Annotated in this window: 101 protein-coding genes and 1 pseudogene (1 of these 102 cut by a window edge); 64 read left to right on the top strand and 38 right to left on the bottom strand. The window is 67.8% G+C overall.

Annotated elements, in window-relative coordinates; all coding sequences use genetic code 11:
• The 14 genes from AC1DGC_RS14340 to AC1DGC_RS14275 form a co-directional block, all read right to left on the bottom strand.
• Positions 1–332, bottom strand: a 332-nt coding sequence (locus AC1DGC_RS14340) for a flagellin N-terminal helical domain-containing protein (RefSeq protein ID WP_478048185.1), incomplete at its 3' end; no start/stop codon positions are given.
• A 71-nt stretch (positions 333–403) separates the two neighbouring features.
• Positions 404–1570, bottom strand: a complete 1167-nt coding sequence (locus AC1DGC_RS14335) for a flagellin (protein WP_478048184.1) — start codon at positions 1568–1570, stop codon at positions 404–406.
• A gap of 787 nt (positions 1571–2357) precedes the next feature.
• On the bottom strand, positions 2358–3560 hold the full coding sequence (flgL, locus tag AC1DGC_RS14330; protein ID WP_259202561.1) for a flagellar hook-associated protein FlgL: 1203 nt from the start codon (positions 3558–3560) through the stop codon (positions 2358–2360).
• Positions 3557–5437, bottom strand: a complete 1881-nt coding sequence (gene flgK / locus AC1DGC_RS14325; protein ID WP_478048183.1) for a flagellar hook-associated protein FlgK — start codon at positions 5435–5437, stop codon at positions 3557–3559. The genes flgL and flgK overlap by 4 nt, the downstream gene beginning before the upstream one ends.
• 8 nt (positions 5438–5445) lie before the next feature.
• A complete protein-coding gene (locus AC1DGC_RS14320; RefSeq protein WP_478048182.1) occupies positions 5446–6675 on the bottom strand; it encodes a glucosaminidase domain-containing protein in 1230 nt (409 codons plus the stop codon).
• Between the two features lies 1 nt (position 6676).
• Entirely contained in the window at positions 6677–7828 is a 1152-nt protein-coding gene (locus AC1DGC_RS14315; protein WP_449335821.1) for a flagellar basal body P-ring protein FlgI, read from the bottom strand.
• 7 nt (positions 7829–7835) lie between these two features.
• Entirely contained in the window at positions 7836–8528 is a 693-nt protein-coding gene (flgH, locus tag AC1DGC_RS14310) for a flagellar basal body L-ring protein FlgH (protein ID WP_259202564.1), read from the bottom strand.
• 23 nt (positions 8529–8551) lie between these two features.
• Positions 8552–9337 carry a flagellar basal-body rod protein FlgG gene (gene flgG, locus AC1DGC_RS14305; RefSeq protein WP_256776987.1) on the bottom strand — a complete coding sequence of 262 codons (786 nt, stop codon included), beginning with the start codon at positions 9335–9337 and terminating at the stop codon, positions 8552–8554.
• Between the two features lie 119 nt (positions 9338–9456).
• Positions 9457–10209 (bottom strand): flagellar basal body rod protein FlgF, encoded by a 753-nt coding sequence (locus AC1DGC_RS14300; RefSeq protein WP_394161860.1) that lies wholly within the window; start codon positions 10207–10209, stop codon positions 9457–9459.
• Positions 10210–10241: 32 nt separating this feature from the next.
• Positions 10242–11465 (bottom strand): flagellar hook protein FlgE, encoded by a 1224-nt coding sequence (gene flgE, locus AC1DGC_RS14295; RefSeq protein ID WP_259202565.1) that lies wholly within the window; start codon positions 11463–11465, stop codon positions 10242–10244.
• Positions 11466–11497: 32 nt separating this feature from the next.
• The gene (locus AC1DGC_RS14290; RefSeq protein ID WP_259202566.1) at positions 11498–12181 is read right to left on the bottom strand and encodes a flagellar hook capping FlgD N-terminal domain-containing protein; all 684 of its coding nucleotides are present in this window, start codon (positions 12179–12181) and stop codon (positions 11498–11500) included.
• Between the two features lie 26 nt (positions 12182–12207).
• Complete coding sequence (flgC, locus tag AC1DGC_RS14285; RefSeq protein ID WP_449335822.1) at positions 12208–12615, bottom strand: flagellar basal body rod protein FlgC; 408 nt, start codon at positions 12613–12615, stop codon at positions 12208–12210.
• A gap of 3 nt (positions 12616–12618) precedes the next feature.
• The gene (gene flgB / locus AC1DGC_RS14280) at positions 12619–13014 is read right to left on the bottom strand and encodes a flagellar basal body rod protein FlgB (RefSeq protein WP_259202569.1); all 396 of its coding nucleotides are present in this window, start codon (positions 13012–13014) and stop codon (positions 12619–12621) included.
• Between the two features lie 735 nt (positions 13015–13749).
• Positions 13750–14700: a chemotaxis protein gene (locus AC1DGC_RS14275; RefSeq protein ID WP_478048181.1), complete on the bottom strand. Its 951-nt coding sequence runs from the start codon at positions 14698–14700 to the stop codon at positions 13750–13752.
• 105 nt (positions 14701–14805) lie between these two features.
• Between AC1DGC_RS14275 and flgA the strand changes: the two genes are divergently transcribed.
• The 4 genes from flgA to AC1DGC_RS14255 all read left to right on the top strand — a co-directional run bounded on the left by flgA (position 14806) and on the right by AC1DGC_RS14255 (position 17520).
• Positions 14806–15456 (top strand): flagellar basal body P-ring formation chaperone FlgA, encoded by a 651-nt coding sequence (gene flgA, locus AC1DGC_RS14270; protein WP_259202571.1) that lies wholly within the window; start codon positions 14806–14808, stop codon positions 15454–15456.
• A gap of 109 nt (positions 15457–15565) precedes the next feature.
• Entirely contained in the window at positions 15566–15868 is a 303-nt protein-coding gene (flgM, locus tag AC1DGC_RS14265) for a flagellar biosynthesis anti-sigma factor FlgM (protein ID WP_394161864.1), read from the top strand.
• Entirely contained in the window at positions 15865–16203 is a 339-nt protein-coding gene (locus tag AC1DGC_RS14260) for a flagellar protein FlgN (protein ID WP_259202573.1), read from the top strand. Before flgM ends, AC1DGC_RS14260 begins: the two co-directional genes overlap by 4 nt.
• A gap of 177 nt (positions 16204–16380) precedes the next feature.
• Positions 16381–17520 carry an ATP-binding protein gene (locus tag AC1DGC_RS14255; RefSeq protein WP_394162347.1) on the top strand — a complete coding sequence of 380 codons (1140 nt, stop codon included), beginning with the start codon at positions 16381–16383 and terminating at the stop codon, positions 17518–17520.
• A gap of 777 nt (positions 17521–18297) precedes the next feature.
• On the opposite strand, the gene AC1DGC_RS14250 is transcribed toward AC1DGC_RS14255, so the two are convergent.
• The gene (locus AC1DGC_RS14250; RefSeq protein ID WP_259202575.1) at positions 18298–20055 is read right to left on the bottom strand and encodes an EAL domain-containing protein; all 1758 of its coding nucleotides are present in this window, start codon (positions 20053–20055) and stop codon (positions 18298–18300) included.
• Between the two features lie 2 nt (positions 20056–20057).
• The gene (locus AC1DGC_RS14245) at positions 20058–22202 is read right to left on the bottom strand and encodes a sensor histidine kinase (protein ID WP_478048179.1); all 2145 of its coding nucleotides are present in this window, start codon (positions 22200–22202) and stop codon (positions 20058–20060) included.
• Positions 22203–22319: 117 nt separating this feature from the next.
• Between AC1DGC_RS14245 and AC1DGC_RS14240 the strand changes: the two genes are divergently transcribed.
• The gene (locus AC1DGC_RS14240) at positions 22320–25112 is read left to right on the top strand and encodes a bifunctional diguanylate cyclase/phosphodiesterase (protein WP_449335844.1); all 2793 of its coding nucleotides are present in this window, start codon (positions 22320–22322) and stop codon (positions 25110–25112) included.
• Positions 25113–25863: 751 nt separating this feature from the next.
• On the opposite strand, the gene AC1DGC_RS14235 is transcribed toward AC1DGC_RS14240, so the two are convergent.
• From AC1DGC_RS14235 to AC1DGC_RS14210, 6 genes are all read right to left on the bottom strand, one after another.
• Positions 25864–26163, bottom strand: a complete 300-nt coding sequence (locus AC1DGC_RS14235; protein WP_478048178.1) for a hypothetical protein — start codon at positions 26161–26163, stop codon at positions 25864–25866.
• Between the two features lie 98 nt (positions 26164–26261).
• The gene (locus AC1DGC_RS14230) at positions 26262–27452 is read right to left on the bottom strand and encodes a methyl-accepting chemotaxis protein (protein WP_259202579.1); all 1191 of its coding nucleotides are present in this window, start codon (positions 27450–27452) and stop codon (positions 26262–26264) included.
• A gap of 228 nt (positions 27453–27680) precedes the next feature.
• Positions 27681–28295, bottom strand: coding sequence for a high frequency lysogenization protein HflD (gene hflD, locus AC1DGC_RS14225; protein ID WP_259202580.1), 615 nt, complete (start codon positions 28293–28295; stop codon positions 27681–27683).
• The gene (gene mnmA / locus AC1DGC_RS14220) at positions 28292–29431 is read right to left on the bottom strand and encodes a tRNA 2-thiouridine(34) synthase MnmA (RefSeq protein WP_259202582.1); all 1140 of its coding nucleotides are present in this window, start codon (positions 29429–29431) and stop codon (positions 28292–28294) included. Before mnmA ends, hflD begins: the two co-directional genes overlap by 4 nt.
• The gene (locus AC1DGC_RS14215) at positions 29428–29889 is read right to left on the bottom strand and encodes an NUDIX hydrolase (protein WP_394161871.1); all 462 of its coding nucleotides are present in this window, start codon (positions 29887–29889) and stop codon (positions 29428–29430) included. Before AC1DGC_RS14215 ends, mnmA begins: the two co-directional genes overlap by 4 nt.
• Before the next feature lies 1 nt (position 29890).
• Entirely contained in the window at positions 29891–30355 is a 465-nt protein-coding gene (locus AC1DGC_RS14210; RefSeq protein WP_259202584.1) for a hypothetical protein, read from the bottom strand.
• Positions 30356–30449: 94 nt separating this feature from the next.
• Here AC1DGC_RS14210 and clpS point away from each other — a divergent pair, with 94 nt between their 5' ends.
• Positions 30450–30782, top strand: coding sequence for an ATP-dependent Clp protease adapter ClpS (gene clpS, locus AC1DGC_RS14205; protein ID WP_259202585.1), 333 nt, complete (start codon positions 30450–30452; stop codon positions 30780–30782).
• Here clpS and AC1DGC_RS14200 read toward each other — a convergent pair.
• Complete coding sequence (locus AC1DGC_RS14200) at positions 30779–31600, bottom strand: aminoglycoside phosphotransferase family protein (protein WP_478048177.1); 822 nt, start codon at positions 31598–31600, stop codon at positions 30779–30781. The genes clpS and AC1DGC_RS14200 overlap by 4 nt on opposite strands.
• 138 nt (positions 31601–31738) lie before the next feature.
• Between AC1DGC_RS14200 and clpA the strand changes: the two genes are divergently transcribed.
• Positions 31739–34021: an ATP-dependent Clp protease ATP-binding subunit ClpA gene (gene clpA, locus AC1DGC_RS14195; RefSeq protein ID WP_259202587.1), complete on the top strand. Its 2283-nt coding sequence runs from the start codon at positions 31739–31741 to the stop codon at positions 34019–34021.
• A 131-nt stretch (positions 34022–34152) separates the two neighbouring features.
• On the opposite strand, the gene AC1DGC_RS14190 is transcribed toward clpA, so the two are convergent.
• The 4 genes from AC1DGC_RS14190 to AC1DGC_RS14175 form a co-directional block, all read right to left on the bottom strand.
• Positions 34153–34524 (bottom strand): hypothetical protein, encoded by a 372-nt coding sequence (locus AC1DGC_RS14190; RefSeq protein WP_478048176.1) that lies wholly within the window; start codon positions 34522–34524, stop codon positions 34153–34155.
• Between the two features lie 218 nt (positions 34525–34742).
• The gene (infA, locus tag AC1DGC_RS14185) at positions 34743–34961 is read right to left on the bottom strand and encodes a translation initiation factor IF-1 (RefSeq protein WP_005409596.1); all 219 of its coding nucleotides are present in this window, start codon (positions 34959–34961) and stop codon (positions 34743–34745) included.
• A 198-nt stretch (positions 34962–35159) separates the two neighbouring features.
• A complete protein-coding gene (aat, locus tag AC1DGC_RS14180) occupies positions 35160–35894 on the bottom strand; it encodes a leucyl/phenylalanyl-tRNA--protein transferase (RefSeq protein ID WP_478048175.1) in 735 nt (244 codons plus the stop codon).
• The gene (locus AC1DGC_RS14175; RefSeq protein WP_478048174.1) at positions 35891–37021 is read right to left on the bottom strand and encodes a GNAT family N-acetyltransferase; all 1131 of its coding nucleotides are present in this window, start codon (positions 37019–37021) and stop codon (positions 35891–35893) included. Before AC1DGC_RS14175 ends, aat begins: the two co-directional genes overlap by 4 nt.
• A gap of 796 nt (positions 37022–37817) precedes the next feature.
• Here AC1DGC_RS14175 and AC1DGC_RS14170 point away from each other — a divergent pair.
• On the top strand, positions 37818–38318 hold the full coding sequence (locus tag AC1DGC_RS14170; protein WP_478048173.1) for a hypothetical protein: 501 nt from the start codon (positions 37818–37820) through the stop codon (positions 38316–38318).
• 188 nt (positions 38319–38506) lie between these two features.
• Complete coding sequence (locus tag AC1DGC_RS14165; RefSeq protein WP_478048172.1) at positions 38507–39004, top strand: N-acetylmuramoyl-L-alanine amidase; 498 nt, start codon at positions 38507–38509, stop codon at positions 39002–39004.
• Positions 39005–39155: 151 nt separating this feature from the next.
• Here AC1DGC_RS14165 and trxB read toward each other — a convergent pair whose 3' ends face one another.
• Positions 39156–40127 carry a thioredoxin-disulfide reductase gene (gene trxB, locus AC1DGC_RS14160; RefSeq protein WP_259202593.1) on the bottom strand — a complete coding sequence of 324 codons (972 nt, stop codon included), beginning with the start codon at positions 40125–40127 and terminating at the stop codon, positions 39156–39158.
• Positions 40128–40382: 255 nt separating this feature from the next.
• On the opposite strand from trxB, the gene AC1DGC_RS14155 reads away from it, so the two are divergent.
• The 6 genes from AC1DGC_RS14155 to AC1DGC_RS14130 all read left to right on the top strand — a co-directional run bounded on the left by AC1DGC_RS14155 (position 40383) and on the right by AC1DGC_RS14130 (position 47877).
• Positions 40383–42749 carry a DNA translocase FtsK gene (locus AC1DGC_RS14155; protein WP_259202594.1) on the top strand — a complete coding sequence of 789 codons (2367 nt, stop codon included), beginning with the start codon at positions 40383–40385 and terminating at the stop codon, positions 42747–42749.
• A gap of 65 nt (positions 42750–42814) precedes the next feature.
• The gene (locus AC1DGC_RS14150) at positions 42815–44743 is read left to right on the top strand and encodes a DUF3857 domain-containing protein (protein WP_478048196.1); all 1929 of its coding nucleotides are present in this window, start codon (positions 42815–42817) and stop codon (positions 44741–44743) included.
• A 116-nt stretch (positions 44744–44859) separates the two neighbouring features.
• Positions 44860–45498 carry an outer membrane lipoprotein periplasmic chaperone LolA gene (gene lolA / locus AC1DGC_RS14145; protein WP_449335853.1) on the top strand — a complete coding sequence of 213 codons (639 nt, stop codon included), beginning with the start codon at positions 44860–44862 and terminating at the stop codon, positions 45496–45498.
• 295 nt (positions 45499–45793) lie between these two features.
• Positions 45794–47095 carry a replication-associated recombination protein A gene (locus AC1DGC_RS14140; protein ID WP_259202597.1) on the top strand — a complete coding sequence of 434 codons (1302 nt, stop codon included), beginning with the start codon at positions 45794–45796 and terminating at the stop codon, positions 47093–47095.
• Complete coding sequence (gene crcB, locus AC1DGC_RS14135) at positions 47095–47493, top strand: fluoride efflux transporter CrcB (protein ID WP_478048171.1); 399 nt, start codon at positions 47095–47097, stop codon at positions 47491–47493. Before AC1DGC_RS14140 ends, crcB begins: the two co-directional genes overlap by 1 nt.
• 111 nt (positions 47494–47604) lie before the next feature.
• A complete protein-coding gene (locus AC1DGC_RS14130) occupies positions 47605–47877 on the top strand; it encodes a hypothetical protein (RefSeq protein ID WP_478048170.1) in 273 nt (90 codons plus the stop codon).
• Here AC1DGC_RS14130 and AC1DGC_RS14125 read toward each other — a convergent pair.
• The 4 genes from AC1DGC_RS14125 to AC1DGC_RS14110 form a co-directional block, all read right to left on the bottom strand.
• Positions 47870–50113 (bottom strand): ATP-binding protein, encoded by a 2244-nt coding sequence (locus tag AC1DGC_RS14125; RefSeq protein ID WP_478048169.1) that lies wholly within the window; start codon positions 50111–50113, stop codon positions 47870–47872. The genes AC1DGC_RS14130 and AC1DGC_RS14125 overlap by 8 nt on opposite strands.
• A gap of 44 nt (positions 50114–50157) precedes the next feature.
• Complete coding sequence (locus tag AC1DGC_RS14120) at positions 50158–50784, bottom strand: response regulator (RefSeq protein ID WP_394161894.1); 627 nt, start codon at positions 50782–50784, stop codon at positions 50158–50160.
• A 160-nt stretch (positions 50785–50944) separates the two neighbouring features.
• On the bottom strand, positions 50945–51847 hold the full coding sequence (locus tag AC1DGC_RS14115; protein ID WP_259202602.1) for a LysR family transcriptional regulator: 903 nt from the start codon (positions 51845–51847) through the stop codon (positions 50945–50947).
• Positions 51848–51898: 51 nt separating this feature from the next.
• Entirely contained in the window at positions 51899–52885 is a 987-nt protein-coding gene (locus tag AC1DGC_RS14110) for a helix-turn-helix transcriptional regulator (protein ID WP_259202603.1), read from the bottom strand.
• 121 nt (positions 52886–53006) lie between these two features.
• Here AC1DGC_RS14110 and AC1DGC_RS14105 point away from each other — a divergent pair, with 121 nt between their 5' ends.
• The 3 genes from AC1DGC_RS14105 (at position 53007) to AC1DGC_RS14095 (ending at position 55707) form a co-directional block, all read left to right on the top strand.
• Positions 53007–53612: a glutathione S-transferase family protein gene (locus AC1DGC_RS14105; protein ID WP_394161898.1), complete on the top strand. Its 606-nt coding sequence runs from the start codon at positions 53007–53009 to the stop codon at positions 53610–53612.
• A 146-nt stretch (positions 53613–53758) separates the two neighbouring features.
• On the top strand, positions 53759–55204 hold the full coding sequence (locus tag AC1DGC_RS14100; RefSeq protein ID WP_394161899.1) for an amidohydrolase family protein: 1446 nt from the start codon (positions 53759–53761) through the stop codon (positions 55202–55204).
• A 131-nt stretch (positions 55205–55335) separates the two neighbouring features.
• A complete protein-coding gene (locus tag AC1DGC_RS14095; RefSeq protein ID WP_478048168.1) occupies positions 55336–55707 on the top strand; it encodes a DUF805 domain-containing protein in 372 nt (123 codons plus the stop codon).
• A 332-nt stretch (positions 55708–56039) separates the two neighbouring features.
• On the opposite strand, the gene AC1DGC_RS14090 is transcribed toward AC1DGC_RS14095, so the two are convergent.
• Positions 56040–56669, bottom strand: a complete 630-nt coding sequence (locus tag AC1DGC_RS14090) for an NAD(P)H-dependent oxidoreductase (protein WP_478048167.1) — start codon at positions 56667–56669, stop codon at positions 56040–56042.
• Positions 56670–56750: 81 nt separating this feature from the next.
• Between AC1DGC_RS14090 and AC1DGC_RS14085 the strand changes: the two genes are divergently transcribed.
• From AC1DGC_RS14085 to AC1DGC_RS14050, 8 genes are all read left to right on the top strand, one after another.
• Positions 56751–57356, top strand: a complete 606-nt coding sequence (locus AC1DGC_RS14085) for a TetR/AcrR family transcriptional regulator (protein WP_478048166.1) — start codon at positions 56751–56753, stop codon at positions 57354–57356.
• A gap of 346 nt (positions 57357–57702) precedes the next feature.
• Complete coding sequence (locus tag AC1DGC_RS14080; protein ID WP_259202609.1) at positions 57703–57894, top strand: hypothetical protein; 192 nt, start codon at positions 57703–57705, stop codon at positions 57892–57894.
• Between the two features lie 131 nt (positions 57895–58025).
• Positions 58026–58781 (top strand): hypothetical protein, encoded by a 756-nt coding sequence (locus AC1DGC_RS14075; RefSeq protein ID WP_478048165.1) that lies wholly within the window; start codon positions 58026–58028, stop codon positions 58779–58781.
• A 124-nt stretch (positions 58782–58905) separates the two neighbouring features.
• Entirely contained in the window at positions 58906–59913 is a 1008-nt protein-coding gene (locus AC1DGC_RS14070) for an alpha/beta hydrolase (RefSeq protein ID WP_394161910.1), read from the top strand.
• A 128-nt stretch (positions 59914–60041) separates the two neighbouring features.
• Positions 60042–61418 carry a YncE family protein gene (locus AC1DGC_RS14065; RefSeq protein ID WP_394161912.1) on the top strand — a complete coding sequence of 459 codons (1377 nt, stop codon included), beginning with the start codon at positions 60042–60044 and terminating at the stop codon, positions 61416–61418.
• 48 nt (positions 61419–61466) lie between these two features.
• Complete coding sequence (locus AC1DGC_RS14060) at positions 61467–62513, top strand: heme/hemin ABC transporter substrate-binding protein (protein WP_478048164.1); 1047 nt, start codon at positions 61467–61469, stop codon at positions 62511–62513.
• Positions 62510–63553, top strand: coding sequence for a FecCD family ABC transporter permease (locus tag AC1DGC_RS14055; RefSeq protein WP_478048163.1), 1044 nt, complete (start codon positions 62510–62512; stop codon positions 63551–63553). Before AC1DGC_RS14060 ends, AC1DGC_RS14055 begins: the two co-directional genes overlap by 4 nt.
• A complete protein-coding gene (locus AC1DGC_RS14050; RefSeq protein WP_259202615.1) occupies positions 63550–64320 on the top strand; it encodes a heme ABC transporter ATP-binding protein in 771 nt (256 codons plus the stop codon). Before AC1DGC_RS14055 ends, AC1DGC_RS14050 begins: the two co-directional genes overlap by 4 nt.
• Positions 64321–64651: 331 nt before the next feature.
• On the opposite strand, the gene AC1DGC_RS14045 is transcribed toward AC1DGC_RS14050, so the two are convergent.
• Positions 64652–66850, bottom strand: coding sequence for a TonB-dependent siderophore receptor (locus tag AC1DGC_RS14045; protein ID WP_478048162.1), 2199 nt, complete (start codon positions 66848–66850; stop codon positions 64652–64654).
• A 581-nt stretch (positions 66851–67431) separates the two neighbouring features.
• Here AC1DGC_RS14045 and fusA point away from each other — a divergent pair.
• From fusA to AC1DGC_RS13995, 10 genes and pseudogenes are all read left to right on the top strand, one after another.
• Positions 67432–69474 (top strand): elongation factor G, encoded by a 2043-nt coding sequence (gene fusA, locus AC1DGC_RS14040; RefSeq protein WP_478048161.1) that lies wholly within the window; start codon positions 67432–67434, stop codon positions 69472–69474.
• A 317-nt stretch (positions 69475–69791) separates the two neighbouring features.
• Positions 69792–72497, top strand: a pseudogene (locus AC1DGC_RS14035) (autotransporter family protein).
• 147 nt (positions 72498–72644) lie between these two features.
• Complete coding sequence (locus AC1DGC_RS14030; RefSeq protein WP_478048160.1) at positions 72645–73565, top strand: M14 family metallopeptidase; 921 nt, start codon at positions 72645–72647, stop codon at positions 73563–73565.
• A 501-nt stretch (positions 73566–74066) separates the two neighbouring features.
• A complete protein-coding gene (locus tag AC1DGC_RS14025) occupies positions 74067–74525 on the top strand; it encodes a pilin (RefSeq protein WP_478048159.1) in 459 nt (152 codons plus the stop codon).
• Between the two features lie 172 nt (positions 74526–74697).
• Positions 74698–75150, top strand: a complete 453-nt coding sequence (locus AC1DGC_RS14020; protein ID WP_478048158.1) for a pilin — start codon at positions 74698–74700, stop codon at positions 75148–75150.
• A gap of 129 nt (positions 75151–75279) precedes the next feature.
• The gene (locus tag AC1DGC_RS14015; protein ID WP_478048157.1) at positions 75280–75963 is read left to right on the top strand and encodes a hypothetical protein; all 684 of its coding nucleotides are present in this window, start codon (positions 75280–75282) and stop codon (positions 75961–75963) included.
• A gap of 3 nt (positions 75964–75966) precedes the next feature.
• Positions 75967–76512 carry a GTP-binding protein gene (locus AC1DGC_RS14010; protein WP_478048156.1) on the top strand — a complete coding sequence of 182 codons (546 nt, stop codon included), beginning with the start codon at positions 75967–75969 and terminating at the stop codon, positions 76510–76512.
• Positions 76505–76909, top strand: a complete 405-nt coding sequence (locus AC1DGC_RS14005; RefSeq protein WP_478048155.1) for a roadblock/LC7 domain-containing protein — start codon at positions 76505–76507, stop codon at positions 76907–76909. Before AC1DGC_RS14010 ends, AC1DGC_RS14005 begins: the two co-directional genes overlap by 8 nt.
• A gap of 49 nt (positions 76910–76958) precedes the next feature.
• Positions 76959–77321, top strand: a complete 363-nt coding sequence (locus tag AC1DGC_RS14000) for a hypothetical protein (protein WP_394161934.1) — start codon at positions 76959–76961, stop codon at positions 77319–77321.
• Between the two features lie 122 nt (positions 77322–77443).
• Positions 77444–77896, top strand: coding sequence for a pilin (locus tag AC1DGC_RS13995; protein ID WP_478048154.1), 453 nt, complete (start codon positions 77444–77446; stop codon positions 77894–77896).
• A 105-nt stretch (positions 77897–78001) separates the two neighbouring features.
• Here the strand turns inward: AC1DGC_RS13995 and AC1DGC_RS13990 are convergent, their stop codons facing one another.
• The gene (locus AC1DGC_RS13990) at positions 78002–78532 is read right to left on the bottom strand and encodes a hypothetical protein (protein ID WP_394161938.1); all 531 of its coding nucleotides are present in this window, start codon (positions 78530–78532) and stop codon (positions 78002–78004) included.
• Between the two features lie 382 nt (positions 78533–78914).
• On the opposite strand from AC1DGC_RS13990, the gene proP reads away from it, so the two are divergent.
• The 22 genes from proP (at position 78915) to AC1DGC_RS13880 (ending at position 99231) form a co-directional block, all read left to right on the top strand.
• The gene (gene proP, locus AC1DGC_RS13985; RefSeq protein ID WP_394161940.1) at positions 78915–80402 is read left to right on the top strand and encodes a glycine betaine/L-proline transporter ProP; all 1488 of its coding nucleotides are present in this window, start codon (positions 78915–78917) and stop codon (positions 80400–80402) included.
• 79 nt (positions 80403–80481) lie between these two features.
• Positions 80482–81084 (top strand): hypothetical protein, encoded by a 603-nt coding sequence (locus tag AC1DGC_RS13980; protein WP_478048153.1) that lies wholly within the window; start codon positions 80482–80484, stop codon positions 81082–81084.
• A gap of 266 nt (positions 81085–81350) precedes the next feature.
• Positions 81351–83978: a fimbria/pilus outer membrane usher protein gene (locus AC1DGC_RS13975; RefSeq protein WP_478048152.1), complete on the top strand. Its 2628-nt coding sequence runs from the start codon at positions 81351–81353 to the stop codon at positions 83976–83978.
• A gap of 2 nt (positions 83979–83980) precedes the next feature.
• Positions 83981–84529, top strand: coding sequence for a fimbrial protein (locus tag AC1DGC_RS13970; RefSeq protein WP_478048151.1), 549 nt, complete (start codon positions 83981–83983; stop codon positions 84527–84529).
• Between the two features lie 3 nt (positions 84530–84532).
• Entirely contained in the window at positions 84533–85069 is a 537-nt protein-coding gene (locus AC1DGC_RS13965) for a hypothetical protein (RefSeq protein WP_478048150.1), read from the top strand.
• Positions 85066–85617: a fimbrial protein gene (locus tag AC1DGC_RS13960; protein WP_478048149.1), complete on the top strand. Its 552-nt coding sequence runs from the start codon at positions 85066–85068 to the stop codon at positions 85615–85617. The genes AC1DGC_RS13965 and AC1DGC_RS13960 overlap by 4 nt, the downstream gene beginning before the upstream one ends.
• Before the next feature lie 8 nt (positions 85618–85625).
• Positions 85626–86156, top strand: a complete 531-nt coding sequence (locus AC1DGC_RS13955) for a fimbrial protein (RefSeq protein ID WP_478048148.1) — start codon at positions 85626–85628, stop codon at positions 86154–86156.
• Between the two features lie 8 nt (positions 86157–86164).
• Positions 86165–86695 (top strand): fimbrial protein, encoded by a 531-nt coding sequence (locus AC1DGC_RS13950; RefSeq protein ID WP_478048147.1) that lies wholly within the window; start codon positions 86165–86167, stop codon positions 86693–86695.
• A gap of 8 nt (positions 86696–86703) precedes the next feature.
• The gene (locus AC1DGC_RS13945) at positions 86704–87237 is read left to right on the top strand and encodes a fimbrial protein (RefSeq protein WP_478048146.1); all 534 of its coding nucleotides are present in this window, start codon (positions 86704–86706) and stop codon (positions 87235–87237) included.
• Between the two features lie 11 nt (positions 87238–87248).
• The gene (locus AC1DGC_RS13940) at positions 87249–87770 is read left to right on the top strand and encodes a fimbrial protein (protein WP_478048145.1); all 522 of its coding nucleotides are present in this window, start codon (positions 87249–87251) and stop codon (positions 87768–87770) included.
• Positions 87767–88303, top strand: a complete 537-nt coding sequence (locus AC1DGC_RS13935; protein ID WP_478048144.1) for a fimbrial protein — start codon at positions 87767–87769, stop codon at positions 88301–88303. Before AC1DGC_RS13940 ends, AC1DGC_RS13935 begins: the two co-directional genes overlap by 4 nt.
• A gap of 76 nt (positions 88304–88379) precedes the next feature.
• A complete protein-coding gene (locus tag AC1DGC_RS13930) occupies positions 88380–88898 on the top strand; it encodes a fimbrial protein (protein ID WP_478048143.1) in 519 nt (172 codons plus the stop codon).
• An 81-nt stretch (positions 88899–88979) separates the two neighbouring features.
• Positions 88980–89720: a fimbrial biogenesis chaperone gene (locus AC1DGC_RS13925; RefSeq protein ID WP_478048142.1), complete on the top strand. Its 741-nt coding sequence runs from the start codon at positions 88980–88982 to the stop codon at positions 89718–89720.
• A gap of 185 nt (positions 89721–89905) precedes the next feature.
• Positions 89906–90766, top strand: a complete 861-nt coding sequence (locus AC1DGC_RS13920; RefSeq protein WP_478048141.1) for a fimbrial protein — start codon at positions 89906–89908, stop codon at positions 90764–90766.
• A gap of 120 nt (positions 90767–90886) precedes the next feature.
• Complete coding sequence (locus tag AC1DGC_RS13915; RefSeq protein ID WP_394161967.1) at positions 90887–91132, top strand: hypothetical protein; 246 nt, start codon at positions 90887–90889, stop codon at positions 91130–91132.
• Positions 91133–91442: 310 nt separating this feature from the next.
• Complete coding sequence (locus AC1DGC_RS13910) at positions 91443–93722, top strand: GH92 family glycosyl hydrolase (protein ID WP_478048140.1); 2280 nt, start codon at positions 91443–91445, stop codon at positions 93720–93722.
• Between the two features lie 141 nt (positions 93723–93863).
• Positions 93864–94202 carry a type II toxin-antitoxin system Phd/YefM family antitoxin gene (locus AC1DGC_RS13905; RefSeq protein WP_259202644.1) on the top strand — a complete coding sequence of 113 codons (339 nt, stop codon included), beginning with the start codon at positions 93864–93866 and terminating at the stop codon, positions 94200–94202.
• A gap of 3 nt (positions 94203–94205) precedes the next feature.
• Positions 94206–94835, top strand: a complete 630-nt coding sequence (locus AC1DGC_RS13900; RefSeq protein ID WP_259202646.1) for an ATPase — start codon at positions 94206–94208, stop codon at positions 94833–94835.
• 118 nt (positions 94836–94953) lie between these two features.
• Complete coding sequence (locus tag AC1DGC_RS13895) at positions 94954–95376, top strand: baeRF12 domain-containing protein (RefSeq protein ID WP_478048139.1); 423 nt, start codon at positions 94954–94956, stop codon at positions 95374–95376.
• The gene (locus AC1DGC_RS13890) at positions 95373–95696 is read left to right on the top strand and encodes a thioredoxin family protein (RefSeq protein WP_478048138.1); all 324 of its coding nucleotides are present in this window, start codon (positions 95373–95375) and stop codon (positions 95694–95696) included. The genes AC1DGC_RS13895 and AC1DGC_RS13890 overlap by 4 nt, the downstream gene beginning before the upstream one ends.
• A 34-nt stretch (positions 95697–95730) precedes the next feature.
• Positions 95731–96528: an AraC family transcriptional regulator gene (locus AC1DGC_RS13885; RefSeq protein ID WP_478048137.1), complete on the top strand. Its 798-nt coding sequence runs from the start codon at positions 95731–95733 to the stop codon at positions 96526–96528.
• Between the two features lie 216 nt (positions 96529–96744).
• Positions 96745–99231: an autotransporter family protein gene (locus AC1DGC_RS13880; protein WP_478048136.1), complete on the top strand. Its 2487-nt coding sequence runs from the start codon at positions 96745–96747 to the stop codon at positions 99229–99231.
• A 93-nt stretch (positions 99232–99324) separates the two neighbouring features.
• Here AC1DGC_RS13880 and AC1DGC_RS13875 read toward each other — a convergent pair whose 3' ends face one another.
• Positions 99325–100566 carry an MFS transporter gene (locus tag AC1DGC_RS13875; protein WP_478048135.1) on the bottom strand — a complete coding sequence of 414 codons (1242 nt, stop codon included), beginning with the start codon at positions 100564–100566 and terminating at the stop codon, positions 99325–99327.
• A 216-nt stretch (positions 100567–100782) separates the two neighbouring features.
• Between AC1DGC_RS13875 and AC1DGC_RS13870 the strand changes: the two genes are divergently transcribed.
• Both AC1DGC_RS13870 and AC1DGC_RS13865 read left to right on the top strand, forming a co-directional pair.
• On the top strand, positions 100783–102651 hold the full coding sequence (locus tag AC1DGC_RS13870; protein ID WP_478048134.1) for an XVIPCD domain-containing protein: 1869 nt from the start codon (positions 100783–100785) through the stop codon (positions 102649–102651).
• Positions 102652–102700: 49 nt separating this feature from the next.
• Positions 102701–103837, top strand: coding sequence for a hypothetical protein (locus AC1DGC_RS13865; RefSeq protein WP_478048133.1), 1137 nt, complete (start codon positions 102701–102703; stop codon positions 103835–103837).
• Positions 103838–103867: 30 nt separating this feature from the next.
• Here AC1DGC_RS13865 and AC1DGC_RS13860 read toward each other — a convergent pair whose 3' ends face one another.
• Positions 103868–105454, bottom strand: coding sequence for an SDR family NAD(P)-dependent oxidoreductase (locus tag AC1DGC_RS13860; protein ID WP_478048132.1), 1587 nt, complete (start codon positions 105452–105454; stop codon positions 103868–103870).
• Between the two features lie 381 nt (positions 105455–105835).
• On the opposite strand from AC1DGC_RS13860, the gene AC1DGC_RS13855 reads away from it, so the two are divergent.
• A complete protein-coding gene (locus AC1DGC_RS13855; RefSeq protein ID WP_478048131.1) occupies positions 105836–106414 on the top strand; it encodes a M48 family metalloprotease in 579 nt (192 codons plus the stop codon).
• Between the two features lie 33 nt (positions 106415–106447).
• Positions 106448–106816 carry a hypothetical protein gene (locus tag AC1DGC_RS13850; RefSeq protein ID WP_478048130.1) on the top strand — a complete coding sequence of 123 codons (369 nt, stop codon included), beginning with the start codon at positions 106448–106450 and terminating at the stop codon, positions 106814–106816.
• A 9-nt stretch (positions 106817–106825) separates the two neighbouring features.
• Here the strand turns inward: AC1DGC_RS13850 and AC1DGC_RS13845 are convergent, their stop codons facing one another.
• The gene (locus tag AC1DGC_RS13845) at positions 106826–107983 is read right to left on the bottom strand and encodes a LacI family DNA-binding transcriptional regulator (protein ID WP_478048129.1); all 1158 of its coding nucleotides are present in this window, start codon (positions 107981–107983) and stop codon (positions 106826–106828) included.
• 297 nt (positions 107984–108280) lie between these two features.
• Between AC1DGC_RS13845 and AC1DGC_RS13840 the strand changes: the two genes are divergently transcribed.
• The gene (locus tag AC1DGC_RS13840) at positions 108281–111412 is read left to right on the top strand and encodes a TonB-dependent receptor (protein ID WP_478048128.1); all 3132 of its coding nucleotides are present in this window, start codon (positions 108281–108283) and stop codon (positions 111410–111412) included.
• Between the two features lie 65 nt (positions 111413–111477).
• Positions 111478–111690 carry the beginning of a SapC family protein gene (locus AC1DGC_RS13835; protein ID WP_478048127.1) on the top strand. Its footprint extends 546 nt past the window's final position, so 213 of the gene's 759 nt are visible here — the first part of the coding sequence; the start codon lies at positions 111478–111480; its stop codon lies off the right edge, out of view.

Genomic DNA, 111690 nt, shown 5'->3' with positions numbered 1-111690 from the left:
GCCTTGCGGTCGCTGGCGGAGTTGGTGGCGTTGGACGCCTGCACCGACAGTTCGCGGACGCGCTGCAGGTTGTTGCCGATTTCGGTCAGCGAACCTTCGGCGACCTGGGCCAGCGAGATGCCGTCGTTGGCGTTGCGGATGGCCACGTCAGTACCGCGGATCTGGGTGCCGAAGCGCTCGGAGATGGCCAGACCGGCCGCATCGTCCTTGGCGCTGTTGATGCGCGAGCCGGAGGACAGGCGCTGGATGGTGGTGGCCAGGGAGCTGCCGCTGGTGCTCAGGTTGCGCTGAGCATTCAACGACATCGTGTTGGTGTTGATGACTTGTGCCATGAGGAGAGGTCCTTGAGCAGTGCACGTACGATGGGTTAGACGCTCCTGACGTGCTTCAGGAGCGGCTCATGTCAGCGCTGCAACAGGCTGAGCACGTTCTGTGGAACCTGGTTGGCCTGGGCCAGCATCGCGGTGCCGGCCTGTTGCAGGATCTGGGTACGGGTGAGTTCCGCGGTTTCCTTGGCGAAATCGGTATCGCGGATGCGGCTGCGCGATGCCGACAGGTTTTCCGAGGAGGTCTGCAGATTGGCCACCACGGAGGTGAAGCGGTTCTGGATGGCGCCGAGGTCGGCGCGGACGCTGTTGACCGATTCCAGTGCCTTGTCGACGATTTCCAGCGCCTTCTGCGCACCGACGTAGGACGAGACGTCCAGGTCCTGCACGAAGCTGGAGGTGGCCGTGGCGGCAACCGAGCTGGGGGCGGCGACGGTGGAGTCGGCCAGGCCCAGCTGGGTGGCGCCGGTGATGACGAGGTCGCGGTCGGCCTGGACCGAGGTCAGCTTGAGGCGCTGGGTATCGGGGGTGCCGGCGGTGGTGACGACTTCGGCGTAGACACCGGCTTCGCCGATCCGGGTGTTGATCTGGGCGGCCGCGGAGGCGGCGAATTCGGCGGTGGTCTTGCCGCTGATCGTGCCGAGGGTGATGCCGTTGATGGTGACGCCGGTCAGGTCGGTGATGGTGGCGATGTCGGCGGTGCTGTCGACCGGGGGGGCAAACTTGGCGTTGCCCAGCGAGCTGGCCTTGGCGTCGACGACACTGTTGATGGCGATGGCCTGGCCGGCATTGGCGCCTACCTGGAACAGCTGGCTGGTGAAGCTGCCGTCCAGCAGCTTGGTGCCGTTGAAGTCGGACTGCTTGGCGACGCGGTCGATTTCGCTGACCAGCTGGGTGACTTCAGCCTGCAGGGCCTTGCGGTCGCTGGCGGAGTTGGTAGCGTTGGAGGCCTGCACGGCGAGTTCGCGGACGCGCTGCAGGTTGTTGCCGATTTCGCTCAGGGAGCCTTCGGCGACCTGGGCCAGCGAGATGCCATCGTTGGCATTGCGGATGGCCACGTCGGTGCCGCGGATCTGGGTGCCGAAGCGCTCGCTGATGGCCAGGCCGGCGGCGTCGTCCTTCGCGCTGTTGATGCGCAGGCCGGACGAGAGGCGCTGGATGGTGGTAGCGAGCGAGCTGCCGCTGGTGCTCAGGTTGCGCTGAGCGTTGAGCGACATCGTATTGGTGTTGATTACCTGTGCCATGGGTCGTCTCCCTTATTGGAATCCCGGTGGTGAATGGAACGAAGCGCCGCCGATTTTTTTGTTTGGCTGTGTGCTTCGCTGTTGCCAAATGAATAACGGCGCTTTGTCAACAACCTTTAGGCGGAAATTTCGCTGAGGCTGTCTGGTGGGCCATCCGGGGCCATGGCGGGCTTGCCGGACATAAGGGTTAACGGCAGGGAAAGCGGGAATTCAAGGGGTTTTTTGATGTTCATGGCCAGGTCTGGGGCCGGAGCCCGGAGCCCGGAGCCCGGAGCCACAGCAACAGCAACGGCAGAAGCATCAGGTCTGCCGCAGCTGGGGGAGGGCTGGCACGGGTGGGTTGGCGGGACACGCCGTAAATACGTCCTTGTAGGCTCGCATGCGCCATCCATGGCGCATGACGGTCCCGCCAACCCACCCGTGCCACCCCTTGGACAGGGGGCGGGTGCGCAAGGAAAGAGCCGTGTGAGTTGCTGGCTGGCGAACATGCTGTTCGTCGCTCTCTCGCTCTCTCGCTCTCTCACTCTTCGGCTCTGCACGGGCCACCAGCCAACTGTCGAGGGCGGGGGTGTGTGGGTTCGCGGGACCGTCACACGCCATGGATGGCGTGTGCGAGCCCCCATGGATGGGTTTACGGCGTGTCCCGCGAACCCACACACCCCCGCCCAAACCAGCGACAGACGGAAATCGCTGCCGTTGCTTTTCGTGCTCGTAGAGAAAAACGAAAAAAGCCGCGATGCTCAACGCATCGCGGCTCCTTGGCCTTCCAGGGTGTCGTGTCGCGGTATCAGCGCAACACGTTGAACAACGACATCTGCTGCATCTGCGAGAACAGCGTCTGCGCGGCCTGGAGCGCAGTGCTCTCCAGCTGGTACTGACTGATCGCATCGGCGTAGTCCAGATCGCGCATCTGCGACAGCGTGCTCTTGAGCGTCACCGTATTGGACTCGCGCATGTCCGCCGCATTGTCCAGCGCCTTCAACTGTGCACCACCGGCCGCACGCGAGTCGATCATCCGCTCCGAGGCCCGCGCAACGTCACGCAGACCGCTTTGCAGCAGATTCTGCTGTGCCGCCGACTTGGCCGCGCTGCCGGTGTCCATTTTCAGCGACCCGATCAGACTGTCCAGCGTGCTGAAGATATCCCGGCTCGTCGCCGGACTGACCTCGAAGGTATCGCCGGCCGCCGGCTTGCCGTCGATGTGCAGACGCACCCCGTTGAGCACCAGATCGTCGCCCGCCTTCATCGTCCCGGTGGACACCACCGTACCGCCGGCATCCAGCAGCTCGTACTGGTCTTCGGCGGTGAAACGCACACTGAAGCCCTGGCCGTTCCAGCTGTCGCTGCCGTCGCGGGTCACGTTGGTCAGCACGCCCGTGCCGGTGTTCGCCGTGCTGGCCGCCCCATCCACGTGCCCATCGCCCGTACCGATCCGCAGGAAAATCTCGCTGCCGGGCAGGGCATCGAGCACGTAGGTGTCCGGCCCGACCTCGACCTGGCGCTGGTTCTGGTCGCCGTTGTAGACCACCTTGCCATCGATCTGGCTGAACGGCGGGCTGTCATCGGCCGTCCCGCCGAACAGATAGCGCCCGGTGCCGTCGGTGCTGTTGGCCAGCGCCAGCAGGTTGCCGCGGATCGCCTCGATTTCGGTCACCATCGACTGCTTGTCCGATGCTGCCAGCGCCGGGTTGTTGGCGTAGATCGTCAATTCCGTGATGCGCCCCATCATGTCGCCGACCTGGGCCAGCGCGTTTTCCTGCAGGCCCAGCCGGTTCTGCACGTTGCCCGCGTTGAGCTGCATGCGGTCCAGCGAGGCCAGGGTGCGGTCCAGGCCCACGGCGGCGCCGGAGGCGACCGGGTCGTCCTTGGCGGTCACCAGCCGGCGGCCGGTGGCGATCTGCTGTTCCAGGTGGCTCATCTTGGCCTGCTTGGCCATCATCAACGACACCGACTGCTGGAACATCATCCCGGTGGAAATGCGGCTGTTCATCGGCTCACGGCTCCGAGGATGGTCTGGAACATGTTGTCGGCGGTGGAGATCAGCTGCGAGGCGGCCTGGTAGGCCTGCTGCAGGCGCAGCATGTCGGCCGCTTCCTCATCCAGGTTGACCCCGGAGATCGAATCGCGCGCGGACTGCGCCTGGTCGGTGATCACCTGCTGGGCCTGCAGCGAGTAGTCGGCCGAGCGTGCCGCCGCGCCGACCTGGGTGGTCAGCCCACCGAGCGCGCCGCTGAGGGTGACGGTGCCGTCGTTGAACGTCTTGGCCTGTTCCACCTTGGCCAGCAGCAGGGCGTTGCTGTTGTCCGAGGATCCGGCCGGGGTCGGACCGATGCTGAAGGTGTCGCCGGTCTTGGGCGCACCATCGAGCACGAAACTCCAGCCGTTGGCGCTGATGGTCTGGCCGGCGGTGTACGTGAACGGACCGGTGCCGTCGAGGGTGTACTCGGTGGCGCTGGTGAACACGATCGCCGCCGGAGTGCGCAGCGCCGCGTTGGTGTGGTCGGTCACCTTGACCCCGGTGAGCTTGCCGGTGCCGGTGTTGGTCAGGGCGGCGGCGCCCTTGATCGGGGCGGCCGCGGCGATGCGCGAGGTGTCGGTGATCGCCACCGACAGGGTGCCGGCCACGCCTGCGGTGGGCTGCAGCAGCATGCGGTCGTTCACCGCCGGAGTGCCGGTCATCACCAGTTCCACCCCGTTGATCACCAGCGGGTCGGTGGCGCTGCCGGTACCGGTCATCGCGATCGCCGCGCCGGTGTCGGCGCGGGTCGCCTGCCACTGGGTGCCGTCGAACTTGAGCAGCACGTTCTGCCCGTCCAGTTTGGACAGGTCGCCGAAGCTGGCGGTCATGCTGGCGGTGCCGGTGTTGTTGGCGTTGCCGGTGATGCGCGGGCTGCCGATGTTGAAGAAGTCCCCACCCAGGTTGCCGTACAGGTCCGCGCCCTGGCGGTGCACATCGTTGAAGCTGCTGGCCATGCCGACGGCCAGCTTGCCCAGTTCGGCCTGGGTCGGCGTCAGCACCGTATCGCGGAACTCCAGCAGGCCGCCGATCTGGCCGCCAAGCGTCTTGGGTTCCAGGGTGATCTTCTGCCCGGCGCTCTCCAGCGCGAGCTGCAGGCGCTCGGGCATGTACGGATCGGCCACGGTGGTGACCTTGGAGGCAGTGGTGCCCACCACCAGCGCCTGGCCACCGGCGGTGTAGACATTCATCACGCCGCCGTCCTGCATCACCGCGTTGCCACCGGTGTAGCCGACCAGGTTGGCGATCAGCGCATCGCGGCGATCCAGCAGGTCCGGCGCGGCGTTGGCCGCGTTGCCGCCGATGCTGCCGTTGAGCTGGGCGATCTCCTTGGCCAGCCGGTTGATCTCCGACGCGCCGGCGATGAGGCCGTTGTTGACCTCGCCGTTGAGCGTATTGAGCTGGCCGTTGAGCTGCTGGAAGCGGCCGGCCAGGGTCTTGCCGCCGTCCAGCATGTTCTGCCGGTCGGCCGTGCCCGAGGCATTGGAGGACAGGCCGCTGACGGTGTCGAAGAAGCTCGACCAGACCCCGGATACGTTGGTGGCGGTATCGGAGAACATCGCATCCACACGGTCGGCCATGCTCGACAACTGCTTCAACCGCGCCAGTTCGCCACTGCCATCGAGCAACCGCGAGATCGCCAGCTGGTCGGCCACCCGGCGGATGTCGGTGATGCGGGTGCCGTTGCCGACGTCGCCATAGCCGACGTTCTGCGGATTGGCAGTGGCGAAGTCGACCTTCTGCCGGCTGTAGCCGGGCGTATTGATGTTGGCGACGTTATGGCTGGTGGTCGCCAGCGCCCGCTGGAAGGCGAGCAGGGCGCTGGTGCCGGTGGAAAGTACGCTGGACATGGATTACCTCAACGACGGATGACACCCAGCCCGGTCGGGCTGGCGGTGCTGGCAAAGGTCTGGCCCAGGCGCTGGCTGGCATCGCCCACGGCGGCGATGGCGCGCTCGATGGTCGGGCCGCCGGCGATCGCGGCGATCTTCGCCGCGTAGCTGGGATCGGTGGCGTAGCCGGCCTTCTGCAGGCCCTGCGCGAAGCCGCGGACGTCGCCGCCGGCCTGCAGCGCGTTCTGGTAGCGCGGGCTGTTCTTGAGCAGCTTCACGTAGTCGGCGAAGCTGTCGCCGACCGAGGTGTAGGCGCGGAAGCTGGCCGTTTCATTGCGACGCACGCCGTCCACGTATTCATGGGTGCCGCTGCTGGCGCGCTCGCCGCTCCAGCCGGTGGCCTTGATCCCGAACAGGTTGTGCGAGCTGCCGCCACCGTTGCGCTGCACCAGCTTGCGGCCCCAGCCGGTCTCCAGTGCGGCCTGGGCGACCAGCGCCTTGGCATCCACGCCGAGCTCGCGCGCGGCCTGCTGCGCATGGCCCCAGATGCTGGCCACGAAGCCTTCCGGCGTGTGCGGGCCGAGCTGGGCGGCGGCGGTACTGGCGGCCAGCGTATCCACCGCGCTGGGCCCGCGCGGGGCGGCGCTGTCGTTGACGCCGCTCCAGCGGTCGTTGGCCAGCGCGGCCCAGTTCTCCTGGGTGGGATCGGTGACGCCCGGGGGGGCCGAATACGGATCGCTGCGCCCGAGCGCCTCGTGCATCTGGCTGCTTTCGCGGCCGGCGATCAGGTCCAGCGCGCGCTCCATCGGCTGCAACACCGCCGACGGGTCGGCGCCGCGCAGCTGCTGCAGCATCTCCACCTCGCTCGGCGCGCCGGCCGGCGTGGCCGAGGCTGGCAGCGCCATCGGCGCAGCGGCCGGCGCATTGAGCCGGTAGGCGCGCAACGCCGCGGCCGGGTTCAACGCGGTGTCGGTCGGCTTGGCCGCATCGGCCTCGGCGCCGCCGAGCTGGCGGGTGATCATCGCCGACAGGCCCAGGCCGCGGCCACGGGTCATGGCCTCGGCGATCTTGTGGTCGTACATCTCGCGGAACATGGTGTTTTCGGCGGGGAACAGCGCGTCGCCGAAGCTGGCATCGCGCATGCTCTTGACCAGCATCTGCGCGAACTGGCCTTCCAGCTGGCGCGCCACCTTGTCCACCTTGGCCGGGCTGTTGGCCTGGGCCGGATTGAGTTCCAGTGCCGGAGTAATGCGCATGTCAGATCACCTCGAGTTCGGCGCTGAGCGCACCGGCCTGCTTGAGGGCTTCCAGGATGGCGATCAGGTCGCCGGGGGCAGCGCCCACCGCATTGACCGCGTGCACGATCTCGTCCAGCGTGGTGCCGCCGGTGAACTTGAACATGCGGCTGCCATCGTTGGTGGCGGTGATGGTGGACTGCGGGGTGGCCACGGTCTGGCCATTGCCGAACGCGTTGGGCTGGCTGACGTTGGTATTCTCGTTGATGGTCACCGTGAGCGAGCCATGCGAGATGGCCGCCGCGCCCACGCGCACCTGCGAGCCGATCACCACCGTGCCGGTGCGGGCGTTGACCACCACCTTGGCCGGCGCGCTGCCGGGGGTGAGTTCCAGGTTCTCGATGCGGGCCAGCAGGCCGATGCGTGCGCCCGGGTCGCTCGGCGACTGCACCGACACCGTGACGCCGTCGATCGCACGCGCGGCGCCATCGCCGAAGGCATTGTTGAGCGCGGCGACCATGCGCGAGACCGTGGTGAAGTCGTTCTTGTGCAGGTTCAGGGTGATGTCGCCGCCGCCGTTGAACACGTCCGGCAGCGCACGTTCGACCGTGGCGCCATTGGGAATGCGGCCCACGCTGGGCACGTTCACCGAGACGCGCGAGCCATCCTTGCCCTGCGCACCGAAACCGCCGACCACCAGGTTGCCCTGGGCGATGGCGTAGACCTGGCCGTCGGCGCCGCGCAGCGGGGCCATCAGCAGCGAGCCACCGCGCAGCGAGACCGCGTTGCCGATCGAGGACACGGTAATGTCGATGGGCTGGCCCGGCTTGGCGAACGGCGGCAGCTCGGCGTGGATCGCCACGGCGGCCACGTTCTTGAGCTGCGGATTGACGTTGGCCGGCACGTTCACGCCCAGCTCGCCCAGCAGGTTCTTCAGGCTCTGCACGGTGAAGGGCGCCTGGCTGGTGCGGTCGCCGCTGCCATCCAGGCCGACCACCAGCCCGTAGCCGACCAGCGCGTTGGTGCGCACGCCGCCCACCTGGGCCAGGTCCTTGATGCGCTCGGCCGATGCCGGTGCCACCACGGCGAAGGTCGCCAGCAGGACCGCCAGCGCACGCACCACGTAGGGCGACGCCATGCGTCGCTGCCCGAACAGGGAAAAGGAAAGGGTCATGTCAGGCTCAGAACGGCGTCAACGCCGAGTTGAAGAAACGGCTCAGCCAGCCCATCGCATTGGATTGGGCCACCGGGCCGCGGCCGCCGTAGACGATGCGGGCATCGGCAACGCGGCTGGAGGGAATGGTGTTGTCCTGGGAGATGTCCGCCGCACGCACGATGCCCTGCACCTGCACCAGTTCATCGCCCTGGTTGAGCCGCAGGTTCTTGGCGCCCTGGACCACCAGATTGCCGTTGGGCAGGCGCTGGATCACCGTGACCGTTACGTTGCCCACCAGGCGGTTGCTCTGCGCGCTGGTGCCCTTGCCGGTGAAGTCGCGCGAACCGGCCGCGCTCGCGGCCAGGATGTCCTTGCCGCCCAGGGTGACCGGCGCGCCAAACAGGGTCGGGGTGCCGATGCTCAGCTCCGATTCCTTGGCGGTGGTGGTATTGGCGGTGGTCTGCGCGGTGGTGTTTTCGGTCAGGGTGATGGTCAGCAGGTCGCCCACATCGCGTGCGCGCCGGTCCGAGTACAGCTGCAGGCCCGGGCCGGCGGCGTAGATCGCGCCGGCGGTGGCCGGCGCGGTGGGCGCCACGATCGGGGTGATCGGCGCCATCGCCGGGTAGGGCCGCACATCGCCGGCGATGACACAGCCGCCGAGCAGGGCGACCAGGGCGCTGGCGAGCGACAGACGGAGGGTAAGGGGCAGGGGCGACATGGCAGGGTTCCCGGTTCGACCGATCAGACGTTCTGGTTGAGGTAGCCGAGCATCGCGTCGGTGGTGGAGATCGCCTTGGCGTTCATTTCGTAGGCGCGCTGGGTTTCGATCATCGACACCAGCTCCTCGACCACGTTGACGTTGCTGCCTTCCAGCGCGCCCTGGACCACGCTGCCCAGGCCATTGAGGCCGGGGTTGCCGTTCTGGGCGGGACCGGAGGCGGTGGTTTCCAGGAACAGGTTTTCCCCGCGGGCCTGCAGGCCCGCCGGGTTGACGAAATCGGTGAGGGTCAGCGCGCCGATTTCCACCGAGGCGGCGTCGTCGGCCATCTTCACGCTGATGGTGCCGTCGGTACCGATGGTCAGCGACTGCGCGCCTTCGGGAATCTGGATGCCCGGCTGCACCGGGTAGCCGCTGTTGGTCACCAGCTCGCCGTCCTGGTTGCGCTGGAAGGAGCCATCGCGGGTATACGCCGAGGAACCATCGGGCATCTGTACTTCGAAGAAGCCGCGGCCATTGACCATCACGTCCAGCGCGCGACCGGTCTGCTGCTGGCTGCCCTGTTCGAAGTTCTTCGACGTGGCGACCACGCGCACGCCGGTACCCAACTGCAGGCCGGTGGGCAACTGGGTCTGCGCCGAGGAGGAGCCGCCCGGCTGCCGCACCTGCTGGTACAGCAGGTCTTCGAAGCTGGCACGGTCCTGCTTGAAACCGGTGGTGTTGGTGTTGGCGAGGTTGTTGGAAACCACCGACATGCGCGTCTGCTGCGCATCCAGTCCGGTCTTGGCGATCCACAATGCCTGGTTCATGGCGATGTTCCTTTGAATGATGCGGGTGGCCGCCCGGGGCGGCCGTTACAGGGGGCGATGCATGGGCCGTGCCAGAACCGCGCCAGAATTACGGCGGTGCCTGCTCAGCCCGGTCCGGGTCAGCCGCCCAGGCGCAGCAGGCTGTTGGCGCTGCGGGCGTTGTCGTCGCCGTGCTTTATCACCTTCACCTGCATTTCGTACTGCCGCTGCAGCTGGATCATCTGCACCAGCGCGCCGGCGGCATCCACGTTGCTGCCTTCCAGCTGGCCGCTTTCCAGCGACTTGCCCTGGGCCTGCACGAACGGCTGCTGCGGGTCGGCGTTGCGCATCAAGCCGTCCAGGCCGCGCTCCAGGCGTTCATCGGCCGCCGCGACCACGCGGATCCGGCCGATGTTGGCCATGGTCTGCGGGCCTTCGCCCAGCGGAATGATCGAGATCGTGCCGTCGTTGCCGATGTCCATCGCCTGGTGCGGCGGAATCGCGATCGGCGCGCCGTTCTCGTCCAGCACCGGATGGCCGCCGGCGGTCACCAGCTGGCCATTGGGCGTGATCGAGAGCGCCGCACCCCGGGTATAGGCCTCGCCGCCGCCGGCCGGTGCCTGCACCGCCAGCCAGTTGCCCGACTGCAGCGACAGGTCCAGCGGGTTGCCGGTGATCTGCTGCGCGCCCATGCGGCGGTTGAAGCCGGCATCGACGTGCAGGGCGTCCACGCGCGAGGCGTAGCCGGTGCCCTTGATCGGGAAGGCCTCGGTATTGGCGAGGGCTTCCTTGAAGCCAGGGGTATCGGTGTTGGCCAGGTTGTGCGAGAGCGTGCCCTGTGCCTGCAGCGAGGCACGTGCACCGGTCATCGCTACGTAGAGCGCCTTGTCCATCGTCTTGGTCCCGTGATGCGGTCAGTGGCTCATCAACGGATGTTGATGATGGTCTGGGTGATCTGGTCCATGGTGGAGACCATCTGCGAGTTGGCCTGGAAGTTGCGCTGGGCGGTGATCATGTTGACCAGCTGCTCGGTCAGGTCGACCGTGGAGGCTTCCAGCGACCCGGCCTGGACCTTGCCCAGGTTGGAGCTGTCCGGTGCGCCGGTACGCGGGGTGCCCGAGCTGAAGGTTTCCACCCACAGGTTGTTGCCCTTGGCTTCCAGGCCCTGCGCGTTGTTGAAGGTGGTCAGCGCCACCTGGCCCAGCGGCTTGTCGTCGCCATTGGAGTAGCGCGCGTAGACCACGCCTTCTTCGGACACGGTGACTTCGTTGAGCTTGCCGGCGGCGTAGCCGTCCTGCTGGGTGTTGCGCAGGGCGAACTTCTCGCCGTACTGGGTGGACCCGCTGATGTCCAGGGTCAGCGCCAGCTGGCCGGCGCCGGTGCTGGGGGTGAACGGGGCCAGGGTGATCTGGCCGTTGGTCGGGGCGGTCAACGCGCCGGCGTTGTTGAAGGTCAGCGTGCTGACGCCGCCGGCGGCCTGGCCGTCGACATAGTTGTAGACCTGCCATTCGTTCGGGTTGGCGGTCTTGACGAAGTACGAGGTCTGGGTGTGGCTGACGCCCAGCGAGTCGTACACGGTGATGCCGCCGGTGGACTGGCTGTAGCTGTTGGAATCGGTCGGGTCGAACACGTTCACCGTCGGCACCTTGGCGTCGGCCGGCAGGGTGAAGCTCACGTTGACCTTGCTGGTCTGCTTGGGCGGGCTGTCGGTGGTGAGCAGCTGCAGGTCGACCAGGCGGCCGGCGTCGAAGCTGGTGCCATCGGCGTTCGGCGCGAACACCTGCAGGCGCGCGCCCTGCGGGTTGGTCACGTAGCCGGCCTGGTCGGTCTGGAAGTTGCCGGCGCGCGAATAGACGCGGGCACCGTTCATGGTCATGGTGAAGAAGCCCTCACCGGAAATGGCCATGTCCAGGCTGCGCCCGGTCTGTTCGTTGTTGCCCTGCGAGAACTGCTGGGCCACGTTGGTCAGGCGCACGCCCGAGCCGACCGCGTTCTTGGACAGGCCGTAGCTGGTGGCCGAGAACAGGTCGGCGAACTCGGCGCGCGATTCCTTGAAGCCGGTCGTGTTGACGTTGGCGATGTTGTTCGCGGTGACGTTCAGATCGGCATTGGCGGCGTTGATGCCGGACAGCGAGATGTTGAAGCCCATGGGATTGCTCCTGGTGTGCGGGGTAGGGCGGCTCAGCTGATGCGGAGCACGTAGTCGATGGGGGCCGTACCGAGGCCCTTGAGGTTGAGGTACAGCCCGTCCGAGCCGACCGTGACGCTTTCCACGGGCGCTTCAACGTAGGTGTTGACCTTGCTCTGGGCACCGGCGCTGTCGGTGAAGGTGGCGGCGATGGTGTAGCTGCCCGGCGCCATGCGGTTGCCGTTGGCATCCTTGCCATCCCAGTCGAAGGTCACTTCGCCGGCGGCCTTGGCTTCCACGCTGATGGTGTTGACCTTGACGCCGTTGGCGTCGGTGATCTCCACGTTGACGTAGCCGGCCCCGGAGGCAGCGACCATGCCGCTGGTCGTGCCTTCGGCCTCCAGCTGCCACTTGGTCGAGGGCACCAGCACGTCGTGACCGACCAGCGCGGCACCGCGCAGGATCTGGTCGCTGGACATCTGGTCCTGGAAGCCCTGCACCGTGGTGTTGAGGTCGGTGATGCCCTGCACCTGGGACAGCTGCGCCATCTGCGCCACCATCTGGGTGTTGTCCATGGGCTTGAGCGGGTCCTGGTGCTGCAGCTGCTCGGTCATCAGGCGCAGGAAATCGGCCTGGTCCAGGGTGCTCTTCTTCTTGCTGGTGTCGCTGTTGGGCGCATTGAGGCCCAGCGCGGTGTACACATCGCTGTTCTGGCCAACGCCGGAAGTGGTGCTCATGACGGTAAGTCCTGTGGGGGCGAGGGTCAGCGACCCATGGTCAGGGTGGCCAGCGCCAGTTCCTTGGCGGTGGTCAGCATTTCCACGCCCGCCTGGTAATTGCGCGAGGTGGAGATGAGGTTGACCATCTGCGCGACCGGGTCGACGTCGGGCTGATAGATGTAGCCGTCGCCGTCGGCCAGCGGATGACCGGGCTCGTAGCGCTTGATCGGCGCTGCGTCGCTCTGGCTGATTTCCTTGACCTGGACGGTGGTGATGTTGGGATCGGTGCGGCTGGTGACCGACTGGAAGACCGGCTCCAGCGGCTTGTAGACGGCCTGCGCCGAACCGGCGACGGTGTCGGCGTTGGAGAGGTTGGAGGCGATGGTGCTCATGCGCACCGACTGGGCCTGGAGGGCGGAGCCGGCGATATCGAAAATGGGCAGGTTGCTCATGGCTTATTGGCCCGTGATGGCGGTGAGCATGGAGCGCACCTTGGATTCGACGAAGCTGAGCGAGGCGCGGTATTCCAGCGCGGCGCGGCCGTAGGCGGCCCGTTCGGCGTCGGGGTCGACGGTGTTGCCGTCGATGCTGGGCTGCACGCCTTCCTTGGTGATCTGGAAGGGGTTGAGGCCGCCGCCGATGGCGTAGTGCTGCTCGTTGGTGGTTTTCATCAGGCCATTGCTGTCCAGGCCCTGGGCATTGCGCAGGGCGGCATCGAAGTCGAGGTCCTGGGCCTTGTAGCCGGGGGTGTCGGCATTGCTCAGGTTGCTGGCGATGAGCTTCATCCGCTGCTCGCGCAACGGCATGGCCTGGGCATGGACCCCCAGATAGTCGGAAATCAGATTGGGCATGGCACGCTCCCACGGGACGATGGTGGGAGTGGTGCAAGGGCTGTGCCAGTCTGCGATTTGCCGCCACGCCTGCCGCCACCGACCCTCACCAGGACACGCTTGCGCCATCGGACAGGAAGGCCACAGCCTGCGGAGGGGGGTAGAGCCGACCGTTGGTCGGCTGAAGCGCCATGAACCCCAACGATTCAAGCCCACCCGCCGGCAGGTCGCCCTGAGCCCCTGCCGGGACACGCCGTGAACCCCGCTCCGCGCCCCGGCCCAGCGGCTGGCGGCTGCGCGTTGGAAGCGCCGGGCCATCCCCGGCTGAACCACCGCCGCGCCCACAAAAAAGCCCAGCGGAGCGCTGGGCTTGATGAACCGACGGTGCCGAGCCATGCTCGGCTGCGCCTGGACACCGGTAGAGCCGAGCCATGCTCGGCTGCTCTTGGACACCGGTAGAGCCGAGCCATGCCCGGCTGCTCCTGGACACGGGTAGAGCCGAGCCATGCCCGGCTGCTCTTGGACACCGGTAGAGCCGAGCCATGCTCGGCTGCGCCTGGACACCGGTAGAGCCGAGCCATGCTCGGCTGCGCCTGGACACCGGTAGAGCCGAGCCATGCTCGGCTGCGCCTGGACACCGGTAGAGCCGAGCCATGCTCGGCTGCTCCTACTCAACGCTCACAAGATAACCAGGGCGCCGCCCCACCCACCCCGTCCCACAAGCGGTATGCAACCCGCCGCTACTCACCCGGACAATCAGGCAGCCAACGCCACCTTCCGCAACCGGTCCAGCACGAAATCGGCCAACTCGTGCGGCGAATACTTGGCCACGAACGCGTTGGCGCCCACCCGCTCGACCATCGCGTTGTTGAACACGCCCGACAACGAGGTGTGCAGCAGCACGTACAGCCCCGCCAGGCCCGGGTGGCGACGGATTTCCGTCGTCAGCGTGTAGCCGTCCATCGCCGGCATCTCGATGTCCGAAATCACCATCGCGTAGCGCTCGGCCGGGTTCTCGCCCGAGGCATGGATCTGCAGCAGGTGGTCCAGCGCCTGCTTGCCGTCCGACAGCAGGGTCGCCCCCACCCCCAACTGGTCCAGCACGCTGCGGATCTGCTGGCGGGCCACCCGCGAGTCGTCCACCACCAGCACCTGCAGCTGCGGCCCATCGGTGGGCAGCGCCTGCGCCAGGGACGGGTCCAGCACCGCCTCGCCACGCACCTGCGCGATATCGGCCAGCACGCTTTCCACGTCGATCACCTGGATCAACTCGCCCTGGAACCGCGTCACCGCAGTCAGATAGCTCGATTCGGCGCCCAGTTCCGGCGGCGGGTGGATATCCTCCACCGCGATGTTGACGATCCGTTCCACCCCGCTCACCAGGAAGCCCTGGATCGACCGGTTGAACTCGGTCACCACCAGGTAGCCCGGCGACTTGTCGGCGTTCGGTTCGCGTTCGGGGTGGCCGATCGCCAGCCCAAGGTCCAGCACCGGCACCGAGCGGCCACGCACATCGGCCACGCCGGCGAACTGGCTGGGCAGCCCAGGCACCTGGAACAGGTCCGGGCGGCGCAGGACTTCCTGCACCTTGAACACATTCACGCCAAAAAGCTGGCGTCCGCCGAGCCGGAACAGCAGCAGGGCCAGACGATTGTGGCCGGCCAGGCGCGTACGCTGGTCGATGCGGTTGAGCAGGTCATGTGACATGGGAGTGGTATCGGCGCCAGCCCCGCCGACTTGAGCGCGCCGCCGCGCCGATTCCGGCACGGCCCTTGCAGGACGCTGCACATGTGCCTTGCCCGTGGAGTCGCCATGCGTTGGATCATCCTTGCCGTGTTCGCCCTGGCCACGCTGCCCGCGTCCGCCGCCGGCGGCTGGCAGCCGGTGGACAGCATCCGCGCCGCCGCGCTGTCTACCCTGCCGGCCGGGACCGAGGGCGACACCACCCTGGATTCCGCGCTGCGCCTGCCGGCCTGCGGCCAGGGCTTGCGTGCCCAGCCCACCGGCACCAGTACCGTGGAAGTCAGCTGCCCGGATGCCGGCGGCTGGCGCCTGTTCGTTCCGGTCAAGGTGCGCCGCAACCAGACCGTACTCATCCTCAACCGGGGCATCAGCGCTGGAGAAACGCTGGCCGCCGCCGATATCACCACTGCCCAGCGTGACGTGGCCCGTATCGCCGGCGCCGCGCTGGCCGATCCGGCCGCCGCGGTCGGGCGGGTGGCCCGGCGTACACTCAGTGCCGGCAGCCTGCTCTCGGCCAACGACCTGGTCGCCCAGCGCCTGGTGCGCCGTGGCGACAACGTGGCGCTGGTGTCGCGGTTGGGGGGCGTGGAGGTGCGGGTCGCGGGCAAGGCGATGGCCGACGCCGGCGAGAACGAGCGGGTGTCGGTGGAGAATCTGTCCTCGCGGAAGATCGTCCAGGGCACCGTGGCCGCCAACGGCGACGTTTTTGTGACGCGTTGAGCACAATGCTGAACCCGCGGCGGAATGTGCCAAAAAAACCGCAGAATCCCCTAAAGATGGCGGTCTCCATGCCGTTATCCCTTGTGAACCGTACTTCCAGGACAACTCCATGAGCCAGAAAATCGACGGCAACCTGCAGGCCACCGCCCATCTGCGCAGTGTCGCGCTTGGCAGCAAGCCGGCCGCCAGCGCCGATTCCCCGACGCGTCCGGTGGAAGCCGCCGACAGCCTGCGCCTGACCGGTGAAGCCACCAGTCTGCAGGCCCTGCAGCGCGAACTGAGCAGCGCCCCGGCGATCGACGCCGGCCGCGTGCAGGCCGTGCGTGAGTCGCTGCAGAACGGCACCTACAAGATCAATCCCGATGCGATCGCCTCGCGCATGCTCGAGCTGGACCAGCAGCTGCAGGGATGAAACTGGCGATGAGCGAGCCATTGCAGCGCCTCAGCGATGCCTTGGACGTCGAACGCCAGGCATTGGTCGAGCATGACGTGCAGGCCCTGATCCGGGCCACCGGCGCCAAGCTCGAGGCGCTGCGCGCGCTCGAGACCGTGCCGCCGGTCGGGCAGGGCGAGCGCCTGCAGGAACTGGCCGAGCGCAACCGCGCCAATGGCGTGCTGCTGTCGCGCCGCCGCCGCGAGGTCAACTGGGCCCTGCGCCAGCTCGGCCGCAGCGAAGACGCCTCGTCCTACGACGCCAAGGGCCAGTCCAGCACGCTGCACACCCGCCGGCCGCTCGCCGTCGCCTGATCCGGCCCGCGCGGGCCGCGAACGCGTGCGCGGGCTTCCGTCGCGCAGGCCAACGCGTATATTGGGCGCCTGTTTCGACTGCCCGATGTGACCGTGACCGCTTCTTCCAACCTCGTCACCGCACCGCTGCCCCCGCAGCCGGTCCTGCTCGCCCTGTTCGAGCGTGTCAACGAAGGCATGCTGCTGTTCCGCGAGGATGGCAGCGTGGCCCTGGCCAATGCGGCCGTGAGCGAGATGCTCGGCCAGGCCGAGAACGCCGCCGGGCTGGGGGCGGCGCAATGGCTGCACCAGCTGCTGCCACCGGACGCGCTGGAGCACGCCCGCCTGCATGGCCACTGGAACGGCAGCCTGCCGGTCGGCGAGCGCATGGTCATCGCCCACCTGTACCAGCACGAAGAAGCCGGCCAGCGCCATTACCTGGCCCTGTTCCGCCGCATCGAAGGCCAGGAAGACTACGAACGCGAGCTGCAGCAGCGCCATGCCGAGCTGCGCCAGGCCTACCTGCGCCTCAACGGCACCCAGGAGAAGCTGCTGCAGTCCGAGAAAATGGCCTCCATCGGCCAACTTGCCGCCGGCGTGGCGCACGAGATCAACAACCCCATCGGCTACGTGCACTCCAACCTGGGCAGCCTGCAGGAATACCTGCGCAGCCTGTTCACCGTGATCGAGGCCTACGAACGCGCCCTGCGCGCCCCCGATCCGAAGGCGCTGATCCCGGAGATCGACGACATCCGCAACCGCTTCGACATCGATTTCATCAGCCGCGACCTGCCGCAGCTGATGGCCGAGTCGCGCGAAGGCATCGAGCGGGTCACCCGGATCGTGCGCGACCTCAAGGACTTCTCCTATTCCGGCCGCGATGAGTCCTGGAAGCTGGTCGACCTGCATTCCGGGCTCGAATCGACCATCAACATCATCTGGAACGAGCTCAAGTACAAGGTCACCCTGCAGCGCGAGTTCGGCCAGCTGCCGCTGGTGGAATGCCTGCCGTCCGAGCTCAACCAGGTCTATATGAACCTGCTGCTCAACGCCGGCCACGCCATCGCCGAGCGCGGCACGATCACCGTGCGCACCGGCGTGGATGGCGACCACGTGTGGGTGGAGTTCGAAGACACCGGCGGCGGCATCTCGCCGGACCTGCGCCAGCGCATCTTCGACCCGTTTTTCACCACCAAGCCGGTCGGCAGCGGCACCGGTCTCGGTCTGTCGATTTCCTACAGCATCGTCAACAAGCACCACGGCCGCATCGACCTGGACAGCACCCCCGGCGTAGGCTCCAGGTTCCGCCTGGTACTCCCGATCAAGCAGCCGCGCTGACCACCCCACGCGGCAGAGCCGACCGCTGGTCGGCTGCGGTGCCACGCCGGCTGCCACGGCACGACAATTTTTGTAGAGCCGACCGTTGGTCGGCTGCCGTGCCACGTCGGTTGAGAGCAGCCGACCAACGGTCGGCTCTACGGTCCTCGCGGCGAACCTCGCGGGCATGGCATGGCGCCACGCATCCGCACGCCGCATTGTCTTCGCGCCGACCGTTGGCCGGCTGCCGTGCAACGTCGGCTGCCACGGCACGACAATTTCGTAGAGCCGACCGTTGGTCGGCTGCCGTGACACGTCGGCCGCCATGGCGCCTCGGTTGAGAGCAGCCGACCAACGGTCGGCTCTACGGGCCTCGCGGCGATCCTCGCCTGCATGGCATGGCGCCACGCATCCGCACGCCCATTGTCGTCGCGCCGACCGCCGACCGCCGACCGCCGACCGCTGGCCGGCTGCCACGGCACGACAATCTTCGTAGAGCCGACCGTTGGTCGGCTGCCGTGACTCGTCGGCCGCCATGGCGCCTCGGTTGAGAGCAGCCGACCAACGGTCGGCTCTACGGTCCTCGCGGCGAACCTCGCGGGCATGGCATGGCGCCACGCATCCGCACGCCGCATTGTCTTCGCGCCGACCGTTGGCCGTCTGCCGTGGCACGTCGGCTGCCACGGCACGACAATTTCGTAGAGCCGACCGTTGGTCGGCTGCCGTGACACGTCGGCCGCCATGGCGCCTCGGTTGAGAGCAGCCGACCAACGGTCGGCTCCACGGCGATCGCGTGGGTCAGTCGTCGTCCGCGGCCGGCAGCGCCACCGGCGGTGCCGTATTCGCCCGCCGCTGTTCCTCGTGCGTGCGGAATGCCTGGTGGATGTGCTTGCGCAGCTCGTCGTCGTTCCACGGCTTGGTCAGGAACCGGTAGATCGCGCCGCGGTTGATCGCATCGGTCACCGTGTTCAGATCGGTGTAGCCGGACAGCACCAGCCGGATCGTGTCCGGGTAGAGCATCTTCACCCGGCCCAGGAACTCGGTGCCGCTCATGTCGCTCATGCGCTGGTCGGACAGGATCACCTGCACGTCGTTGATCGCCAGCAGGTCGAACGCATCGCGCACGTTGCCCGCCGCGAGGATCCGGTAGCCATCGCGGCGGAACAGCCGCACCAGCGAGCGCAGCACGTTTTCCTCATCGTCCAGCAGCAGCAGGGTGCGGTCAGGGCGCGTCTCGGCGAAGGCTTCCGGGCGCAGGTAACGCCGGCGCAGGGTCATCCCGGCCGCATCGGCCGACATCGGCTCGCCAAACAGATAGCCCTGGAACACATCGCAGTCGTTGCGCCGCAGGAAGCCCAGTTGCGCCTGCGATTCCACGCCATTGGCAATCACCGTCATGCCCAGCTGGTGGCCCATGGCGATGATCGCGCGCGCGATCGCCGCCTCGCGGTTGCCGGCCGGCGCGCTCTTGATGAAGCTGCGGTCGATCTTCAGCTTGTCCACCGGGTAGCGCACCAGCGCGCTCAGGCTGGAGTCGCCGGTGCCGAAGTTGTCCAGGCTCAGGCTGATGCCTTCGTTGCGCAGGTTGACCAGCGTTTCATGCACGAAGTTGACGTTGTTGGTCAGCGCGCTTTCGTTGATCTCCAACGTCAGCATCTGCGCCGGCACGCCGGCGGCCTGCATCAGCGACATCACCTCGGCGAAGAAGTTCGGGCGCAGCAGCTGCAGGGTGGAGACGTTGACGGCGATGGTGAAGTCGTCGAACCCCTGGTCGCGCCACAGCCGCGCCTGCTTCAACGCGCCTTCCAGCACCCAGGTGCCGATCTGCACGATGATGCCCAGGCGCTCGGCGGTGCGCATGAAACGCTCCGGCACCAGCATGCCCAGCGTCGGCGACTGCCAGCGCAGCAGCGCTTCCATGCCCACCACGTGGCCGTCGCGCGCGCTCACCAGCGGCTGGTAGCGCAGCTTCAATTCGCCGTTGGGAATGGCATCCACGATCTGCCGGGCGATGATGCTCTCGCTGTGCGCGCTGGACGGGGTGTCCACCGCGTGGATGCGCACCGCGTTGCCGCCTTCGCGGGCGGCCTGGTGCAGCGCGTCTTCGGCATGGTCGAGCAGCCGCGAGGTGTCGCTGGCGTGTTCCGGGCACAGGCTCACGCCCAGCTTGCCGGTCATGAACAGCGTATAGGGCAGCACCGACAGCGGCAGTTCCAGCTGCTGGCGGATCTCCTCGGCGAGGTCTTCGGGCAGCGGCATGTCGGCGCTGCGCGGCACCGCCAGCAGGAACTCATCGCTGCCATGCCGCCACAGCTTGCCGCGCCCGCGCAGGTGGTGCTGCAGGCGCTGGGCGACCAGCACCAGGGCCTGGTCGCCCACTTCGGCACTCATGTTCTCGTTGACCGAGGCGAAATGGTCGATGTCCACGTGCATCAGCATCAGCGGGGTGCCACCGGAGGCGGCGTCGCTGACCATGGCCTGCAGCTCGGGATTGCCGGCCCCCAGGCGCGGCGGCGCATCCTCGATGCTGACCAGGGGCAGGGAAGGGTTCCACATGTTCAGTGTTCCAATGTATCGGGAGTGGCCGGATCGCTGCTGCGATACGGCAGGTACAGGTCGATCAGGGTGCCGGCACCGTGTGCCGACTCGATGCGCAGGGTGCCGCCGACGCTCTGCGCGCGCTCGCGCATCACGATCAGGCCCAGCCCGCGCGGGCCTTCCGGGTCGAAGCCCTCGCCATCATCGCGGACCTGCAGGTGCAGTCCGGCATCGCCCATGTCATGCAGTTGCAGGCTCACCTGGCTGGCGCGCGCATGCCGCAGCACGTTGGTCAGGCTTTCCTGGGCGATGCGGAAACAGGCCTGCTCGATGTCGCCCTGCGGGCGTTGCGGCAGCGCCTGGATATCCGGCAGCAGCTCGATCGCCGCCGAGCGGAACAGTACGCTGGCCTGCCAGCGCAGCGCGGCCTCCAGCCCCAGCGCGTCCAGTTGCGGCGGGCGCAGCAGCGTGGAGATGTCGCGTAGCTTGCCCACCGTGGCGTCGGCCAACTGGATGATCTGTTCGAGGTCGTCGCCGCGCCGGGCGGGGTCGTCCTCGTCCTGCGCGGCATAGGCGGACAGCTTCATGGCGGTGATCGCCTGGCCGATGTCGTCGTGCAGGTCGCGCGAGATCGCGCGGCGTTCGTCCTCCTGCAGCGAGAACAGTCGCCCGGCCATGGCCTGCAGTTCGCGGTTGCTGGTCTCCAGCGCCTCGCGGATGCGCTCGGGCTCGCTCAGGTCGCGCACGATCAGCAGCTTGCAGTTGCGCCCGCCATAGCGCACGTCGCCTACCGCCAGCCCCGCCTGGAAGTGCTCGCCGTCCAGCCGGCGCATGCCGATGACCTCGCCGGCCCCGGTGCTGGGCAGGGGGATCGGCGCGAACAACTGCGCACGCACCCGGGCCAGGTCCTCGGCCGCCACCAGCGCGGCCAGCGGCTCGCCCAGCAGGGTGTGCTGGCCGTAGCCGAACTGCGCGGCCGCGCAGGCATTGGCATACAGCACGTGCTCGTCGGACAGGATCACCACGCCGTCCGGCAGCACCCGCACCAGCTCGCGGAACTGTTCCTCGCGCTCGCGCAGCAGGCGCCGCGACTGCTCGCGCTCGGTCACGTCCTGCAGCGTGCCCAGCACCCGCGGCCGGCCGGCATCGTCATGGCCGCTCTCGGCGCGCAGGTGCACCATCAGCGCACGCCCGTCCATCGCCAGCAGCGGCAGCAGCACGTCGATCTGCACCTGATCGGCGGCCATGTCCTGCAGCAGCTGTTCGGTCAGCGCGGCGGTGGCCGGGTCGGCCGGCACCAGCAGTTCCTCGAAGCGGTGCCAGCGCCGGGCTTCGGGCGGGCGCCGGCCCAGCAGGTGGTAGACCTGGTTGGAGTAGCGGCCCAGCCCGGTGCCCGGATCCACTTCCCAGGCGCCGATCCGGGCCATTTCATGGGCTTCCTCCACCCGTGCCAGCGCCAGGTCGCGGCGGCGCAGCGCCTGGTCCTCGCTGGTGCGGTCGATGGCGATCAGCAGGCGGGCCCGGTGGCCGTCGTAGTCGATGAAGTTGCTGCGCATCTCCATGTGCCGGCGGCTGCCGTCCTTGAGCTGCAGGTCGGCGCTGATCACGCACAGCTCGTCCGGCGCGGCGCGGATCTGCGCCAGCTTGGCCGCCAGCTTCGGCTCGTCGCCGGTGGGCCACAACGCGCTGATCGGCATCGTGGTGAATTCATCGTGGGACCAGCCAAACAGCTGCATCGCCGCCGGGTTGGCGTCCAGGATGGCCAGCGTGTCCAGGTCGTAGACCAGGATCGGCCCCGGGTTGTTCTGGAACATCTGCCGGTGGCGGGTCTCCGAACACTCCAGCCTGGAGTGGGTCTGCAGCACGTGCTGGGCCAGCGGTCGCAGCAGCAGGTAGATCAGCGCCGCGCTGGCGACCACGAAGAACGCGCCCTTGACGGTCTGCCAGTGCGCGGCCGTGGCCATGTCCCGGGTCAGCACCTGCACGGCGGCATCGCTGCACAGGATCCAGACCAGGGCCAGCCCCAGATAGCCCAGCACCACGCGCCAGCGGTCGCGGCGCAGGGCCTGGGCGAGCGGCCGTTCGGGCGGGGCGGGGGTGGGCTGGCCGGACGGGGCGACAGGCATGGACGGGGCAGGGACCGGATCGAGGCGGGCGACCTGCATCTTAGAGCGTGGCGTCCGGTTTGGGGGCTGCGCGCGGTACGCGGCTCAACTATCCGCGGAATCCGCCGCTAACGATTGCGTTCCCGGCTGTCGGGTGCGTTATCGGAGTCTTACCGCGTGGACCAAGGGATTATCGCGAGTCTGCTGCAGCATCCACTGGCGTCGGCCTTGGTCATCCTGGACCGGGCGGGGCGCCCGCTGGCGGCCAACCCGGCCGCACGCGAGCATGGGTTGCCGGCAACCGTGGCGGCCTATGGCGAGCTGCTCGAAGACCTGCGCCTGCTGGCCGCCGATGGGGGCCTGGTGCCCTGCCAGCTGCCAGGCGGCCCGCGCGGGCGCTTCGACGGCTGGATGCGCGCGGTGCACGACCCGGACGGCCACCTGCTGGCCTTCACCCTCAGCGTGCCCGAGCCGGTGGCCAACTATGCCGGCAGCCGCTGGGAGCTGGCCCTGGACCATGCCGGCCACGGGTTGTGGGATTGGGACGTGCCCAGCGACGCGGTGACCCGGTCCCGGCGCTGGGACGGCCAGCCGGCCCCGACCGAGGAAACCACCCGCGGCGACGCGGCCGCCGCGCTGCTCGCCCCGATCCATCCCGATGACCAGCCGGCCGTACGCGCCGCGCTGGACGCGCACCTGGGCGGGCAGGGCGAGGTGTACACCGCCGAGTACCGCGTGCGCCATCCCGAGGGCGATTGGCGCTGGGTGCTGGACCGCGGCCGGGTGGTCGCCCGCACCGCCGATGGCCAGCCCCTGCGCATGGTCGGCACCCATACCGACATCCAGGCGCAGAAGCAGATGGAAGCGCTGCTGCTGGAGCAGCAGGTGCACCTGCGCGAAGCCCAGCGCATCGCCAGCATGGGCAGCTGGTCGTGGAACCCGGATGATCGCCAGTTCTGGTGGTCGCCGGAGTTCCGCGCATTGCTCGGCGTGGGCGACGACCCGCTGACCGGGCGCCGCCGCTGGCTGCGCCGCCTTGAACCGCGCTCGCGCAGCCTGCTGCGCCACGCGTGGCGGCGCATGCTGCACGATGGCAAGCCGGCCACCCTGGAACTGGAACTGCCGCGCGAACGCGAAGGCGCGCTGCACCTGCGCCTGTGGATGCAGCCGCTGCTGGGTGCCGACGGGCGCATCCAGCGCCTGCTTGGCCAGGTCCAGAACATCACCGAACAGCACCAGACCGATGCGCTGATCCGCTGGCGCACCGAGCTGCTCAACCGGGTCTCGGCCCTGGGCCGCATCGGTGGCTGCGAGATCGAGGTCAGCACCCGCCACATGCAGTGGACCGAGGAGTGCTACCGCATCCACGGTCTGCGCAAGGAGCCGATCAGCCTGGACCAGGCGCTGGCGCTGTACACCCAGGACTCCCGCGATGCGTTCGAGGCCGCGCTGGCCAGGATCGCCGACGGCGGCCTGCCCGAGCAGCTGGACCTGTGCTTCTACCGCCAGTCCGGCCTGCGCATCTGGGTCCAGGTGCTGATCGAGCTGGACCGTCGCGACGGCCTGCCGACGCGCTTCGTGGTGCTGTTCCGTGACATCACCCGCGAACGCGAAGCCAACGAGCGCATCGAGCTGCTGGCCCACTACGACCTGCTCACCGGGCTGCCCAACCGCATGCTGCTGCGCGAGCAGACCGCCGATGCGATCGAGGAGGCCCGCGATCGCGGCGCGCCGCTGGCGATGCTGTTCATCGACCTCGATGGCTTCAAGACCATCAACGACACCTTCGGCCACGCCACCGGCGATGCGCTGCTCAAGGCCGCGGCCGCGCGCCTGCACCAGAACCTGCGCAACGCCGACCTGTTCGGCCGTTTCAGCGGCGATGAGTTCATCGTGGTGCTTCGCGACCTGGCCGAGCCGGAAGATGCCGGCCACGTGGCGCGCAAGCTGATCGCCTCGCTGGCCGAGCCGCTGCAGCGCGGCGAGACCACGCTCAAGGTCGGCGCCAGCGTCGGCATCGCCATGCTCGACGAGGGCCGTGGCGACTTCGACTCGCTGCTGCGTGCCGCCGACGCCGCCATGTACGCGGCCAAGGAAGCGGGCCGCAACACCTACCAGTACTACAGCCAGGATGCGTTGATGCGGATCCAGCGCAAGCTGGAGATCGAGCACGCCCTGCTGGGCGCGATCGAGCGGGAGGAATTCACCCTGGCCTACCAGCCGCTACTGCACGCCGCACATGACCAGCCACCGGCCATCGAAGCGCTGCTGCGCTGGCATCGGCCTGGCATCGGCTACTGCAGCCCGGCCGAGTTCATCCCGATCGCCGAGAAATGCGGCGAAATCGTCCGCATCGGCGACTGGGTACTGACCGAGGCCTGCCGCCAGGCGGCCGCGTGGGACGCGGCGGGCCTGCAGTTCGACCGTGTCGCGGTCAATGTCTCGGCCGTGCAGCTGCGCGATCGTGGATTTGCCGAGCGGGTGATCGATATCTGCCACGCGCACGGCTGGCCGCCGCAGCGGCTGGAGCTGGAACTCACCGAATCGGCCCTGATCCGCGACACCGACGTCCTGCGCCATTGCTTCGACGTCCTCGAACGCCACGGCGTGCCGCTGGCGGTGGACGACTTCGGCACCGGGTTCTCCAACCTGCATTACCTCAACCGCTTCCCGGTCGGCCGCCTCAAGATCGACCGCAGTTTCGTCCAAGGCATGCTGCACGACACCGGCACCGCCGAAGTCACCCAGGCGATCGTCCACCTCGGCCACGCGCTGGGCATGAAGGTCGTCGCCGAAGGCGTGGAGACCGAACAGGAAGAGGCCATGCTGCGGCGCCAGGGATGCGACGAAATCCAGGGCTACCTGTATTCCCGCCCCCTGACCCCGCGCGACCTGGCCCAGTGGCTCAAAGCCGGCGGCGCCCAGATGGCCCCCCGCGACGCCCTGGTCGCCCTGACCCACGCCGTCTGACCACGCCCACCGGGTAGAGCCGAGCCACGCTCGGCTGCCCTTGATCCGCCCCAATCGGGTAGAGCCGAGCCACGCTCGGCTGCTCTTGATCCGACCCAATCGGTAGAGCCGAGCCATGCTCGGCTGCTCTTGATCCGCCCCAATCGGTAGAGCCGAGCCATGCTCGGCTGCTCTTGATCCGCCCTAATCGGTAGAGCCGAGCCATGCTCGGCTGCTCTTGATCCGGTCTCCCCATGCCAAGCGGCGCCTGGTTTCAGGCCGGATGCCGGCACGCGTATTCCCAAACGTTTCGTATTGGGCAGGGGGCGCACGCGAGTGCTGTGTGGGGTGCGGTGCGGTGCGGTGCCGAGCATGGCTCGGCACTACCGGGCGTGCGATSTCTGTGGGGTGYGGTGCCGAGCATGGCTCGGCACTACCRGGGAYGCGATGGCATCGGTAGAGCCGAGCCATGCTCGGCTGCTCTTGATCCGGTCTCCCCACGCCAAGCAGCGCCTGGTTCCAGGCCAGATGCCGGCACGCGTATTCCCAAACGCTTCGTATCGAGCAGCGGGCGCACACGCATGCTGCACGGGGTGCGGTGCCGAGCATGGCTCGGCACTACCGGGYGTGCGATSTCTGTGGGATGTGTTGCCGAGCATGGCTCGGCACTACCGGGCGTGCGATCTCTGTGGGATGTGTTGCCGAGCATGGCTCGGCACTACCGGGGTGCGATGGTATCGGTAGAGCCGAGCCATGCTCGGCTGCTCTCCGCTCAGCGTTCGCGCGCGGCCTTGGCGGCGGCCTCGCCGCTCAACCCGAGATCCCAGGCCAGCCCGGCCAGCGCCGGGTCGACCGGGGCGGGCAGGGCGCACTCGGCTGAGCCGTTGCGGTCGGCCAGCCGTGCCAGCTCGGCCTGCGCCAACTGCTCCAGTCGCCCGATCAGGGCGAGGCCCCGCAACGGTTCGGCCATCGGGGCTGGAGGGGCCTCGGCACGCGCGGCCGGCAGACCGTCCACGTCGGGGAGGGCGCCAGGCGACGGGGAGGCAGGGCTGGGGGAGGCAGTCAACGACATCGGGCGATCATCTGCAGCCAGGACGAGTGTTGGAAGCACAACGGCCCCGGGGAAACCGGGGCCGTTGCTCGTGCCGCAACCGGCACGCGTCATGTCGATCAGAACAGCTCGACCGCGCCAGCGGCCATGCTCTGCTGGGCCACCGCCTTGTGCGGCGGACGCTCCCACTCGCTGCGCATTTCGCGCAGGCGGCTGCCGGTGCGCTGCAGGGCGTTGACCACTTCCTCGTCGAAGACGCCGCCATTGCGGTGCAGCAGTTCCTGCAGCGCCACCGCTTCACGGTTGATCGCGGTCAGGCGGTCCAGGTGGGTATGCACCCCGCCCAGGGCCTGGGTGGCGATGTCCTCGAACTGCAGGGCGCGCACCGCTTCGGCCACGCTGCTGTCGATGGCACGACCGCACTCGGAGATCTCGCGCATGCCGTCGCCCAGCGAAGCATTGATCTGGGCCACGTTGTCCAGCATCTGCGCCGCTTCATGACGCGCTTCGCGGGAGCGGTCCATGTCGCGCGAGGCCATGTTGGAGACGGTCTCGCGAACCTTGGCGATGGCGTCCTTGGAGCTGTGCGCCAGCTTGCGGATCTGCTCGTTGAAGGTGGTCGAGCGCTCGGACAGGTTGCGCACCTCGTCGGCGACCACCGCAAAGCCGCGACCGGCTTCACCGGCACGCGCCGCTTCGATGGCCGCGTTCAGGGCCAGCAGGTTGGTCTGGTCGGCGATGGATTTGACGTCTTCCAGCAGCGCGAAGATGCCATCCAGGTGCTGGGCCATCTGGTCGATGTGCTGCACGGTATTGCTGCTCTGGCCGCTGACCTGTTCCAGCGCCTCCACCAGCTGCTCCATGCGATGGCTGGCATGCTGGGCGAAGCGGGCCACGTCGACGCCGGCGCCGCCGTCTTCACCGGCACGATCGACGATGCGGGCCAGGGCCTGGCTCTGCTGGCGCGACTTGCGGTTCATGGCGTCGAAACTGCCACCCAGGCCGCTGACCGCATGGCGGATCAGGTCACGGGCGCGTTCGACTTCGCCGCGCGAGCCGTCCACTTCGTTGGCGACGAAGGAGCGCAGCTCGGTCAGCAATTGGTCCTGCTCACGCAGGATGCGGGCGTGCTCGGGGGAGCGCTGGGTCTGTGCCCGTGCGGTCCACCAGGCAAACCCGAGCCAGCTGAGCGTCATGGTGGTCAGGATCGCCCAACGCAGGGCGGCTGGCCATTCGAAGCCGATGGCGAAGGGGAGGAGCAGGGTCAGGACCAGGGGGGCGGCCAGACGGATGAAGATGCGTGAGTACATGGACGTTCTCGGGAAGTGCACGGTTGATGTATCGGCCGTACCCCCGTTTGCTTTAGTGCTGCACTGCACATTCCCTCGAAAAACCTCCCCGCGGTAGCGCCACCGCGTGGGGGGCTGCGGGATCCCCGACCGCCCGACCCAGCCACCCATGGGGTGGCTCTACACGCGTCGATCAACGCTGGAGCCACCCCATGGGTGGCTCCACGCCGCCCGCCCCGTCGCCGTGCATCAGCGCAGCTGCCGGTCCACCGCCTCGATCATCGCCTTGCGCGAGAACAGGAAATCCCAGTACTGACCGCCGGTCTGGCGCCACAACACCGCCGAGCGCACCGCCGCCAGCAGCAGGGCGCGGATCTCGGCCACGACCCCGGCCTGGCCCAGGTAATGCGGGTTGCCCTGGACCATCACCCGCGGCTTGAGGTTGCTGATGGTGTCCGCGTACAGCCCACCCAGCGCGGCCAGCACGTCCGGATGGGCGCTGTCGCCCAGCTCGGTGGCCTGGCGCTGGGCGCGCGCGATGCCCTGGCTGACCTTGTCCACCACCGCGTGCTCGCGCACGAAGCGGCGTTCCAGCTGCAGCACCGCCAGCGCCAGACGCGGCAGCGCCTCGTCCTGGCCCTGGCTGCGGAAATAGTTGTGCAGCAGGCGCAGCCCCGAGGCCACGTTGGCCGGGCTGCCGTAGATGGCCTGGGGGCTGTCGGCGTCGATGCGGAACACGCTGTCGATCGCCGTGCGCACCACCGCTGCTTCGGAATGGCCGGTCTCGGCGATGCGGCGCACCTGCTGCAGGGCCTGGGCAATGCCGGCCAAGGCAAGAACGCGGTCGTCGACGGAAAAACTCATGCAGCAGATACCTCGAAGGGAGAAGGAACGGTCCGCAGCCGCTGTTCCAGCGGCGCATCGGTGGCGGCGATCACCGCGCCACCCAGGCAGACCTCATCGTCATACAACACCAGCGATTGACCGGGGGTGACGGCGCGTTGCGGGCGGTCGAAACGGACCAGCAGCGTGCCATCGTCGTTGACCTGTACCTGGCAGGGCTCGTCCGGCTGGCGGTAGCGGGTCTGGGCGGTGCAGGTGAAGCGCCGCGCCGGGGGCGCCCCGGCGATCCAGTGCGCCGCCTCCGAGTGCAGCCGGGTGGACAGCAGCCAGGGGCTGTCGCGGTCCTGGTCCACGTAGAGGATGTTGCTGGTCACTTCCTTGCCGACCACGTACCAGGGCGCGGCCGGCCGGCCGCGCACGCCGCCGATGTTCAGGCCTTCGCGCTGGCCCAGGGTGAAATAGAACACGCCGGGGTGCTCGGCGATCAGGTTGCCCTCCGGGTCGCGGATCTCGCCGGTCCGGGCCGGCAGGTAGCGCCCCAGGAACTCGCGGAAGTCGCGTTCGCCGATGAAGCAGATCCCGGTGGAATCCTTCTTGGCGTGGGTGGGCAGCCGCGCATCGCGGGCGATCCGGCGCAGGTCGTTCTTCTGCAGGTCGCCGATCGGGAACAGCGTGGCGGCCAGCTGGGCCTGGCCCAGCTGGTGCAGAAAATAGCTCTGGTCCTTGCTGCGGTCGGCACCGCGCAGCAGCGCCCAACGCCCAGCCACCTGCGCCACGCGGGCGTAGTGACCGGTAGCGATGCGCTCGGCGCCCAGCTCGCGGGCCGCGTCCAGGAAATGCTTGAACTTGACCTCCCGGTTGCACAGCACGTCCGGGTTGGGCGTGCGCCCGGCGGCGTATTCGGCCAGGAAATGCTCGAACACGCCCTGCCAGTACTCGCTGGAGAAGTCGCGGAAATGGAACGGGATCCCGAGCAGGCCACACACGGCCACCGCGTCGCGGCGGTCGTCCTCGGCGCGGCAGTCGCCGCTGCCGTCGTCGGCCCAGTTCTGCATGAACAGCCCGGCCACCGGCTCGCCCTGCTGGACCAGCCGCCATGCGGCCACCGAGGAGTCCACCCCGCCGGACACGCCGACCATGATCCGTGGCGTGCTCATGCGATGTCCTTCACCAGTGCCAGCGGGTGGCGCTGGCCGCCAAGGAAGTCCTCGACCACCTGGCGCACCAGCGGGCTGCGCAGGCGCGCCGGATCGGCCCGCAGTTCGGCCGGGGTCAACCACAGCGCGCGGATGATCCCCGTGTCCAGCGCCCGCGCCGGATCGTGGGCGACCGGGGTGGCGGCGAATGCAAAGCGCAGGAAGGCGGTGCCGTCCGGCGCGGTCCACTGGTAGACGCCGATGAAGGCGGTCAGACGGACCTCCCAACCGGATTCCTCCAGGGTTTCACGCAGGGCGGCCGCGGCCAGGCTTTCACCCGGCTCCAGGTGGCCGGCCGGCTGGTTCAGCACCCGCTGGCCGTCAATAAGCTCTTCCACCAGCAGCAGGCGCCCGTCATCGACCACGACCGTGGCGACGGTGACATGCGGCGTCCAGCGCGGGTCCTGCACGGCATTCACGTCAGTATTCGTCCGCGTGGGTCAGCTCGGCTTCCATCGCATCGGCGGTGCGCATGGCCGCATCGATGGCGTCGCTGAGCACGTCCTTGTTGGCGTTGGCATCCACCTTGACCACGAACATCGCCAGCTGATCCTGCTTGACCCACGCGCCCAGCTTGGCGTCCTGCGAGTCTTCCAGCAGGCGGTTGGCCACCGCGGCCGGGAACTGCTTGTCCGGGGAGGTGTAACCGGGCGACCAGATCTCGCGGATCCGGTGGCTGCCGTACTCTTCCACCGTCGAGCGCACGAAGACCAGCTGGCTGCGGTCGTCGCCGGCGTCGAAGACCAGCTTGTAGTCGCCGTCCTCATCGATCTCGTAGGGGTACTCGAGCTGCTTGAGTACCTTGCCGACGGCCTTGTCCGGTTCGGCTGCGTGCGCGCCGGACACGGCAGCGGTCAGCAACAGCGCGGTGACGATCCTTTTCATGAAAACCCTGTGAAAGTATGGGTGGGGGTGATTGTGAAGCATGCAGATTGTGAAGGTCGACAGAGGCAACGTCCAATCCCGCTATAATGGAGCGATGCCCCGCGAGCCCTCTCAAGAACCCCACCACGATCACGGCGTCATGCTGGAACCGGCCCGGCCGGAGGTGGCACCGCCGCCGTTCTACCAGGTGATGCTGCTGAATGACGACTACACCCCGATGGATTTCGTGGTGACTGTCCTGCAGAGCTTCTTTGCCATGGACCTGGACAAGGCTACCCAGGTGATGCTCCACGTGCATACCCGCGGTCGCGGCGTGTGCGGGGTGTTCACCCGGGAAGTCGCCGAATCCAAGGTCGCCCAGGTCAACGAATTCTCGCGCATGAACCAGCATCCGCTGCTGTGCACGATGGAAAAGACCGGCGCCTAGTCCGTGCGTGCGCCCAGGCGCTGCAGTGCCAGCCTCGCCACGGCCAGGTTGACCGCCGCCGGGTCCCCGTCGGCCAGGAACCCTACCGCCGACAACCCGGCGCTGGCCGCGATCCAGCGCAGCAGGCGCGTGCGTTCCAGCCCCGCCAACGCCCCCACCTGGACCAGCCGCCGCTCGAACACGGCGTCGCGGGTGGCCACGTGGATACCCGGGCCGCACCGGTCCGGGTTGCAGAACAGCACCGTGTAGTCGAAGGCCCGGTCCCCCAGCAGCCGCTTGGGGTCGATCGCCAGCCAGCCGCGGTCGCCGCCATCCAGCACGTTGTCGTGATGCAGGTCGCCATGCAGGGGGCGGATGTCGATCTGGGTGGCAAGTACCGACTGCGCCAGTGATCTGCACTGTTCCAGCAATGGAGGCAGGCGGATGGGTGGGGACAGCAGATCGGCGAACCAGGTGTGCAGGTCGACCAGCCCGGCCGGCGCCGGGCCGCGGGGGCGATGCAGGCGTGCGGCCACCGCGCACAGGATCGCGGTGGCCTCGGTATCGCCGCCGTCGATGGACATCCCGCGCAGGCGGTGGCCCGGCACCACGCGCTCCAGCAGTACCGCCGCCTGGTCATGCGCCAGCAGCCGCGCCGCGCCATCGCCGGCCCACCAGCCCAGCAGGCGGTGGCCGTTGCGCTCCTCCTTCGCCGTGCTGATCTTCAACATGGCCGCCGTGCCGTCGGGGAGGCGGACCGGCCATAGCCGGGCATGCGGCGTGGCGATGACGTCGCCATCACACGCAAGCTGCCATTTCGTGAGCGGTAGTTCGGGCATGATGAGGTCGCTGGAATGGCCTGGGGAATCCGGGGTAGCGGTGGACTGCTAACGCCGTCTGAACGCACCGATCCGCTAGGGTGATGGAAATTGAGCAGCTAGGCCGCATATTGTTTCCACCTGCCGCCGGAGTAGAACATGTTCAGTAAAGACCTCGAACACACCATCGGTCAGTGCTACAAGCGCGCCCGTGAGGCCCGGCATGAGTTCATGACGGTGGAACACCTGCTGCTGGCACTGCTCGACAACCCGTCCGCCCAAGCCGTGCTCAAGGCATGCGGGGCCGATGCGGAGCGCCTGCGCCAGGAGCTGGAACAGGCCATCGAGGCCTCGGTCTCGCGCCTGGCCGAAGATGACGGGCGCGATACCCAGCCCACGCTGGGCTTCCAGCGCGTGCTGCAGCGTGCCGTCTACCACGTGCAATCCTCGGGCAAGAAGGAGGTCACCGGCGCCAATGTGCTGGTCGCCATCTTCGGCGAGAAGGACTCCCACGCGGTCTACTACCTCAACCAGCAGGACGTGACCCGGCTGGATATCGTCAATTATCTCTCGCATGGCATCGCCAAGCTGGGCGAGGACGGCGAAGTGCCGCCGGCCGCCGACGGCGAGGGCCGCGCAGAGGGCGGCGAAGGCGAGGGCAAGGGCGACGCCCTGGCCGAATTCGCCAGCAACCTCAACGAGGCCGCGCGCAACGGCCGGATCGACCCGCTGGTCGGTCGCGCCGACGAGATCGAGCGCACCATCCAGGTCCTGTGCCGCCGCCGCAAGAACAATCCGCTGTACGTGGGCGAGGCCGGCGTGGGCAAGACCGCCATTGCCGAAGGCCTGGCCAAGCGCATCGTGGAAGGCTCGGTGCCGGACGTGCTGGCCGACGCGATCATCTACTCGCTGGACCTGGGCGCGCTGGTGGCCGGCACCAAGTACCGCGGCGACTTCGAGAAGCGCCTCAAGGGCGTGCTGACCGCGCTGAAGAAGATGCCCAACGCGGTGCTGTTCATCGATGAGATCCACACCATCATCGGTGCCGGCTCGGCCTCGGGCGGCACGATGGACGCCTCCAACCTGATCAAGCCGGCCCTGGCTTCTGGCGAGCTGCGTTGCATCGGCTCGACCACCTTCCAGGAATACCGCGGCATCTTCGAGAAGGACCGCGCGCTGGCGCGGCGCTTCCAGAAGATCGACATCGTCGAGCCCACCGTGGGCGAAACCTACGAGATCCTGCAGGGCCTCAAGCCCAAGTACGAGGCGCACCACGGCGTGACCTATGCCGATGACGCGCTGCAGGCCGCGGTGGACCTGTCGGTCAAGCACATCGGCGACCGTCTGCTGCCGGACAAGGCGATCGACGTGATCGACGAGGCCGGCGCCCGCCAGCGGCTGCTGCCGGAAGGCGAGCGCAAGGAACTGATCGACATCGAGGAGATCGAGACCATCGTCGCCAAGATGGCCCGGATCCCGGCCAAGCAGGTCAGCGCCACTGACAAGGATGTGCTGCAGCACCTCGAGCGCAACCTGAAGATGGTGATCTTCGGCCAGGACCCGGCCATCGAGACGCTGTCCTCGGCGATCAAGCTGGCCCGCTCGGGCCTGGCCAACCCGGAGAAGCCGATCGGCAACTTCCTGTTCGCCGGCCCCACCGGGGTTGGCAAGACCGAGGTGACCAAGCAGCTGGCGCTGCAGCTGGGCATCGAGCTGGTCCGCTTCGACATGAGCGAGTACATGGAGCCGCATTCGATCAGTCGCCTGATCGGCGCGCCCCCGGGCTATGTCGGCTTCGACCAGGGTGGCCTGCTCACCGAGAAGATCGTCAAGACCCCGCACTGCGTGCTGCTGCTGGACGAGGTGGAAAAAGCCCACCCGGACATCTTCAACATCCTGCTGCAGGTCATGGACCGCGGCGTGCTCACTGATACCAACGGGCGCGAAGCCAACTTCAAGAACGTGGTGCTGGTGATGACCACCAACGCCGGTGCGGCCCAGGCCTCGCGCCGTTCGATCGGCTTCACCCGCCAGGACCACGCCACCGATGCGATGGAGATCATCCGCAAGAGCTTCACGCCGGAGTTCCGCAACCGCCTCGATGCGGTGGTGCAGTTCCAGCCGCTGGGCTTCGAGCACATCCTGCGCGTGGTGGACAAGTTCCTGATCGAGCTGGAGATGCTGCTGCAGGAAAAGCACGTCAGCCTGTCGGCCACCCCGACCGCGCGCGACTGGCTGGCCCGCCACGGCTTCGATCCGCTGATGGGCGCCCGCCCGATGGCACGCGTGATCCAGGACAAGGTCAAGCGCCCGCTGGCCGACGAGCTGCTGTTCGGCAAGCTGGTCAACGGGGGCCGGGTCAGCATCGACGTCCGCAACGACGAGCTGTTCGTGGAAACCCAGGCCGAGCCGGAACGGCGCCTGCCTGCCACGGTGGAATAAGCCACCCCTGCGCCACGACCGTTGGTCGTGGCGCGGGCTGCTGGCCGGTCACGGCCGGGGTCGTGACGCTGCCGCTGCACGTGAGCCAGCCCCGCAAGGGGCTTTTTCATGCCCGCTTGATCGCTCGGCGATCAGCGCCGGGCACGGGCGCGCGTGGCGAATTCCTGGGCGGTGATCAGCTCCACGCGGCTGATGTCGCACGTCTGTGTTTTCGTGCGCAGGCTGCTGATGCCGCCACTGCAGATCTCGCCCGCGCGGTCGGGGGTCACGAACGCCAGTTTGGGTGACTGCGCGGCGCTGGTGCAGCTGCTGTTGAAGCGCACGATGTAGTGCTGGTCACCATTGCGCAGCAGCACGTCGCTGTTCGCGTTGGCGCGCACGATCTGCTGGTCGGCGCTCAGGGTGATGCAGTCGGCCGCGGGCGCGGCGGCCGGCTCGGCGGCGTGGGCAGCAACAGCGGTGCAGGCGACAACGAGCAGGCTCAGCAAGGACAGGGTCTTCATGGCGGGGGCCAGCGGTGGCGATCCGGAGTGGACCGGCAACCAGCGTGCGCGCTTGCCCGCCAGGGCGAATCTGCAGCAAGGCAGCCTGACCGATGTCAGGGTGCACAGGGTCAGGGTGCCGCTTGGCAGGGGCGGCCGCTTTTTCGCGCCCACGCAAAAAGGCCAGCTCCTGGCTGGCCTTCTGGCGGGGCTTCTGTGGGGAAGCCGCCCCGAACCGCTTACTTCATGCGGTACGTGATACGACCCTTGGTCAGGTCGTAGGGCGTCATTTCGACCTTGACGCGGTCGCCCGTCAGGATGCGGATGTAGTTCTTGCGCATGCGGCCGGAGATGTGGGCGATGATTTCATGCCCATTTTCCAGTCGGACGCGGAAAGTGGTGTTCGGCAGCGTCTCGCTGACGGTGCCTTCGAACTCGATGGAGTCGTCTTTCGACATGTAGTCCTGTGCAGTTCTGTAAACGGCCGAGCTGGCCTTAAGAGCGGGCATTTTACGCGCTCTTCCCCCTGGATGCAAAGTTTGTGTTAATCGGGCACGTTCAGCGGTCCCAGGCAGTGCCGGCCCGCGTTTGGCGCCGGGCGGTCCCCGGCGCGGCTGGGGCGCCGAGCGTCGACCGGCCTCCGCGATCGCCCGATGTCAGGCCAGCGCTGCCGCGCCGAACGTACCGAAGGCCTGCGTCCAGGACCCGGGCGCTCCACCCGCGCCCACCTGCTCGCGCACAACCTGTAGAAATCGCGCCCGTGGCCAGTGTTCGGCGCCCATGCTCAGCAGGTGATCGTTCTCCACCTGCGCGTCGATCAGTGGCCAGCCCCACTGCCGCAAGCGTTGCGCCAGGCCGGCCAGGGCCACCTTGGAGCCGCCGCTGGCCGCGCTGAACATGCTTTCCCCGAAGAACATCCGGCCGATCGCCACGCCGTAGATGCCGCCCACCAGGCGGTCGGCGCTGAACACCTCCACCGAATGGGCGTAGCCCAGCGCATGCAGGTCGATGTAGGCCGCCTGCATCTGGTCGGTGATCCAGGTGCCGTCCTGCCCGGGGCGCGGGGTGGAGGCACAGGCGGCGATCACTTCGGCAAAACAGGTATCGGCCCGCACCACCCAATCGCTGCCGCGCACGCTGCGGCGAAAGCGCGAGGAGAGGCGCACGCCGTCGGTACGGAACACCATGCGCGGATCGGGTGACCACCACAGCAGTGGCTGGCCCTCGGAAAACCACGGGAAGATCCCGCCCGCGTAGGCATTGAGCAGCCGCACCGGCGACAGGTCGCCGCCGATCGCCAGCAGCCCATCGGGGTCGCGCAGTGCGGTCTCGGCGGGCGGGAAGGGGGCGTCGGCGCGCGCGTCCAGCGCCCAGGGCAAGCGGCGGCTCATGCCGGGTCCGCGGACTTGAAGGGGCTGTGCTCGGCCAGCGCCTGCGCATAGCGCGCCACGTCAGCGCGCTCGCTGGCACACCAGTCCGCCAGCGCCTCGGCGAAGGCCGGCTCCGCCACCCAGTGCCGGCTGCGCACGGCTGTCGGCAGGAAGCCGCGCGCCAGCTTGTGCTCGCCCTGCGCGCCGGGTTCGAAGCGGGTCAGGCCCTCGCGCAGGCAGTACTCGATGCCCTGGTAGTAGCAGGTCTCGAAATGCAGGCCGGGCAGGGTGGCGCCACCCCAATAGCGCCCGTACAGCGTATCCGCACCGCGCAGGCACAACGCCCCGGCAACCGGCACGCCGTCGCTGTGGGCCAGGAAGATGACCAGCTGGCGTGGCATCGCGGCGGCCAGGTGGCGCAGGAACGGCAGGGTCAGCGCCGGGGCATTGCCGTACTCGGCGAAGGTCTGCAGGTAGAAGCCATGCATGGCCAGCAGATCGTCCTCGCTGGCGTCATCGCCGTGCACGATCCGATAGGTGACGCCGCTGCGTGCCAGCTTGGCCCGTTCCTGGCGGATGTTCTTGCGGTGCTTGTGGTCCATCGCGGCCAGGAAATCGCTGAAGTCGCGCCACTCGCCCGGGTTGTGCCACTGGAACTGGATGTCCTCGCGCAGCATCCAGTCCGCCCCGAAGGCCGCATCTTCCTCCGCGCGGTGGAAGTTGACGTGCGCCGATGACCAGCCGATGCGCTGCACTTCCGCGCGCAGGATCTCGGCCAGCGCGGCGCGATCGACATCGTCGCGGGCCAGCAGGCGCGGCCCGGTCACAGGCGAGTAGGGCACCGCACCCAGCCACTTGGGGAAGTAGTCCAGCCCGTGCCGCGCGTACGCATTGGCCCAGGCATGGTCGAACACGAATTCGCCGTGCGAGTTGTCCTTCAGGTAACCCGGTATCGCTGCGACCAGGGCGTCGCCGTCCCATAGGGTGAAGTGCCGCGGGCGCCAGCCCCATTCCGGGCGCAGACAGCCGTGTTGCTCCAGCCCGGCCAGGAAGGCGTGGCGGACGAAGGGATTGCTTCCGTCGTGCAGGGCGTCCCAGTCGGCGGCGGGGATGTCGGAGAGTCGATGGAGGAAGCGTGGATCGGGCATGGGGAGAGGATAGGGCAGGGCGATGGCGAATGGGGGCTGAGGGTGGATCAATGCCTTTGGCGGAACTGATTGAAAGTCTTTTCGGCACCTCGCGACAACTGGGCGGTAGCGCACCCATTGGGATAACAGCGGAAGGCACGGTAAGCATGCGCAAGCCGTATCGAGGGCGCGGGCTCCATTCACACGATTGGGGGAATCAATATGAGGACTTGTACCATCCTGAATCTGACCGTGGTGGCCGCGCTGGTGGCGTGCAGTTGCGTGCCCCCACTACGCATCAGCCCGCGAACGCGTTCCATCGAGTGTCAATGGGAGTGACGCAGCACTGGACCTTCTGCTCACCGGAGAAGCGCAGCGGCTTCTCGATGCAGGCCGCATCAAGCGCTCCCAGGCGGCCAACGTAACTGTCTCGGCTCAGGTGGATATTGAACGGAGAATGCTGGGGATCAACTTCGGGCCAGGCTTTCTCCCCATTGAAGAAGACGGCTCCACAGAGGAGATCGAGCAATTAATGGATAGGCAGCCGCGCCGGAGCTGGCAGCTGCCGTTATTACGGCGAAGGTCTGGGTGAACCTGGGCAGCGGAGAGGTGGCCGTGCTGTCGATATAGATGTGCTGGGCGCAGGGGTCGGTTTAGTGAGTAGGTCTTATCAATTTGGTTCGTTGCATCGATTGGATCAAGGTTCCGCGAGCTCAGCGAAGCGTGCGGAAACGCGCGTTTAGCGTTGACAGGGCGGGGCAATCTGATGACTAGGTGATGCGGCCATGCACGCCCCTTGATCCTACGGAGAACGTCAATGTCACGCCAAGTCACTTCCATTCTACTGCTGGTCGGATTGATTACAGGGGCGAACCTTCTTCTCGCCGCGTCGGTGCGCGGTGCAAGTGCAGAGTCGCTGCAGTTGGAGCGCGACGTCGAGCTCGATACCTTGTTGACGCAGCGCGCTCGATATGCCTTGGAACGGGTGGCGCTGGTAGACGGTCAGTCGCGCCCCCGGCATGTCAATGCCTCGCTGAACATCGCAACCGGGGTTATTACGGTGCGCTTGGACAGGTCATTTCTTCCTGAGGACTACGGCCCTTCATTCGAGGACCAGAGAAGCAACATAAACAACGGCTTGATCTATGAAGCCGAAAAGTTCGCTCCAGTCAGTGCCGTGGAGTACCTGTACGACGGCAAGGATATCTACCGCTACTTTCCCGAGGTCAAGGCTGCCGATGACGCTGCCCGCCTGGAAGGCGAGCGGCGGAACGGTCCGGGCTGGCAGTTGTTGCGGCAGGCCATGGTTATTTCATGAGCTATAGGACTAATACGTGGGTAACCTCCCGCGATGAGCACAACGGTGTAAGCGAGGGGCTGCTGACGCCTTTGTATGCAGGTGAATTGAAGGCTTTGGTGGAGGCTCGTAGTGGTATGGCAGTCACACGGGTACGCGTACAGGAGCCAGGTACGACTCATCCAGAGAGTGGATTCGAGTGGTGGACCATGGCCGCGCGCTATGCAATCGCGCAGCAATACCCCATGGAGACCGGGATATGGAATACATACGCAGGCAGTACGCTATGGGACAGAGAGGAGCGGGAGGACATCAATAGCAGGCCAAAGCTAGCCAACCACGTCGGGGCAGATGTGGTCATACATCTTCACAGCAATGGCGAAGACAGTGGCGTGGTGCGTGGTAGCCGGGTCATAGTCCAGCCGGGCCGGGCTGTTGACGCTGCACTGGGACGTAGTGTGCTGTGCTCAATGAAAGAACTGATAAAAAGTAGGGCCGGCTATGAGACTTTCGTGGTGGCGCCCGCCCCGCATGTTGATAACAAAGGGGAGAATCGAGAGGCGCACATGCCGTCAATAATCGTTGAAACGGCATTTCATACCAATCCTGCTGATGCAGCTGCGCTACTCGATCCAGAATTTCGCGCCGCCTCAGTGAGCATGAAGACATTCCGTCGTTCCAGGGCCATATTCCCGGGAGGGCGGTGAAGCTGCGGACAAAAATGAAGCTGGGTCACGCCGCTATGCGTCGCAGCTGCCAGGCTTCAGCTGCCATGGCGCCACATAGCCCGCACCCCTAACAAAAAGACCGGCGCACTGCGCCGGCCTTCCGTTGCTGCTGCGCCGGTGCTGCCCGGCCTCAGCCCAGCTCGCCCTTCGCATCCAGGTAGCGCTCGGCGTCCAGCGCGGCCATGCAGCCGAAGCCGGCCGAGGTGATGGCCTGGCGGTAGTGCTGGTCGGCCACGTCGCCGGCGGCGAACACGCCCTCGACCGAGGTCTGGGTGGCGTTGCCGCCCAGGCCCGAACGGATGTCCAGGTAGCCGTTGTTCATGGTCAACTGGCCCTCGAACAGACTGGTGTTGGGGTGGTGGCCGATGGCCACGAAGAAGCCGTGGGCCTCGATGTCGCGGGTGCTGCCGTCCAGGGTCGACTTGACCCGCACGCCGGTCACGCCGGCATCGTTGCCCAGCACTTCGTCCACCTGGTGGTGCCACACGGTCTCGATCTTGCCGGCGGCGACCTTGGCGAACAGCTTGTCCTGCATGATCTTCTCCGCCTTGAGGGTGTCGCGGCGGTGGACCAGGTAGACCTTGCGGGCGATGTTGGACAGGTACAGCGCTTCTTCGACGGCGGTGTTGCCGCCGCCGACCACGACCACGTCCTGGTCACGGTAGAAGAAGCCGTCGCAGGTGGCGCAGGCCGACACGCCGCGGCCCTTGAACGCCTCTTCCGATTCGATGCCCAGGTACTTGGCGGTGGCGCCGGTGGCGATGATCAGGGCGTCGCAGGTGTACTCGGCGCTGTCGCCGATCAGCTTGAACGGGCGCTGGGACAGGTCGGCGGTGTGGATGTGGTCGAAGATGACCTCGGTCTCGAAGCGCTCGGCATGGGCCTGCATGCGCGTCATCAGGTCCGGGCCCATCAGGCCATGCGCATCGCCCGGCCAGTTGTCCACTTCGGTGGTGGTCATCAGCTGGCCGCCCTGCTGCAGCCCGGTGATCACCACCGGCTTGAGGTTGGCGCGCGCGGCATAGACGGCGGCGGTCCAGCCGGCCGGGCCGGAGCCGAGGATGACGAGCTTCTGGTGGCGGGAGGGCAGGGAATGGCTCATGTAGACTCGCGTAAGAGGGGTGGGGCGGGGCGCCGGCGGTGATTGCGTGGCGTCCAAGACAGGTCATAGAGTGGCGGCAGGGGCGGGGCGATTCAAGGCGGCCGGTGGAACGGGGCGGTCCGCAAGGGCCATGACCGGGCCCCGCGCCATCGATTTGACGGCGGCAACTGAATTGTCCAGCTGTCGGCACTGAAAAGCGCGGCCCAGTCGTTTATTATCAAGCACTAACAGTGCATTCCCAAGGTGTGGTCTAAGGTGGCGAAGCAGCTCCCGGAACGATCCAAGTCTCCCGACAGCAAACCGTCGCGCAAGGCTGCGGCGGCGCCTGCGCCTGCCGACAATTCGGGCCGTCAGCGACTGTGGCGCGACCTCGGCCTGATCGCGATCGCCCCGGCGTTGCTGTATCTGGTGGCCAGTCTGTTCACCTATTCGGCGTCCGATCCGGGCTGGTCGCATACCGGCAGCGTGGTCGCGCCCATCCACAACATGGGCGGCCGTGTCGGCGCCTGGATCGCCGACGTGCTGTTGCAGCTGTTCGGCTACATCGCCTTCGTGCTGCCGATCGTGCTCGGCGCGCTGGCCTGGATCGCCATGTTCGGGCTCAAGCGCGAGAGCAAGGGCGGGCATGACCTCGACCCCGCGCTGCGCCTGGTCGGCCTGGTCGGCTTCCTCATCGCCGGCACCGGCTTCCTGCACGTGCGCCTGTTCACCGGTGACGTCGCCCATGCCGGCGGCATCCTCGGCCGGCTGGTCGGCAATTCCCTGAGTGCCGGCTTCGGCGCGTTGGGCGCCAACCTGTTCGTGCTGGTGCTGCTGCTGGCCTCGATCACCCTGGCCACCGGCATCTCCTGGTTCGTGGTGATGGAGAAGATCGGCCGCTGGGTGCTGGCGCTGCCGCCGCTGTTCAACAAGAAAAAGGAACAGGCCACCGAATGGCAGCAGACCCGCGCCCTGCGCGAGGAGCGTCAGGAAGTGCGCAAGGTCGATGCCGAGGTCCGCGCCAAGCGCGAGCCGGTCAAGATCGAGCCGCGCCCGGAGCCGGTGCTGGAGAAGAGCGACCGGGCCAAGCGCGAGACCCAGATTCCGATGTTCCGCGGGGTCAACGGTGACGGCTCGGACCTGCCGCCGCTGGCGCTGCTGGACGATCCCAAGCCGCAGCCCAAGGGCTACGACGAAGACACGCTGGAAACGCTGTCGCGGCAGATCGAGTTCAAGCTCAAGGACTTCCGTATCGAGGCCCAGGTGGTCGGTGCCTATCCGGGCCCGGTGATCACCCGCTTCGAGATCGAGCCGGCGCCGGGCATCAAGGTCAGCCAGATCAGCTCGCTGGACAAGGACATCGCCCGCGGCCTGTCGGTCAAGTCGGTGCGCGTGGTCGACGTGATCCCGGGCAAGTCGGTGGTGGGCCTGGAAATCCCCAACGTCACCCGCGAAATGATCTACCTGTCCGAACTGCTGCGCTCCAAGGAGTACGACAAGTCGGCCAGCCCGCTGACCCTGGCGCTGGGCAAGGACATCGCCGGCCGTCCGACCGTGGCCGACCTGGCGCGCATGCCGCACCTGCTGGTGGCCGGCACCACCGGTTCGGGCAAGTCGGTGGCGGTCAACGCCATGGTGCTCAGCCTGCTCTACAAGGCCTCGCCGAAAGACCTGCGGATGCTGATGATCGACCCGAAGATGCTCGAACTGAGCGTCTACCAGGGCATCCCGCACCTGTTGGCACCGGTGGTGACCGACATGAAGGAGGCCGCCAACGGCCTGCGCTGGTGCGTGGCCGAAATGGAGCGCCGCTACAAGCTGATGAGCGCGGTGGGCGTGCGCAACCTGGCCGGCTTCAACAAGAAGGTCAAGGATGCCGAGGACGCCGGCCAGCCGATGATGGACCCGCTGTTCAAGCCGAACCCGGAGCTGGGCGAAGCCCCGCGTCCGCTGGAGACGCTGCCGTTCATTGTGATCTTCATCGACGAATTCGCCGACATGATGATGATCGTCGGCAAGAAGGTCGAAGAACTCATCGCGCGCCTGGCGCAGAAGGCGCGTGCGGCCGGCATCCACCTGATCCTGGCCACGCAGCGCCCGTCGGTGGATGTGATCACCGGCCTGATCAAGGCCAACATCCCCACCCGCATCGGCTTCCAGGTCAGTTCCAAGATCGATTCGCGCACCATCCTGGACCAGTCCGGTGCGGAGACCCTGCTGGGTCACGGCGACATGCTGTACCTGCCGCCGGGTACCGCGCTGCCGGACCGCGTGCACGGTGCGTTCGTGTCCGACGAGGAAGTGCATCGCGTGGTCGAGCACCTCAAGGCCAGTGGTCCGGCCGATTACATCAGCGGCGTCCTCGACGAGGTGCAGATGATGGGCGACGGCGTGGTGGTGGGTGCCGGTGGCCTGCCCGAGGCGAGCAGCAGCAGCGGTGACGAGTCCGACCCGCTGTACGACGAGGCCCTGCGCATCGTCACCGAGACCCGCCGCGCCTCGATCTCCGGCGTGCAGCGCCGGCTGAAGATCGGCTACAACCGTGCCGCGCGCCTGATCGAGGCGATGGAAATGGCCGGGGTGGTCAGTCCGCCCGAACACAACGGCGACCGCAGCGTGCTGGCGCCGCCGCCGCCGAAGTAACGCCGCGCCGCCAGGCCATGGGCATCGCCCCGTACAAGGAACCTGCAATGAAGCCGATGGTCTGGATGCTGTGGGGCGTACTGGGGGTTGCCCCGGTCGTGGCGCATGCCGATGCGACGCCCGCGGCGGCGGCGCCGGCGACGCCCGGCCCATCGGCCGCCAGCGACGCGCAGGCCAGCAACAATTTCAGTTTCGTGCGCTACCGCGCGGACTATGCCGTGCGCGCCGATGCCGGCAACACCCAGACCGAAGAGTACGAAATCCTGCTCAAGACCAAGGCTGCGGTCGAGCAGTTCAGCCAGGTGCGGCTGAGCTATAGCGAGAAGATGGAAACGCTGGAGGTCCTGGCCGCCTACACGCTGACCGCCGACGGCCAGCGCCGCGACGTGCCGGCCGACCGCATCTACACCCAGGAAAGCTACTCCAGCGCGTCGGCGGCGATGTACGCCGACCGCAAGGTGAGGGTAGTGGTGTTTCCCAACCTGGCGCCGGGCACGCGCGTGGTCTACACCACCCGTCGCACGCAGAACACGCCGTATTTCCCGGGCTACTTCGGCCTGTGGGAAACCTTCAGCGTGTTCACCCAGTACGACGACGCGCGCGTGACCCTGACCGCACCGGCCAGTTTGCCGATGTTCGTGCAGCAACGCGGGGTGCAGGGCAGCGACCGGCCGACGATCCGTGACGGCCAGGCCAGTTGGGCCTGGCGCTACCAGCGCGGCACCCCGATGCAGTCGCAGAACTGGTCGGCCGCGCCCTGGGAATTCAGCCCGACGATCATGGCCAGCACCTACCGCGACTGGTCGCAGGTGGCGCGCGCGTACCAGCTCAAGGGTGGGCAGGCCGCGCAGGTGACACCCGGCATCCAGGCGCTGGCCGACCAGTTGACCGCCGGCATCGACGACCGCCGCGAGCAGGCGGCGGTGCTGTATCGCTGGGTGGCGCAGAACATCCGCTATGTGGCGGTGTACCTGGGCAATGGCGGGCTGGAGCCGAATCCGGCACAGAGCATCCTCGACAACCATTACGGCGACTGCAAGGACCACGTGGTGATCCTGGAGGCGCTGCTGGCCGCGCGCGGCATCCAGAGCAGCGCGGTGCTGATCGGCGCGGGTGGCGGGCCGAGCCTGCCGGCGATTCCGCTGCTGGGCCGCTTCAACCACGCCATCACCTACATCCCCGAGTTCGACCTGTTCCTGGACTCGACCAGCCCCTATGCGCGCTTCGGCCAGTTGCCCGACGCTGACCTCGGCGCGCCGGTGCTGCTGACCCGCACGGCCACGCTGTCGCGCACGCCCGACAACGACGCCACGCGCAATGGCAATGGCCTGCAGGTCGATTTCCGCTTCGATGCGCTCGGCAACCTGACCGGGCAGACCGTGCAGCAGCCCAGCGGGGTCACCGAGATCGGCATGCGGGGCTCGTTTGCCCGGCTCAACGCGCAGAACCGCGCGCGGGTGGAGGAGTCGATCATGGCGTCCTCCGGCTTCGACGGAACCGGCGCGCTCACCCTGCTTGGAGACCCGCAGGACCTGGCGCAGCCGTTCAACTATCGCTACGACTTCCACGCCAGCGATTACGTGGACTTTGGCGTGGTGGGCGGCATGCCGCTGCCGGACGCGCCCGGTGCCGAGTCGGTGCGTGGCATCTACGCGACCACCTCGGCGCCGCAGAACGACGCGCCGTTCTACTGCACCGACAGCCTGCGCGAGGAGACCTATCGCCTGCAGTTCCCGGCCGGGGTGCCGATCGTGGCGATTCCGCGCGGCCAGCAGTTCAGCAACGCCGCCGGTGAGTACACCCTGGACTGGAGCCGCCAGGGCCAGACCATCATCGCCCACCATCGCCTGCACCAACGCGCGGTGCGCGGCGCGCAGGCGTTGTGCCAACCGCAGGATTACCCGGCGTTCCGCGCGCTGTACCAGCAGGTGCGGCGTGGTTTCCGCGGCCAGGTGGTGTACGGCGACCTGAAGACCGTCCAGGCCAACCCCTGAGGGGTCGCCGCGGGCGTAGCGTGCCCGTGCCACCCCGTGCGGACTGCCCCTGATCGCCCATTCAGGTTTAAATGGGCACACTGCCGCCATCCTTCCCATTTTGTCTGGATACGCCCATGCACACCCCTTTCCGCCGCTATCTGGTTGCCGCCACCCTGGTCGTGGCCAGTGTCGGGTCGGCCTCGGCCTGGGCCGGCGCCCGCGATGAACTCAACCGCTTCACCCAGGGCCTGAAGGGGCTCGATGGGCAGTTCAGCCAGCAGGTGTTCGACAGCAAGGGCAAGGTCAAGGAGAACACCAGCGGCCGCGTCTCGCTGTCGGCGCCGCGCCTGTTCCGCTGGGAATACATCAAGCCGCACGAGCAGCTGATCGTCGCCGATGGCAAGAAGGTCTGGGTGTATGAGAAGGATCTGGAGCAGGCCACCGTGCGCCCGCAGGGCGCCGAGGAACAGAACAGCCCGCTGACCGCGCTGATCAATCCGGCATTGCTGGACAAGCAGTACGACGTGAGCGAAGAAGCGGCGGCCCGCGATGGCCTGCAGTGGTTGTCGCTGAGCCCCAAGCGCGAGACCGACACCGCCTTCCAGTACGCCGCGCTGGGCTTCAATGCGCAGGGCCTGGCGCGGATGGAAGTGGTGGACGCGGTGGGTCAGCGCACGGTGATCAACTTCACCGGCTGGAAGCGCAACCCGGGCTTTGCCGCCGGCACCTTCAGCTTCGCACCGCCCAAGGGCACCGACGTCATCGGCGAGTAAGCCGGGACGGGCGAGCGTAGCCCCGGGCCAGTGAGACGGGAGGGGGGGTAGAGCCAGGCCATGCCTGGCCGGGGCCTTCCTGATACCCCGTGCGCCGCACGCAGAGCAGCCACCCATGGGGTGGCTCTACCGGCATGCGAAATGCGTCCTCCGCACGGAGAGCAGCCACCCATGGGGTGGCTCTACCGGTGCCGATCCGACGTGGGTTCACGCGCGCTCGCGATAGAATACGCGGGTGGCCAGAAACCGAACGACATTCAACGGCCCCGATCTCCTGACCGTGGATCGGGACAACATGCGTCCGCTCGCCGAGCGGATGCGACCGCAGACCCTGGACGAGATGGTGGGGCAGAAACGCCTGCTCGCCCCGGGCAGCGCGCTGCGCCGCGCGGTCGAATCCGGGCATGTGCACTCGATGATCCTGTGGGGGCCGCCGGGCTGTGGCAAGACCACGCTGGCGCTGCTGCTGGCGCACTACGCCGATGCGGAATTCCGCGCGATCTCCGCGGTGCTGTCCGGTCTGCCGGAGGTGCGCCAGGTGCTGGCCGAGGCGGCCCAGCGCTTCGCCGACGGCCGCCGCACCGTGCTGTTCGTCGATGAGGTGCACCGGTTCAACAAGGCGCAGCAGGATGCGTTCCTGCCGCATATCGAACGCGGCACCATCGTGTTCGTGGGCGCCACCACCGAAAACCCCTCGTTCGAACTGAACTCGGCGCTGTTGTCGCGCTGCCGCGTGCATGTGCTCGAATCGGTGTCGCCGGCCGACATCGTGGAGGCGCTGGAGCGCGCGCTGCAGGACGGCGAACGCGGCCTGGGCAGCGAAGCCCTGCAGGTTGCCCCCGAATCGCTGCTGGAAATCGCCACCGCCGCCGACGGCGACGTGCGCCGCGCCCTGACCCTGCTGGAGATCGCCGCCGAACTGGCGGGCGGGGATGGGGGGCGGATCAGTCCGGAGATGCTGCTGCAGGTGCTGGCCGACCGCACCCGGCGCTTCGACAAGGGCGGCGAGCAGTTCTACGACCAGATTTCGGCGCTGCACAAGTCGGTGCGCAGCTCCAACCCGGATGCCGCGCTGTATTGGCTGACCCGCATGCTTGATGGCGGTTGCGATCCGTCCTACCTGGCGCGACGGCTCACCCGCATGGCGATCGAAGACATCGGGCTGGCCGATCCGCGCGCGCAGTCGATGGCGCTGGAAGCCTGGGACATCTACGAGCGTCTCGGCAGCCCGGAAGGCGAGCTCGCGTTCGCGCAGTTGGTGCTGTACCTGGCCAGTACCGCCAAATCGAATGCCGGCTACGCCGCGTTCAACAAAGCCAGGCAGGAAGTGCGCGAGACCGGCACGCAGGAGGTGCCGCTGCACCTGCGCAACGCGCCGACCAAGCTGATGAAGGAGCTGGGGTACGGCAAGACCTACCAGTACGACCACGATGCCGACGGCGGCATCGCGCTGGACCAGACCGGCTTCCCCGATGCGATGGGCGAGCGCGTGTATTACGAGCCGGTACCGCGTGGGCTGGAGATCAAGCTGAAGGAAAAGCTGGATCGGCTGCGCGCGGCGCGTGAGCAGGCGCGGGCCGAAAAGGGTGGGCAGTGATGGGCGGCTTCAGTGTGTGGTGGCAACAGCTGGGCCTGGTCATGGCCGGTGGCGCGCTGGGCGCGGCGCTGCGCTTCATGGTGGGCGATGCGATGCTGCGCCAGTTCGGCACCGGCTTTCCGTGGGGCACCTTGACGGTGAACCTGGTCGGCGCCTTCGCCGCCGGGTACGTGATGGTCTGGCTGCAGAGCCGCGGCAGCGTCGCACTGTATTGGCGCGCCTTCCTCATCGTGGGGATCATCGGCGGGCTCACCACGTTCTCTTCGATGATGCTGGAGACGCTGGTGTTCGCGCGTGCCGAGCGCGGCCTGATGATGCCGCTGTACCTGGGCATCAGCCTGGTGGGCGGGATGGCGCTGGTATGGGCCGGCGCACGGGTGGCCGAGGGCTGGCGCTGAGCCGGCGTCGGCGCCGCTACCGCAACGGGATGCAGAAAAAGCGCTGAAAACGCTGGATTAAAGTGATGTCTCACGATATCGTGCGCGCCCCCGTTCGCATCCTCGTCCGTCATGCGCGATGAACAAGACCCCGGCACCCTGGAGCTGACGCTGCCGCGCAAGCGCGGTCGTCCGCCCACGTTCGGCTACGCCATGACCGACGCGCAGCGTGCGGCCCGCTACCGTGCGCGCCGCGCCGGGCAAGCCGGGCATGCCGATGTGCGCACCTGCAGCGACATGGTGCTGCTGGACAAGATCCGCGCGGCGATCAGCAGCAAGGACCCGGAGTTGACCGGCTTCCTGGTGCACGTGCTGTGGGAGCGCTACCCGCTGCAGCTCAAGTAGTCCCTGCTTCGATCTGCGGCACGGCGTCCTGCAGGTAGGCCAGCAGGCGGTCGGCCTCGGCCCAGCTGGCCGCCGACGCCAGGCCCAGCTCCTGCAGGTCGGCAGCAGTGTCGGCCAGGTCCTCCTGGCCCAGCATGCGCAAGGCGCCGGCCATGCGATGGGCATGGTGGCGGATGAGCCCGGCCTGCCGATGGGCGCATGCCCGCTGCATCGCCGACAACTCGTCGGCGAGCGACTGCAGCAACGGGGGAAACAACGGATCGCTGCGGGCCATCGCAGGCGCGGCGATGGCGGCGTCGGGATGGTCCAGCCCCAAGGCGGCGAGCAGCTGCCGCTCATCCAATGGCTTGCACAACACCGCGTCCATGCCGCTGGCGTGGCAGCGCTGCACATGGGTAGGGGCGGTGGCCGCCGACAAGGCCACCAGCAGTGCGGGCGGCTGCGCTTGTGCGGCTTCCAGTCGGCGCAGCGCCTGTGCCAGCTCGTAGCCACTCACCTGCGGCAGGCTGCAGTCGATCAACACCAGCCGTGCCGGTGCGGCGGCCTGGCGCTGCAGGGCGCCGGCCGCATCGCGACAGGCGTGCACGGCAGCGCCGAGCGCTTCCAGCCGACGTGCCACGAAAGCGCGGTTCAGCGCATGGTCTTCCACCAGCAGTACCGCGTAGCCCGCCAGCGGGCGGGGCGCCGGCGGGGTGGTCGCAGGCTCGCTCACCACCGGCAGGGTGACCTCGAAGCGGCTGCCACGGCCCGGTGCGCTGCACAGGTGGATGCGGCCGTGCAGGGCCTGCACCAGGTCGTGGCAGATCGACAGGCCCAGGCCGGCGCCGCCGAGGACCTGGGACTGGGTGTCGTGGGCCTGCGCGAACGGCTTGAACACACCGGCCTGGCGCTCGAGGGGAATGCCGATGCCGGTATCGCTGACCGTCAGGCACAGCTGCTCGCCGTGCGCCTGCGGGTGCAGCGATACGGTCACATCGATGCGCCCGCTGGCGGTGAACTTGAGCGCGTTGCCCAGCAGGTTGTTGAGGATCTGGCGCAGGGCGGCGGCATCGGTACGCAGCCTGGGCAGCGGCGCGGGTGGCGCTTGCAGGCAGAGCACCAGGCCTTTGGCGTGGGCCGCCGGGTGCAGTGCGGCGATGCACTCCTGCGCCAGGTCCGCCACGTCGTGCCAGTCCAGGACCGGCTGGAAGTGGCCGGCGGCCATGCGCGAGTAATCCAGCGCATGCCCCAGCAGCTGGCGCAGGCCGACGCCGGCGGCGCGCGCGGCGTCCACCAGTTGGCGCTGGCCCTGGTCCAGGTGCGATTGCCCGAGCAGGTCCACCGAGGCGACCAGCGCCTGGGCGGCGTTGCGCACCTCGTGGCTCATCACCCCGATGAAGCGCGCCTGGCGCTGCTCGCTGCGTTGGGCCGCCCGGTGGGCGCGTGCCAGCCAGGCGCCAAGCACCAGCAGTGCCGCCAACGCCGCGCACGCGGCCGCCAATTCCCAGCGGAAGTGACGCATGAGTGCGGCGGGCGAGGGCGGGTCGAATGGACGGTGGGCGGCCACCTCCGTGAGCACCTGGGCGTGTTGCCGAGGGGTGATCGCCCGCATCGCCGTGTCGATGTCGTGCAGCAGGCCCTGGTCGGCCGCACGGGCGACCAGGAAGACATCGGCGGGCAGGTCGGCCGGCGCGCTCTGCAGCTGCAGGCTGTCGGCGAAGTCACGCCGGACCAGCGGTCGAATCAGCACGTCCAGGCCCAGTGCCGCGTCGGCGATGCCGGCCTCGACCGCGGCCAGCGCGCCCGGCAGGTCGGGGGCGGGCACTACCTGCAGGTGCGGGTAATGCCGGCGCAACCAGCTGGGATAGCGGCTGCCCCGGACCACGGCAATCCGGTGCGGGCGCGTGTCGGTGAGTGACAGCCTGGCGCGGTTGGCGTGCCGGCTGGCAAGCAGGGTCTCGCCGCGGTAGTACGCCACCGACGATGCCAGTGCGCACGGCGCCTCTTCCAGGGGGCCAAGCATGAGCATGAGGTCGGCGCGCCGGTCGCATACCGCGCGCAGCGCCGCCTGGTGCGAGGGCACTTCGTGCGCGTCGAAACGCACGCCGCTGTGGGTGCCGATCAGGGCGGCATAGCCGTGCGCCAGGCTGGCCTGGCGCGACGGCAGCGCGCTGGTGGCGAGTGCCCGGTGCTGGCCCGGGTCCAGGGCGACGTGCACGGTGCGGGCGGCGGCCACGGCGTCCGCAGGCGTGGACACGACCGTCGCCAGTGCTGCCGCCAATGCGCGGCCCCGGGCCCGGCTCATAGCGGCGCCAGTTGGTGGCGCAGCATGTACAGCTCGCCGTCGCTGCGCAGGCCAAGTTTGCGGAAGGCGGTGTGCTTCTGCGTGCTGACCGTCTTGATGCTGCGGTGCCGGTGGTGGGCGATCTCGGTGACGCTCATTCCGGCCAGGCACAACCGCAGGACTTCGCGCTCGCTGCGGGACAGCGCCAAGGCATCCATGTCGCTGGCAAAGCCGTCCGGCAGCCGGCACAGCCCGGCCGCGACATGCACGACGGCAACGGCCAGCGCATCCAGGCGCTCGGTCTTGCTGACCACGCCGCTGGCGCCCGCATCCATCAGGCGCGACAGCAGCACCTGGCTGCAGTGCGCGGTGAACAGCAGCAGGCGGACCCAGGGAAACTGCGTGCGCAGCAGCGGCAGCAGCTCCAGGCCGGGCAGGTCGTCGATGGACAGCGCGTAATCGACGACGGCCACATCCACGTGCGTGGATGACAGTGTGTCGAACAGTTCGCGGCTGTGGGCATGGCTGCCGACCACGTCGAAGCGCGGATCGCAGGACAGGTGGACGAAGCTGCCGTGCCGGACAACATCGTGGTCGTCGAGCAGCGCGATCTTCAGGGTGCAGGGGGTGGCCTGTCCGCTCATGGGATCTGTTTGCTGTTGGACAAAGGGGGCTGCGCGATAGGAAGTGTTGGGAGATTCTCCCCGGTTGGATGTGCAGCAATGTCGCTTACACCCGAATTTACGACGATTCCTAGCAGTGGTACGCGAGCCTCGTCACTATACGGGCCGTTGGCACGCGGCGTCAGCGGTGCTCGCGATCGAGCAGTCGGGCGAAACGGCCGGCCAGCTCGCGCACCAGGGGGTCGGCACCGGGGCGATGCAGCAGGGCGATCTCCATGCCGTCCATCGGCGGCAGGCCGTGCCGGCGATTCAGTGCGCGATGCTCGCGTGTCATGGCGCGGGCCGGCAGCAGGCTGATGCCCATGCCGTCGGCGACCGCGCCCTGGATGCCGCTCAGGCTGGAGCTGGTGAAGCTGATCCGCCAGCGCCGGCCCATGGCTTCGACCGCGGCGATCAGGTCGTCCCGATACAGGCCGCGCAGCGGGAAGGTCACCAGCGGGATCGGGTCCAGTGCGATGCACGGGGTGCGGGCGCTGTCCACCCAGCGCATCGGCTCGGGCCAGCAGGCGGTGGCTTCGCGGCTGTTGCGGCGTTGCTTGATCAGGACCAGGTCCAGTTCGCCGTGGTCGTAGCCGTTGGCCAGGTCGCGGCTCAGCCCGCTGGTGACCTCCAGCTTCACCTGCGGGTGGCGGCGGTTGAAGCGGCCCAGCAACTGGGTGGTGCGCGCGTTGACGAAATCCTCCGGCACGCCCAGCCGCACCGTCACCGCCACCGTGGCGCCGGCCAGTGCCTGCAGCATCTGTTCGTTCAACGCCAGCATCTGCCGGGCGTGGCCGAGCAGGGTCTGCCCGGCGTCGGTGGGGTGCACATCGCGATTGCCGCGCACCAGCAGCGGGTGCCCGGCCATGTCTTCCAGGCGACGGATCTTCTGGCTGATCGTGGACTGGGTGGAATGCAGGCGCGCGGCAGCCGTGGTGAAGCTGCCACAGTCGGCGACCGTCACGATCGCGCGCAGCAGGTCGAGGTCGAACAGGCTGCGATTGGGTTTTTCACTGGCGGCCACGCTGCCATCCACGTTCGGCATGGGGTTGAAGTCTTGCACGCGGCTAGGGGACCGGCAAACCGCCGCGCCCGGTCACGTCCCGGGCGCAGGCGCAGGTGTGGCGCGGGCCAGCCCACGTGCAACCCGCTCGCCGGCGTCACGCAGCTTCTGCTGCAGGGCGGGTGGGCCGAGGACCTCGAATTCCAGCTCCATCGCCATCAGCCAGTACACGAGTGAGCCGAGCGCGCCGGCGCCGCAGACCAGCAGGCAGCGTTCCGCGTCCACCGCCTCCAGTGCCCCGGCCGAGGCCGGGATCTGGCGCTGCATGCTGGCCAGCGGTGCATGCAGGATCACCCGGGCCTGTTCGCTGTACTGGCCGAGCGCCAGCGAGCGCGCGACCCACTCGCGCAGGTCGCCGTTGCCCGGCGGCGGGCGCGGGCTGAAGTGGGCGCCTACCACCGGCGCGGCCACGATGCGGTCGATGCGGAAGGTGCGCCAATCGCTGCGCGCGGTGCACCAGGCGACCAGGTACCAGCGCCGGTCGGCATGCACCACGCCCTGTGGCTCGAGCCGGCGATGGCTGGGTTGGTTGTGTCGGTCGGCATAGTGGACGTCCAGCTGCAGCTGGTCGCGGCATGCGCCGGCCAGGGTGGCCAGCAGGCCGGCGTCGACTACCGGCCCCGACTGGTCCAGCGGCAGGATGGTCGAGCGCAGTGCGTCCAGGCGCTTGCGCAGGCGCGGCGGCATCACCTGTTCCAGCTTGACCAGTGCGGTGATCGCGGTCTGCTCGATGCCGCTGACGGTGCCGGTCACGGCGGTGCGCAAGGCGATGGCCGCCGCCAGGGCTTCCTCGTCATCGAGCAGCAACGGCGGCAGTGCACGTCCGGCGCGGAACGCATAGCCGCCGGCGACGCCGCTGCTGGCCTGGATCGGGTAGCCCAGCTGGCGCAGGCGATCGATGTCGCGGCGCAGGGTGCGCGGGTGCACCTGCAGTCGCTCGGCCAGGTCATTGCCACCCCAGTGCGGCCGCGATTGCAGCAGGGACAGCAGGCCGAGCAGGCGGGTGGAGGCGGTCAGCATGGGCCCAGTGTGGCGGTTGATCGAGGACGGAACCTGTCCGCAATGGTGGCTAGCCTGAATCCAGGGTGCAAGCCTGGCAGGCCGGCACCGTTCCCGCACCATCATCCTCAAGGAGTTCCCGATGTCCCTCGTCTTCTATTGGCACCCGATGTCCAGTGCCACCCCGGTCGCCTGCGCGCTGGCCGAACTGTCCGTGCCGCATGAGCGGGTGCGGATCGATATCCGCACAGGCGAGCAGCGTACGCCGGCATACCTGGCGATCAATCCGAACGGCAAGGTGCCGTGCCTGGTGGTGGACGGCACGCCGTTGTTCGAGGGTGTGGCGATCCTGCAGTGGCTGGGCGGGCGCTACGGCGTGGCGCAGGGGCTGTGGCCGGCCGATGACAGCCCGGCGCGGCTGCAGGCGCTGGCCTGGACCAGTTGGGCCTATGTCACCTATGCGGCGCTGCTGAGCCGGCTGTCGCTGGCCACCGCCGATGAGGCGCTGCGCAACCACGCGCATGCGGCGGCTGCACTGGCCGGGGTGGATGGCTTGCTGGATCTGCTGGAAGCACACCTGGCCGAGCGACGCTGGATGCTGGGGGAGGCTTACTCGCTGGTCGACCTGGTGGTGGGCTCCGTCGTCGGCTATGGCGTGTACGTGGGTGCGGACGTGGATGCCCATCCGGCGGTGAAGGACTGGCTGGGCAGGCTGCAGGCGCGCCCGGCCATGCAGGGCGAGGTGTAGTCGCCGGCGACGCGACGTGCCCTGTCGACGCCGGACGGCGCGGCAGGGCATTTGCCTTGTGCATGCGGCGCATGCCGAAATTTAACTGGTGCATGCAGGCGGCACGGTCTTAAGGTGGCCCGTCTTCCTTCCCTCCCTGCCGCCCCATGAAAACCACGCTGTGTGCCTTGGTTCCCGCGCTGTTGCTGCTGGCCGCGCCCGCATTCTCCGCCGAACAGGCGGACCTGATCATCCGCCACGCCACCGTGGTCGACGTGGAGCACGCCCGTACGCTGCCCGACCAGAGTGTCGTGGTGCGCGGCGCCGACATCGTGGCAGTGGGGGATGACACCGTCATTGCGCGGCAGTGGTCAGCCACGACCAAGGTCGAGGCCAAGGGCCGCTACCTGATCCCCGGGCTGTGGGACATGCACGTGCACTTCGGCGGCGGTCCTGCGCTGATCGAGGAGAACAAGGCGCTGCTGCCGCTCTACATCGCCCACGGCATCACCACGATCCGCGATGCCTCCGGCGATCTGCCGGCGCAGGTGCTGGCCTGGCGCGGCGATATCCGTGACGGCCGCCTGGCAGGGCCGCAGTTGTTCACCTCCGGCGCCAAGATCGAAGGCATCAAGCCGGTCTGGAAGGGGACCCTTGAAGTGGGCAGCCAGGCCGACCTCGATGCGGCCTTGCTGCGGCTGAAGCAGGACCGGGTGGATTTCGTGAAGATTACCGACAGCACGCTGACCCCCGAGCTGTTCCTGGCCGCAGTGCGTGGCGCGCGCGCCAACGGCCTGCGCGCCTCCGGCCACATCCCGATGGCGCTGACCGTGCAGCAGGCAGTGGACGCGGGGATCAGCTCCATCGAACACCTGGACTACGCCTACAAGGCCGGGGTCAAGGACGAGGCGGCGATCGCCGCGGATTTCGCGGCCGGGCGCATCGATCGCGCCGAGGCCAATCGGCGCCTGGATGCCGGCTTCGATCGTGACACGGCGATGGCGGCCTACCGCGGCTTTGCCGCCAAGGGCGTGTTCGTGACCCCGACGCTCAACGGCGGCCGCATCCTGGATTTCCTCGACCAGGACGACCACGCCAACGATCCGTACCTGGCCTATATCGGCCCGAAGCTGCAGGCCACCTACGCCTGGCGCGTCGAACGTGCGGCGAAGGCGACGCCGGCACAGGTCCAGGCGCGCCACCAGGAATACCACCAGGTCGCCGCGGTGCTGCCGATGCTGCAACAGGCCGGCGTAACGATCATGGCCGGTACCGATGCCGGCTTCCTCAACTCGTTCAACTACCCCGGCATCGGCCTGCACGACGAGTTGTCGCTGTTCGTCAAGGAGGGGCTGACCCCGGCGCAGGCATTGTCCGCGGCCACGCGCGCGGGCCCGGCGTGGTTCGGCACGCTGGACCGCTACGGTGGCATCGCCAGCGGCAAGGCCGCCGACCTGGTGCTGCTGGACAACAACCCGCTGCAGGACATCAACGCGACGCGAGCGATCGACACGGTGGTACTGCGTGGGCAGGTGTACGACCGCAAGGCGCTGGACGCATTGCTCGAACAGACGCGGGCCAAGGTGGCGGCGTGGCGCACCGCGGAAGGGTGAGCGTGTCAATACCGGAAGTGCCAATCAAAAACGGCTGAACAACTGCTATCCTGCGCGCCGCCCTGCTACATGGGCCGCAGTCGCGGCCATGGAGAGGCAGGTCTTTACACTTTCAGGATGAAGTGAATCCCATGAATTCGATGTTGATCCCGCTTACCCGTTACGCCCAGTTCGACGGCCGTGCCAGCCGCAAGGAATTCTGGATGTTCTACCTGTTCGTCATGCTGGTCACCGTGGTCGGCTACATCGGCATGGGGATTGGTGCGGCCATGGGGAGCGACGTGCTGACGATGCTGTTCGGCGCGATCGTCATCCTCTTCATCCTGGCCACGCTGGTACCGTTTATCGCGGTGTCCGTGCGCCGCCTGCACGACACCGACAAGTCCGGCTGGTTCATGCTGCTGGGGATGATCCCGTTCGCGGGCATCGTGTTGCTGGTGTTCTACTTGCTGCCGGGCACCCCGGGCGACAACCGCTTCGGCCCCGCCGCACCGGCGGTCTGACCGATTGCACCACGCTGGACCAAAGCGCCCCGCATCGCGGGGCGTTTTTTTGGCACTTCTCCCACCCACCGCCTGGAAGAGTGCTCGGCTCTCAGCCTCTACCGCAAGCGAGCGCCATCGCAGCAGCCGGCAGGACTCTGGGCAGAAAAAAGGAGGGGGCCGGCTGCGGCCGGGGAAATTGTGCACCGAGGGCCTACCGGCTGCTACGAAGCCCACGCGCTCGCGGTGACCCCGAACGCAGACACCCGCCACCTCCACGTGTCGGCGGCATTTGCCGTCAACATGGGTAGCTCGCGCTCACTCCGCAACGGCACTTGCAACCAGGCGCTCCCTCAGATGGGAGCAGCACCTTCCTGGAGCAAGCAGGAACGCGCGTCTTGCCCGATGGACCGACCCAGTGCGTAGCCGGCCTGCAGATGCGGCGTCGCGTCGCCTGCGTCCACCGCCAGCAGCACGGTCGCGCTGACCACCGGGGCGCCGCAGTAGTCGAAGATGCCGGTCTCGATCTGGGTTTTCATCGCCACATCGTAGCCACGCTTGCTCCAGGTGCGTTCATCGGCGCCGCCCAAGCCGAGCAGGTGCACCCTGAGTCGCCCGAGCTTCTTGCGGACAGCGCCGTCGCCGGCATCGTCATACGCCCATCCGTTGGAGAACACCCGGTCGATCCAGCCCTTGAGCTGCGCCGGCATCGCCCACCAGTACACCGGAAAGACCAGCACCACCGCGTCGGCGCGATCCAGGCGCGCCTGCTCGGCGAGGACATCGGCGGGGAAGGGATGCCGGCGGTGGTGGCCGTCCAGGTCGGCGCGGGTGAACCGCGGGTCGAAGCCTTCCGCGCTGAGGTCGGCCAGTTCCACGCTGGCGGCCGGGTCGGCGGCGGCGATGCCGCGACTGACTTCCGCGGCGACGGCATGGGTGAGGGAGGTCGGGTCGGGGTGGGCAATGACGATCAGGGTATGCATGGGCTGTCCGGTGACGTTGGGGGCGGGTGGCGGTATACTTTTGGTAAGTTACGACCCGTAAGTTACGATTGGTATATAGCCATGTCAAGCTCGCCCAGTGCCGCTGTGCCCTCGCCACGCCGACGCCTCAGCCGCGCCGACCGGCTGCAGCAACTGCTTGCCCAGGCCTGGCAACTGGTCCGCGAGGAGGGCACCGAGGCCCTGAGCCTGGGTCGGCTGGCCGAGCAGGCCGGCGTCACCAAGCCGGTGGTGTATGACCATTTCGGGACCCGGGCCGGGTTGTTGGCGGCGCTGTACCGGGACTTCGACCAGCGCCAGGGCGTGGTGATGGACGCCGCGCTGGCCGCCAGTGGCCCGACGCTGCAGGACAAGGCCGGGGTGATCGCGCAGGCCTACGTGGCCTGCGTGCAGACCCAGGGGCGTGAGATCCCCGGGGTGATCGCAGCGTTGGCCGGCTCGCCGGAACTGGCGCGGATCAAGCGCGAGTACGAGGCGATCTTCATCGAGCAGTGCCGCACCCTGCTGGCCCCGTTCGCGCGCGCCGGCGTGCTTCCGACCGCGGGATTGTGGGGCATGCTCGGCGCCGCCGAAGGCCTTTCGTATGCGGCGGTGAACGGGGATATCACGCCGCAGCAGGCGCAACAGGAGTTGGCGGACACCATCATCGCGATGGTGGCGCGCGCCTGACGCACGGCGTGCGCGACGCAGCCGAGCATGGCTCGGCTCTACCCCGGTACGTGTCACGCTAGCGCAGCCGAGCATGGCTCGGCTCTGCCTGGTGCGTGTCACGCTAGAGCAGCCGAGCATGGCTCGGCTCTACCTGTGCATGCGCATGTCAGGCGGCGGCTCGCGCGCGGTAGCCACCGTGCGCATGTGACACCGGAGTGGACGTTCGCGGCCGCGTTCTGAATTGTTTACCGAGATGTCGATGGCGTCTACGCATGATGGCAGGCAGCGCACGCGACGGTAACCTCATCGCGTCTAGGGTGCATCCACCGGCATCATTTCGTTGCCGCATTCCGGAGATGCACAGATGGGTACCAACCAGAACCCGCAGCAGAACCAACAGAATCAGCAGGATCAGAAGAATCCGGGCCAGCAGGGCCAGCAGGGCCAGCAACAGCAGCAGCGCGACCCGCAGCGCCAGGGCCAGCAGCAGCAACAGGACCAGGACCAGAAGCGCGAGCGCACTGCACAGCAGGGCGGGCAGGACGAGGAAGAATAAGTCGTCTGCCAGCTGAATATCGTGCCAAGGCCCGGCCATTCGGTCGGGCCTTCGCATGTGCGGTACCGGCGTATGATGCTCGCCCGTTCCGCGTCGGCCGCACGTCGATGCCATTGCAAAGGATTGTCTGTATGTCTGTTGTGTTCCCGCGTTGCACGCTGTTGGCCATTGCGTTGTTCAGTGCCGGTGCCAGCGCAGCGCCCGGCGCCATCGAGCCATTGCTGGAGCGCAGCCCGAACGTGACGTTCACGCAGGGCGGGAGCGATGGAAAGCCTGTGTTCCGTGGCCAGCTGCAGCAGTTCGCCAACGGCGATACGCTGCTGCGCGTCGGTGAGGGCGAGGGCCAGCCGGTGCTGCTGATCCTCTGCTCGCAGCAGGGGTGGATCAATCCCGTCGGCGAAACCGGCAGCGGCAAGCGCCTGGCCGGGAAAGACCTGCAGGCGCTGCGCATGATGCAGTACATGGGCACGTTGACCGGCGTTGCGATGGTGCAGGGCATCGGCGGCGAAACGTTGCAGGTGCCGTCCTCGGGCGCGGCAGTGGCGTCCACCGGCAGCAACCCCTGGGCCTACGGACGCGAACAGTTCACCGTGAGTACCCGGCACGTCGCCGGGCAGGGCCTGCAGGTGCGCGCGGTCAAGACGTCGCACGGTGCCACCGCCGCTGCCGACGATCCGGACGCGACCTTCAGCACCGCCGACGACCGCCAGGCACGGTTGGCCGAGCTGGAGCCGGTAGGGACCTGGCGCGAGCTGGTCATCGCCGACGGCGAGCGGCCGGCATCGGTGCCGGCGGCGATGTCACTGCGTGGCTGGCTGCCGAGCGCGCCGGGTGGCAAGGCGGTTGCCACGGTGGGCGAAGGCCGGAGCGCCTGCAACGCGGAGTGAAAAACGGCGTGGGCGATACACGTCGACACACCGATCGATGTGATAAGCATTCGCATTTGGGGTAGACTGCGTCGTCCCCATGTGAAGCGGGTGCGCGGCCTGCCGCCGCCGCCCCTGAGTGCCCATGACGTTGTCCTTCGCCGCCTGCGGTCGCCGCTTGCCCGCCCTGTTGCCGCTCGCCGGCCTGCTGTTCGGCCTGGCCTGTGCCGTGCCGTCGGCGTCTGCGCAGCAACGCAACCCGCAGCAACGGGTCAGCAATACGATCTTCGAGCAGAAGGCCGAGAGCTACCGCTTCGAGCGCTTCACCCTGGACAGCCCGGACGGACAACGCCGCTGGCAGGTCAACATCGGCATTCCCGCGCGCGCTGGCAAGGCGCCCGCGCCGGTGCTGTACATGCTCGATGGCAATGCGGCCGCACTGGTGATGGACCAGCCGCTGCTCACCCAGCTGGCGGCCAGGGCGGCGCCGGTACTGGTATTCATCGGTTACGACAACGACCTGCGGATCGACTCGCCCGCGCGCACCACCGACTACACCGCGTGGATCGATCGGGCCGATGACGAAAACGGCACGCCGGCCGTGGTCGGGGGCGGTGCGTTCGCCTTCCAGGACCTGATCGAGCGCCGGATCAAGCCGGAAGTGGAGAAGCGCGCCAACATCGATCGCGGGCGGCAGGCGTTGTGGGGGCATTCGCTGGGTGGGCTGTTCGTGCTCAGCAGTCTGTATACCCGGCCGGCCGCGTTCCAGTACTACGTCGCGGCAAGCCCGTCGTTGTGGTGGAGCCAGGGTGCCCCGCTCGGCGACATGGAGCAGCAGTTCCTGGCCAACCAGCATGGCCAGAAGGCCCATGTGTGGGTGATGCTCGGCGGCGCCGAGCGCACCGGCGATCGCGGCACGCGCGACCTGACCAATCCGCGCGTGGTCGCGCACCTGCGCCGCATCGGCGGCGCCACGCCGGATGCCGCCATGCAGCTCTCGCAGCGCCTGGCCAAGGTGCCGGGGCTCGAGGTGCAGTACCGCGAATTCGACGGCCTCGGCCATGGCCCGATGTTGCAGGCCTCGCTGCAGGCCACGCTGGCCGCGCTGTATGGCGTGGACGACCGCAGCAAAGCTGCGCCGGCGCAGCCCTGATTGCCGCATTGAACCACCGCGCGCCGTGCCGCGCACCCGCTACCCAGGCTCCCTGTGCACCCTCGCACCGGCCCAGGCAATCGATGAACCGCCGCGCGATGCGCGGTACCCCGTGCAAGGAGCCTGTCATGTCGTTCCAATCCTCACTCCGTCTCTCCACCCTGGCCGCCGGCCTGCTGCTGGCCGTGGCCAGCCACGCACAGCCGGTGTTCGACCAGCCCGCCAGCGTGTTCAAGGGCACCGTCGTCTCGCGCGGCGAGAATGTCGTGCCCGGCAGCCATGCCGAGGTGATCGGTCGCGGCTTCGTGCCGGGCCAGCAGGTCAGCCTGGTGCGCGGTGAGACCGTGCTCAACGCGCAGCCGCTCAGCGTGGATGCCGAGGGCAACTTCAAGACCCAGCTGCAGATCCCCGCCGACGCGGTGCCGGGCACCCACCCGGTGGTCGTGCGTGCCAGTCAGCCGGCCGCCGCCACCGTGCTCAAGCTGCGGGTGTCGCCGCAGCTGCCGTTGTCGGGGCAGGAGCGGTTTGCCAGCCAGTCCAACAAGCTGGTGCAGGGCCTGTACCAGTCGGCCTACAGCGCGGCCAGCAACGCGGTGTTCGTGACCTCCGCGGTCGGCCGTCCGCCGGTGACCCAGTCGCAGCTGCTCAAGGTGGACCCCGGCAGCCTGAAGGTGGTCAAGGCGATCACGCCGGCGCAGGTGCCCGATGCCAAGGGGGGCAGCGTATTCGCGGTGTACGGCGTGGGCGTGGACGATGCCAACGGCAACGTGTGGGTGACCAACACCCGCCAGGACAGCGTGGCGGTGTATCGCCAGTCGGACCTGTCGCTGGTCCATCAGTTCCCGGTAGGGACCGTGCCGCACGCCCGCGACGTGGTGGTCGATGCCAAGCGCGGCAAGGTATTTGCCTCGGCCACGGGCGAAGACCACCTGTCGGTGTTCGATGCGAAGACGTTCAAGGCGCTGGCGCCGATCACGCTGGCCTCGGGCGTGGACGATGGAAAGTTCACTCCGATGAGCCTGGTGCTCGACGAGGCCAGCGGCAAGCTGTTCACGGTCAGCATCGGCACCCCGGAAGCAGCGGTGATCGACGTGGCCAGCGGCAAGATCGACAAGGTGATCGACCTGGGTAATTCGATCAGTGCGTCCGGCGTGGCCTACGACCCGCAGCAGAACCACCTGTACGTGGCCTCGCAGGGTACCGACAACCTGCTCATCGTCGATGTCGCCAGCGGCAAGGTGCTGCACGACGTGGCGGTGGGTGCGGGCGCGCTCAACGTGGCCTTCGACGCGAAGACCGGACTGGCCTACGTGACCAGCCGCGGTGCCGGCACGGTGACCGTGGTCGACCGCAGCGGCAAGGTGGTCGGCAACCTCGACGGCGGCACCTTCCCCAACCATGTGCGTGCGGACGGCAAGGGCAACGTGTTCGCGGTGAACAAATCGCGTGGCACCGACGATGCCAAGGGCGACCGCATCACCCGTATCGCGCTGCGCCAGCCATAAGCCACAGGGCAGGGCGGCAGCGTGCCGTCCTGCCGAAGGAGCAACGAGATGAACATGACCCATTGCGCGCGGCTGCTGCCGCTGGCCACCGCCCTGTTGCTGGCTGCCTGCGGAGGCACGGCGCCGCCGCCGGCGGCCGATGCCGGCACGGCCGCGGTGACCACCAGCAAGGGCGCCGACGCCGCGCCCGCACTGCCGGCCGGCTGGACGCGGCTTGACGGTGGTGCGCTGCCGAGCCTGACCGGCCAGGCGGCCATCCTGCCGGCCAAGGTGCGCTCCGACGACGGCGCCGAGGTGGAGGTGGACGACACCGGTCGGATCATCGTTGGCGGTGATGATGTGATCGCGGTGATCGATGCGCTCGGCCTGGGCGCGCAGGTGTTCGCCGCGCCGAAGAACACCACCACCGCGTCCGGCCGCGCCGCGCCGCACCAGTTCCTGTTCAACCGCACCACGGGCGTGGAAGGCGTGCTGAGCCTGCAGGGCTCGCTGTTCCTCGGCAACAGCCTGCGCCGGCATACCGAGCTGGCGCAGAAGCTGCGCGCGGTCGGTGAGCCGGCGGTGGTGGTCGACGACCTGCAGCCGGCGCCGGACAAGGTGCGCAAGATCGCCGCCGCACTCGGGCTTGCCGCCGCCGGCGAGCAGTTGGCCGGCCAGGTGCAGCAGCAGCTGGACCAGGCCGCTGCGATCGGCAAGGCCAGTGGGCACGCCCCACGGGTGATCCATGTCTCGGCCACCGGGGCCGGCGGCGCGCCGACGGTGGCCGGCGCGGACAGTGCATCGGCCCAGCTGATCACCCTGGCCGGGGGCCTCAACATCGGCACCGAAGCCGGCGTGGCCAACTACTCCGCGTTGAGCAACGAGGGCGTGGTCGCTGCCGCACCGCAGGTGATCCTGGTCACCGAGCATGACCTGCAGTTGTTCGGCGGCGCCGATGGCCTGTGGAAGGCGTATCCGACGCTGAAGCAGACCCCGGCCGGCCAGGCCAACCGGGTCTGGGTAATGCCCGATGTGCAGCTCAAGTACGCCAGCGTCGGCTCCGGCGTGGGCGCACTGGCGCTGGCCAGGGCGTTGGCGGCGCTGCCGCCGGCATGAGTCCGGCGGATCGGCGGCGGCGCAGGGGGCGGGGCATGCTGATGCTGGCGGCAGCGGCCCTGCTGCTGGCGGTGCTCGCCTCGTTCGCGGTGGGGCCGTTGCGGTTGCCGCCGCTGGAGGTACTGCAGGCGATCGCGGTGAAGCTGGGGCTGGTCGACCCGCAGTCGGTCAGCCCTCGCGACCTGGCAGTGGTATGGCAATTGCGCATTCCGCGCGCGCTGCTGGGCGCCATGGTGGGGGCGGCACTGGCGATGGCCGGCGCCAGCCTGCAGGGCCTGTTCGGCAATCCGCTGGCCGACCCCGGCATCGTGGGCGTCAGCCAGGGCGCGGCGTTGGGGGCGGTGGCCGCGATCGTGCTCGGTGCGGCCGGCGCCGCCGGCTGGATCGTGCCGGTGGCCGCGTTCGTCGGCGGGGCGCTGGCGATCAGCCTGACCTACGTGCTGGCGCGCCCGGGCAAGGGCAGCGGCAACGCCACGCTGCTGCTGGTGGGGATCGCGATGGCCGCGTTCTGTTCGGCGCTGATCGGCTTCCTCACCTACATCGCCAGCGAGAGCGAACTGCAGTCGCTGGTGTTCTGGCAGATGGGCTCGCTGGCCCGTGCCAGCTGGGGCGACGTCGCCGCGGTGGCGCCGTTGTTCGCCATCGGCGTGCTGGCATTGCAGCGCCTGGCCACGCCACTGGACATGCTGGCGCTCGGGGAGCGCCAGGCCCAGCACCTGGGGCTGGACGTGGCGCGCACCCGGCGGCGCCTGGTGGCGTTCAGTGCGTTGCTGGTCGGCGCCGCGGTGGCCTTCGCCGGGTCGGTGGCGTTCGTGGGCCTGGTGGTGCCGCACGTGGCGCGCATGCTGGTGGGCCCGGGACATCGCTGGATGCTGCCGGTGTCCGGCGTGCTCGGTGCGGTGTTGATCGTGGCGGCCGATACCGCCGCGCGCACGCTCGATCCACCGGCGGAGATTCCGCTGGGGCTGTTCTCGGCGGCCCTGGGCGCGCCGTTCTTCCTGTGGCTGGTGCTGCAGCAACGCCGCAAGGAGACCCCATGAGTCCCTTGTTGCGCCTGCGCGGGGTGACCGTGCGTCGCCAGCAGCGCGAGATCCTGCACGGCATCGACCTGGACGTCGTGCCGGGCACCGTCACCGCGCTGGTCGGCCCGAACGGGGCGGGCAAGTCGACCCTGCTGGCGGTGGCGTCCGGCGATCTGCCCGCCGATGCCGGTGAGGTGCTGCTGCAGGGCCAGCCATTGGCCGGCTACAGGGCCGGACCGCTGGCGCGCGAGCGCGCGGTGATGCCGCAGGAACATGGCGTGCGCTTCGCCTTCAGCGTGGAAGAAGTGGTGGCCATGGGGCGGCTGCCGCATCCGCCGGATCCGGCACGCGATGACGCACAGGTGGAGCAGGCGATCGACGCGGCGGAACTGCAGGCACTGCGCCAACGCGAGGTGCAGCAGTTGTCGGGCGGGGAATCGGCACGCACCACCTTCGCGCGCGTGCTGGCGCAGCAGACCCCGCTGTTGCTGCTGGATGAGCCGACCGCCGCACTGGACCTGCGCCACCAGGAGCGCACGCTGCGCACCGTGCGCGGCCTGGCCGATGCGGGTGCCTGCGTGATCGTGGTGCTGCACGACCTCAACCTGGCCGCCGGCCACGCCGACCGCATCGTGCTGCTGGAGCAGGGCCGGATCGCGGCCGACGGCACGCCGGCCGAGGTGCTGACCGAAGCCACCCTGGGCCGTGTCTACCAGCAGCCGGTGATCGTGCTGCGCCACCCGCAGCGCGGCGTGCCCCTGGTAGTAGTGGCCGACCCAACGTAGAGCCGACCGTTGGTCGGCTGCACGGGTAACGTGCCGAAGCGGAGTCCGTAGAGCCGACCGTTGGTCGGCTGCACAGGTAACGTGCCGAAGCGAAGTCGGTAGAGCCGACCGTTGGTCGGCTGCGCAGGTAACGTGCCGAAGCGAAGTCAGTAGAGCCGACCGTTGGTCGGCTGCACAGGTAACGTGCCGAAGCGAAGTCCGTAGCGCCGACCGTTGGTCGGCTGCACGCGCTTCCCGATCAAGGCCACGAAAACGCCAACCGTCGGCCGGCTCCAAACACGAAGACAGGTGAGCCAGCGCCCGGCGCTGCCGGTGACCCGCCGAGGCGGAGTTACCAGCCGAACCTCGCCGTCGCCATGACCGTGCGACCGCTGCCGTAGTAGCACGACGACACGCCGGTGCAGGTCGAGACAAAACGCTTGTCGGCCAGGTTGCTGCCGTTGAGCGCCAGCTGCACGTCGGTGCCGCCGATGCGGCCGAGGTCGTAGCGGATGGCGGCGTCGAACAGGGTGTAGGACGGGATCCGGTACAGGTTGGCGCTGTCGCCATAGCTGACCCCGTTGTAGCGGGCGCCGGCGGCCAGGCTCAAGCCGCGCAGTGCGCCGCCCTGGAAGGTGTAGTCGGCCCAGAACGAGGCCGTGTAATCGGGCACCATCGCCAGCGCCTTGCCCTTGTAGGGTGCCGAGCGGGTCATCTCCGAGTCCATCCGCGATGCCGCGCCGATCAGGCTGAAGCCTTCGATCGGGGTGATCCGGCCCTCCAGTTCGATGCCGCGCACGCGCCCTTCATCGCCCTGGATCGAACAGGTGGCGGTGCCGGTGGCGCCGCAGTTGCGGTGGCTGGCCACCGGATCGTCGACGATCATGTTCTGCTGGCGCAGGTCGTACACGGCCAGCGTAACCAGGCCATCGACGGCGGCCGGCTGATATTTCAGGCCCGCCTCCCATTGCGATCCGGTGACCGGCTCGAACGCGGTCTGGGTGAAGCTGTCCAGCGGCGACTTGGTCGAGGGCTGGAACGACTCGGCATAGCTGACGTACGGGGTAAGGCCGTCGTCGAACACATACAGCAGGCCGGCGCGACCGGTGAATGCCTCGCTCTTGATCACGCTGTGCCCGCCAGGCGTGGAAACGCCGGTGGCGATATTGCGGTTGGCGCTGCTGCTGTCGTCCTTGGTCCAGTCATACCGCCCGCCCAGGGTGAGGCGCCAGTTTGCCAGTGCGATCTGGTCCTGCAGGTACACGCCGCTCTGGCGGTTGACCCCGGCGGTGGGCGTTTCGGTGCTCAGCGTGGGCGCGTAAGTCGAGTACACCGGGTTGAAGATGTCGATCGGGCGCGGGCTGCTCATCGCGCTGCGCACGCCTTCCCAGTCGGCACGCTGCCAGTCCCAGCCCAGCAGCACGGTGTGGTCTGCCGCACCGGTGGCGAAGTGGGCCTGCAGACGAGTATCGAACGTGTCGCCGTCCGAGTCGCCGGTGCCCATCACGCCGCGACGGTTCTGGGTGCGGCCATCGGCGTTGAGCGCGCCAAAGGTGACCACGCCCCGGTACAGCGAATCCACATGCGTGCGGCGCGCGCTCTGGGTCAGGGTGAGGTGGTCGTTGAACGCGTGCTCGAACATCCAGCCGGCCGTCCACAGCGTGCGGTCGAAGGTGTTCCAGCCCGGCTCGCCGATGAAGGTGCTGTTCTTCATGTAGCCGTAGCGGGTCGGGTTGAGCGTGCCGGCGGCCGGCAGGAACTGGTACGTCGAGCCGCCGTCGTCCTTCTGGTACAGGCCCAGCAGGGTCAGGCGGGTGCGCGCGGCGATCTGCCAGGTGTAGCTGGGTGCCAGGAACCCATGCGTCTGCCGGGTGTGCTTGATCTGGGTGTCGCCATCGCGGTACAGGCCGACCAGGCGGAACAGATGGTCGTTGTCGGCGGTGCCGGTGCCCACGTCGAAGGCGGCGCTGTACTGGCCATTGGCATCCACGCCCAGGCGCAGTTGCTGCGCCTGGTCCGGCGTGGGGGTCTTGCTGACCTGGTTGACCATGCCGCCGGGGGCGATCTGCCCGTACATCACCGCCGAGGGCCCCTTGAGGACCTCCACGCGCTCCAGGTTCCAACTGTCGAACATGCTGCGGTTCCACTGGCTGCCCTGCGGCGCACGCATGCCGTCCAGGGTGACGTTGTTGGACCAGCTGCCGGCATCGAAGCCGCGGATGCGGAAGTCATCGACGCGGTTGTCGATGCCGCTGCTTTCCAGGCTCACCCCGGCCACGTAGCGCATCGCATCGTTGAGCGACTGCACACCGCGCGCATCCAGTTCGGCGCGCTCGATCACCGACACCGACTGCGGCGTTTCGGCAATGCTGGTGCTGGTCTTGGTGGCACCGCTGGTGCTGTTGGCGGCGCGGTAGGCATTGACCTTGACCGCGTCGAGATCGGTCGCGGTCTGCGCGTGCGCGGGAAACACGCCGGCAGCGGCCAGCACACAGGCCAAGGCAAGCAGGTTGGGGCGCAACCGGCGGGAGGATTCGGTGGGGAAGGGCATGACGGATGACTCGAAGGCACGGAAGGGGTGCGGGAACTGGCTTGCGCAAGGCGGCCCGGAGCCGCGACCCGCGTCGTTCGCGTCGCCTGGGGCGACGTTTGCCCGGAGCATTCTAGGGATTTCGCCACATTATGCAATTGCGACCCATTCGCATATACGGGGCACGTATCGGCGGCAATCCGCACCATGGCTGGAGCCTATCCGCCACCGGTCGCCTCAGCGTTCCATGCATGAGTGCAATAAAGGCTTGCGCATGCCGCGACGAGGTCTAGAATGCGCGCATCCACCCGATTCCGCCGCCATGACCTCGATGCCGCTCCTGACGTTTTTTACCCAGACCCGCGCAAGCGCGGTACGGGCGCGTCTGCCCTGCGGCTCATCAGGCGGTTGACCGGTTTCCGGTCACCCTGAAAGACCCCAGACAGAGCGCCCAACCGGGCGCTCTTTTCGTTTCAGCGCTTCATGACCCATGCAAAGGAGAACGTGCCATGCACCAGATCGCCGAGCCCCAAACCTGGCCGCACGCCCGTTAGCCAACGGCGGCGTGCGGCTCCTCGATGTTGGCGATGAGAGCAATCACCATGAACACCACGACCCACACCCTTTCCCACTGGCGCAACCTGGGCATCATCGCCCACATCGACGCCGGCAAGACCACCCTCACCGAACGCCTGCTGTGGAAAACCGGCGAGATCCGCCGCGTCGGCGAAGTCCATGATGGCGCGGCCACCACCGACTTCTCGGCGATCGAACGCGAGCGCGGCATCACCATCGGCGCGGCGGCCGTGCAGGCGCATTGGGCGCCGCGCGGCGGCGAGGACCATCGGCTGACCCTGATCGATACCCCCGGGCACATCGATTTCGCGATCGAAGTGGAGCGCTCGCTGCGCGTGCTCGACGGCGCGGTCGCGGTGTTCTCCGCCGTCGATGGCGTACAGCCGCAGTCCGAGACCGTCTGGCACCAGGCCCGCCGGCATGGCGTGCCGCTGATCGCCTACGTCAACAAGATGGACCGCATCGGCGCCTCGTTCGAACGCGTGCTGGCCCAGTTGCAGGACAAGCTGCAGGCGCGTCCGTGGGCCGTGGGCTGGCCGCTTGGCGATGAAAACCACTTCCACGGCTGGGTCGATTTCATCGCCCGGCAGGTGGTGGAATGGGACGACGCCGGCAACCCGACCCGCAGCGACTGGACCGCCGAACAGCAGGCGCAGTGGCAGCCGCATCGCCTGCGCCTGATCGAGGCGGTCGCCGATCACGACGACACCCTGGCCGATGCCTGGCTGGCGGGCGCGGTGGTGGACGATGCCGCGCTGCGCGCCGCGCTGCGCCGGGCCACGCTGGCGGGCGCCGGCGTGCCGGTGCTGGCCGGCGCTGCGTTCAAGAGCAAGGGCATCGACACGCTGCTGGATGCGATCGTCGACTTCCTGCCGTCGCCGCTTGACCGTCCTGCGGTGGTGGCGACGCGTGGCGGGAGCGAGGTGCGGTTGCCGCCGGACCCGAACGGGCCGCTGGCCGCGCTGCTGTTCAAGATCACCCACCAGGCCCATGCCGCATTGAGTTTCGTGCGGGTGTACTCGGGCACCTTGAAGGTGGGCGACCAGGTGGCCAGCTCGCAGCACGCACAGGGCCGCCGCATCAGTCGGTTGGTGCGGGTGCAGGCCGACCAGACCCGCGACATCACCGAGGCGGTTGCCGGTGACATCGTGGCGGTGATCGGCTGGAAGGATGCGGTGAGCGGTGAAACGCTCAGCGCGCCATCTGCGCCGCTGCTGCTGGATACCATCCATGCCCAGCACGCGGTGCTGGCGTGGCGGCTGGGCGCGGAGAAGGCGTCCGACCTGATCCGGATGAGCCAGGGCCTGTCGAGCCTGGCGCAGGAAGACCCCTCGTTCCGCGTCGCTACCGATGCGGTGACCGGGGAAACCCTGATCTGGGGCATGGGCGAGCTGCACCTGGAGGTGATGGTCGAGCGCCTGCGCAGCGAGTGGAACGTGCCGGTCAAGGTGGGCGCGCCCCGCGTGGCCTACCAGGAAGCCCCGGCGCGGGCGGTGCAGGGCGTGGAAGGCAAGGTCGTCAAGCAGACCGGTGGCCAGGGCCAGTACGCCCGGGTGCTGGTGGATGTGACGCCCACCGGCGACGACGCGGTGCGCTTCATCGACCGCACGGTCGGTGGGGTCATCCCGAAGTCGTTCGTGGCGGCGGTGGAGAAGGGCGTGCGCGCGGCGCTGGAAGAAGGGCCGCGTGGACATCCGGTGGTCGGGATCGAGGTGGTGCTGACCGACGGCCAGACCCACGCCAAGGACTCCTCGGAGATGGCCTTCCACCGGGCCGGCAGCGAGGCGCTCAAGGCGGCACTGGCCACGGCAGGCACCCGCCTGCTGGAACCGGTGATGGAAGTGGCCATCCACGCGCCGTCGGGCAATGTCGGCGACGTCGTGGGCGACCTCAACCGGCGCAGCGGGCGGGTGGCCTCGATCGAGGACCATGGCGCGCAGGTGGAGGTGGTGGGCTATGCGCCGCTGGCGCGGCTCGCCGGTTACACCACCGCGCTGCGCTCGCTCACCCAGGGAAGGGCGACCAGCGACATGCGCTTCAATGGCTATGAGGAAGTGCAGGCGGCTTGATGGGGGACGGCCGGCCGTGGGTCGGCTTGGACATCACCCTCCGCTGATGAAGAAGATGAAGGGGCCGGGAAACCGGCCCCTTTTTCGTGGGCATTTACGCCAAATGAACCGGGCGACGCCGCGCCGCGCATTTCGTATTAGTTGTATTGGGCCCGGCACGCACATCCGGACAATGCGCCACAAAGGAGGTCGGGCGCGACATGCGGTTGCGTGCGGTTTCCTCGCCCTTCGCCCGCCCGTGATACCCGGTTGCCGCTTTCGCAGGGCATCGCACCCCGCGATGTCTGCGTGGCGCGGCGCTGCCCCCCTTCTTCTGGATGCCTCCCATGAGTGCTCCCTCCCTGCGTGGCAACACGTTGTGCCTGGCCGTCGCTGCCGTCCTCGCGGTATCCCTGGCGCCGATGGCGGCCGTCGCTGCCGAGACCGTGATCATTCGTGACGCCGAGCTGGAATTCATCCAGCCGGTTACCTACGGCCACGCGGAAATCTACGACTCCCGGGTGATCAATCACGCCAGTGGCAGCGGCGCTGGCCGCGAAGCCGTCCGCATTGATCGTGGCAACCTGCGGATGGAGCGCACCGAGGTGGTCACCCGCGGCGATGAAATGAGCGCGTTGTCGTACTACGGCGCCGAGTACTACAACAATGGCGTGGTCCATGACGCGGTGATCGTGGATTCGGATTTCCGTACCAGTGGCGACAAGGCGGTCGGACTGTTGTTCAGTTCGACAACGTTCGACAGCAGCACGGGTGCGTTGGACAAGGTCGGCCAGATCACGGTTCAGGGCAGCACCGTGAGTACGACCGGCGTGCAGTCCCACGCGATGGGGGTGGCCGGGGTCAATGCGGTGGACGTGACCGGCACGCAGTTCACGACGGCCGGGCAGGGCGCTGCGGGTGTCAGCATGATGGGCGGCATCCTCGCCATGCGCGAGGGGTCCAGCGTGACGACCACCGGCGATGGCGCGCACGGTATCCACGCGCGTTCGATGCGCTGGAGCACCAGCGGCAGACCGGGCGTGGTTTACCGCGCCGACGTTACCCTGGTCGACAGCACGGTGACCACCTTCGGCGCTGGCAGCGTCGGCATCCTGGCCGGCTACCAGGACAACGGCACGCCGGTCGGCATCGGCGCGCGGCTGCGCCTGCAGCACGCCGGCGTGAGGTCGGCGCAGAGTCACGCGGTGCAGTTCCTGCGCGGCCAGGACAACACGCTGGACCTTGGCGCCGGCAGCGTGCTTGATGGGGGCGATGCGGTGGTGTTTGCCGGCGAAGCCGATAGCATCAGCCGCGTCACTGCCACCGATTCGTCGTTGATCGGCCGCGGCGCGCAGGCGCTGGTGGCCGACAACGGTGCGCGCCTGGACGTGCAACTGGACAACAGCGACGTCCAGGTGGCGGGCGGCATGGGCCTGGCGCACGCGCGCAATGGCGGCGCCATCGACATCCACGCCACCGGCTCGCGCCTGCAGGGCAGCGTGCAGGCTGACGAAGGCGCGTCGCTGGCCGTGCAGCTGGACAGCAGCCGCTGGAATGCGTGGGGCCCGTCGCAACTGGACCAGCTCAGCCTGCGCAACGGCAGCGTGCTTGCGCTGGGTGCCGGCAGCGTCGGCGACCGCCTGATCGTACGCGGTGATCTGCGGATCGACGACAGCACCCTGGCGTTCGACAGCGCCCTGGGTGATGACGGCTCGCCGACCGACCATCTGTGGGTGAAGGGCGATACCGCCGGGCGTGGCGCGGTCGTGGTCAACAATGCAGGGGGCCGCGGCGGCCAGACCGTGGATGGCATCCAGCTGATCCGGGTGGATGGGCAGTCCGCCGCCGCGCTGACCCTCGCCGGCCGTGCCGTCGGTGGGCAGTACGAGTAATTCCTGTTCAAGGGCAGCCACAGCGATCCGGCTGACGGCCACTGGTACCTGCGCTCGGAACTGCAGCCGGAGACCGATCCGTGCGCGACCGATCCCACGGCGGATGGCTGCACCGCGCCGTCGCCGGACCCTTGCCTGGCTGACCCCGGCCTGCCGCAATGCATCGACGAGACGCTGGAACCGGAGCTGCGTCCGGAGCCGGAAACCGGTCCCGCACCGCAGCCCGTGCTTCGCCCGGAGCCCGGCGCCTACCTGGCCAACCAGCGCGCGGCAGTGCAGATGTTCGCTTCGACGGCGCAGGATCGTGAGGCGGCGCGCGGCGGCAGCGAGCGCGGCGCATGGGCGATGGTCAGCGGTAGTCGCGCCCGCTACGGTGCCGTTGCCGATCAATTGCACGTGCGCGGGGACAGCGCGGCGCTCCAGGTGGGCACGGATGTACTGGACTGGGGGCAGGTCGGTCGCGGCCAACTGGGGGTGATGGTGGGCAGCGGGCGCGCCACCAACACCAGTGCCTCGCGCCTGACCGGCTACCGCGCCCACGGTAAGGTCAGCGGCCAGGTCGTGGGCGTATACGGGCAGTGGCGGCAGGCGGCGGGCAGTGACCGTGGCCTGTACGCAGGCGCCGCGCTGCAGCACGCACGCTTCGACAACAGCGTGCAGGGTGAGGCATTGCGCAAAGAACGCTACGACAGCCGCGGCACCGCGGCGTCGGCCGAGGTCGGTTACGCCTTCGCACTGGTCGACAGCGGCGCGCGCGCGCTGTACGTGCAGCCGCAGGTGCAACTGCGCCATACCGCCTTCGATGCCGACCCGCATACCGAAACCAACGGCACTGTGATCGATGGCGCGGAGGCCGATGGCCTGAGCAGCCGGGTGGGCGTGCGGGTGTTCGGTCATGCCAACACCGCCGGCCACCACCGCGTGCAGCCATACGTGGCGGTCGACTGGATCCGCGAAAGCGGCGACAACCGCCTGCGCTTCGATGGCGAGCGGGTGGCCGGTGGCGTGCCGCGCGACCGGGTTGAGGCGTCGGCCGGTGCGCAGGTGCGCCTGGGGTCGCGGTGGAGCGCATGGGGCGACGCGGGCTGGCAGCGCGGCGATGGGGGGTACCGGGAAGCGACGGCCTCGTTGGGGCTGCGCGCCGCCTGGTGAGCCGGCGCCACGGGTTCGCCCGGGTTGGCTGCAGCGTCCAGCTTGGCGGCGCCGGGCAGCCTGGCCCGCGGCCGGTCGGGTAAGCGGAGCTGGGCGCACAGGGATAGAATAGCCGGCTGCACCGTATTCGATCTTTGGAGCCGCTTGATGACCACCGCGCATTTCTACCCGATCGGCACCCCCGGCCAGCCCTGGGGTGACGCCGAGCGCGCGCAATGGCGGGCGGCACAGCAGCGCCAGCGCAGCTACCACGATGACGTGGTGGCCGCGCTCGAACGCCTCGGCGAACGCTTCGAGGTGGTCCAGTACGGCCAGCTCGACTACGCGCCCGATCACTACCCGCTGTTTGCCGTGGTCAACCAGGACTGGGATGCCACGCTGCCGACTGCGCTGGTCACCGGGGGCGTGCACGGCTATGAAACCAGCGGCGTGCATGGCGCGCTGCAGTTCCTCGACGAAAACGCCGAAGCCTACGCCGGCCGCATCAACCTCATCGTTGCGCCGTGCGTCAGCCCGTGGGGCTATGAGCGCATCCAGCGTTGGAATCCCGACGCGATCGATCCCAACCGCAGCTTCCGCGAGGGCGGCCTGATCGAAGAGGCGCGTGCGTTGATGCAGTGGGTGGTCACGCGCGGCGACACCCTGCTGGTGCACCTGGACCTGCACGAAACCACCGACAGCGATCTGCACGAGTTCGACCCCGCGCGCTGCGCACGCGACGGCAAGGTTCTCGTGCCAGACATCATTCCCGATGGTTTCTACGTGATCGGCAACAGCGAAGACCCGCAGCCGGCCTTCCAGCGGGCGCTGATCGCAGCGGTGGAGAAGGTCACCCATATCGCCCCGGCCGATGCCAACGGCGAACTGATCGGCATGCCGCTCCAGTCCAAGGGCGTGGTCTGGGGCGAGTCGCGTTCGATCGGTGCCTGCGCCGGCTTCACCGATGCACGCTTTGCGACCACCACCGAGGTCTACCCGGACAGCCCGCGTACCACGCCGCAGGAATGCAACGACGCGCAGGTGGCGGCGGTGTGTGCCGGACTGGATTTCGCGCTGGCCCAGCGTTGAACGGCGCCTGACAGCGTACCCGGGCGATGACGGCGAGGCCGCTTCGTCCCGGCCTTTCCTGGGCGATCAGCGCTGCCCCTGTGCGAGGCGTTATGGCGGCCTCTTGATATCGCGTGCAGGGCCGGTACAGCGGTAGTTTCAGGAGATTGCCCGCATTATCCGCCGTGCGCTGCTCCGGGGCCGGCGGTTCTGAATCCATGACCGCGCCCACACAGCCGGCGACCACGCCCGGCCATGGCGGCACCCCATCTGCGGCCTCCGGGGCTCAGCGATGCCGGCCAGCACGCGGCATCTGGGCCACAGGCTGAGTGTCGACGGCGGCGGATACACGCAGCCCTGCGAGCATGGGCAGTCGATCGTCGGCAGTCTGTATTACGTCGTAGATACAACTCTTCGCAAAGCACAGGCATCGCCGCCGTTTCGTAGATGTTGCATGGCGCATCCCGCGCAGGGATGGTGTGCTGGACGCCTCTCCAACTTCCTGTTGCTGAAAGGCTTCCCATGCGTACCCGTAGCATCCCGCACTGCACCCAGGCCGCGTCCCAGCGCGGATTCACCCTGATCGAACTGATGATCGTGGCGGCCATCATCGCCATCCTGGCGGCGATCGCGCTGCCGCAATACCAGGATTATGCTTCCCGGGCGCAGCTTACCGCTGCACTGGCCGAGATTGCGCCGGGTAAGCTCGGCCTGGAAATGCATCTGGCTGAGCATGGAAGGGTGCGCCTGCCCGCAAATACGCCGACCGCCATCGGCTTGCCCATGTCGAGCAGCCGCTGCGAGACGATTCTGTTCGAGGCGAGCGCGCCGTTTTATGGGTATGTCCATGGAAAGGTGACGTGCGCGCTGAGGGAGACGTCCCGGGTGCGTGGCACGCTTACCCTGGATTACGCTGGAATGAAGTGGACCTGCTCCAGCACCATCGCCAATCAGGACCTTCTGCCGACGTCGTGCAGATAGGCTGATCAGGCGCGATGCCGCAGATGCAAAAACTAGTAAAACGCGGCCGATACGGCCCCTTTGAAACAACTTGCATAGCAGTGGTGGGGCCGGGAATGGTCTCCTGTGCCCCGGCCGATCCGTGGTGCTTTAACGGGTCACGCCACCTACTATCGTTGCTCAAAGGACATGTATGAACTTCCGTAGCCAGACGCGCTTCAGCACGGCTTCGCGCCAGGGTGGCTTCACCTTGATCGAATTGATGATCGTCATCGCGATCATTGCCATCCTCGCCGCCATTGCGCTGCCGCAGTATCAGAATTACGCAAGCAAGGCCAAGGTCGGTGCCGCACTCGCCGAGCTCTCGCCAGGCAAGATTGGCGTCGAGACGAGCGTGCTCGATGGGGTGGGGGTGACGACGGCTGCGACGGTAGGTCTGCCGGCAAGCAGCGACGCATGCACTGCCATCAAGGCGACCTTCACCGAAGCTGGCGTCGGCGAGCTTGTGTGCGAATTCAAGCCCGGATCGAAGATCCAGGCGGTAGATAAGCTGAGGCTTACGCGTGACGCGGACGGCGTGTGGACGTGCACCAGCACGGTGCTCCCCGCAGACCTGCGGCCGCCGAGCTGCCGCGACGCCCCCTGATCACTCAGGGTGCCAACGGCAGGATGCACCCCGCATCCTGCCTCTCGTTGCCGACGACATCGTGTCGGCCACAGCACAGACAACCCACGCGACAGCGCAGCAAGGCCGCGTTGTCGCCGCCAAGTATCCATGACCCGCTTCCGCCAGATTCCTTTTACGCCAGATCCGGGCGCCGCCGAACCGGTGTTCGCTCCGCTGGGGTTCGTGCACCGGCTGCGTCAGCGCCTGGCGGCCGAAAAGGTGCCCCAGCTTCACCTGCAGTGCGCCGCCGTCGTCCTCGACGAGAACGCACTGTGCTGGTTGAACATTCAGCAGGAGCTGGTGATGGTATCCGAACCCGCAAGCATTGCCCTGAAGCAATTGGAGCTTGCGCTGGGCACCCGGCCGGGGCGGCTGAGTCTGGAGCCCCTTGCCCGGGACGCCTTCGATATGCAGTCCAAGTACACCAGGACCACGCCGATGCGGCCGTTGTTGTGGCAGACCGGTTTGAACGTGCTGGACGGCAGCGCACCGATGCCACCATTGTCCACGGATAGCTGTCTGCAGCTGCGCCGCTGGCCGGACTTTCGCGTGCTGGCCCATCGCCACGATGACTTCCGCATCTGTGCGCTGCTGATCAAGCGGGGGCTGACCGTGCGGGACGCGTGCGATGCATTGAATCTTCCGCAGAGCCAGGTGCAGGCGTTTTTCAACGCCGCCTATCTCAGCGGCTATGCCCTGCCTGTTCTTGCGACCGATGCGCCCACGATTCCGCCCAAGGCGGGGCGGCTGGCCACGTTATGGCGCGATGTACGGTCCCGCTGGAGCCAATAAGCCATGCAGGAATACAAGATTGTCTTGCTTGGGCCGATGGGTGCCGGCAAGTCCACGCTGGTCCAGGCCCTCGCGGGCGGGCAAGTGGTCAACACCGACGTGCGCAACAGCGACCCGGCCGCAGAGCAGGCGTCGACCACAGTGGTCATGCACTACGGCGATGTTCGCCTCCCGGGGGGCGATCGGCTGCGTCTGTACGGCACCGCCGGCCAACGACGGTTCGCGTTCCTGTGGCCGATCCTGCTGGAGGGTGCCAGCGGTGCGATCGTGCTGGCAGATGCAACCAACGAGGCCACACGCACCCTGGCGATCAGCCACCTCGAGGCCATTGCGGGCCACAGCCCGTCTCTGCCGGTGGTCATCGGTTTGACCAGGCAGGACAGCTTCTCCGTGTCGCAGCTCGGTGACTGCGGGCACTGGCTGCAATCGGTGGCCCCGCTGCTGCCTGCGATTCCCGTTGATCCACGCAAACCGCAGCAGGTGCTCACGCTGATGGATGTGCTGATGAGTCAGATCGAATGCGAGTTGTTGGTGCAGGCCCTTGACTGACACGCGCCCACATCACGCGGCCTATCCGGCACTGGATAGCCATCTGACCACGCTGGTAGCTGATGTCACCGGCGTGCACTGCGCGGTGGTGGCCAGCATGGATGGCTTCGCACTGGCGCAGCGGGGCGGGCAGGCTGATACCGCGGACCGCCTGGCCGCGATGACCAGTTCAATGCTCGCACTGGCTACCGCGCTGGGGCGGGAGCTGGAGATCGGTGCGTTGGAAACGCTGATCCTGGATGCCGAACGCGGCAGCGTGCTGATGCTGGCCGTTCCCGGCGAACCGCCCAGCCTGCTGATGGTCGCCTGCGCCGACGCGTGCGTCATGGGCACCGTGCTTTGGCACGCCAGGCGGTGCGTGCGTGGCATCGCCACCGCAGCAACGTTCAATACCTGACGGGTCACACCGTCGAATCCTCCCCATTTACAACCACTCAGAGAATCGAATGAACACTTCAATCAATAAATGCCTGGACACCCTGATGCAGATCAACGGCGCGCAGGCGGTGGCCCTGGTCGACTACGACAGCGGCATGCTGCTCGGCGAGGCGGGCTCGGGCGTGGACATGGAATTGGCCGCGGCCGGCAACACCGAGGTGCTGCGCGCCAAGATGAAGACCGCCGAGGCGCTCAAGCTCAACGACAGCATCGAAGACGTGCTGATCACGCTGGGCCGCGCGTATCACGTGCTGCGTCCGGTGGCGGCCAAGAAGGGCCTGTTCTTCTACGTCGTGCTGGACCGTCAGAAGTCCAACCTGGCGCTGGCCCGGCGCATGGTGCTGGACGTGGAAACCTCGCTGTCGCTGTAAACGGCGGCATTGGGGTGGGGCAGCCTTGGCCGCTAGAGGGTTGGGCGGCCATGGCGATTTATTGCGGGCCAGCCTGTGATTGAGGCATATCGCAGGCTGCCTGGACATGGGGGAAGTACGCAATGGTCACTGCTACGACACTGCGGCGTGCAGCACGCGGCTTTACATTGCTGGAACTGATGATCGTTGTGGGCATCATCGCGATTCTTGCCGCCGTCGCGGTTCCGGTGTACGACGACTATCGTCGACGCGCGATGTTGACAGCGATGGTCGCAGAGATTTCGAAAGCAAAGATACCCAGCGAGTTGCGCATCATTGAGAACGCGCCGTCCACATCGGACCCGGCGGACGTAGGGCTGTTTCCGTCCGCGACGTGTGAAAGGGTTGGTTATTCCTACACCGGATCGAATGGAACTTCATTCATAAAGTGCTACAACGGCCAACAATACGCCTCACTTACCCACCGAGGTGGGTTCGCGGGGTCTGGGATCTGGGAGTGTGTTTCCGGCTATGGATGGGTCGAAGGGTCCGGCTACAGACCCTGGGCGCCAAGTGGCTGCCAGGCGGGGCAGTGACATTGATCTGCGGATGGGTCAAGGCGTGTCGTGTCAGGGCGGCGGAGGATGCTGGGCATGCGGGACCACCCGAGGCGCGGGAATCGCTTCCCGCGCCCGTCGGCCTTACTGGATATCCCCGTACGCGCAGCCCACGGTCACCCAGCCGGGCGAATAACTCAGGTCCACCAGCACGCGTACGTTGCGGTTGTCGCTGAGCGGCTTGCGGAAGTCCATTCCCTTCCAGCCGTAGGTCGCTTCCATCGCGGCCTGGTCCGGGCGCGGCGCCATGCCGCCGATGCGGTCCACGATCGCCTTGCCGCGGGCAAGTTCCTGGCCCGGGGTGACCTTGAAGGCAAGCAGCATCTCGGTGGTGCTGGACAGGTGCACGAGGTCGGAGGTTTCGCCCCAGGCGGTGACGGGCGCATCGCTCTTCCACAGGCTCAGGGCCGCATCACCGGAGGCGTCCGAGCCGGCGTGGGCGAAGTCCTGCACGTCCTCGGCGTTGATGCGGTCGGTGAACGCGGCGACCTCGGCGGCGGTGAGCTTGCATTCGAGCAGGCGCGACAGCGTGGATGCGGTGCTGTCCTGGGCGATGGCGGCCGCAGGCGCGAGCAGGCCGAGCAGGGCGCACAGGGTGGTGGTCTTGATGGACATGAAGCCTCGATGGGTTGGGTGTTCGTGCTGTGTGTGCCGGGCGCACGTTCCGTGTGAGCACGTCGCCGCGGCCGACGAATTCTGCCCGATTTCCCGCTGTTTTTGCATGCGTTGAAGGGCTGCGCTCGGGTGGCGTGAAGATGCGATAAAGATCACATTTTGGATGTGTAGTATCATGGCGCGCTTGATCATTGCCTCGGGCCGTTGCCCGTCTCTCGGTCATCCTTCCTGCAGCGCCGTGGAATTCCACGCGGCCGTCCGGGATCGCCTGTTGCCACCCCTCTTCGCGCATCGTGCCGCGTTCTTCCGGAGGCGGTTCTTTCCTGTGCCGTGCGCGGGACCTCGGGCGTGGTGATGGCCATGCTTACAGGAGAAAGCACCCATGCAGGACCGCCACGCCGCACATGCCCATTTCGGCTGGTTCAAACGCCGCCGCCAGGTACAGGTGGACGAAGTCACCGTGGTCGACCGGCCGATGCTGAAAAAAGCCGTGGGCGCCGCCGCGCTCGGCAACGCGATGGAGTGGTTCGATTTCGGCGTGTACGGCTATATCGCCGTTACCCTGGGGCAGGTGTTCTTTCCCTCCAGCAATCCCACCGCACAACTGATCGCCACGTTCGCCACGTTTACCGTGGCCTTCCTGGTGCGGCCGTTGGGCGGGCTGGTGTTCGGTCCGCTGGGCGACAAGTACGGACGGCAGAAGGTGCTGGCCTTCACCATGATCCTGATGGCGCTGGGCACCTTCAGCATCGGGCTGATTCCCTCCTACGACCGCATTGGCCTCTGGGCGCCGGCGTTGCTGCTGCTGGCACGGCTGGTGCAGGGCTTTTCCACCGGCGGCGAATACGGCGGCGCGGCCACCTTCATCGCCGAGTACTCCACCGACCGCAACCGCGGGCTGATGGGCAGTTGGCTGGAGTTCGGCACGCTCGGCGGCTACATCGCCGGCGCCGGCACGGTGACTGCGCTGCACATGGCGCTGAGCAGCGCGCAGATGCTGGACTGGGGCTGGCGCATCCCGTTCCTGGTGGCGGGCCCGCTGGGGCTGCTTGGCCTGTACATGCGCATGAAGCTGGAGGAGACCCCGGCGTTCCGCGCCTACGCCGAAGAAGCCGAAAAGCGCGACCACGCGCGTCCCGGGCTGGGAGCGTTGTTCCGCGTGCACTGGCCGCAGCTGCTCAAGTGCGTGGGCCTGGTGCTGGTGTTCAACGTCACCGATTACATGCTGCTGACCTACATGCCCAGCTACCTGAGCGTGACCATGGGCTATGCCGAGAGCAAGGGGCTGCTGCTGATCATCATCGTGATGCTGGTGATGATGCCGCTCAACGTGGTCGGCGGGCTGTTCAGTGACAGGCTCGGCCGCCGCCCGATGATCATCGGTGCGTGCATCGCGCTGTTCGCCCTGGCCATCCCGTGCCTGAAGCTGATCGGCACCGGCAACGATTGGCTGATCTTCCTGGGGCTGATGCTGTTGGGGCTGGCCCTGGTGTGCTTCACCAGCTCGATGCCGTCCACGCTGCCGGCGCTGTTCTACACCCCGGTGCGCTACAGCGCGCTGTCCATCGCCTTCAACGTGTCGGTGTCGCTGTTCGGTGGCACCACGCCGCTGGTCACCGCGTGGCTGGTGGAGCGCACCGGCGACCCGCTGGTGCCGGCGTACTACCTGATGGGTGCGGCGGTGATCGGTGTGATCACCATGCTGTTCGTCAACGAGACCGCGCGCATGCCGCTGCGTGGCTCGCCGCCGGCGGTGGCCAGCGAGGCCGAGGCGCGTGCGCTGCTGCGCAGCGATGCGCCGATGACCGTGGACAGCGCCCAGCCCACGCTGCCTGAAGCGGCGGTGCCGGACGAGGCGCGGCCGGCGTAACCAGGGCGCCAGGATGGCGGCGGTCGCGCGCGCGCCCGCCGTTGGCGCATACTGGGCCCAATTCACCAGGAGCTGGACCATGACACGGAATGTGATGGGGCGCGTTCTGCTCCTGTTGGCTGCCTTGCCCGCCACGGGGACTGTGCTGGCCGGTGATCGGCCGACATTGGACGCCGCGCGGCGTGCCGTCGCGGCGACGCTCGATATGCTCCCGCCCGACGACATCGTGTTCGATTACCGTCCGGTCGACATCCGGGTTGCCGACCTCGACGGCGCGGGCACCCGCGGCATCGTCTATACGTACACCGCGACCACGTCCGGCTCGACCGGCAGTCGACCCAACGAACTGGTGGTGATGACCGCGCTGCGACCCGGGGACCGGCGAGGACAGTCGCCGTATCCCGGCAACGTGCCATCGGATGACCGGACGTTCGCGATCCTCCGCGAGGTGGGATACGCCGATGACGTGTCGGTGCATATACCCGGCGAGCTCACCGGGCTCGAGGTGGTGGGTGGGGAGATTCGGGTGCGCTTCGAGAGTCGGCTTGAATCGCCCACCTGCCAGCGCGCGGCCGTCACCGCCGGCGGTGAGCCGCGTGCCAGCGACTGCCCGCCACCGGGGCCGCACCTTTGGCGCTATCGCTGGACACCGGGGCAATTGACGCGCGTCGCGCGCGATTAGTCCGTCACCGTGGCCGGTGGTGCCGCAGGGTAGGGCGCGCCGATCAGGTTGGACGCGTCCGGAGCCGGTGCCCGATTCGAGGATCGGTGGGCCGCGATCCTGAATGCTCGCCAGCATTCGTCGGCGTCGTGAATCCGGTTTGCCCGATTTGAAACTAGTTGCATGGTGCACCGGATGGGCTGCCAGCATTCTGCACGCTCCTCTCCGACCCCCTCCCGTCCTGAGCGGGTGGCAAGCCTGTGCCCTCTCTACGTTTCCCTCTCCCCGTGCGCCATCCGCCCTCGGCGCGCCTGCGTCGCCCGGGCGCGCGCATCAGCGCGCTGGCGGCGGCGCTGGCGGCCTGCTCGCAAGGAATTGCATGGGCCGGCGGCAGCGGCGCGCCGATGGAGTTGGACTTCAATGCCGACTTCCTCATGGATGGGGCATCCGGTGCGGACCTGGAGCGCTTCCGGCACGGCAATCCCGTCGAGCCCGGGCATTACGACCTGGACGTGCATCTCAACGACGCGTTTCTGGGCCGGCACGGCATCACGTTCCATGCCGGTGCAGACCCGCTGCGTGCGCAGGCGTGCCTGCCCCAGGCACTGCTGCGCGAAGGCGGCGTAAAGGCCGAGCACCTGGAAGAAGATGACGCCGGCTGCGTGCCCCTGACCCGCCGTGTGGAACACGCGCAGGCACACTTTGATACCCACGCGCTGCGCTTGAACCTGAGCGTGCCGCAGCAGGCGATGGAGAGTCAGGCCCGCGGCACCGTCAGCCCGGCACACTGGGACGCGGGCGTCACCGCCGGCATGCTTGATTACGACCTCAATGCGCAACGCAGCGGAACCGGCATCGCCGCCTATGCCGGGCTGTCGTTCGGTCTCAACCATGGGGCGTGGCGGCTGCGCCATCGCGGCAGCTGGCGGCGGCATGAGGGGGACAGCGGCTACCAGGCCGCCCACACCTATCTGCAGCGCGACATCGAGCGCTGGCGCAGCCAGTTCCTGCTCGGCCAATCGATGACCAGCGGCGAACTGTTCGACAGCATTGCCTTCACCGGGGTGCAGCTGGCCAGCGATGAGCAGATGCTGCCGGACGCGCTGCGTGGCTATGCGCCGCTCATCCGCGGTATCGCCCGCTCGGCGGCGACGGTGACGGTGCGGCAGGGCGGCTATGTGATCCACGAGATCCGCGTGGCGGCCGGACCGTTCGTGATCGATGACCTGTATCCCTCCAACTACGGCGGCGATCTGGAGGTGGTGGTCACCGAGACCGACGGCAGCGATCAGCGTTTCACCGTGAATTTCGCGGCCGTTCCGCAGGCGCTGCGGCAGGGGGTGTGGCGTTACAGCCTGGCCGCTGGCCGGCGGCGCACCTTCAGCAGCCGCGACGGCATGTCCGATCCGGTGTTCGCCCAGGGTACCTGGGGCCGCGGCATGAACAACTGGCTGACGCTGCTCGCCGGTGCGCAGGCGACCGAAGGGTATCAATCCGTCTTGACCGGCGCGGCGATCAACACGCCCATCGGCGCGTTTGGCGCTGATGTGACCCAGTCACAGGTGGCACTGGCTGGGCAGGGGATGCGCCGCGGCAGCAGTGTGCGCGTGAACTACCAGCGCCACATGGCCAGCACCGGCACCAATGTCGGCCTGGCCACCTACCGCTACAGCAGCCGCCATTTCGTGACCCTGGAAGAAGCGATGCAGTGGCGTGCCCAACCAGCGCAGGACGCGGGTGCGGCCATCCTGCAGCGGGCCAAGCGCCGCATCCAGCTGGATGTCTCCCAGCAGCTGGGCACGCGCTCGTCGGCGTTCGTGCGGGCCAGCCACGTCAGCTACTGGAACGCGACGCCGGCGCAGACCGATTATCAGATCGGCATCCAGAGCAGCTGGAAGCGCGTGAGCTGGAGCTTGAGTGCGATGCGGGTACGCACCAGCGGCGGCCGCCATGACGACCGCGTGCAGGCACAGTTCGAACTGCCGCTGGGCCGCGCCGAACGACCGGTCGCGGTGAGCCTGTCGATGACGCGCGAGCAGGGCGGCACGGGCCAGTACGCCAACATGAGCGGCCGCGCGCCGGGCACGCTGCCGGTGGACTATGGTGCCGGCCTCTCGCGGGCCGCCGACGGCAGCCGCAGCGGCCACCTCTCTGCCCAGGTGCAGACGCCGGTCGCGCGCGTGAGCGCCGGCTACATGCGCAGCGAACACGATCAGCGCGTTACCGCCGGCGCGGCGGGCGCAGTGGTACTGCACGGCGGTGGCATCAATCTTGGCCCGTCGCTGGGCAGCACGTTCGGCATCGTGCGGGTCGAGGGTGGCATGGGCGCACAGGTGGGCATCAATGGGGCGCGCGTCGGCCGCAACGGCTACGCACTGCTGCCCAGCCTGAGCCCTTATCGGTGGAACGAGGTAACCATCGGCTCGGACGGGCTGTCGCTGGACCTCACGCTGCTGCAGAACAGCCGCCGCGTCGCACCGACCGCGGGGGCGGCCGTGGCGCTGACGTTCGAGACCCGTCAGCAGCACGCGGCGTTCGTTTACGTGACGCATCCCGATGGCAGCGCACTTAGCCACTTCGGCAGCCAGGTGTATGACACCGAAGGCGCCGTGGTGGGGGTGGTCGGCCAGGGCGGGATTCTGCATCTGCATGCGCCGATCAACGGCTGGCTGACCGTAGGCACCGGCACCAAGGTGCAGTGCGCGATGCAGTTCAGCCAGGCGGCGGTCCGCCAGGACCGCGGCCAACGATGGTCCGAGGCGGTCTGCCAGGACGCTGCGGGCCCTGCCGGGGAGGATCACCTCGCGCCGGAACATCCCTTGCCCACCATGCCCGACCCCAGCGACCGACCGGCACAGACGCCGTCCCTCACTCCATCCCTCACTCCATCCCCTATGTCCGCAGGTACATCATGACCATGACCCTTTCCCCCACGTTCCTTGGTGGCGTACTCGCAGTGCTCTGTCTCGCCGCGAACCCCGCGGCGGCACAGAGCCGCGCCACCGCCAATTTCAGTCTGACCGGCCAGATCGAGGCGGGTACCTGCGCGATCACGGCGGTGAACCGCACGATGAATACCGTGCCGGCCAGCGACTTCCCCAATGTCGCCGCGACCCCTGGCGGCGCAACGACCAGCTTCGATACCTTCAACCTGGCCTTGACCGGCTGCAGTGGCGTGACCGGCGCCACCATCACCTTCGGCGCCACGGGCGATGCCGCCGACGGCCAGACCGATGCGTTCAAGAACAAGGCCGCGACCAATCCAGCGCCGAACACCGGCCTGCTGCTGAAGGAGACCAACTGCACGACAGGTGCAACGGTGACACCGGGCAAAACCCTGAGCCGCACCTTCGTCACCGCCACCCACAACGTGCCGCTGTGCGCGCAGTACTACAAGCTCGCGGGCGGGCTGGTCACCAAGGGCGCGATCAGCACGGCGTTCACCCTGACCGTGACGTTCCTGTAAGCCATGGGTGCGCTGCTTCGACCGTTGATACTGCTCGGCCTGCACCTGCCAGGTGCTGCGCTGGCGCAGGCCGCGCCGACGGCGAGCTTTGCCATGGGCGGACAGATCGAGGCCGGTACCTGCGCGGTCGGCTCTGTGGTGCAGACCATGCCCGACGTGGCGGCCAACGTGTTCTCCCAGAACGCCTCTGGCAGTGCCGGCGTTGCATCGAGTTTCACCCCGTTCGTCCTCTCGCTGACCCGGTGTGCCGGTGTGCTGGGTGCATCGTTCGTGATGGGGAGCAGCGCCGATGCCGAGCCTACGCATACCAATGCATTCCGGAACAAAGCCGCGGATGCGGCACCGTTCACGTCGATCTGGCTGAAGGCGGGCACCTGCACATCGTCCGCCACGATCACACCGGGGGTGGCGTTTTCGCGCGACTTCTCGACACCGGAGTACGACCTCGCGCTGTGCGCGCAGTACCACAAACATCGCGGCGGCCTGGTCACCCAGGGCGCCATCAGCACCGATTTCACCGTGACGATCACCTACCGATGAGGATTCTGATCCCCCGCCTGTGTCTGCTGCTCCTGCCTGGGCTGATCACGGCCGCGCCCGTGTGCGCGCAAAGCACCGGCACCGCCAACATCGCGCTCACCGGGCAGGTCCAGCCGGGCACCTGCACGGTGGCGGCGGTCAATGAACGCTTTCCAACCGTCATGGCGAACACGTTCAACCCCAATCCCGCAAGCGAGAACAGCAATTCCGCCAGCTGGCTACCGTTCAATCTCACATTGACCGGTTGTGCAGGCGTGACCGGCGCAACGCTGGTGTTCGGGACAGCCGCAGATGCAGAGCCATCCCGCGCGTCGATGTTCCGGAACAAGGCTACGGCGGATGCCGCACCGTACGCGGCTATCTGGCTGCGGCCCACCACCGATTGTGCCACTGGCGGAACCATCGCGCCAGCCGGTACGCGCAACGAAACCATCAGTGGTGCCACACACCAGGTTCCGCTATGCGCGCTTTACGTAAAACTCGCCGGCGGCGTCGTTACGCGCGGGGCGATCAGCACGCTCTTCACCGTCACCATCACCTACCGATGAGGCTCAACATGAACATGTTTACTGTGCTGGGCCTGCTCACGCTTGTACTACCGCTGCCCGCAGTGGCGCAGACCCTCTCCACCGCACGGATCGACCTCAACGGCACGGTGCAGGCCGGGACCTGCACGGTCGCGGCGGTGACCAAGGCCATGCCGACGGTCGGTGCGGACGCGTTCCCGCAGACCGCCGCCGGGAAGGGCGCCGCCGTCGCCAGCTATACCGACTTCAGCATCAACCTGACCGCGTGTTCCGCGGTCACTGGCGCGACCTTCGTGTTCGGGACCGATGCCGACCGCCACGACACAGAGCGGGACAGTTTCAGGAACAAGGGCACCGGTGGCTCGCCCTACATTGCGATCTGGTTGCGCGGTACCTGCAGTGGTGGCCCGACGTATCAGCCTGCGCAGTCGGTGTCCCGCACGTTCTCGACCGCCACGTATACGTTCCCGCTGTGCGCGCAGTACTACAAGACGGCGGGCGGTCTTGTGACCCAGGGCCCGGCAAGTACCAGCTTCATCGTCACGATCACGTATCAATGAGCGCGGCGATGAACCTTCTCCAGAGCCTCCCCGTGCTGATCATGTTCGCGTGCGGGCCGGCACACGCGCAGAGCGCGGTGCGCGTTGACCTCAACGGCAGCATTGCCGCGGGCACGTGCACCATCGCGGCGGTGACCAAGACCATGCCCACCGTGCCGGCCAGTGGCTTTCCACAAACGGCAGCCAGCAACACGGGGATCGTCGCGAGCTACACGCCGTTCGAGCTCTCGCTGCGGTCATGCTCCGGCGTCACCGGCGCAACATTCGTCTTCGGTACCACGGCCGATGCCGAGCCGCTGCAGAACGACAGCTTCCGCAACAAGGCCGCGAACGGGGCGGCCTACGTCGCGATCTGGGTACGGGAAACAGCTGCCTGCAACAGCGGCACCACCATACGACCCGGCGGAACGTTGAGCAGGAATTTCACCACTGCGACCCTGTCGATTCCGCTGTGCGCGCAGTACTTCAAGATGGCCGGAGGCCTGGTGACGATGGGCCCGCTGACCACCAACTTCACCATCACGGTGACCTACCGATGAGCACGCCCATGACCCGATCCCTTCTACTGCGGGTCCTGTGTGGGCTGGCCGTGGCAGGCCCCGCCCATGCGCAGAGCAGCGCACGTGTTGAACTGAACGGCCACGTCAACGCTGGCACCTGCACCGTCGCGGCCGTGACCAAGGCGATTGCGCACGTGGGCGCGAATGCCTTCCCGCAGACTGCCGGAGGCACCGCCGGCATCACCGCCAGCTATACCAACTTCGAACTCTCGCTGACCGGATGCTCGGGGGTCACCGGTGCGAGCTTCCAGATGGGCGCTGCCGCCGACGCCAGTACGCAGGCCAATGTATTCAAGAACAAGGCCACCAACGGCGCCCCCTTCACCGGCTACTGGATCAAGGAAGGGACCGGCCGCTGCGCAACGGGAACCACGGTGGCGCCGGGCGATGCGATCAGCAAGAACTTCACGGCCGCCACCTACCAGCTCTACCTGTGCGCGCAGTACGTCAAGATCGCCGGCGGCCTGGTGACCATGGGGCCGCTGTCCACCAATTTCACCGTCACCATCACCTATCGATGAGGCATTCCATCATGCGTTTCATTGTCTGCAGCGGCTTCATGGCCCTGCTCCTGCCATTGGCAACAGCCCACGCGCAGAACGTCAGCCTCACCGGGACGGTGCGGCCCGGCACCTGTACGATCAACAATCCCACCCACAGCATGCCGGTGGTCGGGGCTGACAAGTTCCCCACCACCGCCGGTGGCGGCGTGGTGGACAGCTATACGCCGTTCGCGTTGGAGCTCACGGCGTGCAGTGGCGTGAAAGGGGCGCGCTTCACCTTCGGTGTGGCCGCCGATGCTGCGCCGGCACCGAACGCCACGCTTTTCCGCAACAAGCTGACCGCGGGCGCGGCGCCCAACACCGGCATCTGGCTCCAGCAGGGCGCGTGTTCGGCGACCGGCACCACGGTCGCGCCCGGCAGTTCGCTGACGCGCACGTTCACCGGCAGCCACACCGAGAACCTGTGCGCCCAGTACACCAAGGTCGGCACCGGGGAGGTCACTGCGGGCGACATCAGCAGTACGTTCACTGTGACTGTCGACTATCAATGATCCGGCGCCTCGCCACCGGCCATTCGCGCCTGCCCATCGTGGGCACGCTGTGCCTGCTCGGCGCGAGCGGGGGCGCGGCGGCCAATGGCGTTGTCGATCTGTCCGGCAGCGTGCGCCCGGGCACCTGTGAGGTGCACGCCGAGGACCGGGCCAAGCGGGTGGATCTGCCCAGGTTGCAGCTGCACATCATTGGCGCGGCGACCGGCGTGGTCGCGGCCAGCGCATTGGACTGGGAATTCCGCCTGGTCAATTGCCGCGGCGTCCAGCGGGTCTCGCTGGTGTTCGCGGGAACGCCGCAGATTCCCGGCGCACCGGAGCACGCTAACACCGGCACCGCCACCGGCGTCAGCCTGCACCTGGTGGAGCAGGGCAGCAATGCGGTGATGCCGGCCAGCGGTCATCGCGCCACCCGCGCGGTGGTTGGCGGTACTGCCACGTACCTCGGCCGCGGCTACTTCTTCCGCCACAACGGTCAACCCCTGCAGCACGGCACCTTCAAGAGTGCCGCGACCGTGGTGGTGACCTACGACTGACGTGTTTACGGCCAGCCTGACGCTTGAGCGGGCTGGTCTGATTCTGTTCTCAAGCCCACTGCACGAGGAATGACCCATGAAGCTCCGTATCACCCCGCTAGTGCTGGCCGGCCTGTTGGCTCCCGCACTGGCCAGTGCCAACACCATCGATTTCGATGGTGAACTGATCACCAGCACCTGCACGATTGCGGCCGGTGCCAGTGTGGACGTCACCTTCGGCAAGCTGGATGTATCGGCGTTGTCGGCCGACGGCAAGGAGACCGGCCGCCGTTCGATGCCGATCACCTTGAACTGCCCGGGCACCACGCCGACAGGCACGGTGGCGGTCAAGTTCGAAAGCCCGACCCTGGGCGACCCGGCCACCGGCAACCTGCGCCCCACCGCCAGCAGCACCGCCACCAACGTCCAGATCGCGATCGAGAATGCGCGCGGCACCCGCCAGATCATCAATGGCCTGCCGACGGCCGACTCCTACATTCCGATCCGCACCGGCGCGGTACAGCTGGACTACACCGCGTACTACGTGGCGGTCGGCGGTGCGGCCAGCCCCGGCACCGCGAAATCGAACGCGACCTTCGTGGTCGCCTACCCCTGATCGCACGCCGCACCGGGTGCCACGCTTGCGTGGCCCCGGCACGGCGCGCCCCGGCCTGGCCGGGAGACCGGAGTTTTCATCATGCATTGTGATTCCCTGCGGCGGGCGCTGGCCTGCACACTGCTGGCCTGCGTTGGCGCCGCCAGTACTTTCCCGGCCGCGGCCGGGGTGGTGATTGTCGGCACCCGCATCATCTTCGAGGCCAAGGACAAAGATCGCACCATCCAGCTCAACAACCAGGACGACGCCCCGGCGATGATCCAGGCCTGGATCGATGCGGGTGACGCGGATGCCAAAGCCAGCGAGATCCGGGTGCCGTTCGTGCTGACCCCGCCGCTGGCCCGCATCGAGCCGCGCCAGGGCCAATCGCTGCGGCTGCTGCATACGCCGCAGGCGATGCCGGAGCTGCCGACGGACCGTGAATCGGTGTTCTATTTCAACGTGCTGGAGATTCCGCCGCGGCGCGAGGCCGCACCGGACGAGAATCTGCTGCAGCTTGCCGTGCGCAGCCGGATCAAGCTGTTCTACCGCCCGGTGAGCCTGGAGGGCAAGCCACGCGAGGCGGCGGCCAGCCTGCGTTGGCGCACCGGCAGGGATGCGGACGGCCACTACCTGGAGGCACACAACCCCAGCCGGTATCACGTGTCGCTGGCCACGGCCTCGGTGGGCGGCGCGACCGTGACCGAACCGGGCATGATCGCACCGGGCAGCGCCTTGCGGATGGCGGTCGATCGGGCGCCAGCCGGTGGCCAGGCGGTGCAGTTCGACTGGATCGACGATTTCGGCGGGCACCTCGCCGCCACCGCAGTGCTGACGTTATGAGCGGCGTGGGAGGGGTGGCAGCCGTGCGGCGCGGGGATCGAGGAGGCAGCGCTGCCTCCGCATCTGGTGGACCAGCGCGACGTATCTTCGGAGACGCCGCACGGCGGTTGATCGCGATGGCGTTGTGCCTGTGCAGCGCCTCAGCCTGGGCGTGCTGGCCGACCAATCCTGGCACGACGCCAACGATGACCCTGCCCAGTTGGAGCCCGCCCGCGGTGGGCGAAAAGTGGGGGTTTGGGGCAAATCGAACGTACGATACATCGCTCGGAAGCGTCGCGTGCAACCATCCCACCGTGGCCTGGCAGATCAGCGAATCCCCGGGATGGAGCTACGATGCGGCCACCGGCCAATGGTGGCACTCCAGTGCGCCGGCACTGGGGATACGGGTAACCGTTGCTGACGAGCTGGTCACGAGTGGGATGGGACAGCGAAGGGTGACGGCCAACACCAGCCTGTACATCCGTCACGACATGTACCGCCGCGCCGGCATGGGCTTTGGCGAAACACCCAACCCCTTGAAACTGGTGATGTGGTCCGGCGAGGCAGGGCCGACGCCCCCTTCCAGCACATTCCATCGGGTGCGGGTGATTGCGATCAGCACGAAAGCCGCCCTGATCACCTGCGCGGTGAGCAACGCAGCGCCGGTGCTGACGCCGGCGCGGGCGGCTGCGATGCCCAGCGTCAACACCACCACGGTGGCCCACGCAGGATTCAGCATGCCGGTGAGCTGCGTCGATGGCCCCGACGGCGCCAACAACACACCGCTCCGGTTCACGCTGCGCGATGCCAACTCGACAGGCAGCATCTCCGATCGGCTGACGCCGGTCGCCGCGGGAACCACCTCGGAGGGGGTTCGCCTGCAGCTGCTGAGGAAAGGGGCGAGCGGCGACTACGTGGTGCAGAACATGGGCAGCAGTTGGGACCAGGTGGCCAACCGCGGATCGGGCACCCCTGCCGTAGAGCTGGCGGTGCGTTACATCCGTACCGGGCCCATCACGCCGGGCACGATCCGAAGCCAGGCGACCTTGACGCTTGAGTATCGTTAACTGTGGCTGCCACTGCGGCTTGGACGCGCAACGTACTCGCATCATCCTCACGATGATTCCACGCGCTGCTGCTTACCCGCATCCTAAGCTGGAGTTCCCATCAAGACGTTTCCCCCGCCCATGACCACAGCACTGCAGGATCTCGACGCGCTTGAGCCCATCGATATCGATGGGCTGAAGGCACAGGGCGTGCCGCCGGTCGCCCAGTACCTGGTGGACCAGGAAAAGTTTGTGTTGCTCGGCGGCAAGCGCGGCATCTATCGCCTGGCCGGTACGGAGACCGTCTGCTACTTCACCAGCCTGGATCAGATCCGGCTGCATCTGCTGGGGCAGTCACTGACCCGGATGACCGTGGAACTGGCCTAGCGGCTCAGCGTCCGCCGAGCGGGAAGGACAGCTGTCCATGCAATGTCGACGACATCGTGCATCGGCGTACCGCGGCGGGGACGAAGAGGGGGGCGCTGAGGATTGCAGGGTTGGTCAGTGCATCACCCACTGCGCAGTCACGGTGCCGGCCGGGAAGGCCGGCGCCGGGGCACCCGCACCGCAACATGCGGCCTCGCTGCGACGGTGCTAGGATCGATGTCACCTGAATCGATCTAAATTCGACGCCATGACAAAGAACGGGACGGTGCAGTGGTTGGGGCTCGCGGTAGGGGCGATGTTGGTGGCGGGCATGGCCACCGCCGCACCGGCCAAGGTCGGGGAGCGCGCTTACGCCGCTGTCGATCCCTTCATCGGCACCGGCGGGGAAGGGCATACCTATCCCGGCGCCACGGTCCCCTTTGGCATGGTGCAGCTCAGCCCGGATACGCGCATCCAGCCGCGCGAGAAGGCCTACGGCTGGGCCGCCGGTTACCGCTACGACGACAGCAGCATTGTCGGCTTCTCGCATACGCATTTCTCCGGCAGCGGCCATTCGGACCTGGGCGATGTGCTGGTGATGCCGTTCACCGGCGACCCCGGCCTGGACCGCGGCGATCCGGACACGCCGCGCAGCGGCTACGCCTCGCGTTTCCACCACGACAACGAAACGGCCGAGCCCGGCTACTACGCCGTCACCCTGGACGACTACAAGGTGCGCGCCGAGCTCACCGCCAGCGCGCGCACGGGCGTGCATCGTTACACCTATCCGCGCGGCGAGAAGGCGCGCGTGCTGCTGGACCTGCGCACCAGCCTGTACGACTACCCCGGCAAGATTTCCTGGTCGCGGTTGCGCCTGCAGCCGGATGGCACGGTCACCGGCTTCCGCGAAACCCGCGGCTGGGCACCGGGGCGGCAGCTGTATTTCGCGATGCGTTTTTCGCGTCCGCTGACCGCGCACGCGCTGCACAACACCGAGACCGACATCGCCTACAAGGGCTTCCCGCCGCCTGGGCAGAACGATCCCGGCCAGCGCCCGCAGATCGAAGGGCGGCAACTGGTGGGCACGTTCGATTTTGGCGTGCTGGACGCCCCGCTGGTGGTCACCGTGGCGATCTCCTCGGTGAGCGAGGCCGGTGCCATCGCCAACCTCGACGCCGAGGCCAGGGACCAGGATTTCGACCGCGTCCGTGCCGAGGCAAAACAGCAGTGGACCCAGGCGCTGTCGGCGGTGGAGATCGACGCGCCCGCGCATGACCGCCGCAGCGCCTACACCGCGCTGTACCACAGCATGCTCGGCCCGACGCTGTTCATGGATGCCGACGGTCAGTACCGCGGCTCGGACAATGCGGTCCATCGGGCCGAGGGCTATACGAACTACTCGACGTTCTCGCTGTGGGATACCTACCGGGCGCTGCATCCGCTGCTCACCCTGGTACAGCCGGAAAAACGCAACAGTGACTTCATCAATTCGCTGATCGCCCACCAGCAGCACAGCGCCTACGGCATGCTGCCGGTCTGGGCGTTCCACGGGCAGGAGACGTGGTGCATGATCGGCTACCACGCCGTGCCGGTGATCGCCGACGCCTACGTCAAGGGCATCCGCGGTTTCGATGCGGACAAGGCGCTGGACGCGATGGTCGCCACCGCCAACTACGGTCCCTACGATGGCATCGCGCAGTACCGCGAGCTGGGCTGGGTGCCGATCGACGAGGAAGGCGAGGCCGCGAGCAAGACGCTCGAGTACGCTTTCGACGACTGGACCATCGCGCGCATGGCCGAAGCGATGGGCCGCAAGGACGTGCAGGCCACCTTCGATACGCGCGCCGGCAACTGGCGCCATGCCTTCGACGCGGGCACCGGTTTCATGCGTGCCCGCAAGCGCGATGGCAGCTTCCGCGAGCCGTTCGATCCGTCGGCCAGCGGGTACGGCACCGACTACACCGAAGGCAACGCGTGGCAGTACTCGTGGTACGTGCCACAGGACGTGGCCGGGCTGGCCGCCGCACACGGTGGCAGCGACACGCTGCTGGCGCGCCTGGACCAGGTGTTCGATGCCAAGGTCGACCCGTCGATCTTCGAACACATGGAAGACATCACCGGCCTGATCGGCTGGTACGCGCACGGCAATGAGCCCAGCCACCACGTCGCCTACCTGTACGCCTACGCCGGCCAGCCGTGGCGCACCCAGGCCCGGCTGAAGCAGATCATGGACACCCAGTACGCCGACCGTCCCGACGGCCTGGCCGGCAACGACGACCTGGGCCAGATGTCGGCCTGGTACGTCTTCACCGCGCTGGGCTTCTACCCGGTCGCGCCGGGCAGTGGCGAATACATCATCGGTCGGCCGTTCCTGCCCAGGGCCACGCTGCACCTGCGCAACGGCAAGACCTTCACGGTCATCACCGAGGGCATGGGCAAGGGGCATGACTACGTCGGCACGGTCACCCTCAATGGGCAGCCATTGCAGCGCACGTTCCTGCGCCATGCCGAGATCCTGGCCGGCGGCGAGCTGCGCTTCACCCTACAGGCCGAGCCGAACCGGGCATGGCCGGTGCAGGGGGCCGAGGCGCCCTACTCGATGTCGCGCTGAGGCGGGCGTACCTTTGTCGGACCGGGGCTGGCCATCACGGACCCGCCCCACCGGCGGCCGTGGGGCGGGGGACATGGGTATTTATTCCCAATTTACCCAAAAGGGGTATTATGTCCCCACCTCTTCGCGCTGGAGCGCGCCATGACCCTGCCACTGGATCTGCCCGGCCTTGAGAAGGCCACCGCGTCATCGGTGAAAACCCGTGGCTGGCCGAGCCTGATGCGCACCGTGCGCGAGAAGCAGGCGCTGGTGATCACCAACCACAACCACCCCGAAGCGGTGATCGTGGACATCAAGGCCTACCAGGAACTGCTGGCCAGGGCAGCCGGGGCGGCGGGCGACGCGCGAGGCGGTACGCTGGAGCGCCTGCGCGCCGAGTTCGACGCGCAACTGGTCGGGCTCAATCGTGATGGCGGGCTCGGCAAGGTGCTGGGCAAGCCGATCCATCGCGGCAAGATCACCCCCGGCAAGTCGCTCTGACCGATGGGGCGGATCCTGGTGCTGGCTGGCGTCAACGGCGCCGGCAAGAGTTCGCTGCTGGGTACCCTGCTGGAAGCCCAGGGATTGTCCTGGTACAACCCCGACGCGTTCACCCGCGCCCTGGTCCAGGCGGGCTGGGTAGAGGCCGAGGCCAACGCGATGGCATGGCACGAAGGGACCCGGCGACTGCGCCAGGCGATGGCCGATGGCAGCGATTTCGCCTTCGAAAGCACGCTCGGCGGCAACACCATCCCGCGCCTGCTGGGCGAGGCCTGCGCGTCGCATGAGGTGGCCATCTGGTTCTGCGGCCTGGACAGCGTGGACCTGCACGTCGAGCGCGTGGCGGCCCGGGTCAGCCGTGGGGGCCACGACATCCCGCAGGACAAGATCCGCGCCCGCTACGATGCCTCGCGCGAGAACCTCATCGATCTGCTTCCGTCGCTGGCCGAGCTGCACGTCTACGACAACAGCGCCCCGCTGGACGAGCAGGGCCGCGCCGACCCGCGGCCCCTGCTGCAACTGGACCGCGATGGCCTGCATTACCCGGTGTCGGTCGCCGAATTGCTGCACACCCCGGACTGGGCCAAGCCGATCGTGATGCGGGCGATGGAGCTGCACGCCGGCGCTGCCTGACGCGGCGGGCAGGGGCGGTGCACACGCGGCGCACACATCCGTATGCGCGGTGCTTACATGGTGCTGCCTACCTTGGACCCAGGGCGCAATGGCGACCCGTTTTCCCAAGGAGTCCACGATGCAGCAGCACATTCCCGCAGGCACCCTCGTCGTCGTCGCAGATGGCGGCTCGGCCCGTGTGTTCACCAACGTCGGCGATGGCCGCACCCTGCAGCTCAAGCAGCACGATGAGCTGAAGGTCCAGGACATCAGCGCACAGGGTGTCTCCGGCCAGGGGCCGTCGGGCTCGATGCCGCAGGACATGAGCATCTCGCAGTTGAACGAAGCCACCTTCGCCAAGCAGCTGGCCGGCCAGTTGAACGAAGACGCCCTCAACAACCGCTATGCCCACCTGGTGCTGATCGCCGATCCGCAGACGCTGGGCCGGATCCGTCCGCAGCTGCACAAGGAAGTCCAGTCGCGCTTGCTCGCCGACCTGGCCAAGGATCTGACCAACGCCCCGCTCGAAGACATCCAGCGGGCGCTTGAGCAGGCGCGATGAGCTACAGCCGCGACTACGCCAGCCAGCAGCCCTCCCGCGCCGACATCGACGCGGGTAGGGGCTGGCAACTGGTCGAGTTCGGCGCGCCGTGGTGCGCGCACTGCAGTGCCGCCCAGTCGGTCCTCAAGGACTGGCTGGACGTGCACGAGATGCCGCACCTGAAGATCGAGGACGGCAAGGGCCGGCCTGCGGGCCGCTCGTTCAAGGTCACGCTGTGGCCGACGGTGATCCTGCTGCGCGACGGGCAGGAGGTGGCGCGGGTGGTGCGGCCGCGCGGGGATGGCGATCTGGCGGTGTTCGGGCACGCGCTGCAGGGCTAGAATCCCGGCGTTGGTTGTTTGCCGGGATCCACGCGTGCCCTATAGAAAAAAGGACATCACCGCCGCCGATGGGCAGGGCCGCAGCGTGCCCTTCGCGCCGGATGCGCCAGTGCTGTGCCGCGCGCGCGACTACAGCCCCGGCACCGTGATTCCGCTGCACCATCATCCCGACCGCCATCAGCTGGTGTACGCCGAGACCGGCGTCTTGGTGGTGCAGGCAGGTGCGGGGCGATGGGTGGTGCCAAGCACGCGCGCGATCTGGATGCCGGTCGGCATGGGCCACAAGGTGAGCTGCATCGGCGCGGTCGGCATGCGCAGCCTGTACATCCTGCCGTCGGCCATCGCCCATCCGCCGGGCACGGCCTCCACGGTCTCGGTCACGCCGTTGCTGGCCGCGCTGATCCGCGCCGCCGTCGAGGTGCCGCAGCCGTATCGCCAGGACTCGCGCGATGGCCGGGTCATGCAACTGATCCTCGACGAACTGCAGACGCTGCCGGTGTTGCCGCTGCACCTGCCGCAACCGCTGGACCCGCGCCTGCAGGCCATCGCCCGCCAGCTGGAATCCGCCCCGGATGATCCCTCCACGCTGCAGGACTGGGCGCGCCGCCTGTCGGTGGACGTCAAGACGATCCAGCGCCTGTGTGCGCGCGAGCTGGGCATGACCTTTGGCCAGTGGCGGCAGCAGGCGCGGTTGCTGCGCGCGCTGGAGCGGCTGGCGCACGGGGACAAGATCATCGATGTAGCGCTGTCGCTGGGGTATGCCAGCCCCAGCGCGTTCACTGCGATGTTCAAGAAGCGCTTCGGACAACGGCCGAGCCAGTTCTTCCACTGACGCAGCGCCGGATCACTACGAAAGCTTCACGGTGCATATGCGGAAGTTATACGGTGAGCCCGCTCACAGCTCAGCAGCCGGCGCTTTCCGCCACGGTTGAGAAAAGTTGTATGGCGTCCCGCCCGTGGATCGGGATGATGGCTATGCCCGGACGCTCGGCCGCCGCCGCGCCGCGTGCCCTGGGGTCGACTGGCAGTACCACCATAGGACACCTGCATGAAGAGTTCCCCCCTCCTGCGGCACGCGTCGCGCCCTGCCTGCCCGGCGACGGCGTCCATGGCGGTAACGCCGCCATTGACCCCTGGCTGCGCCAGGCTGCTCCCGCTCGCGATCAGCCTGGCCCTGCTGTCAGCGTTTCCGAGCGCGCAGGCAGGGAATCTGTCGAATGGCGGCCGGGCAACGGTGGATCCATCAACGCCCGTGGAAGACTGGACCGTGACCGGTGGGTCGATCCTCACCGTCTCGGCCGGCGGCGCGACCGGCACCATTGAAGTCGATGGAGCGGGATCAAGCGTGGTTGCGCAAGGGGGGACGATCACCAAAAGCGTCCCGACGGGTGCGGACGATGCAGCGCTCCTGATATCCAGTGGTGCAACTGCCGAGATTGCCGACACCCGTATTGTGAGCGTCAGCAACGGCATCAACCTCCGGTCCAACGTGCCGAGCAGCCTGCGCCTGGTCAACAGTGAGATTGCCGCCACGCGCACCGGCATCCAGGGCAACAACGGGGCCATCATCGCGCTGGACGGTTCGCGTATTTTTGCCGATGGCAGTTCGGGGTCGGGCACGCTCGACGGCGTGGGCCTGGCGTCGATCACCGCGACCAGCACGCTCGCCAATGGCAGCTATGTGGGCGGGCAACAGAATGGGGCCTGGTTGACCTATGTGCCCGGCGGAAGTGGGCAGACCGACGCCTCGATCACGCTGGATGCATCGACCCTCGAGGGCATTACCGGTGCGGCATTGCGGATTCAGGCAAATGCGTTGCCACTCAACGGCCTGGTGTCCATCGTCAACGGGTCCACGCTGATCGGCGGCAACGGGAACATCATCGAAGTCCTCACCGCCAGCCGCGGCACACCGGGCCTGTCAAACGCGACGGTGCTCGTGGATGACAGCCGCCTTGATGGCAATGTGTCGGTGGCCGCGGGCGAGACGATCGACCTGCGGCTGGCGAACGCTGCGCAGATCACCGGCCGCTTCGACAATGTGACCGCGGCTGTGCTGCAGACCGGATCGCGCTGGAACGTCACCGCCGATTCCACCGTGGGCACGCTCACGCTGGACGCGGGCACGCTGGCCTTCGATGCGTCTGCCCCCGGGTTCAAGACCGTGACCGTCGGTGGTGATTTCACCATCAACGGCGGCACCGTGATCTTCAACAGCGTGCTGGGCGACGACGCGTCGCCCTCGGACAAGCTGGTCCTGGGCGGAAATGCCTCGGGCACCGGCACCGTGGTGGTCAACAACCTCGGCGGGAGCGGTGCGCAGACGGGGGAGGGCATCCAGTTGATTTCCGTGGCGGGGGCCTCCAACGCCACGTTTGCCCTGTCGGGGCGCGCCGTCGGCGGCGCCTATGAGTACTTCCTGTTCAAGGGCGGGGTATCCACCCCGTCCGATGGAGGCTGGTATCTGCGCTCGGCCCTGCCGGTGACACCCGATCCCTGTGTGGTGGACCCCAGCCTGCCGCAGTGCAAGCCAGTTGACCCGGTCGATCCCGTTGACCCGGTAGATCCGGTTACGCCGGTGGACCCGGTCGATCCGGTGGACCCGGTCCCCGTGTTGCGCCCCGAACCCGGCGCCTATCTGGCCAACCAGGCCGCGGCGATCCGCATGTTCCAGCAGCGCCGCCATGATCGTGGCCAACCGTCGTTCGATCGGGACACCGTGGGTGCGTGGGCGCGCGTGTCGCGCGATCAACTGCACACCACCGTCGCCGGCCAGGTGGACGCGCGCAGCCAGACCAGCGCGCTGCAGATCGGCAGCGATCTGGCGCGCTGGGGGCAGCAGGGGCGCGGCTCGGTTGGCGTCATGCTGGCCACCGGCGATGCGACGACCCAGGCCATCTCGCGGCTCACCGGCTATGGCACCCGTGGCAAGGTCGAGGGCGACGCGCTGGGTGTTTACGCCAGCTGGGTGCAGAACGCCGAGGACGATGCCGGGCTGTACCTGGACGGCTGGTTGCAGTACGGACGTTACGACAGCCAGGTGCAGGGCGACGGGCTGGACCGGGAGAGGTACCACGCCACCACCCGTGCGGCGTCACTGGAAGCCGGTTACGGCATCGCACTGACCGACAGCGAACACCGTTCGGTCTACCTGCAGCCCCAGGTGCAGGTGAGTTACACCGACTACAACGGCGACCTGCACCGCGAAAGCAACGGCACGCGGGTGGAGGATGGCCGCGCTGGCGGGCTGGAATCGCGGGTGGGCGTGCGTCTGTTCGGGCACGACAACGCGGCGGGCAATCGCGTGCAGCCGTTCGTGGCGCTGAACTGGCTGTACGCCGAACGCGGCCAGAGCATGCGGTTCGATGGCCAGACGCTGGATGCCTCGCTGCCAACCAACCGCTACGAAGCGCAGGCCGGCGCGCAGCTCCGGCTGGGCGAGCGCTGGTCGGCCTGGGGCGACCTGCGCGTGCAGCGTGGCGATGGCGGCTACCGGGACGCCGGGGCGCAGATTGGCGTGCGCCGGGCCTGGTAACCGGGAGCGATGCAGCCAGGGGCCGCTACGGTTGCCCCTTTGCCGTTGCGGGCCGGTCGGGCCTGCGGCTGCGGAGACCAGGACACATCCTCGTCAGTGCATCTTCGTCTTCGGCAGGAATGCCGTTGCGAGGCCCAGCAGCGGCAGGTACGAGGTGAAGTGGTAGACCCACACGATGCCGTGGATGTCGGCCAGCTTGCCCAGGCCTGCCGCGCCCACGCCGCCGATGCCGAACATCAGGCCGAACATCAGCCCCGACACCATGCCCACGCGGCCCGGCACGGCTTCCTGCGCATACACGACCAGCGCGGCGAAGGCCGAGGACATCACCAGGCCGACCGCGATCGCCAGCACCGCCGTGCCCATCAGGTTGGCGTAGGGCAGGGCGAGCGCGAACGGGGCCACGCCAAGGAACGAGATCCAGATCACCGCCTTGCGCCCGATCCGGTCGCCGACCGGGCCGCCGATGAAGGTACCCAGCGCGATCGAGGCCAGGAAGATGAAGAGATACATCTGACTCTGCTGCACGCTGAGGTGGAAGCGTTCGATCAGGTAGAAGGTGAAGAAGTTGGTGAACGAGGCGATATAGACGAACTTGGCGAACATCAGCACCGAGATCACCACGATCGCCTGCACCACCTTGCCGCGGCTGAGGCCGGTGCCGTGGTTGCGCGCCAGGCTGCTCATCTTGGCCTGGCCATGGCGCACGGTCCAACCGGTGAGCCGGAACAGCACGAAGATGGCGACCGCGGCGATCAGCATGAACCAACCGATCGCACGCTGGCCGTGCGGGATCACCACGGCCGCCGCCAGCAGGGGGCCCAGTGCCGAGCCGGTGTTGCCGCCCACCTGGAAGGTGGACTGCGCCGTGCCGAAGCGACCGCCCGAGGCCATCCGCGCCACCCGCGACGCTTCCGGGTGGAAGGTGGCCGAGCCCACGCCGACGACGGCGGCGGCCACCAGCAGCATCTCGTAACTGTTGGCCAGGGCCATCATCGCGATGCCGATGAAGGTGGCCACCATGCCCGACGGCAGCAGGTACGGCAGCGGGCGCTTGTCGGTGTACATGCCCACCCATGGCTGCAGCAGCGAGGCGGTGACCTGGTAAACCAGCGCGAGCACGCCGATCTGGCCGAAGCTCAGCTGGAACTCGCTCTTGAACATCGGGTACACCGCCGGCAGCACCGCCTGGATCATGTCGTTGAGCAGGTGCGCGAACGCGGCCGCGCCGACGATGCGGATCGCAAAGCCCTGGTTGACCGGGGCGGCGGGCGTGGCGGCGGGAATGTTCGAGGAGGAGCTGGGGGCGGGGGGCGGTGCAGTCATGGGCGGCATCAAACGCAGGAGGGTCGCGATACCAGGCGCGGGGCGCGGCTGGCCCCGGACCGGCGGACGGGGGAGATGGACAAGCGTAGGCGCTCGACGGCGTCCCGTCTCGCGCGATTTGGGCGGCCGTCGTCGCGATTGGGGCACCGTTGCCGCCACGCGCAGTGAACGCGCGCTTCAGTCCCGGCCTCTACAATGGAGCGCTCGTTTCAAGGAGGTCACGGCATGAATGCCGATACAAACAGGGACGGCGCAGCGAGCATCGCGCGCCATCGTAGTGCCGCCGAGGTGGCCTTCAACCCGGACTACGGTTCGGCCAACAGCGAGTACCGCGTCGGCGTGGGGGCCCACGCGATCAGCTGGAATCCCGGCGATGGGGCAGTCAAGGGCGCCACCGAGCGCGACGTCGCCAAGCTCGGCGCGACGGCGCAGACCCAGGGCCAGGCGGTCACCTTCACCCACGCCAGTGCCGATGGCCTGGTGAACTACCAGGTGCAGATGGAACAGATGGCCGGGGTGCGCGCCGAGCACGGCGGCAGCGGCAGCCGTGGTGCCGCTGCCGAAGTGTCCAGCACTGCCGGCACGCGCGGCCGCTATCTGGTCAGCCTGCCCGCCGGGCAGGATGCGACCGACGCGGCGCGGGTGTCTCCGTTCGATCCCACCTCGATTCCGGTCGGTGGCCGGGTCACGCTGGATGGGCAGGCGTTCCAGGGCACTGCGCTGGATGCCAGCTTCCGCCACATCGCCACCCAGACCCAGCTCACCGAGGCCGCCGGGGCCAGCTACCGCGTGGACCGCGTGGATGCGCAGCATGTGCGCGTGAGCATGGGGCCCAACCAGGCGGTATCGGCGTTCAACGGGCTGGGTGTGTCGGCCGGTGGCGTCAGCGCGATGCTCGGCCGCCAGGACGCGCTCGGCCAGTCCACGGTGAAGACCGCGACCTTCGACCTCGGCCAGGCCGATGGCCAGGCCGCCTACGCGCATTTCGTGGCGACCGGCGAAATCGCCGCGCAGACGCCCGGCGTCGAGGCAGCCGCGACGGTGGAACGGCTCGGGATGAGTTCGCAGACGCGTCTCAAGGTGGGCATCGGTGAGCACCTGGGCGCGGACTTGGGCGGCGCACGCAATGCCGGTGAGGTAGTGCGCACGCGCTTCGACGACGGCAGCCATGTCGATGCGCGTCGCGTGGAATACAGCGGCAACGTGCCGATGACCCGGCTGAGCGTGCACGCCGCCGATGGCACCGAGAATGTCCAGGCACGGCGCTATGAGTTCCAGCTCGACCTGCGCAACCAGCCGCACGCCGAGCAGATCGCCGGCATGCTCAACACCGCGCTCACCGGCGACACCCGCCGCGAGGGACCGGTCCAGGCCGGCGACACCCTCACCCTGCGCTTCAGCGAGCCGCAGATGCGCGCGTTGATGGCGCAGACCCAGGCGCTGGTGAAGGGCAACCCCGGCGCCGACCCGCGTTGGCACGTGTTGGCCGATGACGGGCAAGGCAGGCCGCAGCAGGATGTGGACGCGTTCGCCACCACGATGGCGCGCATGCAGGGCCAGTCCGCGCATGGCATGGCCGAGCGCCTGTTCAAGCTCTCCAACGCCGCCGACGGCGATCCGCGCGGCGGCTTCGTCCCGATTGACGCCAGCGTGGACAGCCCGCGGCTGCGCAACCTGCCGGCGCCGACGCCCCTGCTGCCGCAGGACCCGCGCCATGCCGACAGCCCCGACCACGGGTTGATGCGGCAGGGCCAGTCGGCGGTCGGTGCGCTGGACCAGGGCATGGGTCGCCAGTCCGATGCGATGAGCGAGCGCCTGTACATGGGCCTGCTGGTGGCGGCGCGGCGCGAGGGCCTGGAGCGGATCGACCAGGCCGTGCTCAGCGAGAACGGCCAGTACGCGTTCGCCGTCCAGGGCGACCCGCTCGGCGCGGACCGCCGGCTGGCGCGGGCCGAGACCACCGAGGCGGTGGCGACGCCGGTGGGCGAGCACGTGCGTGCGTTGCAGACCGTGGCCGAGTCGCGGGCGCCGGCGCCGGAGACCGCGCGCGCGGCCGAGCAGGTGCAGGCCAGTGAGATGGCCCGCCAGGCATGACGCATGGCGCGCGTAACGCGCGCCTCCCCCCTATCCACGAGTCTGCTGCATGCCGTTTTCCCTGCTTGCGCTGGCCGCCGTCCTGGCCAGCGCCGAGGCCGCGCCTGTCGATCTCCTGCAGCCGGGCCTGTACCGGCTGGACCCGGAGGCGTACCTGTCGGCACCGCCGGCCATCGCGCCGCCTGGCCAGGCGTACCGGCAACGCGTGGAGCACGCGCTGCCGGTGGCGGCCAAAGTCCGCTATGCCTACGTCTCGCGTGACCGCCAGGCCGGGCTCAACAAGCTGGTGTTCGTCACCGATGCGGACGATCGCGACGACGGCAACCCCGTGCATCGGCTGTGCCGGGCCTATGCGTTTCCGGGCTGGAACGCCCGGTCCGACGCGCAGCCGTTCTGTCGCACCCACATCGGCACCGACGGCAGCGAGGCGGTGATCGAGTGGACCGCAACCCGGTTCACGGTGCGCTGGGACGACCAGAAGCGCGCCACCGGGACCGAGCAGGTTCCGGCGGTGCGCACGCCTACGCCGGAGGAGGCCGGCATCTGCGCCATCGCCGATGTCTGCGCGCCGGAGGCGTATGGGCGCAGCATCCAGCACTACGAGGTGACCCACTACCGCGACGGCTTTGCCCTGGCGCAGGCGCGCGACTACCAGGACGTGCTGTACCTGCCCAACGCGATTGCGCTGCACGCGCATGCCGGCCAGGAAGGCGGCGGCACCCCGTTGGCGGCCGGCAGTTTCGTGGCGGTGCTCGCGCGCACGCCGTCGTGGTATCGGGTAGAGCAGGTGGCGGCCGATGGCGGCAGCACGACCGGCTGGATCGATCGCGATGCACTGTCGCGGCCGCTGTGGGTGGAACAGGCCGCCAGCGCACCCGGGTTCCGGTTTCGTCTGGGGTTCGAGCGTGACACGCAGGACGAGGCGCGACGCCTGCTGACGGCGATCGAGGTGCTCGACGCCCGCACCGGTGAGCGCGTGCAGGTCCTGCGGGATTTCGATACCGAGCCGGTCCTGGCGGGCGAATCCGACCTGCTGCAGGTGGTGGACGCCGACGCCGACGGCCACCCCGATCTCCTCCTGCCGGCCTGGTCGGGTGGCGCCGGGGGCGAGGGCACGTTCAATGTCTTCGTGTTCGATCCGGCCACGCACCGGTTCGTGTTCGATCCGGCGCGCTCCGATCCCTGAGCGCGGGTCGCCCCGCGCCCTGCCGCGCGCTTACCAGTCGGTCGGCGCGTAGTCCTTCAGGAACTGGCCCCACACGTGCTCGCCGGTGTTGAAGCCATGGATGATCGGGTCGACGATGCGCGCAGCGCCGTCGACGATATCCAGCGGCGGGTGGAAGCGCTCTTCCTGCACTTTCTTGGCGGCGATCTCCGCCGGATCCTCGTCGGTCACCCAGCCGGTGTCCACGCTGTTCATGTGGATGCCGTCGTTCTGGTAATCGGCCGCCGAGGTGCGCGTCATCATGTTCAACGCGGCCTTGGCCATGTTGGTATGCGGGTGGCGCGTGGTCTTGAAGTTGCGGTAGAACTGGCCCTCCATCGCCGACACGTTGACGATGTGCTTGTCGCGCTCGGGCGTGGCCAGCATCAGCGGCTTCAGGCGCGCGTTGATGATGAACGGCGCGATCGCATTGACCAGCTGGGTTTCCAGCAATTCCACCGACGGCACTTCGGCCATCAACAGGCGCCAGGAATTGCGGCCGCGCAGGTCCACCTGCTGCAGGTCCTGGTCCAGACGGCCCTCGGGGAACAGATGCTGCTGGCCCACCAGCTCGTCTTCCAGCAGCGCCACCTGCGACAACTCGGCCGCGCGGGTCAGGCCATCGGCCCCGTTGAGGCCGCGCTCCTGCACCGCCGGCAGCGCGATCGCCGAGGCGTCGCTCAGCAGTTCCGGGCTGCGCAGGCCTTCATATTGGCCGACCAGCTTGCGCACCGTCTCCGGCAGCTCGTGCAGCGCGGCGGTCTCACCGGCCATCATGTGCGCGTAGAACTGCGGCGGGCGGCGCACGGTCTGGCAGGCGTTGTTGATGATGAAGTCCAACCGCGTACGGGTGGCCAGCAACTCGTTGCAGAACGCTTCCACGCTGGGCGTATGGCGCAGGTCCAGGCCGTACACCTGCAGGCGGTGGCCCCACTCGGCGAAGTCGGGCTCTTCGGCATAGCGGGCCGCCGAGTCGCGCGGGAAGCGCGTGGTCACGATGAGTTCGGCACCGGCACGCAGCAGCTTCAGGCCGGCCTGGTAACCGATCTTGACCCGGCCGCCGGTCAACAGCGCGACGCGACCGCGCAGGTCGGCGGTCTCGGTGCGCTTGGTGAAGTTCAACGCGGCGCAGGTCGGGCACATCTGGTCGTAGAAATGGTGCAGCTGGGTGAACTTCTGCTTGCACACGTAGCAGTGGCGCAGTTCCGGCGAATGCACCGGCTCGGGTGCTGCCGCGGCGCCTTCGCCGTTGTGCGCGTCATGCAGGCCGGGGGCGTGCGGCGGGAAATAGTTCGGCGTGCTGAACACCGGCTTGCGGCGCAGCGTGCGGATGCCGGTCTGCTCGAGCAGGGCCTCGGCCTTGCGCACCTTTTCCTGGTGGCGCTGCTTGGCCTGCTGCTTGAGCATCTGCCGGCGCGCCTTCGGCTCGGGGTGGTAGACCTTGGCCACCACCTGGTGCAGGCGCGCGCGATCGGCGTCGGGCAGGGTGTCGAGCACGCTGCGGTCGGCCTCGATCGCCTCCAGCAGGTCCAGCGCGGCGCGCAGGCGGTCGGTCAGGGGCAGATCGTCGGCGGCGAGGGGTGGGGCGATGGTGTTCACGTCGGTTCCGGGGAAGCGGTGGGGAGGCAGGGCGGGAAGCAGAGCGATGACCGGCTCGATGCTGGACCATGCTGTAGCGGGCCCGGGGACGCCCGGGCGGCGGCTATTGTCCCTGATCGGGAGGGGTGGGCGCCAATCGGCCCGGAATTGGTCGCCGGCGCGGCTACGGACTGCCCCCGTTGGCGCGCGATACCGGCGTGAGCCTGCTGGGCCCGCCGGGCAGGCCACCTGGAGCGCTACGGGCCTGGACTGTCAGGCGAATCGCCACGCGCAACAGGGGGTGCAGGCCTCGCAACGGCGGGTCGCACGCCACCGGCGCGGGGAACGTAAAAAGTGAACGCCTGGGCCCGTATTCGTCGGGCTCGCTCACGGGAGGTTCCCATGTCCATGAATGCCGCGCAGGCCAGTGCTTTTGCCAAGGAGGCCCTGGCCCTCATTTCCAGCCAGTTCTACGCCAACGACACGCCGTATGCCTGCGGCCTGCCGATGGTGCCGGTGGTCAAGACCGAGCCGGGGAGTGTGCCCAACGGTAATCTCACGCCGACAGATGACGAGCAGGGACTGGGCATGATCGTCAGCGAGGGGCTGCTGGCCATCGGCGACAACGTAGCGATCAAGTTCGCGCTTGCCCACGAGCTCGGCCACGGTACCAGCGAGCATGTCCTGTCCAAGGTGGGCCTGACCGGCGCTTCAGGGGAAGCGACCGAGGTGATCGCCGACCTCAGTGCGGCCTACCTCCTCATCCAGCTCGGTATCGGTTGGGACACCATGATCGACTCCATCAGCCGGTGGCGCACGAGCCAGATCTTCGACACGCACAAGGATGGCGACCATCCGCCGGGCGACGACAGGGTGAACTACGTCAAGCAGCTGCGGGCATTGATCGACAAGAAGGTGGCCTTCAGCGACGCCGCCCGTCAGATCTGCGCGGCACTGCCTGATGCGAAAACCGGTCACTGATCCGCCATCCCGCAACCGGACAAAGGAACTACCATGGCTTTCGAAAACCTCAATACGTCCGAGAACGGCAAAGGCTTTGCCGACCCCAGGCATCTGCCCAACGACCGTAGCTTCAACGCGCTGCTGGACGAGATTAGCGACGTCAGCAGGTTGCTGCGGGAAAAGAATGGCATCTATCTCAATGACGATTACCACATCGACGCGCGACCCCTGAAAGAGGGCGGTTTCAAAGTCGACGTGCAATTCACTGCGGAACTCGTAAAGAAGAAAAAAATCGGTGGGAGGGAGCCGACCACGGTCGCGGTGTGCATCATCGAAGGCGAGCCTTCGGCAGCGGACGTCATTGCTGCGCTCAAGGCCAGCCGTGAAGCCCGCAGCACCTACCGGGTGTTCCCGGGCTGAGGTGCAGGTTCAAGATGCTTCGGCGTCCTTGCCATCGATGTCGGTGAAACGGCGTACCGCCTCCTGCGAGGGCAGGAGGCCGGGGGCTGACAGCGGCCTGGAAACGGACGCGCGCGTGATCAGCCGGTGCGCGAGCACATGGTTGACCGTGCCGCGTGGCGCGGACGCGGGGCGTCGGATCTCGCGCAGCAGGATGTCGATGGCGGTGTCGGCCATCTCCGCCACCGGTTGATGGATCGTGGTCAGTTCCGGCCACACCATGGTCGATGCGGAGGTGTCGTCGAACCCCACCACCGACAGATCGCCCGGTACGGCCAGGCCACGACGATGCGCGACGGACACAACGGCCGAGGCCATGTCATCGTTGCTGGCGAAGATCGCGCTGGGCGGCGCGGGCAGGGCCAGCAGCCGCTCGGCGGCTTCCAGTCCGGAGCGATAGGTGAAGTAGCCCGGCTGGACGAGTGCGTCGTCATGATGGATGCCGGCGGCGGCCAGCGCTTCCCGATACCCCTGCCAGCGGTGCGCGCTGGCGGTCTGGTTCGGATCGCCCGTGATGTAGCCGATGCGGGTATGGCCGTGGGCAATCAGATGCGACACCATTTCGTGGCTGGCGCGACGATCATCGATCCGCACGCAGGACAGCCGGTCGCTGAACTGGCTGGAGGCGATGGAGACCACGGGAATGCCTGCACTGACGAACACGTCGACGATGTCCTCCGATTCGCAGAGGGGCGGCGGCAGGATCACGCCCGCAACGCCGCCGGCGAGTTGCCGCGCCGCCTCGCGACGCGCCGGGGTGCCCAGCTCATCCCAGCTGGCGATCACCAACTGTGCCGCCGCCCGGGTCGACCCGCGCAGCGCGCCGACCAGCAGTTCGCGCAGGTAGCTCGAGCTGGGATTGGTGTAGATCAACGCGATGCAGGTGTGTTGCGCCGCGGCCAGGGCGCTGGCGGCCAGATTGGGCCGGTAGTCCAGTTCGTGCACGCTGCGCATGACGCGCGCGCGGTTGCCTTCACGCACGCCGGCATGGCCGTTGATGACGCGCGATACGGTCATGGCGGAGACGCCTGCATGCGCCGCCACGTCGTCGATGGTGATGGCGCTTGCCTTGCGACGGACCGCTTTGTGACTGCTCTTCAAGGCCTGGCTTCCTTTGTTGCGCTGCATGATGACAAGCGCAACCCCGGATGATTAGTCTGCGCCCGTGACGTGATGGTAGCGCTACCACTGGGCCGGAGTAAGGCCAGCAGGTACCCCCCCTTTACCACGCGGCTGTTCTGGCAAGCCTGAAAGCGAGTTTGAGTCGCAGTTTGCGCTCGGCGCACTGCGATGTTCGGTGTGGAAGACGGGCATCGCCCGTACGTGCCCCCAGGAGGGGCGGTACATCCATTCGATCGTTATGTCAGAGGGGAGAGTCATGCGCGCTTCTACGTTCCGTCGTACCCCAGGCCGGAGGGCTCGTTCATGAGCCGGACGCTGGCGAAGTTCACCTCCAGGGCCATGTTTACCTTTGTAGGCGGCGTTCTGGTCATCAATCCCGCATTCGCACAGGACGCGGCAACGCCGCCTCCCGTTGCCCAACCGCAGGCCCAGCCCAGCCCGACACAGCTGGACGCCGTCCAGGTGACCGGCATCCGCAACAGCCTCAGCCAGGCGATGGACATCAAGCGCGACTCGGCCGGCGTGGTGGATGCGATCAGCGCCGAGGACATCGGCAAGTTCCCCGACACCAACCTGGCCGAATCGCTGCAACGCATCACCGGCATCTCCATCGAACGCCGTGATGGTGAAGGCGCCCAGGTAACCGCGCGCGGCTTTGGCCCGCAGTTCAACATGGTCACGCTCAACGGGCGGCAGATGCCGGGTGCCGATGCATTCGGTGCCGCCGGGCAGGTTGCCATCGGCGGTGTCGACGGCGGCACCCGTGCCTTCAACTTCGCCCAGTTGGCCGCGGAATCCATCAATGGCATCGAGGTCTACAAGACCAGCCAGGCCAATGTTCCCAGCGGTGGTATCGGGGCCACCATCAACATCCTGACCGGACGCCCGTTCGATCATGAGGGCACCGTGGCCAGTGCCGGCGCGAAAGTCGTCTCCGACCAGAGCCAGCCGTTCGACAACGACCTGACGCCCGAACTGTCCGGCATTTTCAGCTACAGCAACCCGGACAAGACCTTCGGTGTCGGGGTCAGTGCCAGCTACCAGAAGCGCAAGGGTGGCTCGGTCCAGGCCACCGACAATTACTGGAACGTGCAGCCGTGGACCGGCACGATGCCCGGCAACCCGACCGTGGTCAACGCCCCGGCGGTCGGCGCGCTGTATGCCCGTCCCAACGACCTGCGCTATGCGTTCTCCGAGTTCGAGCGCGAGCGCATCAATGGCCAGGCGGTGCTGCAGTTCGCCCCCACCGACGCGGTGACGCTGACCCTGGACTACACCTATTCGACCAACGAGATCACCGAGAATCGTGGCGAGCAGGGGATGTGGCTGCAGAACAGCAATTACACCGATGTCACGTTCGATACCAGCGGCGCGGTCGCGACCCCGATCTACATCCGCGAAATCGCCGGGACCAAGGATTTCGGGCTTGAACAGCAGCGCAGCATGCAGAAGTACAAGCTGGGATCGCTCGGCTTCAATGCGCTGTGGAACGTCACCGACCGGTTCAAGCTGACCTTCGACGCGCACGATTCGAAGAACGAAAGCCGGCCGAACGATCCGCTGACCGGCGGTGGCTCCATCTTCAGCAGCATCGCCGGTACCAACAACTGCACCAGCGGACCGCATTGCGGCGGGTCGTGGGTGCAGGAAATGAACTTCAACAACGGCCTGCCGGTGGGCACCCAGGTCTGGTACCCGAGCACGGCCGATGCCATCGCCAAGACCAACGGCGTGGTCAACCCGGGCTTCGCACCGGGCGAGATCGGTTCGCAGGTGCTGCGCATCAATTCGCAGACCCAGGTCAGCGAGATCAAGCAGGGGCGCATCGACGGTGAGTGGAGCTTCGACAAGGGACGCTTCCAGTTCGGCGTGGATTCGAGCAAGCAGACCACCCACCGCATCCAGGCCGCCGAGAATTACAGCACCCTTGGTGACTGGGGCGTGGCCAACGTGGACGGGGATGTCGCCAACGGGCTGATGGACCTGCTGCAGCCGGTCAACATCGTGGGGTTGTTCAACGACTTCAATGCCAACAGCTTCACCGCCTGGCGCGGCGATGCCGGCCGCCTCGCGCAGTGGGCCGCGGACAACTATGACGCCAGTCTCGGCGTGAGCCCGCAGCGCGCCGCCGACAACCTGGTGGAGGAGAAAACCAAATCGGCCTATTTCCAGGTTGAGCTGGACGGCGAGCTGGGCGGCATGCGGACCAATACCCGCCTGGGCGTGCGCTATGAAACCACCGATGTGGTGTCGACCTCGGTCATCGCCATCCCGGAAGCCATCGAATGGCAGTCCAACAACGACTTCCGCGTGGTGTTGTCCGACGAGCAACAGCCGTTCACCGAGAAGAACAGCTACAGCTACATCCTGCCCAACCTCGACTTCAGCATCGACCTGATGGACGACCTGAAGGGGCGCGTCTCGTTCGGCAAGAGCATCGCGCGCGCGCCGATCGGCAACCTCTATGCGGGCCCGACCGCACAGCAGCCGTTTGGCTCGGTGCTGATCGATCCGTCGTCGCGGGCCAGCGGCACCGCGCAGAACCCGCAGCTGAAGCCGCTGGAATCGGACAATCTCGACCTGGCGCTGGAGTGGTACTTCGCCGACGCGAGCTACGTGTCGTTGACGTACTGGAACAAGTCGGTCAACAACTTCATCGGCAACACCATCGTGCAGGAAAACCTGTATGGGTTGAGGGACCCCACCTCCGGTCCGGATGCGCAGGCAGCGTTGGCGTTCCTCAACAGCGGCGCCTGCATCACCCAGGTAGGTGCGGCCAACGCGGCGGCCTGCTCGGCCAACGATACGGCGCTGTTCACCGCGCTGGCCCTGCTGCGCAACAACCCGGCCGGGCTGGGCGCCTATAACGGTACCGACGCGCAGGTCCTGGCGACCGAAGCGGCCTACGATCTGTACGGGCAGGCCGGCGACCCGCTGTACCAGTTCAACGTCAACCGTCCGATCAACCAGAACCAGGCCAAGCTGCACGGCTGGGAACTGGGCGGGCAGTACTTCTTCGGGGATACCGGATTTGGCGTCCTCGCCAATTACACCCTGGTGAATGGCGATGTCGGCTACGACAACGGGGGCGACCCGGGCATCGACCAGTTCGCGCTGACCGGCCTCAGTGACACCGCAAACGCCGTGCTAATGTACGAAAAATACGGTTGGTCGGTGCGGCTTGCGTGGAACTGGCGTGACCAGTACCTGATCCTCGCCAACCAGGGGGCCAGTCGCAATCCGTACTACGTGGAAGCGTACGAGCAGTGGGATCTCAGCGTGAATTACACCCTGGATGATCATTGGTCGTTCGGTCTGGAAGCGATCAACCTGACCGGTGAGGACGTCCGCTGGCGCTCGCGCACCTCGCAGATGATCGTGAAGCTGGCTGACCAGAGCCCGCGTTACATGCTCGGCGTTCGTTACAGGTTCTGAACGGTGGGTGCCGCTGTTGATGCAGCGGCACCTGTTCACGGCTGACGAGGGGATTGGACAACACCATGCCGCGTTACGAAATGCTCAACAACATCGCCCATCGCGACCTGCGCGTGGCCACCGATTTCGGTCCCGAGTTGGGTGATGCGGTGGGCATGGTGCCGGCCTACCCGAGTGAGTTTGCCGAGCTGCAGCGGGAATACCCGATCTTCCTTCGCAAGGACCCGGCCACGGGTGACTGGCAGTCGGTGGCCCTGCTGGGGTTTGAACAGCACGAG

The organism is Stenotrophomonas sp. 05N37 (assembly GCF_056397365.1).
The sequence above is the reverse complement of the archived record's forward strand: the minus strand, read 5'-3'. Positions and strand labels throughout refer to the sequence as shown.

Bases quoted from the DNA above. Each gene is read 5' to 3' on its own strand.
- AC1DGC_RS14335 (WP_478048184.1), bottom strand. From the start codon at position 1,570: ATGGCACAGGTAATCAACACCAATACGATGTCGCTCAACGCTCAGCGC.
- flgL (WP_259202561.1), bottom strand. From the start codon at position 3,560: ATGAACAGCCGCATTTCCACCGGGATGATGTTCCAGCAGTCGGTGTCG.
- flgK (WP_478048183.1), bottom strand. From the start codon at position 5,437: ATGTCCAGCGTACTTTCCACCGGCACCAGCGCCCTGCTCGCCTTCCAG.
- AC1DGC_RS14320 (WP_478048182.1), bottom strand. From the start codon at position 6,675: ATGCGCATTACTCCGGCACTGGAACTCAATCCGGCCCAGGCCAACAGC.
- AC1DGC_RS14315 (WP_449335821.1), bottom strand. From the start codon at position 7,828: ATGACCCTTTCCTTTTCCCTGTTCGGGCAGCGACGCATGGCGTCGCCC.
- flgH (WP_259202564.1), bottom strand. From the start codon at position 8,528: ATGTCGCCCCTGCCCCTTACCCTCCGTCTGTCGCTCGCCAGCGCCCTG.
- flgG (WP_256776987.1), bottom strand. From the start codon at position 9,337: ATGAACCAGGCATTGTGGATCGCCAAGACCGGACTGGATGCGCAGCAG.
- AC1DGC_RS14300 (WP_394161860.1), bottom strand. From the start codon at position 10,209: ATGGACAAGGCGCTCTACGTAGCGATGACCGGTGCACGTGCCTCGCTG.
- flgE (WP_259202565.1), bottom strand. From the start codon at position 11,465: ATGGGCTTCAACATCTCGCTGTCCGGCATCAACGCCGCCAATGCCGAT.
- AC1DGC_RS14290 (WP_259202566.1), bottom strand. From the start codon at position 12,181: ATGAGCACCACTTCCGGCGTTGGCCAGAACAGCGATGTGTACACCGCG.
- flgC (WP_449335822.1), bottom strand. From the start codon at position 12,615: ATGAGCAACCTGCCCATTTTCGATATCGCCGGCTCCGCCCTCCAGGCC.
- flgB (WP_259202569.1), bottom strand. From the start codon at position 13,014: ATGCCCAATCTGATTTCCGACTATCTGGGGGTCCATGCCCAGGCCATG.
- AC1DGC_RS14275 (WP_478048181.1), bottom strand. From the start codon at position 14,700: ATGTCACATGACCTGCTCAACCGCATCGACCAGCGTACGCGCCTGGCC.
- flgA (WP_259202571.1), top strand. From the start codon at position 14,806: ATGCGTTGGATCATCCTTGCCGTGTTCGCCCTGGCCACGCTGCCCGCG.
- flgM (WP_394161864.1), top strand. From the start codon at position 15,566: ATGAGCCAGAAAATCGACGGCAACCTGCAGGCCACCGCCCATCTGCGC.
- AC1DGC_RS14260 (WP_259202573.1), top strand. From the start codon at position 15,865: ATGAAACTGGCGATGAGCGAGCCATTGCAGCGCCTCAGCGATGCCTTG.
- AC1DGC_RS14255 (WP_394162347.1), top strand. From the start codon at position 16,381: ATGCTGCTGTTCCGCGAGGATGGCAGCGTGGCCCTGGCCAATGCGGCC.
- AC1DGC_RS14250 (WP_259202575.1), bottom strand. From the start codon at position 20,055: ATGTGGAACCCTTCCCTGCCCCTGGTCAGCATCGAGGATGCGCCGCCG.
- AC1DGC_RS14245 (WP_478048179.1), bottom strand. From the start codon at position 22,202: ATGCAGGTCGCCCGCCTCGATCCGGTCCCTGCCCCGTCCATGCCTGTC.
- AC1DGC_RS14235 (WP_478048178.1), bottom strand. From the start codon at position 26,163: ATGTCGTTGACTGCCTCCCCCAGCCCTGCCTCCCCGTCGCCTGGCGCC.
- AC1DGC_RS14230 (WP_259202579.1), bottom strand. From the start codon at position 27,452: ATGTACTCACGCATCTTCATCCGTCTGGCCGCCCCCCTGGTCCTGACC.
- hflD (WP_259202580.1), bottom strand. From the start codon at position 28,295: ATGAGTTTTTCCGTCGACGACCGCGTTCTTGCCTTGGCCGGCATTGCC.
- mnmA (WP_259202582.1), bottom strand. From the start codon at position 29,431: ATGAGCACGCCACGGATCATGGTCGGCGTGTCCGGCGGGGTGGACTCC.
- AC1DGC_RS14210 (WP_259202584.1), bottom strand. From the start codon at position 30,355: ATGAAAAGGATCGTCACCGCGCTGTTGCTGACCGCTGCCGTGTCCGGC.
- clpS (WP_259202585.1), top strand. From the start codon at position 30,450: ATGCCCCGCGAGCCCTCTCAAGAACCCCACCACGATCACGGCGTCATG.
- AC1DGC_RS14200 (WP_478048177.1), bottom strand. From the start codon at position 31,600: ATGCCCGAACTACCGCTCACGAAATGGCAGCTTGCGTGTGATGGCGAC.
- clpA (WP_259202587.1), top strand. From the start codon at position 31,739: ATGTTCAGTAAAGACCTCGAACACACCATCGGTCAGTGCTACAAGCGC.
- AC1DGC_RS14190 (WP_478048176.1), bottom strand. From the start codon at position 34,524: ATGAAGACCCTGTCCTTGCTGAGCCTGCTCGTTGTCGCCTGCACCGCT.
- infA (WP_005409596.1), bottom strand. From the start codon at position 34,961: ATGTCGAAAGACGACTCCATCGAGTTCGAAGGCACCGTCAGCGAGACG.
- aat (WP_478048175.1), bottom strand. From the start codon at position 35,894: ATGAGCCGCCGCTTGCCCTGGGCGCTGGACGCGCGCGCCGACGCCCCC.
- AC1DGC_RS14175 (WP_478048174.1), bottom strand. From the start codon at position 37,021: ATGCCCGATCCACGCTTCCTCCATCGACTCTCCGACATCCCCGCCGCC.
- AC1DGC_RS14170 (WP_478048173.1), top strand. From the start codon at position 37,818: ATGTCACGCCAAGTCACTTCCATTCTACTGCTGGTCGGATTGATTACA.
- AC1DGC_RS14165 (WP_478048172.1), top strand. From the start codon at position 38,507: ATGGCCGCGCGCTATGCAATCGCGCAGCAATACCCCATGGAGACCGGG.
- trxB (WP_259202593.1), bottom strand. From the start codon at position 40,127: ATGAGCCATTCCCTGCCCTCCCGCCACCAGAAGCTCGTCATCCTCGGC.
- AC1DGC_RS14150 (WP_478048196.1), top strand. From the start codon at position 42,815: ATGCTGTGGGGCGTACTGGGGGTTGCCCCGGTCGTGGCGCATGCCGAT.
- lolA (WP_449335853.1), top strand. From the start codon at position 44,860: ATGCACACCCCTTTCCGCCGCTATCTGGTTGCCGCCACCCTGGTCGTG.
- AC1DGC_RS14140 (WP_259202597.1), top strand. From the start codon at position 45,794: ATGCGTCCGCTCGCCGAGCGGATGCGACCGCAGACCCTGGACGAGATG.
- crcB (WP_478048171.1), top strand. From the start codon at position 47,095: ATGGGCGGCTTCAGTGTGTGGTGGCAACAGCTGGGCCTGGTCATGGCC.
- AC1DGC_RS14130 (WP_478048170.1), top strand. From the start codon at position 47,605: ATGCGCGATGAACAAGACCCCGGCACCCTGGAGCTGACGCTGCCGCGC.
- AC1DGC_RS14120 (WP_394161894.1), bottom strand. From the start codon at position 50,784: ATGAGCGGACAGGCCACCCCCTGCACCCTGAAGATCGCGCTGCTCGAC.
- AC1DGC_RS14115 (WP_259202602.1), bottom strand. From the start codon at position 51,847: ATGCCGAACGTGGATGGCAGCGTGGCCGCCAGTGAAAAACCCAATCGC.
- AC1DGC_RS14110 (WP_259202603.1), bottom strand. From the start codon at position 52,885: ATGCTGACCGCCTCCACCCGCCTGCTCGGCCTGCTGTCCCTGCTGCAA.
- AC1DGC_RS14105 (WP_394161898.1), top strand. From the start codon at position 53,007: ATGTCCCTCGTCTTCTATTGGCACCCGATGTCCAGTGCCACCCCGGTC.
- AC1DGC_RS14100 (WP_394161899.1), top strand. From the start codon at position 53,759: ATGAAAACCACGCTGTGTGCCTTGGTTCCCGCGCTGTTGCTGCTGGCC.
- AC1DGC_RS14095 (WP_478048168.1), top strand. From the start codon at position 55,336: ATGAATTCGATGTTGATCCCGCTTACCCGTTACGCCCAGTTCGACGGC.
- AC1DGC_RS14090 (WP_478048167.1), bottom strand. From the start codon at position 56,669: ATGCATACCCTGATCGTCATTGCCCACCCCGACCCGACCTCCCTCACC.
- AC1DGC_RS14085 (WP_478048166.1), top strand. From the start codon at position 56,751: ATGTCAAGCTCGCCCAGTGCCGCTGTGCCCTCGCCACGCCGACGCCTC.
- AC1DGC_RS14080 (WP_259202609.1), top strand. From the start codon at position 57,703: ATGGGTACCAACCAGAACCCGCAGCAGAACCAACAGAATCAGCAGGAT.
- AC1DGC_RS14075 (WP_478048165.1), top strand. From the start codon at position 58,026: ATGTCTGTTGTGTTCCCGCGTTGCACGCTGTTGGCCATTGCGTTGTTC.
- AC1DGC_RS14070 (WP_394161910.1), top strand. From the start codon at position 58,906: ATGACGTTGTCCTTCGCCGCCTGCGGTCGCCGCTTGCCCGCCCTGTTG.
- AC1DGC_RS14065 (WP_394161912.1), top strand. From the start codon at position 60,042: ATGTCGTTCCAATCCTCACTCCGTCTCTCCACCCTGGCCGCCGGCCTG.
- AC1DGC_RS14060 (WP_478048164.1), top strand. From the start codon at position 61,467: ATGAACATGACCCATTGCGCGCGGCTGCTGCCGCTGGCCACCGCCCTG.
- AC1DGC_RS14055 (WP_478048163.1), top strand. From the start codon at position 62,510: ATGAGTCCGGCGGATCGGCGGCGGCGCAGGGGGCGGGGCATGCTGATG.
- AC1DGC_RS14050 (WP_259202615.1), top strand. From the start codon at position 63,550: ATGAGTCCCTTGTTGCGCCTGCGCGGGGTGACCGTGCGTCGCCAGCAG.
- AC1DGC_RS14045 (WP_478048162.1), bottom strand. From the start codon at position 66,850: ATGCCCTTCCCCACCGAATCCTCCCGCCGGTTGCGCCCCAACCTGCTT.
- fusA (WP_478048161.1), top strand. From the start codon at position 67,432: ATGAACACCACGACCCACACCCTTTCCCACTGGCGCAACCTGGGCATC.
- AC1DGC_RS14030 (WP_478048160.1), top strand. From the start codon at position 72,645: ATGACCACCGCGCATTTCTACCCGATCGGCACCCCCGGCCAGCCCTGG.
- AC1DGC_RS14025 (WP_478048159.1), top strand. From the start codon at position 74,067: ATGCGTACCCGTAGCATCCCGCACTGCACCCAGGCCGCGTCCCAGCGC.
- AC1DGC_RS14020 (WP_478048158.1), top strand. From the start codon at position 74,698: ATGAACTTCCGTAGCCAGACGCGCTTCAGCACGGCTTCGCGCCAGGGT.
- AC1DGC_RS14015 (WP_478048157.1), top strand. From the start codon at position 75,280: ATGACCCGCTTCCGCCAGATTCCTTTTACGCCAGATCCGGGCGCCGCC.
- AC1DGC_RS14010 (WP_478048156.1), top strand. From the start codon at position 75,967: ATGCAGGAATACAAGATTGTCTTGCTTGGGCCGATGGGTGCCGGCAAG.
- AC1DGC_RS14000 (WP_394161934.1), top strand. From the start codon at position 76,959: ATGAACACTTCAATCAATAAATGCCTGGACACCCTGATGCAGATCAAC.
- AC1DGC_RS13995 (WP_478048154.1), top strand. From the start codon at position 77,444: ATGGTCACTGCTACGACACTGCGGCGTGCAGCACGCGGCTTTACATTG.
- AC1DGC_RS13990 (WP_394161938.1), bottom strand. From the start codon at position 78,532: ATGTCCATCAAGACCACCACCCTGTGCGCCCTGCTCGGCCTGCTCGCG.
- proP (WP_394161940.1), top strand. From the start codon at position 78,915: ATGCAGGACCGCCACGCCGCACATGCCCATTTCGGCTGGTTCAAACGC.
- AC1DGC_RS13980 (WP_478048153.1), top strand. From the start codon at position 80,482: ATGACACGGAATGTGATGGGGCGCGTTCTGCTCCTGTTGGCTGCCTTG.
- AC1DGC_RS13970 (WP_478048151.1), top strand. From the start codon at position 83,981: ATGACCCTTTCCCCCACGTTCCTTGGTGGCGTACTCGCAGTGCTCTGT.
- AC1DGC_RS13965 (WP_478048150.1), top strand. From the start codon at position 84,533: ATGGGTGCGCTGCTTCGACCGTTGATACTGCTCGGCCTGCACCTGCCA.
- AC1DGC_RS13960 (WP_478048149.1), top strand. From the start codon at position 85,066: ATGAGGATTCTGATCCCCCGCCTGTGTCTGCTGCTCCTGCCTGGGCTG.
- AC1DGC_RS13955 (WP_478048148.1), top strand. From the start codon at position 85,626: ATGAACATGTTTACTGTGCTGGGCCTGCTCACGCTTGTACTACCGCTG.
- AC1DGC_RS13950 (WP_478048147.1), top strand. From the start codon at position 86,165: ATGAACCTTCTCCAGAGCCTCCCCGTGCTGATCATGTTCGCGTGCGGG.
- AC1DGC_RS13945 (WP_478048146.1), top strand. From the start codon at position 86,704: ATGACCCGATCCCTTCTACTGCGGGTCCTGTGTGGGCTGGCCGTGGCA.
- AC1DGC_RS13940 (WP_478048145.1), top strand. From the start codon at position 87,249: ATGCGTTTCATTGTCTGCAGCGGCTTCATGGCCCTGCTCCTGCCATTG.
- AC1DGC_RS13935 (WP_478048144.1), top strand. From the start codon at position 87,767: ATGATCCGGCGCCTCGCCACCGGCCATTCGCGCCTGCCCATCGTGGGC.
- AC1DGC_RS13930 (WP_478048143.1), top strand. From the start codon at position 88,380: ATGAAGCTCCGTATCACCCCGCTAGTGCTGGCCGGCCTGTTGGCTCCC.
- AC1DGC_RS13925 (WP_478048142.1), top strand. From the start codon at position 88,980: ATGCATTGTGATTCCCTGCGGCGGGCGCTGGCCTGCACACTGCTGGCC.
- AC1DGC_RS13920 (WP_478048141.1), top strand. From the start codon at position 89,906: ATGACCCTGCCCAGTTGGAGCCCGCCCGCGGTGGGCGAAAAGTGGGGG.
- AC1DGC_RS13915 (WP_394161967.1), top strand. From the start codon at position 90,887: ATGACCACAGCACTGCAGGATCTCGACGCGCTTGAGCCCATCGATATC.
- AC1DGC_RS13910 (WP_478048140.1), top strand. From the start codon at position 91,443: ATGGCCACCGCCGCACCGGCCAAGGTCGGGGAGCGCGCTTACGCCGCT.
- AC1DGC_RS13905 (WP_259202644.1), top strand. From the start codon at position 93,864: ATGACCCTGCCACTGGATCTGCCCGGCCTTGAGAAGGCCACCGCGTCA.
- AC1DGC_RS13900 (WP_259202646.1), top strand. From the start codon at position 94,206: ATGGGGCGGATCCTGGTGCTGGCTGGCGTCAACGGCGCCGGCAAGAGT.
- AC1DGC_RS13895 (WP_478048139.1), top strand. From the start codon at position 94,954: ATGCAGCAGCACATTCCCGCAGGCACCCTCGTCGTCGTCGCAGATGGC.
- AC1DGC_RS13890 (WP_478048138.1), top strand. From the start codon at position 95,373: ATGAGCTACAGCCGCGACTACGCCAGCCAGCAGCCCTCCCGCGCCGAC.
- AC1DGC_RS13880 (WP_478048136.1), top strand. From the start codon at position 96,745: ATGAAGAGTTCCCCCCTCCTGCGGCACGCGTCGCGCCCTGCCTGCCCG.
- AC1DGC_RS13875 (WP_478048135.1), bottom strand. From the start codon at position 100,566: ATGCCGCCCATGACTGCACCGCCCCCCGCCCCCAGCTCCTCCTCGAAC.
- AC1DGC_RS13870 (WP_478048134.1), top strand. From the start codon at position 100,783: ATGAATGCCGATACAAACAGGGACGGCGCAGCGAGCATCGCGCGCCAT.
- AC1DGC_RS13865 (WP_478048133.1), top strand. From the start codon at position 102,701: ATGCCGTTTTCCCTGCTTGCGCTGGCCGCCGTCCTGGCCAGCGCCGAG.
- AC1DGC_RS13855 (WP_478048131.1), top strand. From the start codon at position 105,836: ATGTCCATGAATGCCGCGCAGGCCAGTGCTTTTGCCAAGGAGGCCCTG.
- AC1DGC_RS13850 (WP_478048130.1), top strand. From the start codon at position 106,448: ATGGCTTTCGAAAACCTCAATACGTCCGAGAACGGCAAAGGCTTTGCC.
- AC1DGC_RS13845 (WP_478048129.1), bottom strand. From the start codon at position 107,983: ATGCAGCGCAACAAAGGAAGCCAGGCCTTGAAGAGCAGTCACAAAGCG.
- AC1DGC_RS13840 (WP_478048128.1), top strand. From the start codon at position 108,281: ATGAGCCGGACGCTGGCGAAGTTCACCTCCAGGGCCATGTTTACCTTT.